The sequence below is a fragment of the Paraburkholderia sp. genome (genome assembly GCF_004298475.1).
In the GTDB taxonomy this organism is placed as follows: domain Bacteria; phylum Pseudomonadota; class Gammaproteobacteria; order Burkholderiales; family Burkholderiaceae; genus Paraburkholderia; species Paraburkholderia denitrificans.
The window spans coordinates 1-103,137 of record NZ_SCRP01000037.1; the positions used below are offsets into that span (position 1 = coordinate 1).

96 protein-coding genes, 1 tRNA gene and 1 pseudogene are annotated in these 103,137 nt (G+C 65.0%); 38 read left to right on the forward strand and 60 right to left on the reverse strand.

The features are described from left to right. Positions 1–267: 267 nt before the first annotated feature. From EPN59_RS19120 to EPN59_RS19135, 4 genes are all read left to right on the forward strand, one after another. Positions 268–1,482, forward strand: a complete 1,215-nt coding sequence (locus tag EPN59_RS19120) for a DUF2863 family protein (RefSeq protein ID WP_293034053.1) — start codon at positions 268–270, stop codon at positions 1,480–1,482. Between the two features lie 194 nt (positions 1,483–1,676). Continuing rightward, a complete protein-coding gene (locus EPN59_RS19125) occupies positions 1,677–2,630 on the forward strand; it encodes a response regulator transcription factor (RefSeq protein WP_293034054.1) in 954 nt (317 codons plus the stop codon). A 9-nt stretch (positions 2,631–2,639) separates the two neighbouring features. Beyond that, the gene (locus EPN59_RS19130) at positions 2,640–3,314 is read left to right on the forward strand and encodes an energy-coupling factor ABC transporter permease (RefSeq protein ID WP_293034055.1); all 675 of its coding nucleotides are present in this window, start codon (positions 2,640–2,642) and stop codon (positions 3,312–3,314) included. A 205-nt stretch (positions 3,315–3,519) separates the two neighbouring features. Next, complete coding sequence (locus EPN59_RS19135) at positions 3,520–4,149, forward strand: hypothetical protein (protein WP_293034056.1); 630 nt, start codon at positions 3,520–3,522, stop codon at positions 4,147–4,149. Positions 4,150–4,227: 78 nt separating this feature from the next. Here EPN59_RS19135 and EPN59_RS19140 read toward each other — a convergent pair whose 3' ends face one another. Together EPN59_RS19140 and yaaA are read right to left on the reverse strand one after the other, a co-directional pair. Continuing rightward, the gene (locus tag EPN59_RS19140) at positions 4,228–5,391 is read right to left on the reverse strand and encodes a M14-type cytosolic carboxypeptidase (RefSeq protein ID WP_293046612.1); all 1,164 of its coding nucleotides are present in this window, start codon (positions 5,389–5,391) and stop codon (positions 4,228–4,230) included. 15 nt (positions 5,392–5,406) lie between these two features. Then, positions 5,407–6,189: a peroxide stress protein YaaA gene (yaaA, locus tag EPN59_RS19145; protein WP_293039668.1), complete on the reverse strand. Its 783-nt coding sequence runs from the start codon at positions 6,187–6,189 to the stop codon at positions 5,407–5,409. A 55-nt stretch (positions 6,190–6,244) separates the two neighbouring features. Here yaaA and EPN59_RS19150 point away from each other — a divergent pair, with 55 nt between their 5' ends. Next, on the forward strand, positions 6,245–6,748 hold the full coding sequence (locus EPN59_RS19150) for a putative toxin-antitoxin system toxin component, PIN family (protein ID WP_293046614.1): 504 nt from the start codon (positions 6,245–6,247) through the stop codon (positions 6,746–6,748). Between the two features lie 113 nt (positions 6,749–6,861). Next, a complete protein-coding gene (locus tag EPN59_RS19155) occupies positions 6,862–8,049 on the forward strand; it encodes a pyridoxal phosphate-dependent aminotransferase (RefSeq protein WP_293039665.1) in 1,188 nt (395 codons plus the stop codon). Between the two features lie 133 nt (positions 8,050–8,182). On the opposite strand, the gene EPN59_RS19160 is transcribed toward EPN59_RS19155, so the two are convergent. Beyond that, positions 8,183–8,824, reverse strand: a complete 642-nt coding sequence (locus EPN59_RS19160) for a glutathione S-transferase (RefSeq protein ID WP_293039663.1) — start codon at positions 8,822–8,824, stop codon at positions 8,183–8,185. 204 nt (positions 8,825–9,028) lie between these two features. On the opposite strand from EPN59_RS19160, the gene EPN59_RS19165 reads away from it, so the two are divergent. The 5 genes from EPN59_RS19165 (at position 9,029) to EPN59_RS19185 (ending at position 13,835) form a co-directional block, all read left to right on the forward strand. Next, positions 9,029–9,817, forward strand: a complete 789-nt coding sequence (locus EPN59_RS19165) for an oxepin-CoA hydrolase, alternative type (protein WP_293039661.1) — start codon at positions 9,029–9,031, stop codon at positions 9,815–9,817. Further along, on the forward strand, positions 9,818–10,537 hold the full coding sequence (locus EPN59_RS19170; protein ID WP_293039659.1) for a histidine phosphatase family protein: 720 nt from the start codon (positions 9,818–9,820) through the stop codon (positions 10,535–10,537). It abuts the gene before it with no gap. Between the two features lie 35 nt (positions 10,538–10,572). Further along, positions 10,573–11,691 (forward strand): phosphotransferase, encoded by a 1,119-nt coding sequence (locus EPN59_RS19175; protein ID WP_293039657.1) that lies wholly within the window; start codon positions 10,573–10,575, stop codon positions 11,689–11,691. A 75-nt stretch (positions 11,692–11,766) separates the two neighbouring features. After that, positions 11,767–13,005: an acyl-CoA dehydrogenase family protein gene (locus EPN59_RS19180; protein ID WP_293039655.1), complete on the forward strand. Its 1,239-nt coding sequence runs from the start codon at positions 11,767–11,769 to the stop codon at positions 13,003–13,005. Positions 13,006–13,133: 128 nt separating this feature from the next. After that, complete coding sequence (locus tag EPN59_RS19185) at positions 13,134–13,835, forward strand: glutathione binding-like protein (protein ID WP_293039653.1); 702 nt, start codon at positions 13,134–13,136, stop codon at positions 13,833–13,835. Between the two features lie 128 nt (positions 13,836–13,963). Here the strand turns inward: EPN59_RS19185 and EPN59_RS19190 are convergent, their stop codons facing one another. The 28 genes from EPN59_RS19190 to EPN59_RS19325 all read right to left on the reverse strand — a co-directional run bounded on the left by EPN59_RS19190 (position 13,964) and on the right by EPN59_RS19325 (position 41,095). Further along, positions 13,964–14,434, reverse strand: a complete 471-nt coding sequence (locus EPN59_RS19190; protein ID WP_293039651.1) for a MaoC family dehydratase — start codon at positions 14,432–14,434, stop codon at positions 13,964–13,966. Continuing rightward, positions 14,431–14,889, reverse strand: coding sequence for a MaoC family dehydratase (locus tag EPN59_RS19195; RefSeq protein ID WP_293039649.1), 459 nt, complete (start codon positions 14,887–14,889; stop codon positions 14,431–14,433). Before EPN59_RS19195 ends, EPN59_RS19190 begins: the two co-directional genes overlap by 4 nt. 38 nt (positions 14,890–14,927) lie before the next feature. Next, a complete protein-coding gene (locus EPN59_RS19200) occupies positions 14,928–16,055 on the reverse strand; it encodes an acyl-CoA dehydrogenase (RefSeq protein WP_293039647.1) in 1,128 nt (375 codons plus the stop codon). Positions 16,056–16,066: 11 nt separating this feature from the next. Continuing rightward, the gene (locus tag EPN59_RS19205) at positions 16,067–17,287 is read right to left on the reverse strand and encodes an acyl-CoA dehydrogenase family protein (protein WP_293039645.1); all 1,221 of its coding nucleotides are present in this window, start codon (positions 17,285–17,287) and stop codon (positions 16,067–16,069) included. A 52-nt stretch (positions 17,288–17,339) separates the two neighbouring features. Then, a complete protein-coding gene (locus EPN59_RS19210) occupies positions 17,340–17,774 on the reverse strand; it encodes a DUF1178 family protein (protein ID WP_293039643.1) in 435 nt (144 codons plus the stop codon). A 242-nt stretch (positions 17,775–18,016) separates the two neighbouring features. Further along, positions 18,017–18,610: an NUDIX hydrolase gene (locus EPN59_RS19215; protein ID WP_293039641.1), complete on the reverse strand. Its 594-nt coding sequence runs from the start codon at positions 18,608–18,610 to the stop codon at positions 18,017–18,019. A gap of 93 nt (positions 18,611–18,703) precedes the next feature. Beyond that, a complete protein-coding gene (locus tag EPN59_RS19220; protein ID WP_293039639.1) occupies positions 18,704–19,006 on the reverse strand; it encodes a DUF2818 family protein in 303 nt (100 codons plus the stop codon). Beyond that, positions 19,006–20,478, reverse strand: a complete 1,473-nt coding sequence (gene nuoN / locus EPN59_RS19225; RefSeq protein ID WP_293039637.1) for an NADH-quinone oxidoreductase subunit NuoN — start codon at positions 20,476–20,478, stop codon at positions 19,006–19,008. The genes EPN59_RS19220 and nuoN overlap by 1 nt, the downstream gene beginning before the upstream one ends. Positions 20,479–20,502: 24 nt before the next feature. Next, entirely contained in the window at positions 20,503–22,002 is a 1,500-nt protein-coding gene (locus tag EPN59_RS19230) for an NADH-quinone oxidoreductase subunit M (protein ID WP_293039635.1), read from the reverse strand. A gap of 15 nt (positions 22,003–22,017) precedes the next feature. After that, on the reverse strand, positions 22,018–24,069 hold the full coding sequence (gene nuoL, locus EPN59_RS19235; RefSeq protein ID WP_293039633.1) for an NADH-quinone oxidoreductase subunit L: 2,052 nt from the start codon (positions 24,067–24,069) through the stop codon (positions 22,018–22,020). 11 nt (positions 24,070–24,080) lie between these two features. Next, positions 24,081–24,386, reverse strand: coding sequence for an NADH-quinone oxidoreductase subunit NuoK (gene nuoK / locus EPN59_RS19240; RefSeq protein ID WP_006052894.1), 306 nt, complete (start codon positions 24,384–24,386; stop codon positions 24,081–24,083). Positions 24,387–24,404: 18 nt separating this feature from the next. Next, complete coding sequence (locus EPN59_RS19245; protein WP_293039583.1) at positions 24,405–25,061, reverse strand: NADH-quinone oxidoreductase subunit J; 657 nt, start codon at positions 25,059–25,061, stop codon at positions 24,405–24,407. A gap of 174 nt (positions 25,062–25,235) precedes the next feature. Beyond that, on the reverse strand, positions 25,236–25,724 hold the full coding sequence (gene nuoI, locus EPN59_RS19250) for an NADH-quinone oxidoreductase subunit NuoI (RefSeq protein ID WP_293039581.1): 489 nt from the start codon (positions 25,722–25,724) through the stop codon (positions 25,236–25,238). 15 nt (positions 25,725–25,739) lie between these two features. Next, positions 25,740–26,804, reverse strand: coding sequence for an NADH-quinone oxidoreductase subunit NuoH (gene nuoH, locus EPN59_RS19255; RefSeq protein WP_293039579.1), 1,065 nt, complete (start codon positions 26,802–26,804; stop codon positions 25,740–25,742). Next, entirely contained in the window at positions 26,805–29,138 is a 2,334-nt protein-coding gene (nuoG, locus tag EPN59_RS19260) for an NADH-quinone oxidoreductase subunit NuoG (RefSeq protein ID WP_293039577.1), read from the reverse strand. 108 nt (positions 29,139–29,246) lie between these two features. Then, on the reverse strand, positions 29,247–30,575 hold the full coding sequence (nuoF, locus tag EPN59_RS19265; RefSeq protein WP_293039575.1) for an NADH-quinone oxidoreductase subunit NuoF: 1,329 nt from the start codon (positions 30,573–30,575) through the stop codon (positions 29,247–29,249). Further along, a complete protein-coding gene (gene nuoE / locus EPN59_RS19270; RefSeq protein WP_293039573.1) occupies positions 30,572–31,057 on the reverse strand; it encodes an NADH-quinone oxidoreductase subunit NuoE in 486 nt (161 codons plus the stop codon). Before nuoE ends, nuoF begins: the two co-directional genes overlap by 4 nt. A gap of 143 nt (positions 31,058–31,200) precedes the next feature. Beyond that, positions 31,201–32,454 (reverse strand): NADH-quinone oxidoreductase subunit D, encoded by a 1,254-nt coding sequence (locus EPN59_RS19275; RefSeq protein WP_293039571.1) that lies wholly within the window; start codon positions 32,452–32,454, stop codon positions 31,201–31,203. Positions 32,455–32,463: 9 nt separating this feature from the next. Further along, positions 32,464–33,069: an NADH-quinone oxidoreductase subunit C gene (locus EPN59_RS19280; RefSeq protein ID WP_293039569.1), complete on the reverse strand. Its 606-nt coding sequence runs from the start codon at positions 33,067–33,069 to the stop codon at positions 32,464–32,466. A gap of 21 nt (positions 33,070–33,090) precedes the next feature. Next, complete coding sequence (locus EPN59_RS19285) at positions 33,091–33,570, reverse strand: NADH-quinone oxidoreductase subunit B (RefSeq protein WP_293039567.1); 480 nt, start codon at positions 33,568–33,570, stop codon at positions 33,091–33,093. 61 nt (positions 33,571–33,631) lie between these two features. Beyond that, the gene (locus tag EPN59_RS19290) at positions 33,632–33,991 is read right to left on the reverse strand and encodes an NADH-quinone oxidoreductase subunit A (RefSeq protein ID WP_293046616.1); all 360 of its coding nucleotides are present in this window, start codon (positions 33,989–33,991) and stop codon (positions 33,632–33,634) included. 169 nt (positions 33,992–34,160) lie between these two features. Continuing rightward, positions 34,161–34,245, reverse strand: a tRNA-Leu gene (locus tag EPN59_RS19295). A 124-nt stretch (positions 34,246–34,369) separates the two neighbouring features. Beyond that, positions 34,370–34,783, reverse strand: coding sequence for a preprotein translocase subunit SecG (gene secG / locus EPN59_RS19300; RefSeq protein WP_293036216.1), 414 nt, complete (start codon positions 34,781–34,783; stop codon positions 34,370–34,372). Between the two features lie 105 nt (positions 34,784–34,888). After that, a complete protein-coding gene (gene tpiA, locus EPN59_RS19305) occupies positions 34,889–35,671 on the reverse strand; it encodes a triose-phosphate isomerase (protein WP_293036219.1) in 783 nt (260 codons plus the stop codon). A gap of 96 nt (positions 35,672–35,767) precedes the next feature. Further along, positions 35,768–36,784 (reverse strand): NAD(P)H-quinone oxidoreductase, encoded by a 1,017-nt coding sequence (locus EPN59_RS19310; protein WP_293036222.1) that lies wholly within the window; start codon positions 36,782–36,784, stop codon positions 35,768–35,770. A 135-nt stretch (positions 36,785–36,919) separates the two neighbouring features. After that, entirely contained in the window at positions 36,920–39,070 is a 2,151-nt protein-coding gene (pnp, locus tag EPN59_RS19315; protein WP_293046618.1) for a polyribonucleotide nucleotidyltransferase, read from the reverse strand. 334 nt (positions 39,071–39,404) lie between these two features. Continuing rightward, the gene (gene rpsO, locus EPN59_RS19320; protein ID WP_293041694.1) at positions 39,405–39,674 is read right to left on the reverse strand and encodes a 30S ribosomal protein S15; all 270 of its coding nucleotides are present in this window, start codon (positions 39,672–39,674) and stop codon (positions 39,405–39,407) included. A 188-nt stretch (positions 39,675–39,862) separates the two neighbouring features. Then, positions 39,863–41,095, reverse strand: coding sequence for a branched-chain amino acid ABC transporter substrate-binding protein (locus EPN59_RS19325; protein WP_293041745.1), 1,233 nt, complete (start codon positions 41,093–41,095; stop codon positions 39,863–39,865). A gap of 298 nt (positions 41,096–41,393) precedes the next feature. On the opposite strand from EPN59_RS19325, the gene EPN59_RS19330 reads away from it, so the two are divergent. Continuing rightward, positions 41,394–41,939 carry a hypothetical protein gene (locus tag EPN59_RS19330; protein ID WP_293041697.1) on the forward strand — a complete coding sequence of 182 codons (546 nt, stop codon included), beginning with the start codon at positions 41,394–41,396 and terminating at the stop codon, positions 41,937–41,939. A gap of 102 nt (positions 41,940–42,041) precedes the next feature. On the opposite strand, the gene EPN59_RS19335 is transcribed toward EPN59_RS19330, so the two are convergent. The 6 genes from EPN59_RS19335 to EPN59_RS19360 all read right to left on the reverse strand — a co-directional run bounded on the left by EPN59_RS19335 (position 42,042) and on the right by EPN59_RS19360 (position 49,326). Next, the gene (locus EPN59_RS19335) at positions 42,042–43,592 is read right to left on the reverse strand and encodes a 2-isopropylmalate synthase (protein ID WP_293041699.1); all 1,551 of its coding nucleotides are present in this window, start codon (positions 43,590–43,592) and stop codon (positions 42,042–42,044) included. Between the two features lie 420 nt (positions 43,593–44,012). Continuing rightward, entirely contained in the window at positions 44,013–44,888 is an 876-nt protein-coding gene (pssA, locus tag EPN59_RS19340) for a CDP-diacylglycerol--serine O-phosphatidyltransferase (RefSeq protein WP_293041701.1), read from the reverse strand. An 11-nt stretch (positions 44,889–44,899) separates the two neighbouring features. After that, a complete protein-coding gene (locus EPN59_RS19345) occupies positions 44,900–45,553 on the reverse strand; it encodes a phosphatidylserine decarboxylase (RefSeq protein ID WP_293041704.1) in 654 nt (217 codons plus the stop codon). A 168-nt stretch (positions 45,554–45,721) separates the two neighbouring features. After that, a complete protein-coding gene (ilvC, locus tag EPN59_RS19350) occupies positions 45,722–46,738 on the reverse strand; it encodes a ketol-acid reductoisomerase (RefSeq protein ID WP_293041707.1) in 1,017 nt (338 codons plus the stop codon). 194 nt (positions 46,739–46,932) lie between these two features. Further along, positions 46,933–47,424 (reverse strand): acetolactate synthase small subunit, encoded by a 492-nt coding sequence (ilvN, locus tag EPN59_RS19355; protein ID WP_293041709.1) that lies wholly within the window; start codon positions 47,422–47,424, stop codon positions 46,933–46,935. A 117-nt stretch (positions 47,425–47,541) separates the two neighbouring features. Then, on the reverse strand, positions 47,542–49,326 hold the full coding sequence (locus EPN59_RS19360; protein WP_293041748.1) for an acetolactate synthase 3 catalytic subunit: 1,785 nt from the start codon (positions 49,324–49,326) through the stop codon (positions 47,542–47,544). 454 nt (positions 49,327–49,780) lie between these two features. On the opposite strand from EPN59_RS19360, the gene EPN59_RS19365 reads away from it, so the two are divergent. The 10 genes from EPN59_RS19365 (at position 49,781) to EPN59_RS19410 (ending at position 57,645) form a co-directional block, all read left to right on the forward strand. Beyond that, positions 49,781–50,344, forward strand: coding sequence for an RNA polymerase sigma factor (locus EPN59_RS19365; protein ID WP_293041712.1), 564 nt, complete (start codon positions 49,781–49,783; stop codon positions 50,342–50,344). Then, complete coding sequence (locus EPN59_RS19370) at positions 50,341–50,754, forward strand: DUF3619 family protein (RefSeq protein ID WP_293041715.1); 414 nt, start codon at positions 50,341–50,343, stop codon at positions 50,752–50,754. Before EPN59_RS19365 ends, EPN59_RS19370 begins: the two co-directional genes overlap by 4 nt. Positions 50,755–50,770: 16 nt before the next feature. Beyond that, positions 50,771–51,574: a DUF3106 domain-containing protein gene (locus tag EPN59_RS19375; RefSeq protein ID WP_293041718.1), complete on the forward strand. Its 804-nt coding sequence runs from the start codon at positions 50,771–50,773 to the stop codon at positions 51,572–51,574. 101 nt (positions 51,575–51,675) lie between these two features. Beyond that, a complete protein-coding gene (locus EPN59_RS19380; protein ID WP_293041721.1) occupies positions 51,676–52,200 on the forward strand; it encodes an RDD family protein in 525 nt (174 codons plus the stop codon). 242 nt (positions 52,201–52,442) lie between these two features. Next, positions 52,443–53,393, forward strand: a complete 951-nt coding sequence (locus EPN59_RS19385; RefSeq protein ID WP_293041724.1) for a UDP-2,3-diacylglucosamine diphosphatase — start codon at positions 52,443–52,445, stop codon at positions 53,391–53,393. 66 nt (positions 53,394–53,459) lie between these two features. Beyond that, complete coding sequence (locus EPN59_RS19390; RefSeq protein WP_293041727.1) at positions 53,460–54,491, forward strand: glycosyltransferase family 1 protein; 1,032 nt, start codon at positions 53,460–53,462, stop codon at positions 54,489–54,491. Between the two features lie 240 nt (positions 54,492–54,731). Continuing rightward, a complete protein-coding gene (locus EPN59_RS19395) occupies positions 54,732–55,325 on the forward strand; it encodes a diacylglycerol kinase (protein WP_293041751.1) in 594 nt (197 codons plus the stop codon). A 196-nt stretch (positions 55,326–55,521) separates the two neighbouring features. Then, complete coding sequence (locus EPN59_RS19400) at positions 55,522–56,289, forward strand: TetR/AcrR family transcriptional regulator (RefSeq protein ID WP_293041730.1); 768 nt, start codon at positions 55,522–55,524, stop codon at positions 56,287–56,289. Next, positions 56,286–56,870: a TIGR00730 family Rossman fold protein gene (locus tag EPN59_RS19405; RefSeq protein WP_293041733.1), complete on the forward strand. Its 585-nt coding sequence runs from the start codon at positions 56,286–56,288 to the stop codon at positions 56,868–56,870. Before EPN59_RS19400 ends, EPN59_RS19405 begins: the two co-directional genes overlap by 4 nt. Before the next feature lie 28 nt (positions 56,871–56,898). Then, on the forward strand, positions 56,899–57,645 hold the full coding sequence (locus EPN59_RS19410) for an SDR family oxidoreductase (protein WP_293041736.1): 747 nt from the start codon (positions 56,899–56,901) through the stop codon (positions 57,643–57,645). 63 nt (positions 57,646–57,708) lie between these two features. Here the strand turns inward: EPN59_RS19410 and EPN59_RS19415 are convergent, their stop codons facing one another. From EPN59_RS19415 to EPN59_RS19480, 14 genes are all read right to left on the reverse strand, one after another. Further along, positions 57,709–58,305 carry a DUF924 family protein gene (locus EPN59_RS19415; RefSeq protein WP_363928587.1) on the reverse strand — a complete coding sequence of 199 codons (597 nt, stop codon included), beginning with the start codon at positions 58,303–58,305 and terminating at the stop codon, positions 57,709–57,711. Continuing rightward, entirely contained in the window at positions 58,305–59,039 is a 735-nt protein-coding gene (locus tag EPN59_RS19420; RefSeq protein WP_293041742.1) for an alanyl-tRNA editing protein, read from the reverse strand. The genes EPN59_RS19415 and EPN59_RS19420 overlap by 1 nt, the downstream gene beginning before the upstream one ends. Before the next feature lie 198 nt (positions 59,040–59,237). Then, a complete protein-coding gene (locus EPN59_RS19425; protein WP_293046638.1) occupies positions 59,238–61,757 on the reverse strand; it encodes an FtsX-like permease family protein in 2,520 nt (839 codons plus the stop codon). 167 nt (positions 61,758–61,924) lie between these two features. Continuing rightward, entirely contained in the window at positions 61,925–62,539 is a 615-nt protein-coding gene (locus tag EPN59_RS19430) for a DUF4126 domain-containing protein (RefSeq protein WP_293046620.1), read from the reverse strand. 234 nt (positions 62,540–62,773) lie between these two features. Next, positions 62,774–63,472 carry a two-component system response regulator KdpE gene (gene kdpE, locus EPN59_RS19435; RefSeq protein ID WP_293033929.1) on the reverse strand — a complete coding sequence of 233 codons (699 nt, stop codon included), beginning with the start codon at positions 63,470–63,472 and terminating at the stop codon, positions 62,774–62,776. Then, complete coding sequence (locus EPN59_RS19440) at positions 63,465–66,503, reverse strand: DUF4118 domain-containing protein (protein WP_293033928.1); 3,039 nt, start codon at positions 66,501–66,503, stop codon at positions 63,465–63,467. Before EPN59_RS19440 ends, kdpE begins: the two co-directional genes overlap by 8 nt. 187 nt (positions 66,504–66,690) lie before the next feature. Then, entirely contained in the window at positions 66,691–67,269 is a 579-nt protein-coding gene (kdpC, locus tag EPN59_RS19445) for a potassium-transporting ATPase subunit KdpC (RefSeq protein ID WP_293033927.1), read from the reverse strand. 49 nt (positions 67,270–67,318) lie between these two features. Beyond that, positions 67,319–69,433: a potassium-transporting ATPase subunit KdpB gene (gene kdpB / locus EPN59_RS19450; protein WP_293046622.1), complete on the reverse strand. Its 2,115-nt coding sequence runs from the start codon at positions 69,431–69,433 to the stop codon at positions 67,319–67,321. 16 nt (positions 69,434–69,449) lie between these two features. Then, positions 69,450–71,255 (reverse strand): potassium-transporting ATPase subunit KdpA, encoded by a 1,806-nt coding sequence (gene kdpA, locus EPN59_RS19455; RefSeq protein ID WP_293042561.1) that lies wholly within the window; start codon positions 71,253–71,255, stop codon positions 69,450–69,452. After that, positions 71,252–71,344: a K(+)-transporting ATPase subunit F gene (gene kdpF, locus EPN59_RS19460; RefSeq protein ID WP_293042563.1), complete on the reverse strand. Its 93-nt coding sequence runs from the start codon at positions 71,342–71,344 to the stop codon at positions 71,252–71,254. Before kdpF ends, kdpA begins: the two co-directional genes overlap by 4 nt. Continuing rightward, the gene (locus tag EPN59_RS19465; RefSeq protein WP_293042580.1) at positions 71,341–71,457 is read right to left on the reverse strand and encodes a potassium ABC transporter ATPase; all 117 of its coding nucleotides are present in this window, start codon (positions 71,455–71,457) and stop codon (positions 71,341–71,343) included. Before EPN59_RS19465 ends, kdpF begins: the two co-directional genes overlap by 4 nt. A 184-nt stretch (positions 71,458–71,641) precedes the next feature. After that, on the reverse strand, positions 71,642–72,616 hold the full coding sequence (locus EPN59_RS19470; RefSeq protein ID WP_293042566.1) for a quinone oxidoreductase: 975 nt from the start codon (positions 72,614–72,616) through the stop codon (positions 71,642–71,644). A 76-nt stretch (positions 72,617–72,692) separates the two neighbouring features. Then, on the reverse strand, positions 72,693–73,082 hold the full coding sequence (locus tag EPN59_RS19475; protein WP_293042568.1) for a methylglyoxal synthase: 390 nt from the start codon (positions 73,080–73,082) through the stop codon (positions 72,693–72,695). Positions 73,083–73,149: 67 nt separating this feature from the next. Continuing rightward, a complete protein-coding gene (locus EPN59_RS19480) occupies positions 73,150–73,929 on the reverse strand; it encodes an SDR family oxidoreductase (RefSeq protein WP_293042571.1) in 780 nt (259 codons plus the stop codon). Between the two features lie 392 nt (positions 73,930–74,321). On the opposite strand from EPN59_RS19480, the gene upp reads away from it, so the two are divergent. The 10 genes from upp (at position 74,322) to mnmH (ending at position 84,217) form a co-directional block, all read left to right on the forward strand. Next, the gene (upp, locus tag EPN59_RS19485; protein ID WP_293042573.1) at positions 74,322–74,972 is read left to right on the forward strand and encodes a uracil phosphoribosyltransferase; all 651 of its coding nucleotides are present in this window, start codon (positions 74,322–74,324) and stop codon (positions 74,970–74,972) included. A gap of 508 nt (positions 74,973–75,480) precedes the next feature. Beyond that, positions 75,481–76,209, forward strand: coding sequence for a YebC/PmpR family DNA-binding transcriptional regulator (locus EPN59_RS19490; RefSeq protein WP_293042575.1), 729 nt, complete (start codon positions 75,481–75,483; stop codon positions 76,207–76,209). A gap of 114 nt (positions 76,210–76,323) precedes the next feature. Then, positions 76,324–77,598, forward strand: a complete 1,275-nt coding sequence (gene purD, locus EPN59_RS19495; protein ID WP_293046624.1) for a phosphoribosylamine--glycine ligase — start codon at positions 76,324–76,326, stop codon at positions 77,596–77,598. Between the two features lie 454 nt (positions 77,599–78,052). Further along, the gene (gene hemF, locus EPN59_RS19500; RefSeq protein WP_293033556.1) at positions 78,053–79,009 is read left to right on the forward strand and encodes an oxygen-dependent coproporphyrinogen oxidase; all 957 of its coding nucleotides are present in this window, start codon (positions 78,053–78,055) and stop codon (positions 79,007–79,009) included. 4 nt (positions 79,010–79,013) lie between these two features. Further along, positions 79,014–79,724 (forward strand): nicotinate-nucleotide adenylyltransferase, encoded by a 711-nt coding sequence (locus EPN59_RS19505; RefSeq protein WP_293033554.1) that lies wholly within the window; start codon positions 79,014–79,016, stop codon positions 79,722–79,724. Positions 79,725–79,726: 2 nt separating this feature from the next. Then, positions 79,727–80,338, forward strand: a complete 612-nt coding sequence (gene rsfS, locus EPN59_RS19510; protein WP_293046626.1) for a ribosome silencing factor — start codon at positions 79,727–79,729, stop codon at positions 80,336–80,338. A 22-nt stretch (positions 80,339–80,360) separates the two neighbouring features. Further along, positions 80,361–80,831, forward strand: coding sequence for a 23S rRNA (pseudouridine(1915)-N(3))-methyltransferase RlmH (rlmH, locus tag EPN59_RS19515; RefSeq protein ID WP_293033550.1), 471 nt, complete (start codon positions 80,361–80,363; stop codon positions 80,829–80,831). A gap of 144 nt (positions 80,832–80,975) precedes the next feature. Next, positions 80,976–81,599, forward strand: coding sequence for a Maf family protein (locus EPN59_RS19520; protein ID WP_293033548.1), 624 nt, complete (start codon positions 80,976–80,978; stop codon positions 81,597–81,599). Positions 81,600–81,608: 9 nt separating this feature from the next. Continuing rightward, entirely contained in the window at positions 81,609–83,078 is a 1,470-nt protein-coding gene (gene rng / locus EPN59_RS19525) for a ribonuclease G (RefSeq protein ID WP_293033546.1), read from the forward strand. Between the two features lie 23 nt (positions 83,079–83,101). Further along, on the forward strand, positions 83,102–84,217 hold the full coding sequence (gene mnmH / locus EPN59_RS19530) for a tRNA 2-selenouridine(34) synthase MnmH (protein ID WP_293046629.1): 1,116 nt from the start codon (positions 83,102–83,104) through the stop codon (positions 84,215–84,217). Positions 84,218–84,272: 55 nt separating this feature from the next. On the opposite strand, the gene EPN59_RS19535 is transcribed toward mnmH, so the two are convergent. The 3 genes from EPN59_RS19535 to EPN59_RS19545 all read right to left on the reverse strand — a co-directional run bounded on the left by EPN59_RS19535 (position 84,273) and on the right by EPN59_RS19545 (position 86,946). After that, the gene (locus EPN59_RS19535) at positions 84,273–84,581 is read right to left on the reverse strand and encodes a DUF4148 domain-containing protein (RefSeq protein WP_293038427.1); all 309 of its coding nucleotides are present in this window, start codon (positions 84,579–84,581) and stop codon (positions 84,273–84,275) included. A 263-nt stretch (positions 84,582–84,844) separates the two neighbouring features. Beyond that, positions 84,845–85,771 (reverse strand): glycosyltransferase, encoded by a 927-nt coding sequence (locus EPN59_RS19540; protein WP_293038430.1) that lies wholly within the window; start codon positions 85,769–85,771, stop codon positions 84,845–84,847. Between the two features lie 14 nt (positions 85,772–85,785). Then, on the reverse strand, positions 85,786–86,946 hold the full coding sequence (locus EPN59_RS19545) for an O-antigen ligase (RefSeq protein WP_293046632.1): 1,161 nt from the start codon (positions 86,944–86,946) through the stop codon (positions 85,786–85,788). Positions 86,947–87,295: 349 nt separating this feature from the next. Here EPN59_RS19545 and EPN59_RS19550 point away from each other — a divergent pair, with 349 nt between their 5' ends. Further along, complete coding sequence (locus tag EPN59_RS19550; RefSeq protein WP_293038435.1) at positions 87,296–88,453, forward strand: glycosyltransferase family 9 protein; 1,158 nt, start codon at positions 87,296–87,298, stop codon at positions 88,451–88,453. Positions 88,454–88,619: 166 nt separating this feature from the next. Here EPN59_RS19550 and msbA read toward each other — a convergent pair whose 3' ends face one another. After that, positions 88,620–90,404, reverse strand: a complete 1,785-nt coding sequence (gene msbA, locus EPN59_RS19555) for a lipid A export permease/ATP-binding protein MsbA (protein ID WP_293038437.1) — start codon at positions 90,402–90,404, stop codon at positions 88,620–88,622. A gap of 347 nt (positions 90,405–90,751) precedes the next feature. Here msbA and EPN59_RS19560 point away from each other — a divergent pair, with 347 nt between their 5' ends. Beyond that, positions 90,752–91,564 (forward strand): glycosyltransferase family 2 protein, encoded by an 813-nt coding sequence (locus EPN59_RS19560; RefSeq protein ID WP_293038440.1) that lies wholly within the window; start codon positions 90,752–90,754, stop codon positions 91,562–91,564. Next, positions 91,561–92,394: a glycosyltransferase family 2 protein gene (locus tag EPN59_RS19565; protein ID WP_293038443.1), complete on the forward strand. Its 834-nt coding sequence runs from the start codon at positions 91,561–91,563 to the stop codon at positions 92,392–92,394. The genes EPN59_RS19560 and EPN59_RS19565 overlap by 4 nt, the downstream gene beginning before the upstream one ends. Positions 92,395–92,463: 69 nt before the next feature. Here the strand turns inward: EPN59_RS19565 and dnaE are convergent, their stop codons facing one another. Then, the gene (gene dnaE / locus EPN59_RS19570) at positions 92,464–96,036 is read right to left on the reverse strand and encodes a DNA polymerase III subunit alpha (RefSeq protein WP_293038446.1); all 3,573 of its coding nucleotides are present in this window, start codon (positions 96,034–96,036) and stop codon (positions 92,464–92,466) included. Between the two features lie 227 nt (positions 96,037–96,263). Here dnaE and EPN59_RS19575 point away from each other — a divergent pair, with 227 nt between their 5' ends. Continuing rightward, a complete protein-coding gene (locus EPN59_RS19575; RefSeq protein WP_293046635.1) occupies positions 96,264–97,181 on the forward strand; it encodes a sulfurtransferase in 918 nt (305 codons plus the stop codon). Positions 97,182–97,209: 28 nt separating this feature from the next. Further along, entirely contained in the window at positions 97,210–98,193 is a 984-nt protein-coding gene (gene gluQRS, locus EPN59_RS19580; RefSeq protein ID WP_293038452.1) for a tRNA glutamyl-Q(34) synthetase GluQRS, read from the forward strand. Between the two features lie 113 nt (positions 98,194–98,306). Here the strand turns inward: gluQRS and EPN59_RS19585 are convergent, their stop codons facing one another. From EPN59_RS19585 to purT, 4 genes and pseudogenes are all read right to left on the reverse strand, one after another. Then, complete coding sequence (locus EPN59_RS19585) at positions 98,307–99,776, reverse strand: DEAD/DEAH box helicase (protein WP_293046641.1); 1,470 nt, start codon at positions 99,774–99,776, stop codon at positions 98,307–98,309. A 519-nt stretch (positions 99,777–100,295) separates the two neighbouring features. Further along, on the reverse strand, positions 100,296–100,679 hold the full coding sequence (locus EPN59_RS19590) for an MliC family protein (RefSeq protein WP_293033757.1): 384 nt from the start codon (positions 100,677–100,679) through the stop codon (positions 100,296–100,298). 46 nt (positions 100,680–100,725) lie between these two features. Beyond that, positions 100,726–100,829: pseudogene (locus tag EPN59_RS19755) on the reverse strand (DUF6726 family protein); the annotation flags it as partial. A gap of 177 nt (positions 100,830–101,006) precedes the next feature. Beyond that, positions 101,007–102,230 carry a formate-dependent phosphoribosylglycinamide formyltransferase gene (purT, locus tag EPN59_RS19595; protein WP_293033759.1) on the reverse strand — a complete coding sequence of 408 codons (1,224 nt, stop codon included), beginning with the start codon at positions 102,228–102,230 and terminating at the stop codon, positions 101,007–101,009. Between the two features lie 229 nt (positions 102,231–102,459). Here purT and EPN59_RS19600 point away from each other — a divergent pair, with 229 nt between their 5' ends. Then, on the forward strand, positions 102,460–103,080 hold the full coding sequence (locus EPN59_RS19600) for an META domain-containing protein (protein ID WP_293033761.1): 621 nt from the start codon (positions 102,460–102,462) through the stop codon (positions 103,078–103,080). The last annotated feature ends 57 nt before the right edge of the window (positions 103,081–103,137 follow it).

Below are 103,137 nucleotides of genomic sequence, written 5' to 3' on the forward strand. Positions count from 1 at the left end.
TTTTTGCATCACTGCTCGAAAGCCGCTGACTCCGCGCCGCCCGTTTCTGCGGCGGCCTTCACCGTCCGGACGCCTGTTTCATCACGTCCGTACTGCGAAGGGGGCGAATCTTACCCCCCACCACCCCCATCGCGCAAGGGGGCGCGTAGAAAAATTTTCTACCGGCTTCCCGTAACCGCGCAGCTTCGCCTTTGCCGCAGCACAACCCAATGCCGCGCACGGAACAGTCTAGAATATGAGGCTCTCTGCATTCCAATACATAGATTTATGCGCTCGCGAATCGCCAAACGCCTCCCTCCGGACGCCGACAAACTTGTCGGCCTGTCGCTCGCCCTGTTCGCCTCGGGCAGCCGCACCGAAGACCGCTTCTGGGAAGCCAGGCTCGACACGCTGCTAGCGAAGGTCGTGCGCAACGGCAATCAAACGACCCTCGACGCCGCGCTCGATCACCTGCAGCAAAATCATCCGGATGCATACGGCGCGCTCGCCGACATGGCCGAAACACACAGCGAATCGTTCGTCGTCGAACACGACGGTACGCAATATGAGGCGCTGCTCGTCGCCGCGCCGGTGCTTGCCTGGACACGCTATGTCATCCCCGCAGGCCCGCTGAAGGCCGACAATGCCGACGCCCTGCGCACGCACCTGCAGGCGCACGTGCTCGCAAGCGGTACGCGCGTCGCGATGGCCCCCTACCTGTACAGCATCGATCAGTTGCCGCGCCATCACGTCGAAACCTGGCGTCTCGCACAGCAACTCACGCAAGCTGCCCTGAGCGGCAGCGCCGTGAAGATCAGCTCGGGCGAATTGCCCGAAACGTCGCCCATCCTCGCCGATCCGCGCTTCCTGCTCACCGTCGTGGCAGCGCCCGTCGGCGAGCCGCTCTTTCGCTGGCAAGAGGAGGAGCATGGCTCGCGCATCGAGCGCAGCCAGTGCCTCGAACAATGGGCGACGCAGGGCGGCGCCAATCTCGCGGTCGTGATGCCCGGCTGCGAATTCGAGTGCCTGCTGCCTGACGCGTACTACTCGGCCTGCCGCGATGCCGACGAACGCGTGCGCCCACATACGATCCGCACCGCCGTCCGTTATCTGGTCGACACCACCGGCGCCTCCGCGCAGGACCTGCGCGCCGTCGTTGCGGGCTTCGGCGAGCGGCGCGTCGACGAATACCGCATCGGCTTCACACGGCGCGGCAGCAACGATGTTCTCTACGGAGTCGTCTGGCCGCTGTATGGCCGCGAGAATGGCGACGCGGACATCGACGAAGAACCGACCGAAGAAAACGGCGGCAACGGTCCTCTCGAAGAGATCGTCGCGCTGCTCAAGGAGTCGGGCATCACCGAAATCCGCCGTCACGCCGGCCGTTTCGAGCCGGAGTATTGCGATGATTGCGGCGTGCCGCTCTATGCAGATCCGCTCGGCGAAATCGTGCATGCCGAAATGCCGGAAGATTCCGAGCCCGTCCAGCCGCACTTCCACTGAGTCTCGCGTCAGATTCCTACCCAGTCCCGCCTTCGCGCGGGACTTTTTTTGAGCGGTAAGTCTTACACCTTCTGGACAGTCCACGCGATGCAAGCTTTTTGTCATCATGGCGCTGTTGGTCCAATTCCGCAGGCGAGTACAACGTGCGCGCCACGCATCCATTCGAGAGGTCGTCAGTCACAGGAGGGTATTTCATGCGGTTCGCAGTATTCAATCCGGACGCCGAAAGGCGCGAAGGACTCAAGGCGCTGCTAAGACAGATCGATCGGCGCGCGCGCTTCAACGACGCTCCCGACTGGCGCAGCGCCGAACGCGTGATGCAACGCTTCACCCCGAATCTGTTCGTGATCGACTGGCATCACGGCATCCGCGCCGGCGAACTGAAGAATTTTGCGAACCACCACCGTACCCTGCCCATCGCCGTGCTCGTGGATAGCGCGGAGCCGCCCTCGGGCGTGCAGGCGCTGCTGGACGAAGGCGCGCGCGGCATTATCCGGCGCACCACCGACTCGATCCTCATCGTCAAGCTGCTCGAACTCATCCTGCTAGGCGGCGATCACCTGCCCGCCGACGTGCTTCGCGAGCCGTGGCCCTCGCCGCCCTCACCGCACTCACCACCCCCACCGCGGCATCCGGGCAAGAGCGACACACTGGCGCGCGGCCGGCGCGCTTTCGTGCGCCTGTCGCCCCGTCAGGAGCAAATCCTCCGCTGCGTCCACATGGGCAGCACGAACAAGATGATCGCCCGCGCACTCGGCATCAGCGAAGGTACGGTCAAGATCCATCTGACGAGCATCTTCCAGCAACTCGGCGCACCCAACCGCGCTGCGGCCGTCGCGATCTACAACGGCCTGCTGTCGAATCAGCTGGAGGTGTTGCGCGCCCAGGGCGAGCCGGCGCCGAAGCCCGTGCACGGGCAGCACGGCGTGGTGCCGCTGCGGCCGCGCGAGGCAGAGCCGTTCCGCTATCCGTTGCTGGCAGGCGACAGCGTCGAAGCGCTACCCGCGCTACCAATAGCCGCAGAACCCGGCTGCCCGTGGGGCACATCCGGTCTCGCACAGTGCGCCGAGGCATCCGCCGGCAACGCAAACGCCGAGGAGGACCCGCCCGCCACACCCCATGCACACGTTTCGCCATCCAACGAGTAATATTGAGACATGGGGTTCCTATATACGCCGCTGCCGTTATGGTTCGTAGTCGTTGGGTGGGTTGTCGCCCTCGGCGTGCTCGCGCTCGCGTTGTGGAACAACCCGTTCAAGCGGCTTCAGGATGCGACGCTGCAGCACGTGTGGCTTGCGATCATCGTGGCCGTGGCCGTACTGTGGGCCAGCAACGCCTGGCTCGAAGACGGCACCGTGCTGCACCTGATCGGCGCCACGCTCGTCGTGACGCTCTTCGACTGGGGCCTCGCGCTCGTCGCCATGGCCGTAGTTGTCGCACTCGCGGCGCTCGTCTTCGATACACCCTGGGACGGCGTCGCGCTGACGTTCCTTCTGTTCGGCGCCGTCCCGGTCGCCATCTCCGCGCTGCTGCAGCGCGCGTGCACGGCCTGGCTGCCGCGCAACCTCCTCATGTTCATCGTCGGCCAGGGCTTCATTTCGCCCGCCATTGCCGTTTCGATCACCGCCTATCTGGCACTCGGCACCCATATCGCACTTACTGGCGGCTCGATGCTCGTCGTGCCGGCAAGCTACGCCTTCAGCGTATTTCTGCTGGCATCCGGCGAAGCATGGTTTACCGGGATGGCGACCGCGCTTATCGCCGTCTATCGGCCCACATGGGTCACGACCTACGACGTGCGCCGCTATCGACTGGGTGGCCCGCGCACTTGAGGGTCCGCTCCACGGAATCGCTGTCCACCTGCGCTAAAATGCTGCGCTGACAGAACTCGCGCGGCCGAGAGTCGTAGCGGGGCGATCCGTGCCACTCGCGGCAAGCCAGCGAGTCAGAGGCCAGAAAAATTATTTCAGGATTGAACTCCCCGGCACGTTGCAGGCTCTTACCGTGTCTCACGTCACACCGCACTCCTACACCAAGATGGACCGCAACTCTGCATCCCACCGGCTGCTGGTCACAGCCGGCCGGCTTGCTGCGTGCACCGCGAGCCTCGTGTTCGCCTTCGCGCAGCCAGCCCGTGCCGATCAGCTCGATCAGCACAACGACCTCGTCAACACCTTCGTCAACCAGATGCACGCCGATCCGCTGGTCGCCGACTGCGCCGCGCACGGCCATTTCGTCGCCAGCACATCAACAGCGCTCGATCACGTCGAATTTCCGCCCACCTCGTTCGACAGCGCCCATTCGAACGTCACGCCTTGGAACGACTCGTTCGACAACGGCAAGCAGCGCGTCAAGGTCGATACGATCGTGACCGTCGAGGGCGTCGGCATTCCGCAGAACAGCAATCACGAGCCGTACGATCTGAAATTCCGTTGCGGCTACGTCGGCAACCAGATGCTCGCGTTCAGCTGGAACGACCCGGTGCCGCCCGCGCGTGCGCACGGCAGCTCGCACGGCAAGGGCAAGCACGGGGCGAAGAAGTCGACCCACAAGGGTTCGAAGAAGGGTGTTTCGAAAAAATCGAGCCACAAGTCTGCGGCAACGAACAGCGCCAAAAGCGGCTCGAGGAAAGCCAGGTCGACGAAAAACAAATCGGCCGGGGCCTGACACGCCGCATCGGCGCCGAGCCACAAAAAAGGGGAAGCGGTTTGCACCGCTTCCCCTTTGTCTTGCGCGCGTACGCGCTTACGCGAACGTCTCCACGTGATGCAGGATGGCCTGCAGCATCGCGGCGCCGAGCGCGGCGCTGCGCTCGCCATTCCAGCCGACTCGCTCGTCCGGCAGGTTGGCGTTGTCCTTGAACGGCATCTCCAGCGTCAGCGACAGGCATCCGTATTGGTGGCCGATGTACTTCGACGCGAGCTTCAGTGCATCCTCGCGATAGCGGCTCGACTCGTAGCCATGCTGATCCTGAAAATCGGGGCTTGCGATCTTGAATGCTTCGATAAAAGCCTTTTGCTCGACGCGCTGCTGCTCGGTGAAGCCCGGCAGCATCTCCGAGCCTGCCACGAACACATAAGGCAGCGTTTCGTCGCCGTGGATGTCGAAGAAGAGATCGACGCCCGTCGCTTCGATCGCCTCGCGCACCACCAGCACCTCAGGGCTGCGCTGCGCGTCCGGCTCCATCCATTCGCGGTTCAGGTTCGCGCCTGCGGCGTTGGTGCGCAGGTTGCCGCGCACGCTGCCGTCCGGATTCATGTTCGGGACGATGTGGAACACCGCACGGTCGTAGAGTCTGCGCGCGACCGGATCGCCCGCCCAGTCGCCCCAGCCCGCAAGACGCTTCACGAGCCCTTCGACGAACCATTCCGCCATCGACTCGCCCGGATGCTGGCGCGCGATGATCCAGACCGTCTTCTTCGGCTTGCCATCCGGCGTCGTATCGCCCGCCGTGCCGAGCGTGAGCAGCGACATCGGCCGGCCCTCGACAGTCTGGCCGAGTTCGGTGAGCGTCGTATGCGGCAGTTGCTGCAGCGCGCCGAGAAACTCGGCGTGACGCTCCTCGCTATAAGGCTCGAAATACGCGTAGTAGATGCCGTCGAAATCCGGCGTGTGATCGATCGTAAGCTTCTGGCCGTCGTATGAAGTCGGCACGCGGAACCAGTTCACGCGGTCGTAGCTCGCCGCGGCCTGGTAGCCGCGCCAGCCTTCCGCAAACGCGCAGGCCGCCGCGTTCTCGAACGTCATCACGCAACGCTCGCCACGCGCGCCCGAAAGCCGGAAGTAGAACCATTGTGCGAACTCGGACTGATTGTCGGTGCGCACACGCAGGCGGATATCGTCGGCGCGCTCGCACGACAGAACTTCAATCGCGCCCGCGTCGAACTGGCTGGTAATGGAAAGCGTCATGGCTGTTTTCCTCGCTTATTCGGCAATGCGCCGGCGAAATACGTAAGTCGAATCGTTCGATGCCTCCGCAACGAACGTGTAACCTTCGGCGTCGAAGCCCTTGAGCCCTTGCGGCTCGGCGATGCGGTGCTCGACCGCAAAACGCGCCATCAGGCCGCGCGCGCGCTTCGCGTGGAAGCTGATGATCTTGTACCGGCCGCCCTTCCAGTCCTCGAAGACCGGTGTGATCACGGGCGCGGCGAGCTGCTTCGGCTTGACCGCCCTGAAATATTCGTTCGATGCGCAGTTCACGATCACGCGCGCGCTCTTGGCGTTGTGTTCGAGTTGTGCGTTGAGCGCATGCGTAATGCGCTCGCCCCAGAACGCATAGAGATCCTTGCCGCGCGCATTCTCGAAGCGCGTGCCCATTTCGAGGCGATACGGTTGCAGCAGGTCGAGCGGACGCAGCACGCCATAGAGGCCCGAGAGCACGCGCACGTGCTGCTGCGCGTAGTCGAGATCAGTGGCGGAGAGCGATCCGGCGTCGAAACCCTCGTAGACGTCGCCATTGAACGCGAGCACGGCCTGCTTCGCGTTGGCCTCGCTGAACTCTTTCGACCAGTCGGCGTAGCGCTGGAAATTCAGGCGCGCGAGTTGATCGGAGATGCTCATGAGCGAGCCGATCTGCTGGGGCGACAAACGGCGCAGGCCGTCGATCAATTCGGCTGCGTCTTCGACAAAAGCGGGGATCGTGTGGGTTTCGATGTGCGCCGGCGTGTCGTAGTCGAGCGATTTAGCTGGCGACAGAACGATTATCATAGAGGCTTGCAGGCACGCAGTGCCGATGTTCAAGGCGAAAGCCCGATTGTAGCGAATGTCACGAATGACCGGTTTTCAGCCCCAGCCCTCCTCCGCCGCACTGTCCGTGGTGCTTGATTCGAACGTGTGGCTCGACATCCTCGTGTTCGACGATCCGCACACGCGCCCGATCCGCGCCGCGCTCGAAAGCGGCGCGCTGCGCGCATTGATCGACGCGCGCTGCCTCGCCGAACTCACGCATGTGCTGGACTACCCGCACCTCGCCCAACGCGGCGTCGAAAAGGCCGATGCGCTCGCCAGCGTGTCCCGCCTCGCCGACCTGATCGTCCCGCCCGCCCTGCCCGACGACGCACGGCCCTTGCCGCTGTGCCGCGACCGCGACGACCAGAAGTTCCTCGAACTCGCGCGCGCAAGCGGCGCAGCATGGCTCGTCTCGAAGGATCGCGCCGTGCTCAAGCTCGCGAAGCGCATGGCGCGCGACTTCGGCTTTCGCGTCGCGACTCCGGGCGCGTTCATCGACGAAACCGGGCTCGCTGCCGCGCAATCCGCCTGCGCCTGATGCGCCTCGCGCACGGCAATCACGCGGGAAGGAACACGCGGTAACGCGCGGATTTGCCTGCATATGCCTACAATCAGGCTTTCCCGATTGAACGTCCACCGTCTGAGCGCGCCATGAACGCACCGCATTTGCCGCACGAATCTTCGTCCACGCTCACGCCCTCATTTCCGTCGCGCCTGCCCAACGTCGGCACGACGATCTTCTCCGTGATGAGCGCGCTCGCCGCAGAAAAAGGCGCCGTGAATCTGGGCCAGGGCTTTCCCGACTTCGACTGCGACGCGCGCATCGTCGATGCCGTCGCGCAGGCCATGCGCGACGGCCACAACCAGTATCCGCCGATGGCCGGCGTGCCCGCGCTGCGTGAGGCAATCGCCGACAAGATCGCGCACGTCTACGGCCGCCGCTACGACGCGAACACCGAGATCACGGTGACGGCGGGCGCGACCCAGGCGCTGCTGACCGCGATCCTGTGCGCGGTCCATCCGGGCGATGAGGTGATCGTCGTCGAGCCGACCTACGACAGCTATCTGCCGTCCATCGAACTCGCGGGCGGCAAGCCCGTCTTCGTCACGCTGGAAGCACCCGAGTACGCGATTCCGTTCGACCGGCTCGCCGCCGCGATCACGCCGAAGACGCGCCTCATCCTCATCAACACGCCGCACAACCCGACGGGTACGGTGTGGCGCGCCGAGGACATGCGCCAGCTCGAAGCGATCGTGCGCGGCACCAACGTGCTGATCCTCTCCGACGAGGTCTACGAGCACATGGTCTACGACGGCGCGCCGCACGAGAGCGTCGCGCGCTATCCGGAACTGGCGGCCCGCAGCTTCATCGTGTCGAGCTTCGGCAAGACGTATCACGTGACAGGCTGGAAAGTGGGCTACGTCGCCGCGCCCGCGCCGCTCACGGCCGAATTCCGCAAGGTGCATCAGTTCAACGTGTTCACCGTGAACACGCCGATGCAATTCGGTCTCGCGCACTATCTGCGCGACCCGAAGCCGTATCTCGATCTGCCGGCGTTCTATCAGAAGAAGCGCGACTTCTTCCGCGCGGGCCTCGCGAACACGCGCTTCAAGCTGCTGCCGTGCGAAGGCACCTATTTTCAGTGCGTCGATTATTCGGCGATCAGCGACCTGCCCGAAGCCGGGTTCTCGAAGTGGCTCACGACCGAGATCGGCGTGGCCGCGATTCCGGTCTCGGCGTTCTATCACGAGCCGCATGAATCAGGCGTCGTGCGCTTCTGTTTCGCGAAGCGCGAAAGCACGCTCGCCACCGCGCTCGAACGTCTCGCGCGACTCTGACGAAGCCGGCGCGATGCATCCGCGAACGACCCTGCGTTCCCGATCATCGCGCGAGGCCGCAGCGGAGCGCGGCGGCATGCTGCGCATGTTGCGCATGTTGCGCATGTTGCAAGCGCCGCCGCACGATCGCCGCTTACGCGTCGGCCTCGATATACGCCTTGCGATCGGCGTTCACGCGCTGCGCCGAGGGCCGCTCGCCGATCAGCTTCAGGTACGCCTTCCAGTCGATCCCCGCCTCTGCCACGAGATCGACGCCATACACCTTCTGCGTCGCCGTCGCGACGAGCGGCAGGCTCACGAAGGTCGCCGCATCGGCCACGCTGAACTGCTCGCCCGCCACATACGGCGCGAACTTCGCGAGCCGCTTGAAGGCAGCGATATAGCGGCGCAGGCGCTTTTGCGCCGTCGCCTTGACCTCGTCGCTCACCGTGCCGCCGAAAAACGCCTCGACGTAGAGTTCGCGCGCTTCGAGTTCCAGATGGGTTTCGACGAACGTGATGAGTTCGCGCTCCTTGGCGGCCTGCCACGGATCGGCCGCGAAAATGCGGTGCTCGGGAAAGCGCGCGTTCAGATACTCGACAATCACTTCCGATTCGCACAGAAAGCCGTTTTCCGTTTCGATGAACGGCACCTTGCCCGCGGGCGAATGCGCGCGCTGCGCCTCGTCGAGCGGCAGCTTGTCGATCACCTCCTCGAAGGCGATGCCGTACTCGAGCAGCACGAGCTTGACCTTGTTGAAGTAGTTCGACAGCGCGAAACCGTGCAGCTTGATCATCCTCACCTCTCCTTGAATACAGCGCTGCTGCGGACAGCGCCGAAATCTGTTGCAATATAAATGTACGATCGTGCTATTCTAGGACACCCATGGAGTGAAGTTTCCAATGACTTCCCATTATTTCTACATTGAGACAACCGGCATCGTAGCCGCCGCAGCCGTCGCGCGCGACGAACTGCGCAACACACCCGACGAGGTCCGCGCATGAGTGCCGAACTCCGCAGCAGCCGGCCGCAAGGGCATGAATCGTCGCTCGTCCTCACGCTGTCGAACCCCGGCGCGCGCAACGCGCTCCATCCCGACATGTACGCCGCCGCCATCGAAGCGCTCGACGCCGCCGAGCGCGACGCGTCGTTGCGCGCGATCGTGCTGACCGGCGCCGACAACTTCTTTTGCGCGGGCGGCAACCTCAATCGCCTGCTGGAAAACCGCGCGAAGGATCCATCGGTGCAGGCCGCGAGCATCGACATGCTCGCCGAGTGGGTCAACGCGATGCGCCAGTCGAGCAAGCCCGTGATCGCCGCGGTCGAAGGCGCTGCAGCAGGCGCAGGCTTCTCGCTCGCGCTCGCCGCCGACCTGCTGGTCGCCGCCGAGGACGCCAAATTCGTCATGTCGTACTCGCGCGTGGGCCTCACGCCCGACGGCGGCGGCTCATGGTTTCTCTCCCGCGCGCTGCCCCGTGCGCTCGCCACCGAACTGATGCTCGAAGGCAAGCCAATCGGCGCCGCACGGCTTGCCGAACTCGGCGTCGTCAACCGCCTCGTCAAATCGCACACGGCGCTCGACGCCGCGCTCGCCTGGGCCGACGATCTCGCCGCTGTCTCGCCGAATTCGGCCGCGCGGATCAAAGGCCTGGTCAATGTCGCCGACACGCAGCCGCTCGCCGATCACCTGATCGCCGAACGCGAAAATTTCGTCGCCTCGCTGCATCATCGCGACGGGCTCGAAGGCATCACCGCGTTCCTCGAAAAACGTTCACCGGTCTACAAGTAGATGAGCCATTTCCAGATGCCCGCGCGCCGCCGCATCTTTCTGATGCGCCACGGTGATGTCACCTACTTCGACGATTCGGGCCGCGCCATCGATCCCGATACCGTGCCGCTCAACGAGAACGGCCGCGCACAGGCGAAGGCGGCAGGCCGCGTGTTCGCCTCGCAGGCGCTGCGCTTCGACCGTGTAATCGTGAGCGGCCTGCGACGTACCGTCGAAACGGCACGGCATGTGCTCGCGGAAACCGGCCAGCAGATCGAACTCGAAATGCAACCCGCGTGGGAAGAGATTCGCGGCAGCCGCCTCGCTTCGATTCCGCCCGGCGAAGTGGAGAACGCATTCCTGCGCGCGTTCGATGGCGTCGTCCCCGAAGACACGCGCTTTCTCGGCGGCGAAACCATCGGCGAACTGCTCGACCGCGTGCTGCCCGCGCTCGCCGCGCTGCGCGCCGATCCGTCGTGGGACACCGCGTTGCTCGTGCTGCACGGCGGCGTGAACCGCGCGATCCTCTCGCACGCAATCACTGCAGGCGGGCGCACGTTCTTCGGCCATCTGGCGCAGGCCACGGGCTGCATCAACGCGCTCGACGTCGGCACGGCAAACGGCGACTGGATTGTGCGCGCACTCAACTATTCGCCGCCGTCGCCGCTGCATCACGAAACGCGCAACACGACCATGGAAATGCTTTACGCGCAATTCCTGCGCTTTCGCCCGCGCACCTAGCGCGCGGCATCCATAAACCAGAGGGGGACACAAATATGGCGCAAGCCAGCCCGGATGGAGACACCCCGAAGCAGAACCCGGCCCCGAGCGATTATTCGGCGTTCGAGGGCACGCGTCCCGTGGCAGAACGGCAGCGCTTCGACATCGAAGCGCTCGCCGCCTGGCTCGCAGCGCACGTCGATGGGTTCGCCGGCCCGCTCACGGTCGAGCAGTTCGCGGGCGGCCAGTCGAACCCGACGTTCAAGCTCGTCACGCCGCAGCGCACTTACGTGATGCGCGCCAAGCCGGGCCCGAAAGCGAAGCTGCTGCCGTCGGCGCACGCGATCGAACGCGAATACCGCGTGATGGATGCGCTCGGCGCGACCGATGTCCCCGTCGCCAGGATGCTCGCGCTATGCGAGGACGAAGCGGTGATTGGCCGCGCGTTCTACGTGATGGAATTCGTCGAGGGCCGCGTGATGTGGGACCAGTCGCTGCCCGGCATGTCGCGCGAAGAACGTGCTGCAATCTACGACGAAATGAACCGCGTGATCGCAGCGCTGCATAACGTGTCGCCCGAAGCGATCGGCCTCGCCGACTACGGCAAGCGCGGCAATTATTTCGCGCGTCAGATCGATCGCTGGAGCCGCCAGTATCAGGCGTCGGAAACCGAGCCGATCGACGCGATGAATCGCCTGATCGAATGGCTGCCGCAGCACGTGCCCGACAACGCGGGCGCGCGCGTCTCGGTCGTGCACGGCGACTATCGCCTCGACAATCTCATCTTCCATCCGACCGAGCCGCGCGTGCTCGCGGTACTCGACTGGGAGCTATCGACGCTCGGCGATCCGCTCGCCGACTTCTCGTATCACTGCATGGCCTGGCACGTCGACCCGGCACAGTTCCGCGGCATCGGCGGACTCGACTGGGCCGCGCTCGGCATACCCGACGAGCAGCACTACGTCGAGCGCTATTGCGCGCGCACCGGCCTTGAGATTCGCGGCGACTGGAATTTCTATCTCGCGTACAACATGTTCCGCATCGCCGCGATCCTGCAGGGCATCATGAAGCGCGTCGTGGACGGCACAGCGGCCAGCGCCCAGGCCGTCGACGCAGGCGCTCGCGCACGGCCCATGGCCGAGCTTGCGTGGCGTTACGCGCAGAAAGTCCGCTGAGGGTCCACCAAGAATCCGCTGAAGGTCCGCTGAAACATTTTCCGCACGACAGCTATTTTCCCGGCGAGGTTATAGATGAACTTCGATTACACACCGAAAGTGCAGGCGCTGCGCGAGAAGTTGCTCGCGTTTTTCGACGAACACATTTACCCGAACGAGCACCTCTTCCATGAGGAAGTCGCGCGCAATCGCGCGAACGGCAACGCATGGGTGCCCACGGAGATCGTCGAAAAACTGAAGCTCAAGGCGCGCGAGGCAGGCTTGTGGAACCTGTTCCTGCCCGAGTCCACTCGCGGCGCGGGCCTCACGAACCTCGAATACGCCCCGCTGTGCGAGATCATGGGCCGCGTGCACTGGGCACCCGAAGTGTTCAACTGCAGCGCGCCGGACACCGGCAACATGGAAACCATCGAACGCTACGGCACCGGGGAGCACAAGCGCCAGTGGCTTCAACCTCTGCTCGACGGCCAGATCCGCTCGGCATTCCTGATGACGGAGCCCGATGTCGCCTCGTCGGATGCGACCAATATCCAGACGCGCATCACGCGTGACGGCGACGACTACGTGATCAACGGCAAGAAGTGGTGGTCCTCGGGCGCGGGCGATCCGCGCTGCGCGGTCTACATCGTCATGGGCAAGACCGATCCCGACGCACCGCGCCACGCGCAGCAGTCGATGATCCTCGTGCCCGCCAACGCCGAGGGCATCACGGTGCAACGCCCGCTCACGGTGTTCGGCTACGACGACGCACCGCACGGCCACATGGAGATCACGCTCAAGAACGTGCGCGTGCCCGCGTCGAACGTCCTGCTCGGCGAAGGGCGCGGCTTCGAGATCGCCCAGGGGCGGCTCGGGCCGGGCCGCATTCACCACTGCATGCGCCTTATCGGCGTCGCCGAACGCGCGCTCGAATACATGACCAAACGCGCCCTCACGCGCGTGGCGTTCGGCAAGCCGATCTCGGCGCAGACGGTCACGCAGGAACGCATCGCCGAAGCGCGCTGCATGATCGAGCAGGCGCGCCTGCTCACGCTCAAGGCCGCGTACATGATGGATACCGTCGGCAACAAGGGCGCGCGCGGCGAGATCGCGATGATCAAGGTAGTCGCGCCGAACGTGGCCTGCCAGGTGCTCGACTGGGCGATCCAGGTGCACGGCGGCGCGGGCGTGAGCGGCGACTTTCCGCTCGCCTATGCGTATGCGTCGGCTCGCACGCTGCGCTTCGCCGACGGCCCCGACGAAGTTCACCGCAACGCCATCGCCAAGCTCGAATACGGGCGCTACAAGGAACTCACCGCGGCTTCCAGGCCGTAAGTCCGTGTCTGCGGGAGAGACGCATGCTCACGCCCTGCGTCCCTCATCGAACTGTGCTCTAATCTGCGCGAGTTGAGGCGCTGCGGCCGGGCCGCGGCGTTCCCCGTCCACCGTGCCATGGAGACACAATGATCGACGTCTATAGCTGGGCCACGCCGAACGGCCACAAAGTGCATATCATGCTCGAGGAAACCGGCCTCGAATACCGCGTTCATCCGGTCGATATCGGCGCAGGCGACCAGTTCAAGTCCGACTTTCTCGCCATCAGCCCGAACAACAAGATTCCCGCCATCGTCGATTCCGAAGGCCCGGTCCGTGCCGACGGCAAGCCGTTTTCGCTCTTCGAATCGGGCGCGATCCTGATTTATCTGGCGGCAAAAACCGGCCAGTTCATGCCCGACGACCTCGCCGCGCGCTACGACGTGCTGCAGTGGACCATGTTCCAGATGGGCGGACTCGGGCCGATGCTCGGCCAGGCGCACCATTTCCGCATCTATGCGCCCGAAAAGATTCAGTACGCCGTCAATCGCTATACGAACGAAGCGAAGCGGCTCTACAACGTCATGGAAACGCAGCTCGGGAAGACCGGGTATCTCGCCGGCGACGAGTACACCATCGCCGACATCGCCGCATTTCCGTGGACGCGTTCGTGGCAGAACCAGGGCATCGATCTCGACAGCCTGCCGAACGTGAAGCGCTGGCACGAGACGATCGCGGAGCGGCCTGCGGTCAAGCGTGGCGTTGAGGTACTCGCTGCCGCGCGCAAGCCGATAACCGGTGACAAGGAGCGCGAAATCCTGTTCGGCGCGACGCAGTACGCAAAACACTGAGCGCACAGAAAACCACACGAAATACGCATAAAAAAGGGGCGTCCGGCAACGCGTGCCGCACGCCCCTTCGGTTCGATGATGTTCCGATGCACGCCTGTGCCGATGCACAGGCGAACGCGATCAGAAGATCAGAAGTAGTGCCGTGTAATGAACTCGGCGACGCACGCGGGCCGTTCGCTGCCCTCGCACTCGATGGTCGCATTCCACGTCACCTGCGCGCTGCCGTCGGCGGCATCTTCCGCTTCCTTCACGCCAAAGCGCGCGCGCACCTTCGATCCGACCGGCACAGGCGACGTGAAGCGCACGCGATTGAGCCCGTAGTTCACCCCCATGCGCTGATGGATCTTCACAGTCTGCGCGAGCAGCGTCGGCATCAGCGAAAGCGTGAGAAAACCGTGCGCGACCGGCCCGCCGAACGGCGACTCGCGGCGCGCACGCTCTGCATCGACGTGAATCCACTGGTGATCGCCGGTGGCGTCGGCAAAGTCGAGCACCTGCGGCTCACCCACCTCGATCCAGCCGCTCACGAACGGCGTGCCGCCCGCGAGCGCGCGCAGCGTCGCCACGTCGGCAATCTGAACCATGCCGCTTTCGCTCATGACGCGCTCCCCGGATGCCGCAGCCCGAACAGGGCCTTCGAGCGCACCGTGACGATGGTTTCGCCGTGCTGGTTGACGCCGTCCCAACGCGTTTCGACGATGCCGCGATCGGGCTTGCTCGACGACACGCGCTTGCTGACGATGGTGTTCGTCATGGTGAGCGTGTCGCCGACGCGCGTCGGCTTGAGCCAGCGGATCTCATCGACGCCGGGCGAGCCCATCGAGGTCGAATCGCCCAGGAAGTTGCGCACGAGCATGCCCATCATGACCGAGCACGTATGCCAGCCGCTCGCGACAAGTCCGCCGAACATCGACGCCTCGGCGGCTGCCTCGTTCAGATGGAACGGCTGCGGATCGAACTGCTCGGCAAAATGCACGATCTCCTCGCGCGTGAACGTATGCGAGCCGACCGTGTACGACCTGCCGACTTCGAGATCTTCGTAACTCACAGTCATCGTTGCTTTCCTCGATGTGGCCGCGCTCATGCAGCCGCTTATGCGGCCGCTTGTGCGAAGCCCGGCAGCGCGGTGAAGCGCTCCAGATGATGATCGACGTCGCCGAGCGTCGTTTCGATGATCGCGAGGCGCTTGAACAGGTGAGCCGCCGCGACCTCGTTGGTGACGCCCATGCCGCCATGCAATTGCACGGCCTGCTGGCCGACGTAACGCGCCGCCTGCCCCACGCGCACTTTCGCGGCGGAAATCGCGCGGCGGCGCTCGTCGGGCGACTCGCTACTGTAGCGCGCGGCGGCGAGGTACGTGATCGAACGGGCCTGCTCGGCGTGAATCAGCATGTCGGCCATGCGGTGCTGCAGCGCCTGGAAGCGCGCGATCGGCACGCCGAACTGCTGGCGCGTCTTCGTGTATTCGACAGTCGCGCTCGTGAGCGCGTCAATCGCGCCGAGCGCTTCGGCGCACAGCAGGAAGGTCGCGTAATCGGCAATGCGCTCCCACGTCGCCGCTCCAACGGACTCGCCGCCCAGCCGGCGCGCGTGCGCATCGGTGAACTTGAGCGTCGCGGCCCGCTGGCCATCGATCGTGCGGTAGTCGCCCACATCGACACCGTTCGCGCCGCGCGCGACGACGAACAGCGCAACCTCGCCCGCAAGGCGCGCCGGGACGATCCAGTAGTCCGCTTGCGCGCCGTGCTGCACGACCGACTTTGTGCCCGTGAGCGAGTAGCCATCGCCCGTTTCCTTCGCCGTGGTGGCGAGCAAGAACAGATCGTAGCGCGCATCGGGTTCGTGGAAAGCCACCGCGAGGCGCACTTCGCCTGCGGCCACGCGTTCGAGCAGCTTTGCATTGTCGGCGTGCGTATCCCCCGCAAGCCGGAGCGCTTCGACGCCGACCGCCGTCGCCCAGTACGGCTCGACAACGAGCGCACGGCCAAGCTGCTGCATGACGGCCAGCATGTCGAACGGCGTGCCGTCGAAGCCGCCCTGCGCCGACGGCACGGGCAGCGCAGTGAGGCCGAGTTCGACGAACGCGTTCCAGTGAACGGCGGAAACGCCCTCGGGCGTCTTCACGATCGCCTGGCGCGCTTCGAAGCCATAGTTCTTGTCGAGATAGCGACGCAGCGCGTCGGACAGTTGCTGTTGCTCTTCGGTGAAATTGAAGTCCATTGCGCCGCTCCTCAGATCCCCAGAATCATCTGCGCGATGATGTTCTTCTGGATTTCATTCGACCCGCCGTAAATCGACGTCTTGCGGTAGTTGAAGTAGTACGCCGCGAGCGGAGCCGCGTCGTCGTCGCCGCCTGCGGCGTGCAGGTGCTTGCCCTCGAGGAACGCCGGATCGAACGGCGCGGCCAGCGGGCCGACCGCATCGAGCATCAGCTCGGTCAGCGCCTGCTGGATTTCGGTGCCCTTGATCTTGAGCATCGACGCTTCAGGACCCGGACCACGGCCATTGCCGCCGCCGTTGCCACTACTAGCGATCACGCGCTCGGCAGTCACTTCGAGCGCCATCAATTCGATTTCGACAGCAGCCACGCGCGCCGCAAATACCGGATCGTGCAAGAGCGGTTTGCCGTTCTTCTTCTGCTTGAGCGCGACGCTCTTGAGGAATGCCAGTTCGCGGTTCGATGCGCCCACGCGCGCGATACCGGTACGCTCATGGCCGAGTAGATACTTCGCGTAGGTCCAGCCGCGGTTCTCCTCGCCGACGAGATTCTCGACCGGCACCTTCACGTCTTCGAAGAACACTTCGTTGACTTCGTGGTCTTCGTCGAGCGTGATGATCGGGCGCACGGTGATGCCCGGCGTCTTCATGTCGATGAGCAGGAACGAGATGCCCTCCTGCTTCTTTGCGGCGGGATCGGTGCGCACGAGGCAGAACATCATGTCGGCGTGCTGGCCGAGCGTGGTCCAGGTCTTCTGGCCGTTCACGACATAGTGTTCGCCGGAATCGTCCTTGACCCGTACGGCGCGCGTGCGCAGCGACGCAAGATCGGAACCCGAGCCCGGCTCGGAATAGCCCTGGCACCACCAGTCGGTGCCCGCGAGGATACGCGGCAAGTAGTAACGCATCTGCGCTTCGTTGCCGTACTTCATGAGCACGGGCGCGACCATCGACACGCCGAACGGCAGCACGATCGGCGCACCGATGCGCCCGCATTCGGCGTCCCAGATGTGGCGCTGCACTTCGGTCCAGCCCGGGCCGCCCCATTCGACGGGCCACGCCGGCGCCGACCAGCCCTTCTGGCCGAGCAGCCGGTGCCAGCTGACGATGTCGTCGCGGCTCAGGCGTTTGTGGTTGAGTACCTTGTCGCGCAGCGTCTGAGGCAGATTGGCCTCAAGCCACGCGCGGATGTCGGCGCGAAATGCGTCGTCGGCGGGGGAGTAATCGAGATCCATGCGCAGTGTCTCCTCGCCGCGGCCCATTCCGGCGCGGCGAAGACCCGCATGGTTACTGCAGCGAGCCCTTCAGCGCAGCCGGAACCGGCAGCGGCATCACATCGATGCCTTCTTCGACAAGAGCTTGCGCATCCTCCGCGGTAGCAACTCCGCGGATGTTGCGCGACGGCGCTTCGTTGTAATGCATGCGCCGCGCCTCCTCGGCGAAACGGTCGCCCACGTTCTCCGTCTTTTCCAGGACCTCGCGCAGTGCACGCAACGCCAATCCTTGCCACTGTGCGTCTTGTTTCCCGGCAGGTTTAGCGCTCGCCTCGGTCGCACCGGACAGATTCAGCCGGGGCGCCGATGGCAGGCGGCTCACCTCGGTAGCGCCGCACATCGGACATTCGACCAGCTTGCGCGCACGCTGCGACTCGAAGTCGTCAGCGGAGGCAAACCAGCCTTCGAACCGATGGCCGTCTGGGCACTGTAAATCAAGGACCTTCATGGGGAATCGGGGCTTAGCAGCGAGTGTAGCGCAAAATTCAGATTTGTGAACGGTCGTTCAGAAATTTTCCGTCTTCACGGAATCTGCCCGAAGTCTACCTGGAATCTACCTGGAATCGGGCGGGTGCACGATTGTAGCGCCGTGCGGCGCGCGCCGCTGATCGCACGCGTTGAGCGCCAACAAACGCCAACGGCGGCCTTGCGGGCCGCCGTCGATCAATGCCCACGCCTGACAGCGTGGATTCAGCCCTTCTCCGCCTCGCCGAGCGGCCAGTGACCGCCGAGCGCCTTCTCGAGCCAGAAGGTGCCGATGATCGTCTTCACATCGGTGATCTGACCGTTGCGCACCCATTCGAGCAATTCGGGCAGCGTCGTCGTGAAGGTTTCGAGGAATTCGCCTTCGTCGAGATTGGCTTCACCGGCGATCAGGCCGCGCGCGAGATAGATATCGATGAATTCCGTCGAGTACGAAATGACCGGATGAATACGCGTCAGGTAGACGTACTCGCGCGCCGTGTACCCCGTCTCCTCGCGCAATTCGCGCTTCGCACACGCGAGCGCGCCTTCCTGAGGATCGAGCTTGCCAGCAGGAAACTCGGTCATCACGCGCGACAGCGGATAGCGATACTGGCGCTCCATCAGCACGCGGCCATCGTCGAACAACGGGATCACCATCACCGCGCCGGGATGCAGCACGAACTCGCGCGTTGCGTGCTTGCCGTCGGGCAATTCCACCGTATCGCGCTTGAGCGTGAGGAAGTTGCCCGCGTAGAGGGTCGTGCTTTCGACGCACGTCTCGGCGAGTGCCCGGTCGTGTTTCAGATGTTCAGCAGCCATGTTCAACCTCTGGGATGCCGCGTGGTTGCGGATTGATGGGCGCTCGCGTGACGGCAAACGCGAGGCGAGCGCCTGAGAAGCTCGAAGCCCGAGCTACGCCGAACGGCGTTTGACGAGATACTGCCAGGTGAAGCCGGGGAACGCGAACACCACGAACAGACTGAACGTGATGGCGTAGAACTGCCAGCCCTGCGCAAACCGGTTGCCGGCGCGCGCCTCCAGCAGGAAGCCGAACGCACCGACCACGAAATACAAAACGATCAATTCGGCGATGCGCAGCCACACGCTCTTCTTCTTTGCGCGCAGCGGCACAACGCCGAACAACCGCTGGTTGGCGAACGGCAGGTTGGCGCCGACCAGCGCCAACAGGACGACAAACCAGCCGGCAGCAGACATTACAGTTGCAGCGTATGCGTGACGGCCTGCAGGCAGAGCGTCATCAGCGGACCCGGAACGATGCCGAGCGCGAGCACGGCCACGCCGTTGAGCGCGAGCAGCATGCGGTTGCCCGCATCGCTTTCGATCGGCGACGTATCCTGCGGTGCGTCGAAGTACATCAGCTTGACGACACGCAGGTAGTAGAACGCGCCGAACAGCGAGGTGATCACCGCAAGCACGGCGAGCCACGTCAGGCCTGCATTGATCGTTGCCTGGAGCACCGCGAGCTTGGCGTAGAAGCCGACCGTCGGCGGAATGCCGGCGAGCGAGAACATCATCACCATCATCACGAACGCGAACACCGGGCTACGCTGATTGAGGCCCTTGAAGTCGTCGAGCGTATCGGCTTCGAAGTTGCGGCGTGCGAGCAGCATCACGACACCGAACGCGCCAAGCGTCGTCAGCAGATAGATGATGCTGTAGAACATCGCCGAGCTGTACGCGTTGGCAGCGCCCGTCGCCTTGCCGTCCACGATGCCGGCCAGCAGGCCGAGCAGCACGAAGCCCATGTTCGAGATCGCCGAGTACGCGAGCATGCGCTTGATGTTGCGCTGAACGATACCGGTGATGTTGCCGACGATCATCGAGAGCGCCGCGAGGATGATCAGCATTTGCTGCCAGTCGACGGCGAGCGGCAGGAGACCCATCACGAGAAAACGCACGCCCCAGGCGAAAGCCGCAACCTTCGGGCCGCCGCCGGTCAGCAGCGTCATCGCCGTGGGCGCGCCTTGATAGACGTCGGGCACCCACATGTGGAACGGCACCGCGCCCATCTTGAACGCCACGCCCGCCACGATGAACACCACGCCGAACAGCAGCACGACGTCGTTGATATGGCCCGATGCGATGGCCTTGAACACGTCGTTCAGTTCGAGCGAACCGGTCGCGCCGTAGATCATCGAAATGCCGTACAGCAGGAAGCCGGAAGCCAGTGCGCCGAGGACGTAGTACTTCATCGCCGCTTCGTTCGACTGCGTCTGGCCGCCGCGCAGTGCGATCACCGCGTAGAGCGACAGCGACATCAGTTCGAGGCCGAGATACAGCGTGAGGAAGTTGTTGCCCGAGATCATGACGATCTGGCCAAGCAGCGAGAACAGGCCGAGCAGGAAGAACTCGCCCTTGAACATGTCGCGGTCTTCCAGGTACTTGCGCGAGTAGACGATCGTCACGGCAAAGCCGAGCGTCACGGCTGCCTTCATCGCGCTGGCGAACGGGTCGACCACGTACATGCGCGAGAAGTAGTAATACACGTGCGGATCGAACGCGTTCACCGCGAACCACAGGCCGCCCACCAGCGTGGACAGCAGCGAGATGAAGTAGGTCGTCTTGCGGCCCGCTCGGCCCGTCAACGTGTCGTTGAGCCACGCGACGATGATGGCGGTCATCACCAGCGCGTCGGGAAGCAGTGCGTTCATAGGGGCGTTTGGCATGATCTTTATGTCCTCCGCTCGACGTTACTGTGACAGCGGCAGTTTCGACACTGCAACATGGGAGAGGAGGTTATCCACGGAAACGTGCATCACATCGGTAAAGGGCTTCGGGTAGAGGCCCATGAAAAGCGTCATCAGTGCAAGCACACCCAGTACCAGATACTCACGGCAGCTGATGTCCTTCAGTTCGCGCACGTGGTCGTTCGCGACCGCACCGAAGTACACACGCTTGTACATCCACAACGTATAGGCCGCACCGAGAATCAGCGTGAACGCAGCGCCGAACCCGATCCAGAAGTTGTACTTCACAGCCGCGAGAATCACCATGAATTCGCCGACGAAACCCGAGGTTCCCGGCAGGCCGCAGTTGGCCATGGCGAACAGCATCGCGAATGCCGCGAACTTCGGCATCGTGTTGACCACGCCGCCGTAATCGGCGATCTGGCGCGTATGCATGCGGTCGTACAGCACACCGATACAAAGGAACATGGCGCCCGAAACGAAGCCGTGCGAGATCATCTGGACGATGCCGCCTTCCATCGCGAGCTTGCTCGACTCGCCGAACATAAAGAAGCCGAGCGTGACGAAACCCATGTGCGCGATCGATGAGTATGCAACCAGCTTCTTCATGTCGGCCTGCACCATCGCGACGAGACCGATGTAGATCACGGCGATCAGCGACAGCGTAATGATGACCGGCGCGAGATAGTGGCTCGCGTCAGGCGCGATCGGCAGCGAGAAGCGCAGGAAACCGTACGCGCCGAGCTTCAGCATGATCGCGGCCAGCACGACGGAACCGCCCGTGGGCGCCTCGACGTGGGCGTCCGGCAGCCACGTGTGGACCGGCCACATCGGCACCTTCACCGCGAACGCGAAGAAGAATGCGATGAATAGCAGGATCTGCGGCGTCATCGCGATCTTCGCTGCCTGCCACGTCGCGAGATCGAACGTGCCGGTTTCGCGGTACAGGTACAGCAGCGCGATCAGCATCAGCAGCGAGCCGGCCAGCGTGTACAGGAAGAACTTGAAGGCTGCGTAGACGCGGTTCTGACCGCCCCACACGCCGATGATGATGTACATCGGGATCAGGGTCGCTTCGAAGAACACGTAGAACAGCATGCCGTCGGCAGCGCTGAAGACGCCGACCATCAGCCCCGACAGGATCAGGAACGCGGCCATGTACTGCGCAACGTTCTTCGTGATGACCTGCCAGCCCGCCACCACCACGATGACGGTGATGACCGCGGTCAGCACGACGAACCACATCGAAATGCCGTCGACGCCGAGGTGATACGTAATATTGAATCGATCGATCCAGGAGGCCTTTTCAGCGAACTGGAGGTCGGCCGTGCTCGCGTCGAATCCCGAAATCAGCGGAATCGTGACGAGAAAGCTGAGCAAGGAGCCGATGAGCGCGAGCCAGCGGGCCGTGCCCGGGTTCCGGTCGGAACCCACTGCCAGAACCAGGCCACCGAAAACGATCGGCAGCCAGATTGCGATACTAAGAATCGGATAAGCGTGCATGCAGTTTTCCTCGCCTCACTTGCCGCCGAGCGTTACAAACAGGGTCAGGAGCCCGAGCATACCCACGATCATCGCAAACGCGTAATGGTAGATGTAGCCGGATTGCAGGAAACGGATAACCGACGCAAACCATCCGATGAACTTCGCACTCCCGTTCACGACGCCGTCGATCACGACCACGTCGCCTTCTTTCCACAAACCACGACCGATCGCCAGCGCGCCGCGAGCGAACACGACTTCGTTGATCTTGTCGAGGTAATACGCATTCGCGAGCAGCTTGTGGACCGGCGCGAATGTGCGTTGCACCACAGCCGGCAGATCCGGGCGCTTCATGTAGAAGAACCACGCGACCACGATGCCTGCGAGTGCAAGCCAGACCGGCACGCCCGAGAACGCATGCGCGCCCATGGCGACCCAGCCCTGGAATTCTTCAGCCATTTCGGCAAGACCCGCATGGTTCTGGCCGATGAAAATCACCTTGTCGAACGCGACGCCATGCTGGAAGTAGCTGCCGTACAGCAGCGGCTCGATGGCCCATGCGCCGGCGATCACCGAAGGAATCGCGAGCAGGACGAGCGGCACCCAGACCACCCACGGCGACTCGTGCGGCACGTGCACATGGTGATGGCCGTGGTTGTCGTGGTGGTCATGCTCGTGCGAGGCCGCTTCCGCGCCCATCGGCGACTCGGGGTGCTTCGGATGGCGGAAGCGCTCTTCGCCATGGAACACGAGGAAGTACATACGGAACGAGTACAGCGCCGTCACGAACACGCTGGCGACCACTGCGAAGTACGCGAAGCCCGAGCCTGCGAGGTGCGAGACCTTCACTGCGTCGATGATCGAATCTTTCGAGTAGAAGCCCGCGAAGAACGGCGTGCCGATCAGCGCGAGCGAACCGATGAGCGACGTGATCCAGGTGATCGGCATGTACTTGCGCAGACCGCCCATGTTGCGCATGTCCTGATCGTGGTGCATGCCCATGATGACCGAGCCGGCGCCGAGGAACAGCAGCGCCTTGAAGAACGCGTGCGTCATCAGGTGGAAGATCGCAACCGGGTACGCCGAAACGCCGAGCGCGACCGTCATGTAGCCGAGCTGCGAGAGCGTCGAGTACGCGACCACGCGCTTGATGTCGTTCTGGACGATGCCGAGGAAGCCCATGAAGAGCGCGGTGATCGCGCCGATCACGACGATGAACGACAGCGCAGCTTCGGAGAGTTCGAACAGCGGCGACATGCGCGCGACCATGAAGATACCGGCCGTCACCATGGTGGCGGCGTGGATCAGCGCGGAGATCGGCGTCGGGCCTTCCATCGAATCGGGCAGCCACACGTGCAGCGGGAACTGGGCCGACTTACCCATCGCGCCGATGAAGAGGCAGATACACGCGACCGTCATCATGTTCCAGGAGGTGCCCGGGAACGTCATCGCGGCGATATCGTGGCCCTTCGTGAACACTTCGGCGTAGTTCAGCGAGCCGCCGTACGCGAGCAGCAGGCCGATGCCGAGCAGAAAGCCGAAGTCGCCCACGCGGTTCACGAGGAACGCCTTCATGTTCGCGTAGATCGCGCTTTCACGCTTGAAGTAGAAGCCGATCAGCAGGTAAGACACGAGGCCCACCGCTTCCCAGCCGAAGAACAGCTGCAGGAAGTTGTTGCTCATCACGAGCATCAACATCGAGAAGGTGAAGAGCGCGATGTACGAGAAGAAGCGCTGGTAGCCCTCTTCTTCCGCCATGTAGCCGATCGTGTAGATGTGCACCATCAGCGACACGAAGGTCACCACGCACATCATGAGCGCCGTGAGCGAGTCGACGAGGAAGCCGACTTCGAACTTCAGGCTGCCCACCGACATCCATTCGTAGATGGTGGCGTGAAAGCTCGCGCCGCCCAGCACGTCGAAGAACGTGATGCACGAGAGCACGAATGCAATCGCGACGCCGAGAATGGTGACCGTGTGCGCACCGGCGCGCCCGACCGCTTTGCCAAACAGACCGGCAATCATCGAACCGGCGAGCGGTGCGAGTGGAATCGCCAGCAACAGATTTTCGTTGAGTGTCGTTGCCATTACAGCCTGCCTTAACCTTTGAGCTGATCGAGATCCTCGACGTTGATCGTGTCGAGACTACGGAACAAGGTCACGAGAATAGCCAGACCAATCGCAGCTTCCGCAGCTGCAACGGTCAGTACGAAGAACACGAAAATCTGTCCGTGCACATCACCGAGGTAATGTGAGAACGCAACGAAATTCGTGTTCACCGCCAGAAGCATCAGCTCAATCGCCATCAGAATGATGATGACGTTGCGGCGGTTGAGAAAAATGCCGACGATCGAGATCGCAAACAGGATCGCGCCGAGGACGAGATAGTGGGCAAGGGTCAACATAAGGTCTCTCCAGCGCGATCAGCTGTTGCTGCCGGCCGCGTTTTCGTTCGCGACAGGCTCTTGCGGAAGTTCCTTCGCGGCGGGCATCTTCACGAGACGCACGCGGTCCTCGCGACGCACGCGGACCTGCTTCGAAACGTTTTGGCGCTTCGCGTCCTTCGGCTCACGCGCTGTCAGCGCAATTGCCGCGACGATAGCGACCAGCAGCACGAGGCCAGCCACTTCGAAGGCGAAGATGTAATCGGTGTAAATGATCTTGCCGATCAGATGCGCGTTCGACAGCGCCGACGCTGCGGCGGCCGACGTATCGGGCACCGGCGTGGTCGTCGCGCCGTAGCCGTGCCAGAGGATCAGCGCGGTTTCGATCACGATGATCGCGCCCACCACGGTCGCCACCGGCACGAAGCGTTTGATGTCGCGGTTCAGTACGTCGATGTTGATGTCCAGCATCATCACCACGAACAGGAACAGCACCATCACGGCGCCTACGTAGACGAGCACCAGCAGGATCGCGAGGAATTCCGCCTCCAGCAGCATCCAGATCGCAGCCGCGTTGAAAAACGCGAGAACGAGGAAAAGCGCCGACGCGACGGGGTTGCGCGACGTGATCACCTTCAGCGCCGACAGCGTCAGCAGCAGCGCGAAGATGTAGAACAAGACGGTCGTGAATTCCATGATTACTGGTTCATCGTTGAGGCCATCGTGAGGCGGAGTGCGCGGTGCAAACTGGCGGCCAGACCAGAGTGCGCCGCGCCGCGGCGGTCAAGGTGCGGCGACACGCAGCCCGAGGGCACAAGCGTGTCCCGCTGTCCGGCCCGACCGCGGGCCGATGCAGCGTCAAACTGAATATCAACGGTACGGTGCATCCGCTGCCTTGTTTGCTGCGATCTGTGCTTCGTAACGATCGCCGACTGCCAGCAGCATGTCCTTCGTGAAATACAGATCGCCGCGCTTCTCGCCGTGATACTCGAGAATGTGCGTTTCGACGATCGAGTCGACCGGGCAGCTCTCTTCGCAGAAGCCGCAGAAGATGCACTTGGTCAGGTCGATGTCGTAGCGCGTCGTGCGGCGCGTGTTGTCCTCGCGCACTTCCGATTCGATCGTGATTGCGAGTGCGGGGCACACGGCCTCGCACAGCTTGCACGCGATGCAGCGCTCTTCGCCGTTTTCGTAGCGGCGCAGCGCATGCAGCCCGCGAAAACGCGGCGACATCTGGGTCTTTTCTTCCGGGAACTGCACCGTGAACTTGCGCTTGAACGCATAACGGCCGGTCAGCGCGAGCCCCTGGATCAGCTCGGTCAGGAAGAACGTCTTGAAGAAGTTTTGGATAGCGTTCATGGTCTCGTCCGCCCTTTATTTCCAGATGCTCAGCGGCGACATGTACCAGAAGCCAACCACGATGAGCCACACGAGAGACACGGGAATAAACACCTTCCAGCCGAGACGCATGATCTGGTCATAGCGATAACGCGGGAACGTCGCGCGGGCCCAGATGAACATCGACAGCAGGAGGAAGACTTTCAGCACGAGCCAGAAGATGCCCGGGATGAAATCGAGGAAGCCGAACGGCGCGCTCCAGCCACCGAGGAACAGCACCGAAGCCAGCGCCGAGATCACGATCATGTTGATGTACTCGGCGAGGAAGAACAGCGCGAAGCCCATCCCCGAGTAGTCGATCATGTGACCCGCAACGATTTCCGATTCGCCTTCCACCACGTCGAACGGGTGGCGGTTCGTTTCGGCAATGCCCGAGATGAAGTAGATGACGAACATCGGCAGCAGCGGCAGCCAGTTCCACGAGAGGAACGTGATGCCCCAGTTCGCGAACATGCCGCGCATCTGGCCCTGGACGATGTCCGAGAGATTCAGGCTGCCCGACACCATCAGCACGATGACGAGCGCGAAACCCATCGCGATTTCGTACGACACCATCTGTGCCGCGGCGCGCATCGCGCCGAGGAACGCGTACTTCGAGTTCGAGGCCCAGCCCGCGAGAATCACGCCGTACACGCCGACCGATGAGATCGCCATCACGTAGAGCAGACCGGCGTTGATGTTGCCGAGCACCGCGCCTGCCTGGAACGGGATCACCGCCCAGATCGCGAACGCCGGCACAACCACCATGATCGGTGCGATCATGTAAATCCAGCGGCTCGCCTGCGCCGGCTGAATCACTTCCTTGAGCAGCAGCTTCAGCACGTCGGCAATCGGCTGCAGGAGACCTGCGGGGCCGACGCGGTTCGGACCGAGACGCACGTGCATCCAGCCGATGAGCTTGCGCTCCCAGAGGATCAGGTACGCGACGCACAACAGGATCACCACTGCGACGACGAGAATGCGCACCAGCGCCCACACGGTGGGCCACGCCACGCCGAGCAGCTGGCTGCCGCCTGCATTGATCGTATCGAACAAGCTCATTTAGGCCTTCTCCACCAGCAGTTCACCGAACAGGCTGCCGAGCTGCGCACCCACCGGCGTCGCCGCCGACACGCGCACCACCGTCGGCGCTAGATTCGCGTCGCGCGTTGCAGGCGCGCTCACGGACAGCTCGCCCTGGCGCACGCGTACCGCGTCGCCTTCCTTCAGGCCCAGCTGATCGAAGAGCGCTGCCGGCAGGCCGACCGCATTCGCCACGCGGGCCGCCGCCGTGAGTTGCAGCGCATCGGCGCGGCGCACGAGCGAGTCGGCGTGGTAGATCGGTACATCGGCGAGGCGTTCGAAGCTGCCCGCAGCGGCACGGGACGCCGCACCCTTCGCGAGTTGCGCGCCGGTCTTGTTCGACAGACGCTGCTCGAAGTTGCCGTCGCCGAGCGCCTTGGCGCGCACTTCTTCGGCCGTTTCGTATTCGAAGCCATGCGCGCCGAGCAGCGTGCCCAGCACGCGCAGCACCTTCCACGCCGGGCGCGTTTCGCCGAGCGGGCGCACGACGCCGTTGAAGCTCTGCACCGTGCCTTCGGCGTTCACGAACGTACCCGAGGTTTCGGTGTACGGCGCGATCGGCAGCAGCACGTCTGCGTACTCGAGACCGGTCTTGAACGGCGAGAACACCACGACCATTTCAGCCTGGCCGAGCGCTGCACGCGCCGCGGCCGGGTTGGCCGTGTCGAATTCCGGCTCGACGTTCAGGAGCAGATAACCCTTGCGCGGCTGCTCGAACGCTTCGCGAGCGTTGAGACCGCCGTTGCCGGGGAGCGCGCCCACGAGGTGCGCGCCGACCGTGTTGCCCGCTTCCGTGAGGAAGCCGAGCTTCGCGCCGGTCGTATCGGCAATGAATTGCGCTGCAGCGTGCAGACGCGAGAAATCGGGATGCTGGACGACCGCGTTGCCGAGCAGCACGAAACGGCGTTCGCCGCTTGCGAGCGAGGCCGCAACCTGCTTCGCGGCGTCGCTTGCCTGCACGCCCGCGAAGGCTTCCGGCGCCGCAACGCCCTTCGCTTCGGCGGCCGCGACCGCCACGCCTGCGAGTTCGTCGAACCATGCCGACGGCGCAGCAACGATGCGCTTCGCGCTGGCGATCAGCGAGTTGTCGCCCGTGGCCTGCAGCAGCGTGATCTTCGCGCCGCCCTTCGCGGCCTGACGCAGACGCGCGGCGAACAGCGCGTGATCGCGGCGCAGGAACGAGCCGACCACGAACGCAGCGTCCGCGTAGGACAGATCGGCGATCTTCGTGCCGAGCCACGGCGTGCCGTTCAGCGGTGCGGAGAAGTCGCTCTGGCGCAGACGGAAGTCGACGTTCGGCGTGCCGATCGCATCCGCGAACTGCTTGAGCAGATAGAGTTCTTCGGTCGTGCTGTGCGGGCTTGCGAGTGCGGCGATGGCGTTTTCGCCATGCTCTTCGCGAATGCCCTTGATGCCCTTCACGACATATTCGAGCGCAGCCTGCCAGTCGGTTTCGATCCACTGGCCGCCCTGCTTGATCATCGGGCGGGTCAGACGCTCTTCGCTATTCAGGGCTTCGTACGAGAAGCGGTCCTTGTCCGAGATCCAGCATTCGTTGATGGCTTCGTTCTCGTACGACAGCACGCGCATCACGCGGTTGTTCTTCACCTGCACGACGACGTTCGCACCGGTCGAATCGTGCGGGCTCACCGACTTGCGGCGCGACAGTTCCCACGAGCGGGCGCTGAAGCGGAACGGCTTGCTCGTGAGCGCGCCGACCGGGCACAGGTCGATCATGTTGCCCGAGAGTTCCGAGTCGACCGTCTTGCCGACGAACGACGTGATTTCCGAGTGTTCACCGCGGCCGAGCATGCCGAGTTCCATCACGCCGGCGATTTCTTCGCCGAAGCGCACGCAGCGCGTGCAGTGAATGCAGCGCGTCATCTCTTCCATCGAGATGAGCGGGCCGACATTCTTGTGGAACACCACGCGCTTTTCTTCGCTGTAGCGCGAAGCCGACTTGCCGTAGCCCACCGCGAGATCCTGCAGTTGGCACTCGCCGCCCTGATCGCAGATCGGGCAATCCAGCGGGTGGTTGATCAGCAGGAACTCCATCACGGACTGCTGTGCCGCCACGGCCTTCTCGGACGTCGTATGCACGATCATGCCCTGGGATACCGGCGTCGCGCATGCGGGCACGGCCTTCGGCATCTTCTCGACTTCGACAAGACACATCCGGCAGTTGGCCGCGATCGACAGCTTCTTGTGATAGCAGAAGTGCGGAATATAGGTGTCCACGCGCTGCGCAGCCTGGATCACCATGCTGCCCTCGGGCACCTCCACCTTCTTGCCGTCTATTTCAAGTTCAACCATGATGGTTAATCGTCCCTAACCTGTTACCGCTCGATGATTCACGGCGGTCTACCCCGTTGCTTCGTCCTGCGCGGTACGCGCCCGACGCGCCGCCCCTTCGTTTCGCCCTCAGGCGGTCACCGTCTCCGATGCCGTATGCGAGCCGGCCGTTCCGCCGACGAGGCAACGCTTGTGTTGCACGTGATATTCGAATTCGTCCCAGTAGTGCTTGAGCATGCCGCGCACCGGCATTGCCGCCGCATCGCCGAGCGCGCAGATCGTGCGGCCCATGATGTTGCCGGCGACCGAATTCAGCAGATCCAGATCTTCCTGGCGGCCCTGGCCGTGCTCGATGCGCTTCACGACGCGATACAGCCAGCCCGTGCCTTCGCGGCAAGGCGTGCACTGGCCGCACGACTCTTCGAAATAGAAGTACGACAGACGCATGAGCGAGCGCACCATGCAGCGCGTTTCGTCCATGACGATGACCGCGCCCGAGCCCAGCATCGAGCCCGCCTTCGCGATCGAGTCATAGTCCAGATCGGTCTGCATCATCAGATCGCCCGGAATGACCGGCGACGACGAACCGCCCGGAATCACGGCCTTGAGCTTCTTGCCGTCGCGCACGCCGCCGGCGAGTTCCATAAGCGTTGCGAACGGCGTGCCGAGCGGAACTTCGTAGTTGCCCGGACGCGCAATGTCGCCGCCGATCGAGAAAATCTTCGTGCCGCCGTTGTTCGGCTTGCCGAGTTCCATGTAGGCCTGCGGGCCGATGGCCAGCAGGAACGGCACCGCGGCGAACGTCTCGGTGTTGTTGATCGTGGTGGGCTTGCCGTAGATGCCGAAGCTCGCCGGGAACGGCGGCTTGAAGCGCGGCTGGCCCTTCTTGCCTTCGATCGATTCGAGCAGCGCGGTTTCTTCGCCGCAGATGTACGCGCCATAACCGTGGTGCGCGTGCAGCTGGAACGTGAAGTCCGTGCCGAGGATGTTGTCGCCGAGGTAGCCCGCCTGGCGCGCTTCTTCCAGCGCAGCCTCGAAGCGGCGATAGACCTCGAAGATCTCACCGTGGATGTAGTTGTAGCCGACGGTGATGCCCATCGCGTACGCGCCGATGGCCATGCCCTCGATCACCGAGTGCGGGTTCCAGCGCAGGATGTCGCGATCCTTGAACGTGCCGGGTTCGCCCTCGTCCGAGTTGCAGACGAGATACTTCTGGCCCGGGAACTGACGCGGCATGAAGCTCCACTTCAGGCCGGTCGGGAAGCCCGCGCCGCCGCGGCCGCGCAGACCCGACGCCTTGACGTCGGCGATCACCTGCTCGGGGGGGATTTTTTCTTCGAGAATACGGCGCAGCTGCTTGTAGCCGCCGCGCGCGACGTAGTCTTCGAGATGCCAGTTGTCGCCGTTCAGGCCGGCGAGAATCAGCGGTTTGATGTGACGGTCGTGCAGTGAGGTCATTTCGAAAGTTCCTCGAGCAGCTGGTCGATCTTCTCGCGGCTCATGAAGCTGCACATGCGATGGTTGTTCACGAGCATCACCGGTGCGTCGCCGCACGCGCCCATGCATTCGCCCTCTTTCAGGGTGAACATGCCGTCGGGCGTGGTTTCGCCGAAACCGATACCGAGCTTCTGCTGCAGATACTCGGCAGCGCTTTCTGAACCGCCGTCCGGGCCGAGCTGGCACGGCAGGTTCGTGCAGAGCGTGATCTTGTGCTTGCCTACCGGTTTCGTTTCGAACATCGTGTAGAACGTAGCGACTTCCTGGACCGCGACCGGCGGCATGCCAAGGTAGTCGGCGACGAACTGCATGAGTTCGGGCGACAGCCAGCCATGCTCTTCCTGAGCCACGGCCAGTGCCGCCATCACGGCAGACTGCTTCTTATCGGCGGGATACTTCGTCAACGCGCGATCGATTTCTTTCAGGCCTTCAGCTGAGATCATTTTCAGACACGACTCTTTCAATTCCTACCGAACGAAAACCTGCCGCGCATGCTGCATGACTGCGTGCGGCGACAGACGTGGCGTTCCCGGCATGTTGCGCGGCGCGCACCCGAGCCATCGGGGGCGCGCCAGATGTTGCAGACTTAGCGATCGATCTCGCCGAACACGATGTCCTGTGTACCGATGATCGTCACCGCGTCGGCAATCATGTGGCCGCGCGCCATCTCGTCGAGTGACGAGAGGTGGGCATAGCCCGGTGCGCGGATTTTCAGACGATACGGCTTGTTTGCGCCGTCCGACACCAGATAGATGCCGAACTCGCCCTTCGGATGCTCGACGGCGGCGTATGCTTCGCCTTCGGGCACATGGAAGCCTTCCGTAAAGAGCTTGAAGTGGTGAATCAGCTCTTCCATGTTCGACTTCATGTTCACGCGCGAGGGCGGCGCGACCTTGTAATTGTCAATCATCACAGGGCCAGGATTCTTGCGCAGCCACTCAATGCATTGTTTCGCGATACGCGTGGATTGGCGCATCTCTTCGACACGCACGAGATAGCGGTCGTAGCAGTCGCCGTTCACGCCAACCGGAATGTCGAAATCCATCCGGTCGTAGACTTCGTACGGCTGCTTCTTGCGCAGATCCCACTCGATGCCCGAACCGCGCAGCATCGCGCCCGTCAGGCCGAGCTGCAGTGCACGCTCGGGGCTCACGACGCCGATGCCGACGAGACGCTGCTTCCAGATGCGGTTGTCGGTCAGGAGCGTTTCGTACTCGTCGACGCAAACCGGGAAGCGCGTGAAGAAGTCGTCGATGAAGTCGAGCACCGAACCCTCGCGGGCTTCGTTGAGCTTCGCGATTGCGCGCTCGTTGCGGATCTTCGACGCCTTGAATTTCGGCATCGTGTCGGGCAGGTCGCGATAGACGCCGCCCGGACGGTAGTAGGCAGCGTGCATGCGCGCGCCCGAGACCGCCTCGTAGACGTCCATCAGGTCTTCGCGCTCGCGGAACGCGTAGAGGAAGACCGCCATGGCGCCGACGTCGAGCCCGTGCGAGCCGATCCACATCAGGTGGTTCAGCACGCGGGTAATTTCGTCGAACAGAACACGGATGTACTGCGCGCGCACCGGCACTTCGATGCCGAGCAGCTTTTCGATCGCGAGGACGTAGCCGTGCTCGTTGACCATCATCGACACGTAGTCGAGACGATCCATGTACGGCACCGACTGGATGAACGTCTTGTTTTCGGCGAGCTTTTCGGTGGCGCGATGCAGGAGGCCGATATGCGGATCGGCGCGCTGGATCACTTCGCCATCGAGCTCGAGCACGAGGCGCAGCACACCGTGCGCCGCCGGGTGCTGCGGGCCGAAGTTGAGCGTGTAGTTCTTGATCTCTGACATGCGACCCTCTTAGTGTTTCTTCAGACCGCCGTACTGATCCTCGCGGATCACACGCGGCGTGATTTCCCGCGGCTCGATGGTCACCGGCTGATAGACCACGCGCTTTTGCTCCGGGTCGTAACGCATTTCGACGTAACCGGAAACCGGGAAGTCCTTGCGGAACGGATGGCCGATGAAACCGTAATCGGTGAGAATCCGGCGCAGATCCGGATGGCCTTCGAACACGATGCCATACAGATCGAACGCTTCACGCTCGTACCAGTTCGCCGAATTCCAGATCTCGACGAGCGACGGCACGATCGGCATGTCGTCGTCCGGCGCAAACACGCGCAGACGCAGACGCCAGTTGTTCGTCACGGAGAGCAGATGCGTCACAGCGGCGAAACGCTGACCTTCCCAGGCGCCGTCGCCGTAGGTCTGATAGTCCACGCCGCACAGGTCGACGAGCTGCTCAAAACACAGCGCGCGATTGTCCCGCAATTGCTTTGCGACGTACAGAGAATCGGCTGCCTTGACGACGAGGGTCAACTCGCCGAGCGCCTCGGTGAGGCTAACGATGCGCGCACCAAGGGCCGCTTCGAGGTTCGCTTTCAGGGTCTCGAGTTTGCTTGCCATATTGTGGGGAGGCTCGCGCCTTTATTGACGGGCGATGGTATTGGTGCGGCGGATCTTCGCCTGCAACTGGATGATCCCGTAGATCAGGGCTTCGGCAGTGGGCGGGCAGCCCGGCACGTACACGTCGACCGGCACGACGCGATCACAGCCGCGCACGACCGAGTACGAATAGTGGTAATAGCCGCCACCATTGGCGCACGAACCCATCGAGATCACCCAACGCGGCTCGGCCATCTGGTCGTAGACCTTGCGCAGCGCCGGCGCCATCTTGTTGCACAGCGTGCCGGCAACGATCATCACGTCGGACTGGCGCGGACTCGGGCGGAACACCACCCCGAAGCGGTCGAGGTCATAGCGGGAAGCACCCGCCTGCATCATCTCCACCGCGCAACACGCAAGACCGAACGTCATCGGCCACAGCGAGCCCGTACGCGTCCAGTTGATCAGTTTGTCAGCCGTCGTGGTGACAAACCCCTCCTTCAACACCCCTTCGATACTCATGTGCTTTCCACTCCAGACGGACGACCATCCCGGCCACCCATGCTATCCGGCGATTAACCCATCATTCCCAGTCAAGACCGCCTTTCTTCCAGATGTAGGCAAAGCCCAGCAGGAATTCGAGCAGAAACACCATCATCGAAATAAAACCGGGCCAGCCGATATCGCGCAGGGCAACGCCCCACGGAAACAGAAACGCGGTTTCGAGATCGAAGATGATGAAGAGAATGGCGACCAGGTAGTAGCGTACGTCGAACTTCATGCGCGCATCTTCGAAGGCTTCGAAGCCGCACTCGTACGGCGAATTCTTTTCGCTATCTGGCCGATTGGGACCGAGGATCTTGCCGATGGTGACCAGCGCTATGCCCAGACCGATACCCACCAGGAGGAACAACAGGACGGGGAAATAGGCTGCGAGGTTCAAGGCTTTCCTCTATCGGTTAGTTCAGGGTTCCGCAGGCGCGCTTCGCGCTGCGGGCATCACTACACGTACACGTACCTGGCGCTGCAAACTAAAAACAAACACGGAACAGGCGACAAAAAAAATACCAGCCGGAGCGAAGCAAGCGGCTGGTATTTTTAGATGACATTGTTGGTGCCGACGGCGAGACTCGAACTCGCACAGCTTTCGCCACTACCCCCTCAAGATAGCGTGTCTACCAATTTCACCACGTCGGCACTACATGCAATCCGGGAGAACAATCTTATTTATACCCGCGAATCGCTTCAAGACTTAAATTCTAACTTGTTTTCGAGATTTGTTCAACGCACAAAACAAGTTTTTCGAATTTTTTCAAACAATTTATTTCGGCACTTCACTGCCATGATTCGGCGTCGCATTTGCTGCCGAAGCTGCAGCAGCAGCCGGGGAAACAGCCGTCGCAGGCGAAGCAGCGACAGGTGCCGAAACGACCGGAGCCGAAGCTACAACCGGGGCAGGAGCCGAAGCACCAAGCACGCCAGCCGAAGGTTTGGCATGATACGAGCCGATGTAAGTTAATGCAAGAGTTGAAACAAAAAATACTGTCGCAAGCACCGCGGTCGTACGCGAAAGGAAGTTCGCCGAGCCGCTCGCGCCGAACAGGCTGCCCGATGCGCCACTGCCGAAAGCCGCGCCCATATCCGCGCCTTTGCCGTGCTGCAGCAACACGAGGCCGACCACCCCGAGCGCCGACAGAAGCTGAATGACGATCACCAACGTTTTCAAATACAGCATGACACCCACCTGAGTCCTTGTTGAGCACGCGCCTCGGTTACCTGAGCACCCCAAGACACACGCATACGAAGCCTGCACGCCCCTGACAAGGGCACGCGCGGGCTCTTAGCCCACGACATCCGCGCCCGCTCCAGCGGCCGCGCAAATCGCGAGAAAATCCCCTTCCTTCAACGACGCGCCGCCAATCAGGCCGCCGTCGATATCGGCTTGACGGAACAGCTCCGCCGCATTCTCCGGCTTCACGCTGCCGCCATAGAGCAGCGGCACGTTAGCAGCCTGTGCGCCCTTCGCGGCAAGACGCGCACGCAAGAACGCGTGAACCTGCTGCGCCTGCTCCGAGCTTGCGCTCTTGCCGGTGCCGATAGCCCAAACGGGTTCGTAAGCCACGACGATGCGCGCCGCTTCTTCAACCGACAGCACGGCGAGCACCGCATCGAGTTGCGCGCCGACTACGCGCTCGGTCGCGCCGGATTCGCGCTCTTCGAGCGTCTCGCCCACGCAAACGATGGGCGTAAGCCCTGCCGCCAGCACGCGCTGCGCCTTCGCCGCAACGAGCTCGGAACTTTCGCCATGATAAGCGCGCCGCTCCGAGTGCCCAACGATCGCATACGCAGCCTCGAAATCGGCGATCATGCCCGCCGCAACTTCGCCGGTAAATGCGCCCTGCTCGTGCGCCGAGACATCCTGCGCGCCCCAGGCGACCCGGCTTCCGCCAAGCAGCGCCTGCGCCTGCGCAAGATACGGATGCGGCACGCACACGCCAATACCCACGCCGCGCGGCAATGCCTGCGCGCCGCGTGCGACGCCCTGCAAAAGCGCTGCGTTGGCCGCGAGACGGCCGTGCATCTTCCAGTTACCGACTACAAGCTTGGATCGTTGATTCGACATTGTTTCGGTTGCCGTTAAAAGCGGACGCAAAACGCACAATTTTACTTCGTCAAGCGGAAGCGGGTCAAACCGCGAGGAATGATTCGCGCGCCCGGCTCAAGCCTTTCGACCCCAATCGAGCACGATCTTGCCGACGTGCTCGCTGCTTTCCATCAGCGCATGCGCCTGCGCGGCCTGCTCCGCAGGGAACACGCGGAACACGACCGGCTTGATGCTGCCCGCTTCGAGCAGCGGCCACACGCGCTCCTTCAGCTCCCGCGCGATGTTCGCCTTGAACTCAACCGGCCGCGCACGCAGCGTCGAACCCGTGATCGTGAGGCGTCGCCGCAGAATCTCGTGCACGTTGACTTCGGCCTTCGATCCGCCAAGCGTCGCGATCAGCACGACGCGACCGCCGTCCGCGAGCGCGGAAAGTTCGCGTGGCACATAGCCGCCGCCCACCATATCGAGGATCACGTCGACGCCGCGATTTTGCGTGAGCGCCTTCACGACTTCGACGAAATCTTCGCTGCGATAGTTGATCGCGCGTTCCGCACCCAGTTGCTCACAGGCGCGGCACTTGTCGTCGGAGCCCGCGGTCGCGAACACGCGATAGCCGAGCGCGTGCGCCATCTGGATCGCCGTCACGCCGATGCCGCTCGAACCGCCCTGCACGAGCAGCGTCTCGTTCTCGCCGCCCTCGCCCGCACCGAGCTGGCCGCGCTGGAACACGTTGCTCCACACGGTGAAGAACGTTTCGGGCAACGAAGCGGCCTCGATATCGGAGAGCCCCGCCGGGACCGGCAGGCACTGGCCGAGCGGCGCCGCTGCATATTCGGCATAGCCGCCGCCCGCGATCAGCGCACATACGCGATCACCCATCTTCAGGCCAAACGGGTTGTTCTTCTCGTCGATCGTGCCGCCGACGATCTCACCCGCGACTTCCAGCCCCGGCAGATCCGAAATGCCCGGCGGCGGCGCATACGCGCCCTTGCGCTGGAACACGTCCGGCCGGTTCACACCCGACGCCGCGACCTTGATGAGCACTTCACCCGCTTTCGGTTCGGGCATTGCGCGCTCGCTCAGCTTGAGTACGTCCGGCGCACCGAATTCGGTGATCTCGACTGCGTTCATATCTCGTCTCCGTTTGTCCGGATGGTGCTGCGCACGCGATGCATGCGCAAGGCCATCCAGGCACCACTCCAGGCAACCCATCAGAAAAAACGGCCGGTGCGCATGCTGCGCCGCCGGCCGTTTCAGGCTGCCGCGTTACTGCTGCGGCTCGCCCTGCGGCGCACCGCCGCCATTGGCCGCCTCGTTCAGCAGCGCCTTGGCCGACAGGCGCACGCGGCCCTTCTCGTCCGTCTGGATGACCTTGACCTTCACGATCTGGCCTTCCTTCAGATAGTCGTTGATGTCCTTGATGCGCTCGTTGGCGATCTCGGAGATGTGCAGCAGGCCATCCTTGCCCGGCAGCAGGTTCACGATCGCGCCGAAGTCCAGCAGCTTGAGGACCGGACCCTCGTACACCTGGCCTACTTCGATTTCGGCCGTGATGTTCTCGATGCGCTTCTTCGCTTCGGCCATGCCTTCGCTCGACGTGCTCGCGATGGTCACGACGCCGTCGTCGGAGATGTCGATCGTCGTGCCGGTTTCTTCCGTCAGCGCGCGGATCACCGAACCACCCTTGCCGATCACGTCGCGGATCTTCTCCGGGTTGATCTTGATGGTGATCATGCGCGGTGCGAACGCCGACAGTTCCGTGTTCGCGCCCGAAACGGCCTCGGTCATCTTGCCGAGGATGTGCATGCGGCCTTCCTTCGCCTGCGCGAGCGCGACCTGCATGATTTCCTTGGTGATGCCCTGGATCTTGATGTCCATCTGCAGCGCCGTCACGCCTTCCGACGTACCGGCCACCTTGAAGTCCATGTCGCCGAGGTGATCTTCGTCGCCGAGAATATCGGTCAGCACCGCGAACTTGTTGCCTTCGAGAATCAGGCCCATCGCGATGCCCGCGACGTGCGCCTTCATCGGCACGCCGGCGTCCATCAGCGCGAGGCAGCCGCCGCACACCGATGCCATCGACGACGAACCGTTGGACTCGGTGATTTCCGAGACGACGCGGATCGAGTAGCCGAACTCTTCGGCGCTCGGCAGGCACGCGACGAGCGCGCGCTTCGCGAGACGGCCGTGGCCGATTTCACGACGCTTCGGCGAACCGACGCGGCCCGTTTCGCCGGTCGCGAACGGGGGCATGTTGTAGTGGAGCATGAAGCGGTCGCGGTACTCGCCTTCGAGCGCGTCGATGATCTGCTCATCGCCCTTGGTGCCGAGCGTCGCGACGACGAGCGCCTGCGTTTCGCCACGCGTGAAGAGCGCCGAGCCGTGCGTGCGCGGCAGAACGCCCGTGCGGATCTCGATCGGGCGCACCGTGCGCGTGTCGCGGCCGTCGATGCGCGGCTCGCCGTTCAGGATCTGCGAGCGGACGATCTTCGCTTCGAGGTCGAACAGCACGTTGCCGACGCTCGCCTTGTCGGCGGCCGTCGTGCCCGCTGCTGCGGCTTCTTCTTCGAGCCTGGCCGACGTGGCTGCGTAGACTTCCTTCAGCTTCGCCGAGCGCTGCTGCTTGTCGCGCAGTTGATAGGCGGCGAGCAGTTCGTTGTAGGCGATGTCGGTGATGCGGGCGATCAGCGCTTCGTCCTTCGGCGCCGGCTGCCAGTCCCATTCGGGCTTGCCGCCGTCACGCACGAGTTCGTGGATCGCGTCGATGGCGGTCTGCATCTGCTCGTGGCCGAACACCACGGCGCCGAGCATCACGTCTTCCGGCAGCTGTTCCGCTTCCGATTCCACCATCAGCACTGCGCGCTCCGTACCGGCCACGACGAGGTCGAGGCTCGATTCCTTGATCTGCGCGCGCGTCGGGTTCAGCACGTATTCGTTGTTGAGGTAGCCGACGCGAGCCGCGCCGACCGGGCCGTTGAACGGCAGACCCGAGACGGCCAGCGCTGCCGACGCGCCGATCAGCGCGGGGATGTCAGCCGGGATTTCCGGGTTGATCGACAGCACGTGGATGACAACCTGCACTTCGTTGTAGAAGCCTTCCGGGAAGAGCGGGCGCAGCGGACGGTCGATCAGGCGCGAGATCAGCGTCTCGCCTTCGGACGGACGGCCTTCGCGGCGGAAGAAGCCGCCGGGGATCTTGCCGGCCGAATAGGTCTTTTCGATGTAGTCGACGGTCAGCGGGAAGAAATCCTGGCCGGGCTTGGCGGTCTTCGCGCCGACGACGGTGGCGAGCACGACGGTATCTTCGACGTCGACGATGACGGCGCCGCCTGCCTGACGGGCGATTTCACCCGTTTCGAGGCGAACATTATGCTGGCCCCATTTGAACTCTTTCACGACTTTATTGAACATGGTCATGTCTGGTCACTCCTTACACATTGTTATGCTGCGTGGCGCGCCGTAGGCGTGCGACACGGCAATACACGGACCGGCGCCGCGCAAGAAGAGGTGTGGTTATGCCATTCCAGCGAATCGCGCATGACGGCGCACCGACACGCGATCTGATGGAATGACACAAAGCTCTGCTCCGTGGTCCGGTCCCGCTGATACTGCTATTACGGCTTTTACAGCTATGACGGCCTGCACTGCATTGTGCTGCTCAACGGTACGCCTGATGCGAAGCGTACCGTTCAAAAACAAAATGCCTGCATCAGCGAAACTGACACAGGCATCGTGCTGGAAGAACTTCCGGTTACTTGCGCAGACCCAGCTTCTCGATCAGCGAGCGGTAACGGTCAGCGTCCTTGCCCTTCAGGTAGTCGAGCAGCTTGCGGCGGCGGCTCACCATGCGCAGCAGACCGCGGCGGCTGTGGTGATCCTTCGCGTGCGACTTGAAGTGCGAGGTCAGTTCGTTGATACGCGACGTCAGGAGTGCAACCTGAACTTCGGGGGAACCCGTGTCGCCAGTGCCGCGCGCGAATTGCGCGACGATGTCGGACTTCTTGATATCTGCTACGGACATTTTGCTTTTCCTTTAAAACTAACGGGCGGTCACGGAAGAAAGGCCGTGCCGTGGGTTACGACGAAGCGCGCATTGTAGCACAAGCCCGGTTCGTCGCGAACGCAGCGCCCTGGGCGGGGGATTCGGGGGGAACCCGGCGCGGCGGGCGCTCGCTCGCGCCGAGCCAGGTATAGAGCCAGAGGCAGCGCTCAGGGCCGCTTCATGCGGCACGTCATTGTCGGCACGGTGCGCTGCGGCGGCAGCGCGAGCACGGTGCGAAAACCGTATCCCGAGCCCTCGTTGTCGAAGCGCACGCCCGGCGTGCCCGCCTTGTCCATCTGCATCACGTAAAGGGGCTGAATCACCTGATGGTCGTCGGCGCGCATCCACATCGGATGAAAGCTGCTTTCGTCGCCCGTGAAGCGCATGCCCTCCAGCGCTTTCGCCACCGCGGCCGGATCGGCGGAACCCGCGTTCGTCAGCGCCTGCCCGAGCATCTCGACGAGCATGACCATGCGCAGCACAGGATAGTCGTCCTGCGGCGCCCGATAGCGCGCACGGAATGCCGCGTACCAGGCGTCGGACGCCGCGCCGCCCGCGTTCGGATGCCACTCGGCGACGGCGATTACGCGCTTCACGCCCGCCTTGCCCAGCGCCGCCGGTGCGCCGAGGCTGTTGCCATAGAACGTGTAGAACTTCGTGTCGAGGCCCTGCTCTCGCGCAGCCTTGACGAGCAATGCGAGGTCGCTGCCCCAGTTGCCGGTGATCACGGCATCCGCGCCCGATGCGCGAATCTTCGAGACGTACGGCGCAAAATCCTTCACGCGGCCAACCGGGTGGAATTCGTCGCCGACCACGGCGATATCGGGGCGCTGCTTCGCGAGTGCCGCACGTGCGAGCGCGCTCACGTCGTGGCCGAAGCTGTAGTCCTGATTCAGCAGGTAAACCTTCTTGACCGACTGATCGGCGGCAATCACATCCGCAAGCGCGTCCACGCGCATGCCCGCATGGGCGTCGAAGCGGAAGTGCCAGAAGCTGCAGTCCGCGCCGGTGAGCGCGGGATCGACGGCGGAGTAGTTGAGAAACAGCGCGCGATTGTCGGGAGCGCGCGCATTCTGACGATCGATCGCCTTCACGAGCGCGGCCGCCACCGCCGAGCTATTGCCCTGCAGGATGAAGCCGATATGGCGATCGGCGGCGGCGCGCAGCTGCATCAGCGCCGTCTCGGTGCTGCCCTTGCTGTCGAGCACGACGAGTTCGAGCGGATGACGCCCATCGCGCAGCACGACGCCGCCGTGCGCGTTCACGCGCTCGACACCGAAACGCAGATTGCGCTCCACTGCGGCGCCCGCGTCGGCGAACGGGCCGGACATGCCCTCGATCAACGCGAGCCGCACAGGCGCGAGCGTCGGCTGGCTGCCCGGCGCATTGCCGGCCTGCATCGGCTGCGTCGGCTGTATCGCCTGCGCCGCTGCGCCCGCGGCCATCGCGAGGCCAAAGGCCAGCGGCCCCAGCAGGGCTGCCGCACGGCCCGATCTTCGCGCGCTTCGTGATGGTCGTGCTCTCATGCCCTCTTCCTCTCGTTCTCGTCGGTGCTCGATGATCCGAAGCGCGGATCATAGGGCGGCAAGCGCCGCCGCGGCAAGTCCGCTGGACGCCCGTCGCACGCTGCGCATTGCATGTCAAAATATCGGCTCGACAATTACTGCGGTCGTCGGGACATTGCCGTCGGCGAACTCCATGCTCAACCGTTCTCTTGCCACTGCCCTCGCATCTTCACTGTCACGCGGCGCACGACGCGCACTGGCTGCCGCCCTCGGCGCGCTCGCGCTCGCCGGCTGCGCGCAGCCGTGGACGCAGTTCCACACGGGCGACGACGCCCAGGCCGTGATCGCGCGCTTCGGCCCGCCGCGCGAAACCTACGACCTGCCCGACGGCGGCAAGCGCCTGATGTGGCCCACCCAGCCGATGGGCGAAACCACCGTCGCCGCCGATATCGACAGCCACGGCAAGGTCGTCGACGTGCGCCAGGTGCTGGACGATAACGAGTTCTACCGCGCCGAGATCGGCAAGTGGACGCGCACCGACGTGCTCGTGAACTTCGGCCGCCCGGTGGAGACCTCGTATTTCCCGTTGATGAAGCGTGAAGTGTGGACCTATCGCTATCTGGACGTCGGCGTCTGGTACATGCTGTACAGTTTCTACTTCGACGACAACGGCATCCTGCGCCTCACGCAAAAGACGCCCGATCCGCTGCACGACCCGGACCGCCGCAACCTGTTCTGAACCGCAGCGCGTCGAACGGCAGGACAGACAGCACAGACAGCACAAAGACAAAACCCCCGCGCTCCTGCGAGCGCGGGGGTTTTACGTTGTGGAGCCTGCCGCTTACGAACGCTGCGGATTGAGCTTGTCGCTCTCCGACGAGTACAGCTTGTTCAGCGCCGCGATATACGCCTTCGCCGAAGCGGCGACGATGTCCGGATCGGTGCCGACGCCGTTCACGATGCGCCCAGCCTTCGACAGACGCACCGTCACTTCGCCCTGTGCCTGCGTGCCGGTCGTGATTGCGTTCACCGAGTAGAGCAGCAGTTCCGAGCCGCTGCCCACTTCGGTTTCGATGGCGTTCAGCGTGGCGTCCACCGGGCCGTTGCCCGCGGCTTCGCCCGTAACTTCCTTGCCGTCGGCCGAGAACACGACGCGCGCGTGCGGGCGCTCGCCCGTCTCGGAGTGCTGCGCCAGCGAGATGAACTTGTAGTGCTCCTTCTCGTGCGCTTGCGCCGACTCTTCGGTGACGATCGCGATGATGTCTTCGTCGAAGATTTCTGCCTTGCGGTCGGCGAGTTCCTTGAAGCGCGCGAACGCCTGATTCAGTTCGCCTTCGCTGTCGAGCTGGATGCCCAGCTCCTGCAGACGCTGCTTGAACGCGTTGCGGCCCGAGAGCTTGCCGAGCACGATCTTGTTCGCGCTCCAGCCCACGTCTTCCGCGCGCATGATTTCGTAGGTATCGCGCGCCTTGAGGACGCCGTCCTGGTGGATGCCCGACGCGTGCGCAAATGCGTTCGCGCCGACCACCGCCTTGTTCGGCTGCACAACGAAACCGGTGATCTGCGAGACGAGCTTCGATGCCGGCACGATCTGCGTGGTGTCGATGCCGAGGTCGAGGCCGAAGTAGTCCTTGCGGGTCTTCACGGCCATCACGATTTCTTCGAGCGACGTATTGCCCGCCCGCTCGCCAAGACCGTTGATCGTGCACTCGACCTGGCGCGCGCCGCCCGTGTGCACGCCGGCCAGCGAATTCGCCACCGCCATGCCAAGGTCGTTGTGACAGTGCACCGAGAACACCGCCTTGTCGGAGTTCGGAATGCGCTCGCGCAGCGTCTTCACGAGGTTGCCGTACAGCTCGGGCACGCCGTAGCCGACCGTATCGGCGATGTTGATCGTGGTCGCGCCTTCGTTGATGACGGCTTCCAGCACCCGGCACAGGAAATCCATGTCCGAGCGGCTGCCGTCTTCCGGCGAGAACTCCACGTCGTTGGTGAACTTGCGCGCGAAGCGCACGGCAAGCTTCGCCTGCTCCAGCACCTGCTCCGGCGACATGCGCAGCTTCTTCTCCATATGCAGCGGCGAAGTGGCGATGAACGTGTGGATGCGGAAGTGATCGGCGGGCTTGAGCGCATCGGCGGCGCGCTGGATGTCCTTGTCGTTCGCACGGGCGAGCGAGCAGACCGTGCTGTCCTTCACCAGGCCGGCAATCGTGTGGATCGCGTCGAAGTCGCCGTTCGAACTGGCGGCGAAACCCGCTTCGATCACGTCGACCTTCATGCGCTCGAGTTGCTTCGCGATGCGGATTTTCTCTTCCTTCGTCATCGACGCACCGGGCGACTGCTCGCCGTCGCGCAACGTCGTATCGAAGATGATGAGCTTGTCTGCTGCCATTTCGTGTCTCCAGAGGGAACTTGTTCAGTGTCTACAAACGGAATTCGGGTGTTCGCGCCACCGTTGGCGACGCTGACAATGAACGAAGCGGACGGAGGGCGAGCGGGATCAGCGCGGCAGGCGCGCTAGCGCTAGTGCACGTAGCGGCGCACCGGCTTGAAGAGAAAAGAGGGGGAACTGGATCGTTACCATGCCGGCGACTATAGCGGGATTCCGTCGATAGCGCAATTGGCGGCGCCCCGCAGCGCGGGGCGTCCGTTAGCTTGCGCCGTCGAGGCCGCGCGGCGCCACGGAACACCGCGCAAAACCGCACAACACGCAACACATACAGGCTACGTGCAGGCCAAAAGAATGGGGCCGCATGGAAGCGGCCCCGGCAATCACGGCGGGCGGCGCGGTTGCCCGCGTACCGCCTGGCGGCTAGCGCTCGCGCGGTGACGAGCGTGCGGGGTTGTTGCGGCCGCGCATCGCCTGGTAGGCCCAGAACACATATCCGGAAAGGCCGTAAAGCACGAACAGGCCGAACAGCATGAGCGGCGGATCGGACGATACGAGCACGAACGCCATGACGACGAGCAGGATCGCGGCGAACGGCACGCGGTGGCGCACGTCGAGCGCCTTGCCGCTGTAAAACGGCGCGTTCGACACCATGGTCACGCCCGCATAGATGGTCAGCACGAACGCGACCCACGGCAGCCACGAGAGCTTGACGGGCACACGGTTGTCGGTGGCGAGCCACACGAAGCCCGCGATCAGCGCCGCCGCCGCCGGGCTCGGCAAGCCCTGGAAGTAGCGCTTGTCGACCACGCCGATGTTCGTATTGAAACGTGCGAGCCGCAGCGCGGCGCCCGAGCAGTAGACGAACGCCGCGAGCCAGCCCCAGCGCCCGAGATCCTTGAGCACCCACTCGTACATGACGAGTGCGGGCGCGACGCCGAACGAAACCATGTCCGAGAGGCTGTCGAACTGCTCGCCGAATGCGCTCTGCGAGTGCGTCATGCGCGCGACGCGGCCATCCATGCCGTCGAGCACCATCGCCACGAAGATCGCGATGGCCGCGACCTCGAAACGCACGTTCATCGCCTGCACGACGGCGAAGAAGCCGCAGAACAGCGCGGCAGTCGTGAATGCGTTGGGCAGCAGATAAATGCCGCGCTTCCTGAGGAACTGCTGGCGCGCGGCGCGGCGGGTCGCGGCGAGGCCGACCGGCTCCTGCACAGCCTTGTTACGGCGAAACGGCCGCGGCAGCGGCGAGCCGGCGCTATTGCGGGGACGACGCGATTTGAATCCGGCCATCGCACCCCTCCTTAAGCCGATTGTGTTTGTAGTTCGGCGAGGATCGTCGACGAGGCAGACACCTTCTCGCCGATCGATACGCGCGGGCGGCTGCCCAGCGGCAGGTACACGTCGACGCGCGAGCCAAAGCGGATGAAGCCGTAGCGCTGGCCGCGCGTGAGCGGCTCGCCCGAACGCACGTAGCACAGAATGCGGCGCGCGATGAGACCGGCGATCTGCACGGAAGTCACCACCGTGCCGTCGGCCATCGTGAGGACGACGGCATTGCGTTCGTTCTCGGTGGAGGCCTTGTCGATTGCGGCGTTCAGATACGCGCCCGGGAAGTACTCGACCTTGGCGACGGCGCCGTCCACCGGCGAGCGTTGCGAATGGACGTTGAAGACGTTCATGAACACGCTGATCTTCAGCGCTTCACGGTTTGCATACGGATCGTGCGCGGTCTCGACGGCGACGATGCGGCCATCGGCGGGACACAGGACGGCATTGGCCTGCTGCGGAATGGGCCGCGGCGGATCGCGGAAGAACTGGACGACGAAGATGAGGATCAGCCAGAACGGCCACGCGAGGCCGAACCCTGCGACTGCCTGGATCAAGAGCACCACGACGGCCGCAATGGCGATGAACGGCCAGCCTTCGCGGGCGATGATCGGATGAGGGTAATTCATATTGGCTTCGGTGTTTTTTCGAAAACCGTAGGATAGCAAAAGCCGCCCGGGGTTCATCCCCACCGGGCGGCTTTTGTTGATGCTTGCCGCGGCGCGGCGGCGGCATGAATGCCCTTCCGCACGCGCCGCTGGAGCGGCAAATAAGCTGCAAGCGAGCAGCGAATGCGCTTAGTTCTTCGACTGGTCGACGAGCTTGTTCTTCGCGATCCACGGCATCATCGCGCGCAGCTTCGCACCGACCGTTTCGATCTGGTGCTCGGCGCCAAGGCGGCGGCGCGACTGCAGCGTCGGCGCGCCGGCCTTGTTTTCGAGGATGAAGCTCTTCGCGTATTCGCCGGTCTGGATGTCCTTCAGGACTTCCTTCATGACCTTCTTCGTTTCGGCGGTGATGACGCGCGGACCCGTCACGTACTCGCCGTACTCGGCGTTGTTCGAGATCGAGTAGTTCATGTTCGCGATGCCGCCTTCGTAGATCAGGTCGACGATCAGCTTGAGCTCGTGCAGGCACTCGAAGTACGCCATTTCCGGCGCGTAGCCCGCTTCGACCAGCGTTTCGAAGCCGGCCTTGATCAGGTCGACCGTACCGCCGCACAGCACGGCCTGCTCGCCGAACAGGTCGGTTTCGGTCTCTTCGCGGAAGTTCGTTTCGATGATGCCGGCACGGCCGCCGCCGTTTGCCGCAGCGTACGACAGCGCGATGTCACGCGCTGCGCCCGACTTGTCCTGGTGGACGGCGATCAGATGCGGAACGCCGCCGCCTTGCGAGTAGGTGCCGCGAACCGTGTGGCCGGGGGCCTTCGGCGCGATCATGATGACGTCGAGATCGGCGCGCGGGATCACCTGGCCGTAGTGGACGTTGAAGCCGTGCGCGAACGCGAGCGCGGCGCCTTGCTTCAGGTTGGCGTGGACTTCCTTTGCATAGACGTCGGCGATCTGCTCGTCCGGCAGCAGCATCATCACGACGTCGGCGTTCTTGACGGCTTCGGCGACTTCCTTGACCGTGAGGCCGGCGGTCTCAGCCTTGCTCCACGACGCACCGCCGCGGCGCAGGCCGACGGTGACATTCACGCCGCTGTCCTTCAGGTTCAGCGCGTGCGCGTGGCCCTGCGAACCGTAACCGATGATGGTGACCTGCTTGCCCTTGATGAGGGAGAGGTCGGCGTCCTTGTCGTAAAAAACTTTCATGTCTGTTCCCTGGCGATATGCAAAAAATGGAGAGTTCCGGTACTGCTCCGGTACTGCTATACGTAAGCCTCGGTAAGCTCCGGCAAGCAGCGGTTGGCTGCGCCGGGCGCGCGCTTGTTTCTTTCGTCAAGCGCCGCGCCCGGCCGGGTTCCGGCGGTCGATCGTCGAACCTGATCGACGCATGCTGCCGGGCGTCACACTTTCAGAATGCGCTCGCCGCGCCCGATGCCCGAGCTGCCCGTGCGGACGGTTTCGAGAATCGCCGTGGCGTCGAGCGCCTCGATGAACGCGTCGAGCTTCTCGCTCGCCCCCGTCAGTTCGATCGTGTAAGTCTTTTCGGTAACGTCGATGATGCGGCCGCGGAAGATATCCGCCATCCGCTTCATCTCCTCGCGTTCCTTGCCGACCGCCCGAACCTTGATCAGCATCAGCTCACGCTCGATGTGGGCGCCCTCGGTCAGGTCGACCACTTTCACCACCTCGATCAGGCGGTTCAGATGCTTCGTGATCTGTTCGATCACGTCGTCAGAGCCAATGGAAACGATGGTCATGCGTGACAGCGACCGGTCTTCGGTCGGCGCCACGGTCAAGGTTTCGATGTTGTAGCCGCGTGCGGAGAAGAGGCCGACCACGCGCGACAGCGCGCCCGGCTCGTTTTCCAGCAAAACGGAAATAATGTGTCTCATGATGTGTTCCGCGATTTATCCAGTTTGAGCGTGGCGGCCGCCCTGCCCCCGCGAATTCGCGCGCCCTTTGTGGAGACGCGCGCCGCGCGAAGTGGGAGCGGCGCCGTTCAACGACCGTTACAGCTCTTCCGAACCGAGCAGCATGTCGGTAATGCCCTTGCCGGGCTGAACCATCGGCCACACGTTTTCGGAAGGGTCGGTCTGGAAATCGAGGAACACGGTGCGGTCCTTCAGTCGCAGTGCTTCCTTGAGCGCGGGTTCCACATCGGCGGTCTTGTCGACGCGGATGCCCACGTGGCCGTACGCTTCGGCGAGCTTCACGAAGTCGGGCAGCGCATCCATGTACGAATGCGAATAGCGCTTGTCGTATTCGATCTGCTGCCACTGGCGAACCATGCCGAGGTAGCGGTTGTTGAGCGAGACGATCTTCACGGGCGTGTCGTACTGCTTGCAGGTCGACAGTTCCTGAATGCACATCTGGATCGAGCCTTCGCCCGTGATACAGACGACGTCCTCGTCCGGATGCGCCATCTTCACGCCCATCGCCGCCGGCAGGCCGAAGCCCATCGTGCCGAGGCCGCCCGAATTGATCCAGCGGCGCGGCTGGTTGAAGCGGTAGAACTGCGCGGCCCACATCTGATGCTGGCCGACGTCCGAGCAGACGAACGCATTGCCGCCCGTCAACTCCCACAGTTTTTCGACGACGTACTGCGGCTTGATGATCTCCGTGCCGCGCTCGAACTTCAGGCAATTCTTCTCGCGCCAGCCTTCGATGTCCTTCCACCAGGCTGCGAGCGCCTCGGTGTCGGGGCCGTGCTCGGCGTGCTGAAGCTGCTCGATGAGTTCCTTGAGCACTTCCTTCACGTCGCCGACGATGGGGATGTCGACCTTCACGCGCTTCGAAATCGACGAAGGATCGATGTCGATGTGAATGATCTTGCGCGGACGCGAGGTGAAGTGTGCGGGGTTGCCGATCACGCGGTCGTCGAAGCGTGCGCCGATTGCGATCAGCACGTCGCAGTGCTGCATCGCCATGTTGGCTTCGTACGTGCCGTGCATGCCGAGCATGCCGAGGAACTTGCGATCGCTCGCGCGATAGCCGCCGAGCCCCATCAGCGTGTTCGTCACCGGGTAGCCGAGCAGGTCGGCGAACTGGTTCAGCTCGCGCGCCGCGTCGGCGAGGATGATGCCGCCGCCGGTGTAGATGTACGGACGCCTGGCCGACAAGAGCAGCGAGACCGCCTTGCGGATCTGCCCCGAGTGGCCCTTGGTGACCGGGTTGTAAGAGCGCAGCGAAATGCTCTTGAGCGGCTCATAGGCGCACGGAGCCTTCGACACGTCCTTCGGAATGTCGATCAGCACGGGACCGGGACGGCCGGTGCGCGCAATGTAGAAGGCTTTCTTGACGGTCGCCGCGAGGTCGCGCACGTCCTTCACGAGGAAGTTGTGCTTCACGCAGGGACGCGTGATGCCCACCGTGTCGCACTCCTGGAAGGCGTCCTGACCGATCGCGGCAGTGGGCACCTGCCCGCTGATGACGACCAGCGGAATCGAATCCATGTACGCCGTCGCGATGCCGGTCACCGCGTTGGTAACGCCGGGGCCGGAGGTCACGAGACACACGCCGACCTTGCCGCTCGAACGGGCGTAGCCGTCGGCAGCATGCACGGCAGCCTGTTCGTGGCGCACGAGGATGTGCTGGATCTTGTCCTGCTTGTACAGCTCGTCGTAGACGTAAAGTACGGAGCCGCCGGGGTAGCCCCAGATGAATTCGACCTGCTCGTCGGCGAGCGCCTTCATCAGCACGGTTGCGCCAATGGAGCGGCCATTTTGGCCTTCGGGGTCGGATTCAGCAGAGCTGGGGGGAATCGACGTGGAGAATTCCGCGCTGGGAATATTCATCATTCACCTTTCGAATTTTCGGCAAAAAATTGATCGGGTGCTCTCCGCCGGGCTTGTGGCTCGGGTTCAAGCGGCGCGTCCAGTTGACAAATGAGCCTCATGGGCCACATCTGAATTGAGACAGAGTCACTTATATATCGCGAACCGTCGAAGATAGCGATTCGCACGCAACCGGTCAAGCAAATCTTGGCGCCGATGTGTACATGCGGGTACATGCTGGAAAACGGGCTGGAAAACACGCCGTAAAACGGGCTGTAAAACGCGCTCGCATGCGGCCGCGGGCGGGCGCGCCGAGCCCCCAGTCGCGCCGCGCGGGGGCAGAACAGGACAGCCCGAGGACAGCCCGGCCGAGCGATCCATTACCCGGGGGAGGCAAAAATTTGCTAGCATCCGCGAGTTTTTACGACATTTTTCGAACGGTTACGCGTACGCTGGTGGCGGCGCTCTGCAACGGATGGCATCAGACAAGGAACTCGCCGACTTCCTGGCGGGCATCGAAAGACGCGCGTTCAAGCAGACGGTCTACGCCGTGCGAGACGACGACGCCGCGCTCGACATCGTGCAGGACGCGATGATCAAGCTCGCCGAAAAATATGGCGACCGGCCCGCGGCCGAGCTGCCCCTGCTTTTTCAGCGCATCCTTCAAAACACAACGCACGATTATTTCCGGCGGCAGAAAGTACGCAATACGTGGGTGAGCCTGTTCTCGTCGCTCGGCAACGCGGAAGACGAGGATTTCGACCCGCTCGAAACCATCGAGGTGGCGCAGGGATCTGCCGGCGCCGAAAGCAGCGAGCAGCAGCTCGAGCGGGAACAGGTCCTGAACCTGATCGACGAAGAAGTCCAAAAATTACCGGCGCGTCAACGGGAAGCGTTTCTGATGCGTTACTGGGAAGATATGGATGTCGCCGAAACCGCCGCCGCCATGGGCTGCTCCGAAGGCAGCGTGAAAACGCACTGCTCGCGGGCCACGCACACGCTGGCACAAGCGCTCAAGGCGAAAGGAATCACCCTATGAGTTCCGCTCTCGACAACAAAGAATCAGAGTTCGTGCGGGAGCTGCGCCGCGCGCTCGACGAGAGCGCGGCCAGCCTGCCCGTTTCCACTGCCGACCGGCTCGCCGTCGCCCGCCAGGCCGCGCTCGCGCGCAAAAAGCCTGAGCTGGAGTTCGTGCGCGCCCCGGCTTTGGCGCCTGCCGGCGTGCCGGCCGACTTTGCCGCGCCGCGCCGCCGTTCGCGGCTCGCACGCTTCGCGCTCGCATGGCCGCTCGCGGCGCTCGTCGCCGGGCTCTTCGCCATCGCGTATTTCGAGGATCAGCAACGTACGGCCGAACTGGCCGATATCGATGCCGCCATGCTGAGCGACGACCTGCCGCTCACGGCGTATCTCGATCACGGTTTCAACGCGTATCTGTCGCGTTCTCACTGACCGGGAGGCTCGCGGGGTGAGTTACAAGCGCGGCCTCGCCGTAGTAGCTGGATCGGTCATCGCGGTACTGGTGTCTTATGCGGCGACCTACCCGCGTTTTCACCCTGGACACGCAACCAGCGCCGTCCAGAGCGCACCGGCCAGCACCCCTTCCGTCGAAACGTCGATCGCCACGGCGTTTGCGCCGCTGCCCGGCCCGAGCGACCGGCTCGCGTGGGCGAACCTTTCGGACGCGCAGCACGTCGCGCTCGCGCCGTTCGCGAACGAATGGGACCATTTCAGTGACGAGCGTCGACGCAAATGGCTGAAGATCGCCGCGCGTTACCCCAAGATGTCGCCAGAAGCGCAAGAACACCTGCACGCGCACATGGCCGAATGGGTCGAGATGACGCCCGAGCAGCGCCGTGTCGCGCGCGAAAATTATCAAGTCTCCAAAGCGCTGCCCGCGCAGGCTCGCCAGCGTGCATGGAAGGACTATCAGAAGCTTCCCCCTGACCAGAAAGCGCGCCTCGCCGCGAGCGAGCGCAAGCGCCGCACGGTCGTGAGCGCGCCGCCCTCGGGCGGCAAGAGCGAAATTCGCGGCATCGAGCGCCTCGTCGAGCGCGAACGCCGCTTGACGCATCCATCGACGGCGCTCCCCGCGTCCCGCCCGGCTGCCGCATCCGCGGCCCACGGCGCATCCGGCGCGATGAACACGCCGGCGTCCGCGACGGCGGGCACGGCGGCAACCGCGGGCGCAGCGCCCGCCGCCAGCGTCGTTCCCGTGACGCCGACCCCGGTTTCACCCGCCGAAGCACCTGCGGCGTTCAAGGGCTCCTGAGCGGCCCCGTCCTGGGACAAACGCCGCGACAAACGGCTTATGCCGCATCGGCGGCGTTCGCGGTTATCCTTACGGCCTTCCGCTTCCTTACCGACGTACACGTGAACACACGCGCTCCCGCCGCCGCGCCACAGAGCGCCCCCTCCGCACCGCAGCCCGCCACGATCCGCCGGCGCCTTGCCGCGCTCGTCTACGAGTCCGTGCTGCTCTTCGGCGTGATCTTTCTCGCCGCGCTCGCATTCAGCCTCGTCTTGCACGCACGCAACGGATTCACGTACCACAACCTGATGTCGGCGTGGATCACGATTGTCGCGGGCGTGTACTTCGTCGGCTTCTGGCACAGCGGCGGCCAGACGCTGCCGATGAAAACATGGCGCATCCGCGTGATCGGCCCGAACGGGAAACCGCCGTCACTGTCGCGCGCCACGGTGCGGTATTTCGCCGCGTGGCTCTGGTTCCTGCCGCCGCTCGCGCTGCACACGATTTTCCATTTCACGGTTCCGCACACGCTCGTGCTCGTCGCCGTGTGGTTCGTGCTCTGGGTTGCAAGCGCCCGCTTCATCCCCGGCCGGCAGCTCCCGCACGACCGCATCGCCGGTACGTGCGTCGTGGCGGTGCCGCGCTAAACGCCCCACCGCCACGGCTGCAAAGGCTGCAAAGGCAAAGGCTGCAAAGGCTGCAAACGCCTGAGAGGCCGTAGCGCGCATCAAAAACGCCGCGCCGCGACGGCGCGCGCAAGCCAGCACGCAAATCTTTCGTCGCAACCACACCACAGCCACGGACGGCGTAACACGCCGTTCTCATGACTGTCATGGCACGGTCACGCCTGCATGGCGCAATGCACCCATTACAACCCGCCGCGTGAGCCATGGCCTCAAACACGTCCGCGACCACACTCTTCCGGCAGACCACCGGAACGGCTACCGACCCCGCCGCGTTCCACCCCGGCCCCGCCGACGGTTCGTTCTCCCCGCCACCGCCGCTGCCCCTGAACGATTCCGCATCGCCCGGCTCCCACGACGACGATCATCCCGCCCCGCATCGCTACCGCACCATCTGGCTCTCCGATATTCACCTCGGCTCAAGTGGTTGCCAGGCCAACTATCTGCTGGATTTCCTGCGCCATAACGATTCGGACTACCTGTACCTCGTCGGCGACATCATCGACGGCTGGCAGCTCAAGAAAGGCTGGTACTGGCCGCAGGCGCACAACGACGTCGTGCAGAAGGTGCTGCGCAAGGCGCGCAAGGGCACGCATGTCGTGTACGTCCCCGGCAATCACGACGAAGCGGCGCGCCAGTTCTGCGACCTCTCGTTCGGCGACATCCAGGTGCGCGAGGAAGCCTTTCACACGACGCTCGGGGGCAAGCGCATGTGGGTCGTGCACGGCGATCTCTTCGACGGCGTGATCCAGCATGCGAAGTGGCTCGCCTATCTCGGCGACTCGGCGTACACGGTGATCCTCGTGCTGAACCGCTGGTTCAACCGGATCCGCTCGCGGCTCGGCTTTCAGTACTGGTCGCTCTCGCAGTACCTCAAGCACCAGGTGAAAAACGCGGTGAACTTCATCTCGTCGTTCGAGCGCGTGATGACCGACGAAGCGCGCCGCCGCGGCTGCGACGGCGTGGTGTGCGGCCATATCCACAAGGCCGAGATCCGCGACATCGACGGCATGCTGTACTGCAACGACGGCGACTGGGTGGAGAGCCTCTCGGCGCTCGTCGAAACCTTCGAGGGCGAATTGCGCATCATCTACTGGACCGTCATGCAGGCGCCGCAGGCGCAGCGCTCGACACGCAAGGCGCGCGTGAGCGCCTGAGCGCGCATAACGCGGGCATCGCCCGCGACGGACGACACCAACCGACATTTCGAAGGCCGACGACCAATGAAAGTAATGATCGTGACCGATGCATGGGAGCCGCAGGTCAACGGCGTGGTAAGGACCCTGAAGAACACGACGCGCGAGCTGACTGCGCTCGGCCATCAGGTCGATCTGCTCACGCCGCTCGAATTCCGCACGATCCCGTGCCCGACCTATCCCGAGATCCGCCTTTCGCTGTTTCCGAAGCGTCATCTGCGCTCGCGCATCGACGCGTTCGGCCCCGACGCGCTGCATATCGCGACCGAAGGCCCGCTCGGCCTCGGCGCGCGCGCCTACGCGATCGAGCACAACCTGCCGTTCACGACGGCCTATCACACGCGCTTTCCCGAATACGTGCAGGCGCGCTTCGGCATTCCGCTTGCGGCGACGTATCGCTTCCTGCACTGGTTCCACAAGCGCTCGCTCGCGGTGATGGCGCCGACGCCCGTCGTCAAGTCGGACCTCGAACAATTCGGCTTCACGAACGTCGTGCTGTGGACGCGCGGCGTCGATCTCGACATCTTCCAGCCGATGGAATCGAAGGTCCTGAACACCGCGCGGCCGATCTTCCTTTACGTGGGCCGCGTCGCGGTGGAAAAAAACGTCGAGGCGTTTCTGAAGCTCGACCTGCCGGGCTCGAAATGGGTCTGCGGCGAGGGCCCCGCACTGGCCGAACTGAAGTCGCGCTATCCGCAGGCGAACTACCTCGGCGTGCTGAGCCAGCCCGAGCTGGCGAAGGTCTACGCCGCCGCCGACGTATTCGTGTTCCCGAGCCGCACCGACACCTTCGGCCTCGTGCTGCTCGAAGCGCTCGCGTGCGGCACGCCGGTTGCCGCGTATCCGGTCACGGGTCCCATCGACGTGCTCGGCACGGGCCAGGCGGGCGCGATGAACGAGGATCTGCACGAAGCCTGCATCGAAGCGCTCAAGATCGACCGCGCGACGGCGCGCGAGTGGGCGGAGCGCTTCTCCTGGCGCGCGGCATCCGAGCAGTTCGCGTCGCACCTGAAGCCGCGTGCGCCTGCGACGATGCACGAATCGAGCGCCACGGCCTGAGCGGCCCCGGCCTTTAGCGATCTTTCGCTACGTTTAGCGACGACCGGAGCTTCGACCGTGCGCATGCCGACCGACGACAACGAGAAAGCCCGGCCTGCCGGTGCGCCGCAGGCGGCCCACGCGACCCGCAGCGGTTCGCCGTCTGCCGCCGCAGCGGGCCCGCGTGAGGCGGACTCGCTCGTTACGGCGCCCCGGTCAGCGTACGAAGCGTACGATAGCGATGCACCTACCCGCCTCGCCATGCCTCTACGCTCACCCTCACCCTCCCACTCTGCCCCGCCATCGGCCTTCACGGCGCCGGAGCGCCGCATTGCGACGCCGCTGGACGACACGCCCGAGCCGCCGCTCTCGTACCACGACGCGGCCGAACCCGCCGATCCGCACGAGCCCCGCGAACCGCTCGGCCCCGACGATCCGCTTGCGCCCCCGTTCAATCCGTACAAGGGCAATCGCGGCATCACGCGCGCCTGGCATGCGCTCAAGAACTCGATCGAGGGCTTTCGCGTGGCGATCCGCGAGGAAAGCGCATTTCGTCAGGAACTGACGCTCGCAGCCATTCTCCTGCCGATCGGCATCGTCGTGCCCGTGGAGCCGGTGGCGCGCGTGCTGCTGCTCGGGTCGGTCATGCTGGTGTTGATCGTCGAGCTGATCAATTCGAGTATCGAAAACGCCATCGACCGCATCGGGCTCGAGCGCAACGAGCTTTCGCGGCGCGCCAAGGACCTCGGCAGCGCAGCCGTCACCGTGGCGCTCGCGGTCTGCGTGATGACGTGGGGGCTGATCCTCGTGCCGCTTTTCGGCCCGCCGCTCCTGCGCTGGCTCGGCTCGCTGTAAGTTCCGCCTTCCCCCGGGCGCAACACACCCGGGCCCGCGTCAAGCCGCGGGCCGCTGGCGTTGCCCGTGCCGTCCAGATCACCGGTTTATAATCCCCGGACAGTCTTATGATACAAAGACCAACCGAGTCCGGGCAATCGACGCAGCGGCAAACCAACGGCAGCGCGCAAGCCCGGCACCCACAAGGCCGGACGACATGGAAGCCAAACCCCCCCGCCGTACGCGCGAGCGGATTCTCGAGTTGTCGCTCAAGCTGTTCAACGAAATCGGCGAACCGAACGTCACGACGACGACGATTGCCGAGGAAATGGAAATCAGTCCAGGCAACCTGTACTACCACTTCCGCAACAAAGACGACATCATCAACAGCATCTTCAGCCAGTTCGAGCAGGAGATCGGCCGTCGTCTGCGCTTCCCCGACGACCATCGCGCCACCATCGACGAAATGTGGGCCTACCTGCAGTACATGGTCGATTTCACGTGGCGCTACCGGTTTCTCTACCGCGACCTGAACGATCTGCTCGCGCGCAACCGCACGCTGGAGATGCACTTCAAGCAGATCATCAGCCACAAGGTGCACTTCGCGAAGCAGTTCTGCGAGCAGCTCGTGGAAGACGGCGAAATGGTGGCGACGCCCGCCGAGATCGCCGTGACCGCGACCAACATCGGCGTGATCGCCACGTACTGGCTCTCGTACCAGTTCGTGATGAACCCGCGCAAGTACAACGACCAGGGCGCGATTCGAGACGAGCTGCACCAGGTGAGCGTGCAGATCGTCTCGCTGATGGCGCCGTATCTGCGCGGACGCGCGCGCCAGCTCTTCGACGACCTCGTATCGGGCAAGCTGCCCAAGCGCGAGTTCTACGACTACCTGCCGCCGCGCGAAGGCGCTGCCGGCACGGGCGCCGAGGTTGACGAAAAAGCCGACGAAAAATCAGACGAAAACAAGGACATAAGCGAATGAAAGCAGTTTGCGTCTATTGCGGTTCATCGTTCGGCGTGAACCCCGTCTACGCCGCAGCCGCGAAGGCGTTCGGCCGCGCGCTCGTCGCGGCGAACCTCGGGCTCGTCTATGGCGGCGGCAAGGTGGGGCTGATGGGCGTGATCGCCGACACCGTGATGGCCGAAGGCGGCCGCGCGATCGGCGTGATCCCCGAATTGCTGCTGAACAAGGAAGTCGGCCACGAAGGTCTCTCCGAGCTGCATGTCGTGCACGACATGCATCAGCGCAAGAAAATGATGGCCGATCTGTCCGATGCGTTCGTTGCGCTTCCGGGCGGCGTGGGCACGCTCGAAGAGCTGTTCGAGGTCTACACGTGGGCGCAGCTCGGCTATCACCACAAGCCGGTCGGCATACTCAACATCGACGGCTTCTACGATCCGCTCATCGCGCTGCTCAATCACACCGTGAGCGAAGGCTTCATGCGGCAGACCTACCTCGACCTGCTCCAGATCGACACCGATCCGGCCGCGCTGATCGCGAAGGTGCGCCACTACCACGCGCCCGCCGCGGACAAGTGGGCCGACATGCGCGAAAACGTCTGATTTTCGAACCTCCCACGGAGAAACGCTGATGAGCAAGGTCGTCCTGATCACTGGCGCGAGCCGCGGCATTGGCCGGGCAACCGCGCGGCTGCTCGGCGCGCGCGGCTGGACCGTCGGCGTCAACTATCAGCACAACGAGCCCGCCGCACACGAAACCGCGGCGGAAGTCGGACGTGCAGGCGGCCATGCGCGCGTGCTGCGCGGCGACGTGTCGAACGAAGCCGATGTGATCGCGATGTTCGACACGCTCGAAAGCGCCTACGGGCGCATCGACGCGCTCGTCAACAACGCAGGCATCGTCGCGCCTTCGTCGCCGCTCGCCGACATGAGCGCCGAGCGCCTCGCGCGCATGTTCGACGTGAACGTCTACGGCGCGTTTCTGTGCGCGCGCGAAGCGGCGCGGCGCATGTCGAAGGACCGTGGCGGCGACGGCGGCGCGATTGTGAACGTGTCGTCGGCGGCGGCGCGGCTCGGGTCGCCCAACGAGTACATCGATTACGCATCGTCCAAGGGCGCAGTCGACACGATGACGGTCGGCCTCGCGAAAGAACTGGGCCCGCAGGGCGTGCGCGTGAACGCCGTGCGCCCGGGTCTCATCGACACCGACATTCACGCGAGCGGCGGACGCCCCGAGCGCGCCGCCGTGCTCGGCGTGCAGACGCCGCTCGGGCGTCCGGGCGGCGCCGACGAGGTGGCCGAAGCGATTGTGTGGCTGTTGAGCGATGCCGCGTCGTACGTGACGGGCGCGCTCCTCGACGTGAGCGGCGGGCGCTGAGCCGCCCCGAATTGACCGAAGCGCGACCGAAGCACGCCGCAATCGCCCGAGGCCAGAACGACGCTAGAACGACGAACCCGGCTCGCGCAGGAACGCGAGTTCGGCGTCGCTCGACGCGCGTCCGAGCACCGCATTGCGATGCGGAAAGCGCCCGAAGCGGGCAATGACGTCGGCGTGCCGCACGGCGTAGTCGTAATACCCTTCCCCATCCGGATCCGGAGCCAGCTCGCCGAACAGCCGCAGCGAGTCGCGCTGCGCCTCCATCGATTCCGCATGCTCGAACGGCAGATACGCGAAAACGCGATGAAAGACCGTCGGCAGCGTGCGGTCCGCACCACTCGCCACGAGCCGGCGCGCGAGTGCGAGCGCGTGTTCATCGGCGGCAAACGCCCGCGGCGTGCCGCGATAGCAGTTGCGCGAGAACTGGTCCAGCACGATCACGAGGGCCAACGCGCCTTCGGTGCTTGCGCCCCAGGCGTCGAGTTCGCCCGCGCACGCCGCATCGAGCAGCGCGCCAAAGCGCTCGCGCAATTGCGCATCGAACGCGTCGTCCTTGCGGAACCACATCTTGCGCGCCGTGCCGTATTCCGGCGAACCGGGCTCGCCGAACCAGAAATCCAGCACGTCCCGAGCGTTCAGTGCTTCAGGCATGGCGGCCATCATGCGAGCGCCAGCACGAGACGGCGCGTGCGCGCGCTCTTCTTTTCGAGCTTCGCCACCGCGAGCGCACCGATCTCCGCCGTGTTGCGCACATGCGTGCCGCCGCACGGCTGCAAATCCACGTTCTCGATGCGCAACAGCCGCACGCGGCCCAGGCCCACCGGCGGCTTCACGCTCATCGTGCGCACGAGTTCGGGGCGCGCGGCCATTTCTTCGTCGGTGATCCATTCGGTCGCGACCGCATGCGCGCCCGTCACCAGTTCGGCGAGCCGCGTCTCGATCATGTCGCGCTCGATCGGCTCGACCGTCGCGAAGTCGAGGCGCGCGTAGTCGGCCGTGATGCTGCAACCGTCGACGGCATAAGGCAGCACCGCGCACATCAGGTGGCTCGCCGTATGAAGCCGCATATGACGGTAACGCCGCTCCCAGTCGATTTCGGCCCGCACCGGCTCGCCCGTGCGCAGACGCGCGAGCAGCGCCTCCTGGCCCGGCGCGGGCACGTGCAGCGCGTCGTCGGGCGTGGCGCCTTCGAACTTCGCCTTGCGCGTGTCGGCAATCTCGACGCGCGTGCCATCCGCCAGCACCAGCGCACCCGTGTCACCCGCCTGGCCGCCGCCGAGCGGATAGAACACCGTCTGGTCGAGCCGCACGCCGTCCTCGCCCACCGCGACGATCGTCGCGTCGCAGTGCGTCAGATAAGCGTCCTCGCGAAACAATGCCCGGGTAGTCGTCATGCCGAGTCTCTCCTCCTGATCGTGTCGAACCGCCATTATGGGCGGCGTGCGGCGCATCCGGACAGCCAGCCTGCGCGCCTCGTGAACCGGACTGTACCGGTCCGATAGCCAGTGCGGCTTTCGTCCAGTCCGCCTTTCGGCGTTTCGGCGTTTCGGCGTTTCGGCGTTTCGGCGTTTCGGCATTGCTGTGCGCTCGCGTCAGGCGTCGCGCAGCGACTGCAGCGCGGGCCGCACCAGCACGTGCCGCAGGCTGATCCAGCCGCCGACGCCCGCGCACGCCACGCCCGCCGCAATGCCCGCCGGCAGGAGCCACGGATCGAACGGCAGATAGAAGTTGAACACGTACGTCGCGAGCACCGAGCCCACCGCCTGCGCGCCGATGGCCGCCATGAGCCCGGCCAGCGCGCCCACGGCGACGAACTCGGCCACCTGCACCGCGCGCACCTGCCGGTGCGACGCGCCCAGCGCGCGCAGCAGCGCGGATTCGCGCATGCGCTCGTCGCGCGTGCCCGCGAGCGCCGCATAAAGCACCAGCACGCCCGCCGCCAGCGTGAACAAAAACAGGAACTGCACAGCGCCGATCACCTGTTCGAGCACGTGCTGGATCTGCGCGAGAATCGGCGCGATATCGACTGCCGTCACGTTCGGATACTCCGCCACGAGGCCGTCCACCACGCTGCGCTGCGTATCGGCCAGATGGAAGCTCGTGATGTAGGTGGCCGGGAAATCGCGCAGCAGCGCGGGCGGCATCAGCACGAAGAAGTTCACCTTGAACGAACCCCAGTCGAGCTTGCGCACGCTCGTGACCGGCGCGCTCACTTCGAGGCCGGTCACGTCGAACTTGAGCACGTCGCCGGGCTTCACGCCGATCAGCTTCGCCAGCCCCGCTTCGATCGAAAGCTGCGGCGTGGCCGTGTCGCCGTACCACGTACCCGCGGTGATGCGGTTGTCGCCGGGCAGCTGCGTCGTGTACGAGAGGTTGAATTCGCGGTCGACGAGCCGCCGCGCGTCCGCGCTCTTGTAGTCCTCGGGATTCACCGGCTTGCCGTTGATCGAAAGCAGCCGGCCTCGCACCATCGGGGCCAGTTCGACATCCGCGATGCCGTGCGAGCGCAGCCACGCGGCCACGGCATCGTGCTGGTCGGGCTGGATGTCGATGAGAAATTCGTTCGGCGCATCGGGCGGCGTCGATTTGCGCCAGCCTTCCACCAGATCGTTGCGCGTCATCGCGATCAGCAGCAGGCACATGAGGCCGATGGCGAGCGCTGTGATCTGCAGCGCGCTCGCGCCGGGACGGCGCTCCAGCGACGCCAGCGCATAGCGCCAGCCGACGCCCGCGCGCACCAGCGCACCGAAACGCCCGCTGCGCGACACGCGCGCCGCCGCCCAGAGCGCGAGCCGCGCGATGCCTGCGAATACGACGAGCCCGAGCGCGAAGCCGCCCGCGACGATGCCGCCGAGCTTCAGCTCGCCCGCCGCGATGATCAGCAGTCCGGCGAACAGCGCGATGCCGACGCCGTACGCGGCCCATGCCGTGCGGCTCGCCTCGCCCCACTCGCGCCGCAGCACGCGCACGGGCGACACGTGCGTGAGCGGCAAGAGCGGCGGCAACGCGAAACCGAGCAGCAGCACGAGCCCCGCCGCGATGCCTTCGAGCGCGGGCAGCGGGCCGGGACGCGGCAGCACGACGTTGATGAGATTGCCGAGCCACGCCAGCAGCGCGAGATGGCCTGCATAACCGAGCACGACGCCGACCACGCCGCCCGCGAGTCCGAGCCCCGCGAATTCGAGGATGAAAAGCGAGCGCAGCGTGCGCTGGCTCGCACCGAGGCAGCGCATGGCCGCGCAACTGTCGAGATGACGGCGCGTGTAGCGGTGCGCGGCCATCGCGATTGCGACGGCTGCGAGCAGCGCGGTCAGCAGCGAAACGAGCGTGAGGAAGTGGCGCGCGCGGTCGAGCGTCTCGCGCACCTGCGGCTGGCCGTCGTGCAGCGATTCGAGGGCGACGCCGCGCATCTGGCCGTCGTCGACGCGCGCATGCGCCCACGCGGCGAACTGCGCGACGGCGGGATCGGCGCCCGCGACGAGCAGCCGGTACGTCACGCGGCTGCCGTAGGTGATGAGGCCGGTGGCGGCGATTTCGTCGGCGCGCATCATCAGGCGCGGCGAGAAGTTGACGAACGAAAAGCCGCGGTCAAGTTCGCGTGTGATGACGGCGCCCACCGTGAAGCGGCTCGCGCCCACGTTCACGACGCTGCCGACGTGGAGCTTGAGCGCATCCATCAGTTCGCCGTCGACCCAGACCGTACCGGGCGGCGGAATGCCCCGCGCCTCGCGATCGGGTGCGCCGGGCGAGGACGCGGGTGCAGCCGCAATACGCAGTGCGCCGCGCAGCGGATAGCCCTCGGACACCGCCTTGATGGCCGCCAGCCGCGTGAGCGGCTGCCCGTTCGCGCCGGCGGCGCCGACCATGCTCGGGAAGATCACCGTGTTCGCCGTAGCAAGCGCGAGCGAGCGTGCTTCGTGCGCGAACATCGGATCGACGGGATGATCGGCGCGGACGATGAAATCGGCGGCGATCATGCGCCGCGCATCGCGTTCGAGGCCGCGCTCGAGACGGTCGGCGAGGAACGCCACGCTCGCGAGCGCCGCGACGGCCAGCGCGAGCGCCACGAGCAGCATCGTCAGTTCGCCCGCGCGCCAGTCGCGCGCCGTCATGCGTGCGGCGAGCCGCACGAGATCGAAACCGCCGGGAGTGGCGCGCGGCCTGCGCGCCTCAGGCGGCGGCAGGCTGTTGCCGCCGCCGTTGCCGCCGCTGTTGCCGCCGTAGCCACTCTTGGCTTGGGCGGGCTGCTTATCGATAGGTGAAGAACGCGCGGCGCCGCTCAATCGTGGTGGCTCCGCAAGGACAGGCGCGAGACCATATGCATGGCCATGCCGCGAAAACCGCCCTGCACGCCGCGCCACAGCCGCGGCAGCGCCCAGGCGGCCACGGACAGGAACGCCACCAGCATCACGAGGAACAGGATCGGGACGAAGAAGGCCATCAGCACGCCGACGAACGTCATGCCGTCCTCGGCGCTCGACGTGACGACGTTCGAAACCGGCTCCGGCGACAGATTAATGAGCGCGCGCGTACCGGCCTTGGCGAGATGTGCGGTGCCTGCGAGCGTGCCGCCCGCGAGCGCGGCAATCGTGAGGACGGCCGGATCGGCGTGCCCCATCGCGCCCGCTGCGAGGACGGCGCCGGCCGGAATGCGGATGAAGGTATGAACCGCGTCCCAGAGCGAATCGAACGCGGGAATCTTGTCGGCGAGGAATTCGAGCAGGGTAAGCGCGGCGGCGACGCCGATCACCCAGGGCGAAGCGAGCATCGAAAGGGTGTCGGGCAGATGGATCAGGCCGAAGCGCTGCATGACGCCCGCCATGAGCACGGTGAGATAGAGGCGCAACCCGCTGCCCCACGAAAGTCCCGCTGCCAGCGAAAGTGGTTCCAGCATGGCTGCCTCCTCGCAGCGGCGTTGGCCGCACACCGGCTCACCGCCTGGGCAAGTACTGCGCCTCCCGGTACCGCGGCGCTGCCTGGCCCCTCGGGCGCCAGCGCTCGCCGCATCACCGGAACGTCATCGGCGCGTTTCAGGGTACGGCAGGATACGAAGCGATACGGGTTTCAGAATTCGCGATATGACCGCTTCATTATAGACACGCGCGTTGCGGCACAGCGCTTTCGTCTGTCATTGCACGCCCACGAGCCGGTAGCCGACGCCGGTCTCGGTGACGATATGCTCGGGCTGCGCGGGGTCGCGTTCGAGTTTCTGGCGCAGATGCGCCATGTAGATCCGCAGATAGTGGCTGCTCTCCACGTGCGACGGCCCCCACACTTCGCGCAGCAATTGCCGGTGCGTGAGCACGCGGCCCGCATCGCGCACGAGCGTGGCGAGCAGCCGGTATTCGATGGGCGTGAGATGGACCGGCGCGCCGGCGCGCGTGACCGTGCGCAGGCCGAGATCGACCGTCACGGGGCCGAAGCTCACCTGCGGCGCTTCGTTCGCGCCGCCGCGATTGCGCCGCCGCAGATGCGCGCGAATCCGTGCGAGCAGTTCGGAGACGCCGAACGGCTTCGTGAGGTAGTCGTCCGCACCGGCGTCGAGCGCGGCAACCTTCTCGCTCTCCTGCGTGCGCGCCGACAGCACGATGACCGGCAGATCGCTCCAGCCGCGTAGCTCGCGGATCACGTCGAGGCCGTCGCTGTCGGGCAGGCCGAGGTCGACGATCACGAGATCGGGCTTGCGCGTGGCCGCTTCGACGAGGCCCTGCTTGCCGGTCTCGGCGTCGTGGACGACGAACCCCTCGCCCTCCAGCGACACACGCACGAAGCGGCGAATCTGCTTTTCGTCTTCGATCAGAACAACGGCGACGCTCGGATCACTCATGGGACGGTTTCGAATCGGCTGGTTTCGCGCCTGGGTTCACGCTTGGGTTCGGATCGGACGGCGCGGGCGCGGCCCGCTGCGGCACGGGCGCTGCGGGCCCTGCGGACGGCACGACGGATGGCGAGGCGGACGCGCCTTCATCCGCGATCCGCGCCGCCTCGGCGAGCCCCTCGGCTTGCGCCGCCGCTTCTTCATCGGCGACATCGGCGGCGACGCCGGTCTCGACACCTTCATCGACGCCATCAGGCAGCGGCGGCGGCGACTCCACCGGCAGCGCGAACCAGAACGATGCGCCTTGCACGCGGCCTTCGGCATCGAGCCGATTCGCGGCGCCGATTGTACCGCCGTGCGCCTCGACAATCGCCCGGCAGATCGCGAGCCCCAGGCCGATGCCCGGCTTCGCCGATTCCTTCTCGCCGCGCGTGAATTTCTCGAAGACGCGCTCGCCCATGCCGGGCGGCAGGCCCGGCCCGCTGTCGTCGATCGTCACGCGCACGCACGGCTGGCCGCCCATCTCCACGCGGCGCGCGCCGATGGCGAGCGGCGTGTCGGGCGGCGTGTATTTCGCGGCGTTTTCGAGCAGATTCGAGAAGAGCCGCTCCATCAGCACGGCGTCGAGCTGCAGGAGCGGCAGCCCGGCTTCGAGCGCCACCTGCACCGGATGGTGCGCCAGCACGCGCCGGCACGCCGCGAGCGCCGCGCCCACCGTCTCTTCGAGCAGCGTCCACTGGCGGTTCAGCTTGAGGCTGCCGGCCTGCAGCCGCGCCATGTCGAGCAGGTTCGTGACGATGCCGGTCATGCGCAGCGCCTCGTCGTGGATCGCCTCGATCAGTTCCTCCGAACGCGCATCCGCAGGCGCGCCGGGCACCGGCTTTTGCGCGAGCATCGACGAGAACCCGACGATTGCCGTCAGCGGCGTGCGCAGATCGTGCGAGATGGCCGACAGGAGCGAATTGCGCAGCCGCTCCGACTCCATGTTGACGAGCGCGTCGCGTGCGATATCGACGTAGTGCACGCGCTCCAGCGCAAGCGCGATCTGCGCGGCGAACGCATCGAACATGCGCTGCTGCTCGGGCACCTGCAACTGGCGCGCATCGCGCGTGACGACGGCGAGCACGCCGCGCGTGCGCATCGGCGCCTTGAGCGGCTGATAGCGCGCAGCCGCCCCGGGCAGCGTGTCGGTGCCGCGGCCAGCGGGTTTTTGCTGGTCGTAGACCCACTGGCCCACGTCGAGATCGAGCTGCGCCGCGTCGAGCATGATCTGCGGATCGGGCTCCTCGATCTTCTGCTGCACCTTGTCCGCGCTGTCCGGCAGCAAAATCGCGACACGCGCGCCGAACACCTCGCTCACGTGGCGCAGGCCGATCGCCACGATCTGCTCGGTCGTGAGCGCCGCAGCCAGTTCGCGCGCCATCGCATACATCGCGCCCGTGCGCTGCTCACGCCGCTGCGCGACACTCGCTTCGCGGCGCAGGCTCGACGTGAGGTGGCTGATGACGAGCGACGTGAGCAGCATGCCGACGAAGGTCAGCAGGTACTGCGTATCGGTCACGGAGAGCGACATGCGCGGCGGCACGAAGAAGAAGTCGAACGCCGCGACGCTCGCGAACGAGAGCAACACGCCGGGGCCGCGGCCGAGTCTGGTCGCCGTGAAGATCACGCCGAGCAGATACAGCATGACGAGATTGGTGAGGTCGATGCGATCGATCAACTGGCTCGCGACCAGCGTGACGCACGCACAGATCACGAGCGCCGCCGCATAGGCGCGCGGCGGCGAGCGGTGGCCGCTCTTTGCCGCCGTCGCGTCGCGCCAGGCGTTGGCGGCGCGCGCCGCGGCGCCCTCGCCCTGCGACTCGCGCGCGGTGGTGCCCGTAGTGCCCGTAGTGCCCGCCTCGCCCGCCATGGCGCGTACGAGCGTGAGATCGACGTCGCCCGCCTTTTCGGCGAGCCGCTCGCCGAACGGCCGGCGCAGCCAGCGTGAAACGCCCGTCCGCAACGAGCCGCCCGCAACGAGCTTCGACACGTTGCGCAGACGGGCGTAGCCCGCGAGCGTCGTCGCTGCGTCCTCGCCCGCGAGCGTTGCGGTCTCCGCGCCCATCTCGGCGGCGAGTTTCAGCGCGCCGAGCGTGCGTTCGCGAATCGCATCGGGCAGGCGCTGGAGTTTCGGCGTTTCGACGTAGACCGCGATCCAGTCGGCCTTCAGGCTCGTCGCGAGCCGCGCCGCCGCGCGCACGAGCGCGCTCGCCTCGGGACCGGGCCCGATGCACACGAGCAGCCGCTCGCGCGCCTGCCAGACGTGCTGGATCGAGCGGTCGGCGCGGTACTCGCGCATCTGCGCGTCGACGCGGTCGGCGGTGCGGCGCAGCGCCAGTTCGCGCAGCGCGATCAGGTTGCCCTTGCGAAAGAAGTTGCGCACCGCGCGCTCGGCCTGCGCGGGCATGTACACCTTGCCGTCGCGCATGCGGTCGAGCAGCTCTTCGGCAGGCAGATCGACGAGCGTCACTTCGTCGGCGTGGTCGAACACGCGGTCGGGCACCGTCTCCCGGACGCGGATGCCCGTGATCTGCCCGACCACGTCATTGAGGCTTTCGAGGTGCTGGACGTTGACGGTCGTGTAGCAATCGATGCCCGCGTCGAGCAGTTCGTAGACGTCCTGCCAGCGCTTGAGGTGACGTGCGCCGGGCACGTTCGAGTGCGCGAGTTCGTCGACGAGGATCAGTTGCGGCTTGCGCGCGAGCGCGGCGTCGAGGTCGAACTCGGCGATCTGGCGGCCGCGCCAGGCGATCTGCGCGCGCGGCAGCACGTCGAAGCCGTCGATGAGCGCGGCGGTCTCGCTGCGCCCGTGCGTCTCGACAATGCCGACGACGACGTCGATGCCCTCCTCCGCGCGGCGGCGCGCGGCCTGCAGCATCGCGTAGGTCTTGCCGACGCCCGCCGAGGCGCCGAAGAAAACCTTCAGCTTGCCGCGGCGGCGTTTTTCCTCGTCGCGCTGGAGGCGGTCGAGCAGTTCGTCGGGATCGGGGCGGTTCATGCGGACCGGGTCTCCGTGATGGGCGCCGCAGGCGCTTTCGATGCAGCCGCTTTCGATGCCGCGCTTGATGCAGCTTTCAATGCTTCAGCACTGCGAGACATGATGCTGATCGTCGCACCGCGCCACAAAAATGGCAAACCGCACCCAGCGTGAAGCGCGCGGCGTGCGCTCCGGTTCGTTGCACGGCTCAACTGGCTGCTTTGCCGTTGAGCGCGAGGTTCAGCTCGAGCACGTTCACGCGCGGCTCGCCGAACACCCCGAACTGGCGCCCCTTCGTATAGCGGTCCACGAGCGCCTGCACGTCAACCGGGTTCAGGTGGCGCGCGCGCGCGACGCGCTCCACCTGATACGCCGCCGCAGCCGGGGAAATCTCGGGATCGAGGCCGCTTGCCGACGACGTCACGAGGTCCGCCGGGATCGGCCTGGAAACATCGCTGCCCGCAGCCTTGAGCGCGGCGATGCGGCCTTTGACCTCGTCGGCGAGCGCCGGGTTGGTCGGGCCGAGGTTCGAGCCGCCGGAACCCGTCGCGTTGTACGGATTCGGCGACGTGGCCGAGAGGCGGCCCCAGAAGTACTGCGGCGCGTCGAACTGCTGGCCGATCAGCTCGGACCCGGCCACCTTGCCGTCGGCAACGATCAGGCTGCCGTTGGCCGCGCGGTGAAACGCCGCCTGGCCGAATGCCGTCATCACGGCCGGATACGCGAGACCCGTGATCGCCGTCAGCACGGCGAAGATCACGATCAGCGGACGAAACAGCGATTTCATGTTCTTTCCCGAATGTTCATCGAATAGCTCATAAACAAGCGCGTGCGGATCAGACCCAGCCGAACGCGGCGAGCACCATGTCGATCAGCTTGATCCCGACGAACGGCACGAGAATCCCGCCCAGGCCGTAGATCAGCAGATTGCGGCGCAACAGGATCGCGGCGCCGAGCGGCCGGTACTTCACGCCCTTCAGCGCGAGCGGAATCAGCAGCACGATGATGAGCGCGTTGAAGATCACCGCCGAGAGAATCGCCGAAGCCGGCGTCGCGAGATGCATCACGTTGAGCGCGTTCAGCTGCGGATACGTGGTCGCGAACGCCGCCGGGATGATCGCGAAGTACTTCGCGAGGTCGTTGGCAATCGAGAACGTCGTGAGCGAGCCGCGCGTCATGAGCATCTGCTTGCCGATCTCGACGATCTCGATGAGCTTCGTCGGGTTCGAATCGAGGTCGACCATGTTGCCCGCTTCCTTCGCGGCCTGGGTGCCCGTGTTCATCGCCACCGCGACGTCGGCCTGCGCGAGCGCCGGAGCGTCGTTCGTGCCGTCGCCGGTCATCGCCACGAGCTTGCCCTGCGCCTGGTGTTCGCGGATCGTCGCGAGCTTCGTCTCGGGCGTTGCCTGCGCGAGGAAGTCGTCCACGCCCGCTTCGGCTGCAATGGCCGCCGCCGTCAGCCGGTTGTCGCCCGTGACCATCACGGTCTTGATGCCCATCTTGCGCAGTTCGGCGAAGCGCTCCTTGATGCCGCCCTTCACCACGTCCTTCAGTTCGATCACGCCGAGCACCTGCGCCGCGCCATCCTGCGGGCGATGCGCGACGACGAGCGGCGTGCTGCCGCGACGCGCGACGTCGTCCACAGCCGTATCGACTTCAGCCGGGAAGCGCCCGCCGTGGGAGTCGACGTAGTGCTTGAGCGCATCGGCCGCGCCCTTGCGGATCTCGCGGCCCGGCGTACCTGCGGCCGTCCCGTTGGGATGCAGATCCACGCCGCTCATGCGCGTTTGCGCGCTGAACGAGAGAAACACCGGATGGAGCGTGCCCATGTCGCGCTGGCGAATATTGAAGCGCTGCTTCGCGAGCACGACGATACTGCGGCCTTCCGGCGTTTCGTCGGCGAGCGAGGCGAGTTGCGCCGCATCCGCGAGGGTTTCTTCGGTCACGCCCGGAGCGGCAATGAACGCCGACGCCTGGCGATTGCCGAGCGTGATCGTGCCGGTCTTGTCGAGCAGCAGCACGTCCACGTCGCCCGCGGCTTCCACGGCGCGGCCCGACGTGGCGATCACGTTGGCCTGCATCATGCGGCTCATGCCCGCCACGCCAATCGCCGAAAGCAGCCCGCCGATGGTGGTCGGAATCAGGCACACGAGCAGTGCGACGAGCGCGGTGATCGTGACGACGTGGCCCGCCTTCGTCGCTTCGACCGAGAACATCGAGAACGGCAGCAGCGTCGCCGTCGCGAGCAGCAGGACGATTGTGAGCGCAACGAGCAGGATCGTGAGCGCGATCTCGTTCGGCGTCTTCTTGCGCTTCGCGCCTTCGACCATCGCGATCATGCGGTCGAGGAACGCTTCGCCGGGGTTCGCCGTGACGCGCACGACGATCCAGTCGGAGAGCACGCGCGTGCCGCCCGTCACCGAAGAAAAATCGCCGCCCGACTCGCGGATCACCGGCGCGGATTCGCCGGTAATGGCCGATTCGTCCACCGAGGCGACGCCTTCGATCACTTCGCCGTCGGCCGGGATCGTATCGCCCGTTTCCACGAGCACCACGTCGCCGCGACGCAGATCGGTCGCGGTCATGATGCGGATCGGCGCTTTCGGATGCGGCTCGTTGAGCTTCTTCGCCATGACGTCGCGCTTGGCCTGGCGCAGCGACGCGGCCTGCGCCTTCGAGCGCCCTTCCGCGAGCGCTTCGGCGAAGTTCGCGAAGAGGACCGTGAACCACAGCCACAGCGCGATGGCGAGAATGAAGCCCTGCGGCGCCTCGGCCTGGCCGTTGAGCGCGGCGATCCACAGGATCGTTGTCAGCACGCTGCCGACGTACACGCAGAACATCACCGGGTTGCGAAGCTGGGTGCGCGGCGTGAGTTTTTTGAACGAGTCCACGATGGCCGGGCGCAGCAGCGCCGGATCGAACATGGACCGTGTAGCACTATGTTGATTCATGTTGGTGAAGTCCTGTTCAATGCACGCCCATCATGATCAGATGCTCGACGCCGGGGCCGAGGGCGAGCGCGGGCACGTAGGTCAGCGCGCCGACGAGCAGCACGGTGCCGAGCAGCAGCACGACGAAGAGCGGTCCGTGCGTGGGCAGCGTGCCGCCGGTTTCGGCGAGACGCTTCTTGCTGGCGAGCGAGCCCGCGATGGCGAGCACCGGCACGATGGTGCCGAAGCGGCCGAACCACATGGCGATGGCGAGCATCCAGTTATAGAACGGCGTATTCACCGTGAGGCCCGCGAAGGCGCTGCCGTTGTTGTTCGCCGCCGAGCTGAACGCATAGAGAATCTCCGAGAAGCCATGCGTGCCCGGATTGGCGATGCCCGCCTTGCCCGCGTCGGCGAGCACGGCAATCGAAGTGCCGAGCAGCACGAGCATCGGCGTGAGCAGCACGACGATCGAGACCATCTTCATCTCGAACGACTCGATCTTCTTGCCGACGTATTCGGGCGTGCGGCCAATCATCAGCCCCGCGACGAACACCGCGAGCAGCGCGAACACGAGCATGCCGTAGAGCCCCGAGCCGACGCCGCCGAAGATCACTTCGCCGAGCTGGATGAAGAGCATCGGAACCAGGCCGCCGAGCGGCGTGAGCGAGTCATGCATCGCATTCACGGCGCCGCACGACGCAGCGGTGGTCGCGACCACGAAGATGCTGGTCTGCGCGATGCCAAAGCGCGTCTCCTTGCCTTCCATGTTGCCGCCCGCCTGCAGCAGGCTCGCGTGCTGATCGACGTTGAGCGACGTGAAGAGCGGATTGCCCGCCTGTTCCGCACCGAGTTCGACGCCCACGGCCAGCACGAAGGCAATCGTCATGACGGCGAGCACCGCGATGCCCTGGCGCCGGTCGCCCACGACGTTGCCGAACACGAGACAGAGCGCCGCCGGAATGATCAGGATGGCCAACATCTCGACGACGTTCGAGAACGGCGTCGGGTTTTCGTACGGATGCGCCGAGTTCGCGTTGAAGAAGCCGCCGCCGTTGGTGCCGAGCATCTTGATCGCGACCTGCGAAGCGGCCGGGCCCATGGCGATGGTCTGCGTGGCGACCTTCGTATCGACCGTGACGGCGTTACCCTGCGCGTCCTTCACGGGAGTGCCCTGCGCGTCGAGCTTCGGCGCCGCGTACGTGGTGGTTTGAAGCACCGGCACGTCCTGATACGCCTTGAAGTTCTGGATCATGCCCTGGCTCATCAGGAGCGCGGCGATGACCGCCGCCATCGGCACGAGCACGTAGAGCGTGGTACGCGTGAGATCGACCCAGAAGTTGCCGATGGTCTGCATCGAGTGGCGGGCAAAACCGCGGATCAGCGCGATCACGACCACGATGCCCGTCGCCGCCGAAAGGAAGTTCTGCACGGTGAGACCGAGCATCTGCGTGAGGTAGCTCACGGTCTGCTCGGGCGTGTAGTCCTGCCAGTTCGTGTTGGTGACGAAGCTCACAGCCGTGTTGAACGCGCCGTCCACGGTCATCGGGCCGAACCGCTGCGGATTGCCCGGCAGCCAGCCCTGGATGCGCAGCAGCACGTAAAGAAACACCGCGCCGAGCACGTTGAACGCGATCGTGGCGAGCGCGTAGCGCTTCCAGTTCATCTCCGCTTGCGGATCGACGCCCGCGATGCGATAGAGCAGATTTTCGAGCGGCGCGAACAGGCGCACGACGCGCGAGCGTCCGTCGAGGACCCGCGTGATATAGCCCGCGACCGGCACGGCGAGCGCGAGCAGGACGACGAGGAAAATGCCGGTCTGCAGCAAGTTGCTGGCGTTCATTCGATATCCTCCGCGCGCAGGAGCGCGTAGATGAGATAGCCGAACAGCAACAGCGTTGCCGTACCCGACAGCCACAGGACCCAGGTCATGAGCGGGCTCCCCGCTCGCCGCGCCCGTACTGCATGAGCTTCTCGCAGCCGGCGAGCAACGCGTAGGTGAGCCCCGCGAACACCGCCAGCCCCCCGATGCACAGCACGTCCATTGTCGTGTTCTCCATTGACCGATTTCAGATGGAGAACAGTACGGGTTTGCGCGTCAAGAACGGATTAAAGGTCGCGGGATGCCCGTAAAAAACGCGTAAACACGCACGCGGCGAGCGCATGAAAAAAGGCGCGCAAGCGAGGCTTGCGCGCCTTTACCGTGAAAGACACCCGCGGCGGGGGCGATCAGGGAATGAGGATGGTCGAGCCGGTGGTGCGGCGCGCTTCGAGATCGGCGTGCACCTGCGCGACGTCCTTGAGCGCATAGCGCTGGTTGATCGACGTCTTCACCTTGCCCGAAGCGACGACATCGAAGAGTTCGGCGGCCATGCGCTCGTAGTCGGCGCGTTTGGCCATATAGGTGAAGAGCGTCGGGCGCGTGAAGAAGAGCGAGCCGCGTCCGGCGAATTCGGACGAATCGATCGGCGGCAGCGGACCCGACGCATTGCCGAAGCTCACGAAGAGACCGAGCGGCGCGAGACAGTCGAGCGACTTTGCAAACGTGTCCTTGCCGATCGAGTCGTACACCACCGGCACGCCCGCGCCTTGCGTAATGTCGCGCACGCGCGTGGCGAAATCCTCGCGCGTGTACACGATCGGGTAATCGCAGCCGTGCGCTTTCGCGATCTGCGCCTTCTCGTCGGAACTCACGGTGCCGATCACCGTCGCGCCGAGCGCCTTCGCCCACTGGCACACAAACAGTCCGACGCCGCCTGCGGCGGCCTGGATCAGGATCGTGTCGCCCGCCTTCACGGGATACGTGCGGCGCAGCAGATATTGCGCGGTGAGGCCCTGAAGCATGATCGATGCCGCGGCCTCGTCGCTGATCGCATCGGGCAGGCGGATCAGCTGATCGGCGCGCAGCACGCGCTCCTCGGCATACGCGCCCGGCGGCCGCGCCACGTACGCGACGCGGTCGCCCACCTTGAGGTCCGTCACGCCGGGGCCGAGCGCCGACACCACGCCGGCCGCCTCCATGCCGAGCCCGGCGGGCAGCGGCTGCGGATAAAGACCGGTGCGGAAATACACGTCGATATAGTTGAGCCCGCACGCAGTCTGCCTGAGCCGCACCTGGCCCTCGCCCGGCTCGCCCACGTCGACATCCACCCACTTCATGACTTCGGGGCCGCCGGTCTGCTCGATTCGGATTGCCTTGCTCATCGTGTCTCCTTGTTGTGTTGATCGCGCCGCAGCTTGATGGCGGCGCTTCGGTGCGCTTCGGTGCGCTGCGGGCCGCTCAGGCCGCGCCCGAAACACGCACCTTGAGCGCGTCGAGAATCATGCGCGCCGTCGCGATATTCGTTGCGCACGGCACGTTGTGCACGTCGCACGCGCGCACGAGTGCGTTGATGTCCGGTTCGTGCGGCTGCGGCGTCATCGGGTCGCGCAGGAAAATCACCATGTCGACGCGGCCCTCGGCAAGCTGCGCACCGATCTGCAGATCGCCGCCGTGCGGGCCGGAGAGCATGCGCTCGACGTTCAGCCCGTGCGCGGCCTCGATGCGCGAACCGGTCGTGCCCGTCGCGATGAGCTCGCAGTGACGCAGCGTATCGGCGAATTCGCCGGCCAGTTTGACGATGTCGTCTTTCTTGTGGTCGTGCGCGATCAGCGCGACGCGAGTTGCCATGACTTCGGTGCTCCTTCGTTTCAGGTGGTCAAGGTACGCCGGAAATTACGACTCAGTAGGTGCCCGCTCAGTAGGTGCCCGGGAAAGCGCCGCCGTCGATCAGCCAGTTTTGTCCCGTGATATAGCCCGCGTGGACGCTGCACAGGAACGCGCAGGCGCGGCCGAACTCGTCGGACGTGCCGAAACGGCGCGCCGGAATCGACGCGAGGCGGCGCTCGCGCACTTCATCGACCGGGCGTCCGCTCGCGCGCGACTGGGCGACGAGCGTGGCCTGGATGCGGTCGGTATCGAACGCGCCCGGCAGCAGATTGTTGATCGTGACGCCCGTGGCCGCGACCTGGCGCGCGACGCCCGCGACGAAGCCCGTGAGCCCCGAGCGCGCGCCGTTCGAGAGGCCGAGCACGTCGATCGGCGCTTTTACCGACGAACTCGTGATGTTGACGATGCGTCCGAAACCGCGTGCGATCATGCCGTCGACGGTGGCCTGGATCAGCGCGATCGGCGTGAGCATGTTCGCTTCGAGCGCGGCGGTCCATGCCTCGTGCGTGTACGAGCGGAAGTCGCCAGGCGGCGGCCCGCCCGCGTTGTTGACGAGGATATCCGGTTGCCCGCAGACGGCGAGCGCGGCGGCGCGGCCTTCGGCGGTGGTGATGTCGCACGCGACGGTTTTCACCTCGACGCCCGTATTCGCGCGGATCTGCGCGGCGGTTTCCTCGAGCGTCGCTGCGGTGCGCGCAACGATCGTGACGTTGACGCCCTCGGCGGCGAGCGCCTCGGCGCAGCCGCGGCCGAGGCCCTTGCTTGCCGCGCACACCAGCGCGCTACGTCCTGCGATGCCCATGTCCATCGTGATCCGGTCCTTTCGTGCTTGCGTGCCGCTGGCCTGCCGCTTGCCTGCATGCCGCGCGGGTGGGTTGATTTAGCGTTGATTGCTTGAAGGCTGCTCGACGGTTGCATGCCGCTTGCAGCAGCCGCCCCCGCCTTGTTACGGATTCTAGAAGAATCGCGCCCGCCGCGCCTGCCCTGGCGCGACATCGCGGGCTTTGACGCACGCCAGCCGGGACCGGCGCAGGCACGCCGGAGCACGGGCATATCCCGTATACTCCACGCTGTAGCGCGGCCAGTGCGCTGCGCGAGCCGCGCCGGCCATCTCTTCGGCCGCCTGCCGCGCACGGCGGCAACGCGCTTTCCCGGATTCCCGGGTTCCCCGATTCCTCTTGCAGCCTTGCGCGCCCCGCCATGAAACAGGACAGCCGTTTTCCCAACCTCTTCATCCTCGATCACCCGCTGATCCAGCACAAGCTCACCCACATGCGCGACAAGGACACGTCCACCCGGACGTTCCGCGAACTGCTGCGCGAAATCACGCTGCTGATGGGCTATGAAATCACGCGCGACCTGCCGGTCACGACACGCCGCGTCACGACGCCGCTCGTCGACGTCGACGCACCCGTGATCGCGGGCAAGAAGCTCGCGATCGTGCCGGTGCTGCGCGCGGGCGTCGGCATGTCGGACGGACTGCTGGAACTGATCCCGTCGGCGCGTGTGGGCCATATTGGCGTCTATCGCGCCGACGACCATCGCCCGGTCGAATATCTCGTGCGTCTGCCCGACCTCGAAGACCGGACGTTCATCCTGTGCGACCCGATGGTCGCGACCGGCTACTCGGCGGCGCACGCAGTCGACGTGCTCAAGCGCCGCGGCGTGACGGGCGAGCGCATCTCGTTCCTCGCGCTGGTGGCGGCGCCGGAAGGCGTCGAGGTATTCCAGCGCGCGCATCCGGACGTGAAGCTCTACGTCGCCTCGCTCGACTCGCATCTGAACGACCACGCCTATATCATCCCGGGCCTCGGCGACGCGGGCGACCGGCTCTTCGGCACGAAGAACTGACGACGGCAGCGCGTTCCCCGCGAGCGGTTTTGCCCGGCGCCGCGCCTCTCGGTCGCGTCTCTCAGTCGCGCCGGGCAGCCGCAAAGCGGACCGACGCGGGCCGAAGTGAGCCGGAGCGGCCAAAACATCCGCACACATCACCCGGGCAAATCGCCCGCGCAAATGGGCCGCAAAGAGCGCCCTGCACGCTGCCATGGGGGCCGCGGATCGATGACGCCGCCGTGATAAAATTCGGATCCACCTGAACGTGGCGTCCGGCGCGCCCACCCCGCGCATGCGGCCCGCGCGAACCGGATACGCGCCGCAGCCGTGCGCAACGAAGCACAGCCAGGCGCAAAACGGAGCCTGGCTCGCGAGCGCACCGCGTTTCGGGCGGACAAACCAGTCATGGGCGTACCGGCCACGCGCCGCACCGGCGGCACTGCGCAGCCTCGCCCGCGAACACGCATCGACAACTGCAGATTGCACAATGCACGCGCCCGCGCTGGCGCATGCGACGGAGAAAGGTATGGCGGGTCATTCGAAATGGGCCAACATCAAGCACAAGAAAGCCGCTACTGACGCGAAGCGCGGCAAGATCTGGACGCGGCTCATCAAGGAAATCCAGGTGGCGGCGCGCATGGGCGGCGGCGATATCGACTCCAACCCGCGCCTGCGCCTGGCGGTCGACAAGGCGTACGACGCCAACATGCCCAAGGACAACATCAACCGCGCCATCCAGCGCGGCGTCGGCGGCGTCGATGGCGCGAACTACGAGGAAATCCGCTACGAAGGCTACGGCATCGGCGGCGCGGCCGTCATCGTCGACACGATGACCGACAACCGCACCCGCACCGTCGCGGAAGTGCGCCACGCGTTCTCGAAGTTCGGCGGCAACATGGGCACGGACGGTTCGGTGGCATTCATGTTCGATCACGTCGGCCAGTTCGTGTTCGCGCCGGGCACGCCCGAGGACAAGCTCATGGACGCCGCGCTCGAAGCGGGCGCCGACGACGTCGTGACGAACGAAGACGGCAGCATCGAAGTGGTCTGCCCGCCGTTCGATTTTCCGAAGGTGAAGGCCGCGCTCGAAGCTGCGGGCTTCAAGGCGGAAGTGGCCGAAGTCACGATGAAGCCGCAGTCGGAAGTCGAGTTCACGGGCGACGACGCGGTGAAGATGCAAAAACTGCTCGACGCGCTGGAAAACCTGGACGATGTCCAGGACGTGTACACCAACGCTTCGATCGCTGAAGAATGACGCAGGCTGCGCCCTGCCGGGGCGGCAGCGCCACGTCAGTGTGATACCGCGTGTGATACCACGGCCGGCGCCCACGCGCCGGCCTCACTGTTTTCTGGTCTTTCGGGGATTCAAATGAAGTTACTCGTCGTCGGTTCTGGCGGCCGCGAACATGCGCTGGCGTGGAAGCTCGCCCAGGCGCCGCGCGTGCAGCTCGTCTACGTCGCACCGGGCAACGGCGGCACCGCGCAGGACGAGCGGCTCGCCAACGTCGACATCACGGACATCCACGAACTCGCCGACTTCGCCGAGCGCGAACAGGTCGCGCTGACCGTGGTCGGTCCCGAAGCGCCGCTCGCAGCCGGCATCGTCAACGTGTTCCGCTCGCGCGGTCTGAAGGTCTTCGGCCCGACGAAGGAAGCCGCGCAGCTCGAAAGCTCGAAGGATTTCGCCAAGGCGTTCATGAAGCGCCACGGCATCCCCACCGCCGCCTACGAGACCTTCTCCGATGCGGCTGCCGCGCACGCCTACATCGACACGCACGGCGCGCCCATCGTCATCAAGGCCGACGGTCTCGCCGCGGGCAAGGGCGTGGTCGTCGCGATGTCGCTGGAAGAGGCGCATCAGGCCATCGACATGATGCTGGCCGACAACCGGCTCGGCGACGCCGGCGCACGCGTCGTGATCGAGGAATTCCTCGCGGGCGAAGAAGCGAGCTTCATCGTCATGGTGGACGGCAAGCACGTGCTGCCGCTCGCATCGAGCCAGGACCACAAGCGCCTGCAAGACGGCGACCAGGGCCCGAACACGGGCGGCATGGGCGCCTACTCGCCCGCGCCCATCGTCACGCCGCAACTGCATGCGCGCGTGATGCGCGAAATCATCCTGCCGACCGTCGCGGGCATGGAGAAGGAAGGCATCCGCTTCACGGGCTTCCTCTACGCCGGGCTCATGATCGACGCGCAGGGCAACCCGAAGACGCTCGAATTCAACTGCCGCATGGGCGACCCCGAAACGCAGCCGATCATGGCGCGCCTGAAGGGCGACTTCTCGAAGGTCGTCGAGCACGCGATTGCGGGCACGCTCGACCAGGTCGAGCTGGAATGGGACCGCCGCACGGCGCTCGGCGTCGTGCTCGCCGCGCACAACTACCCGGACACGCCGCGCAAGGGCGACCGCATCAGCGACATCCCCGCCGAAACCGACAATTCCGTGACTTTCCACGCGGGCACGCAGCTCGTCGACGGCAAGCTCCTCACGTCGGGCGGCCGCGTGCTGTGCGTGGTCGGCCTCGCGGATTCGGTGCGCAGCGCGCAATCGGTGGCGTACGAGACCGTGAACCGCATCTCGTTCGACGGCATGCAGTATCGCCACGACATCGGCTATCGCGCCGCCGGCCGCAAGCAGTAAGCGCCACGCCGCCGCCGCCGTCTCGCGAGACGGCGGCGTGATCGGACCGCCGGGTTTCGACGCTGGGCTTTACGAAATATTGGCCAGGCGCAGGCGACGGTGCCGCTCTCCGGTGCATGTACGAACCGGCGCGAACCGAACCTGACCCGAGCGAACCGCCGCGCAACGGCCGACGGTGCGGTGCAATACGCGCAAACCGGGCCAGAACCCCGTTGCCGCAAGGCGCGAGGCTCGCGCGACAGCGCGAACGCGCCGCGCATCCAGCCTGGTTGCGCGCCGTCGTCTGCGAGAACGGCGCTACACTGCCGCTGTCAGCCGTGCCGTGCGCTCATCCGTGCTCCAGCGGCCCGACACCGGCCACCGAACCACGCCATCACGCCCGCCAAAGCTGTTCGGCGCGCCGTTCACCCCGCCGTTAACACAATAAGCCAGCACATCAAGCCAGCACATAACGATGACGACCGACTCAATCAGCACCGGCGCGCCCGACGAGCGCACGACTCCCGACAGCGCCGCCGTGCGCGCCTGGCTGTCCGGCTTGCAGACGCAGATCGCCGACGCGCTCGGCAGCTTCGACGGCACGCCGATGGCCACCGACCGCTGGCAGCGCGCCGCAGGCGAGAAACTGCGCGGCGGCGGCTGCACGCGCATCCTCGAAGACGGCCAGTTCTTCGAGCGTGCGGGCATCGGTTTCTCGGACGTCTCGGGCGACGCCCTGCCGCCCTCGGCCACCGCCGCGCGCAACGCGCTCGACGGCCGCGGCTTCGAGGCGATGGGCGTTTCGCTCGTCCTGCACCCGCGCAATCCGTACTGCCCGACCGCGCACATGAACGTGCGCATGCTGCTCGCGACCAGGGCGGGCGAAGCGCCCGTCTTCTGGTTCGGCGGCGGTATGGATCTCACGCCTTACTACGGCTTCGAGGAAGACGCGCAGCATTTCCATCGCGTCTGCCGCGACTCGCTCGCGCCATGGGGCCCTGACCTCTACCCGCGCTTCAAACGCTGGTGCGACGAATACTTCTTCCTGAAGCACCGCAACGAAGCGCGCGGCATCGGCGGGATCTTCTTCGACGACTACGCCGAAGGCGGCTTCGACCAGGCGTTCGCGATGGTGAAGAGCGTCGGCGAGGGCTTTCTCAAGGCGTATCTGCCGATCATCGAAAAGCGCCGCGCGACGCCGTACGGACCAGCCGAACGCGAATTCCAGGCCTACCGGCGCGGCCGCTACGTCGAATTCAACCTGGTCCTCGACCGCGGCACGCATTTCGGTCTGCAAAGCGGCGGGCGCACCGAGTCGATCCTGATGTCGATGCCGCCCAGCGCGACCTGGCGCTACGACTGGCGGCCCCAGCCCGGTTCGCCGGAAGCGCGTCTCTACACCGATTTCCTGCCCGTGCGCGACTGGATCTGACGCCGTGACGCCAGTCGATTCGCCTCGTCCGCTCGCGCGCCGCATTGGCCTGCTCGGCGGCACCTTCGATCCGATCCACGAGGGCCATCTCGCGCTCGCACGGCGTTTCGCCGGGCTGCTCGGCCTCACGGAACTGGTCCTGCTGCCGGCCGGCCAGCCCTGGCAGAAGCCCGAGGTGAGCGCCGCCGAGCACCGGCTCGCAATGACCCGAGCGGCCGCCGCGTCGCTTGTGCTGCCGGGTGTGACGGTTCGCGTCGATACCGACGAGATCGAGCACCACGGCCCCACGTACACCGTCGAGACGCTGCGCCGCTGGCGCGCGCACCACGGCAGCGACGCTTCGCTCACGCTGCTGATGGGCGCCGATCAGCTGCTGCATCTCGACACCTGGCACTTCTGGCGCGAACTGTTCGCCCTCGCGCACGTCGGCGTGGCGAGCCGTCCGGGCTTCGATTTCGCATCGGTGCCGCCAGCCGTCGCCGCCGAGGTCGAAGCACGGCGCGCCGCGCCCGCCGCGCTCGCCGCGACGCCGCACGGCTGCGTCATGATCGACGAGGCGCTCGCGTACGATGTGTCGGCCACCGAAATCCGCCGCCAGATCCGCGCGCGCCGCGCCGCGCACGACACCGGCGCGCCCGGCATCGCGACGCCCACCGCCTCCATTCCCGCGCCCGTGTGGGACTATATTCTTCAACATCATCTGTACCACGAGTAAATATGGACATCCGCAAACTGCAACGCGCTATCGTCGACGGCCTCGAAGACGTCAAGGCACAGGACATCAAGGTGTTCAACACCACCCACCTGACCGAACTCTTCGACCGTGTGATCGTCGCGAGCGGCACATCGAACCGCCAGACCAAGGCGCTCGCCAACAGCGTGCGCGAGAAGGTCAAGGAAGCGGGCGGCGACATCATCAGCACGGAAGGCGAGGACATCGGCGAATGGGTGCTCGTGGATTGCGGCGACGCGGTCGTCCATATCCTTCAACCGGCGCTGCGTCAGTACTACAACCTCGAAGAAATCTGGGGCGACAAGCCCGTGCACCTCAAGCTCGCGAACACCAGCGGTTTCTCGGGTGCGCGGCCGAGCGAGCCGATGGACGACGAAGACGAGGACGAGATCGGCCACGCAGCGCCCGTCGCCGCGAAAAAGCCGGCTGTGAAGAGGGCTGTGAAGCAGGTTGTGAAGCAGGCTGTGAAGCAGCCCGCGGCGAAAACCGCTGCCAAGCCTGCCGCTGCCCGGAAGACCACGGCAAAACCCGCTGCCGCAAAGCACGCCGCCGCACCCGCGCGCAAGAGCCCCGCGCGCCGCAGCGCCGCGAAGTGAGCGCCGCACGCACGCTGATCCGATGAAGCTGCATATCGTCGCTGTCGGCCACAAGATGCCGGACTGGATCGCCGAGGGGTTCGAGGAATACACGAAGCGCATGCCGCCCGAGTTGCGCATCGAGTTGCGCGAGGTGAAGCCCGAGCAGCGCTCATCGAGCCGCAGCGCCGAGAGCGTGATGGCCGCCGAGCGCACGCGCATCGAAGCGACGCTGCCGAAGAACGCGCGCCTCGTCGCCCTCGACGAGCGCGGCAAGGACTGGACCACGATGCAGCTCGCGCAGGCGCTGCCGCTGTGGCAGCAGGACGGGCGCGACGTGGCGTTCCTGATCGGCGGCGCGGACGGGCTCGACCCGCAACTGAAGTCGCGCGCCGATCTGCTGTTGCGCGTGTCGAGCCTCACGCTGCCCCACGCGATGGTGCGCGTGCTGCTCGCCGAGCAGTTGTACCGCGCCTGGACCATTACGCAGAATCACCCCTATCATCGCGTTTGATCCGCGCAAATCCGCACGATTTGCGCAATCCGCATGATTCGCATGATCCACGTGCAAGCGGGCGCTGCGCGCGCCGTTTTTCCTGATCCGACTGACCCGATTGATCCGACTGACCCGACTATCCGCCACGTCCGAGACGCTCAGATGGCCTCCTCCGTGACTTATCCGTACGTTTATCTCGCCTCGCAGAGCCCGCGCCGCCAGGAGTTGCTGCAGCAGCTCGGCGTGCGCTTCGAACTGCTGCTGCCGCGCCCCGACGAGGACGCCGAAGCGCTCGAAGCCGCGCTGCCCGGCGAGCGCGCCGCCGACTACGTCACGCGCGTCTGCGCGGCCAAAGCCGATGCGGCGCGCGCGCGGCTCGTCGCGGGCGCGCATCCGTTCGCGCCGATCCTCACCGCCGACACCACGGTCTCGATCGACGGCCATATCCTCGGCAAGCCGCACGACGCCGCCGACGCCTACGCGATGCTCGAACGCCTCGCCGGACGCGACCACGAGGTGCTCACCGCGGTGGCGGTCGTCGATGCGGCAGGCGTGTGTCTGCCCGTCGCGCTTTCGCACTCGCATGTGCGCTTCGCCGCCGCGCTGCCCGCGGCAATTGCGCGCTACGTCGCGAGCGGCGAGCCGTTCGGCAAGGCCGGCGCATACGGCATTCAGGGCCGTGCAGCCGAATTCGTCGAGCGAATCGACGGATCCTATTCGGGTATCATGGGTTTGCCATTATTCGAAACAGCCGCCCTCCTGCGTGCGGCGCGCATCGACTTTTAAAACAACACCATGAACGAAGAAATCCTGATTAATGTCACGCCTCAGGAGACGCGCGTCGCGCTCGTCCAGCAGGGCGCAGTGCAGGAGCTTCACGTCGAGCGCACGCTCTCGCGCGGGCGCGTCGGCAATGTCTATCTCGGCCGCGTCGTGCGCGTGCTGCCGGGCATGCAGTCGGCATTCATCGACATCGGCCTCGAACGCGCCGCATTCCTCCACGTCGCCGACATCTGGCAGCCGCGCATCGCCGGTGAAACGCATCAGAGCGTGACGCATCAGCCCATCGAGAAAACCGTCTTCGAAGGCCAGACGCTCATGGTGCAGGTCGTGAAGGATCCGATCGGCACGAAGGGCGCGCGCCTTTCGACGCAGGTCAGCATCGCGGGGCGCACGCTCGTCTATCTGCCGCAGGAGCCGCATATCGGCATTTCGCAGAAGATCGAAAGCGAAGCCGAGCGCGAAGCGGTGCGCGCGCGCCTCACGGCCGTGCTGCCCGCCGACGAGAAAGGCGGCTACATCGTGCGCACGATTGCCGAAGACGCATCGAGCGAAGAACTCGCCGCCGACGTCGCGTATCTGCGCAAGACCTGGACGACGATTCTCGCGCAGGCGCAGCGCCTGCCCGCCACGAGCCTGCTCTATCAGGACCTGAATCTCTCACAGCGCGTGCTGCGCGACTTCGTGAACGAAGAGACGACGCGCGTGCAGGTCGATTCGCGCGAGACCTTCCAGAAGCTCATGGAATTCGCGGTGGAGTTCACGCCGGCTGTGTCGCCGAAGCTGCATCACTACGCGGGCGAGCGCCCGCTCTTCGACCTCTACAACATCGAGGCCGAAATCCAGCGCGCGCTGTCACGGCGCGTCGATCTCAAGTCGGGCGGCTACCTCGTGATCGACCAGACCGAGGCGATGACGACGATCGACGTGAACACCGGCGGCTACGTGGGCGCGCGCAACTTCGACGACACGATCTTCAAGACCAACCTCGAAGCGGCGCACACGATCGCCCGCCAGTTGCGCCTGCGCAATCTCGGCGGCGTGATCATCATCGACTTCATCGACATGGAAAACGTCGAGCATCGCGAACAGGTGCTCGGCGAACTGAAGAAGGCGCTCTCGCGCGACCGCACGCGCGTGACCGTGAACGGTTTCTCGCAGCTGGGGCTCGTCGAGATGACGCGCAAGCGCACGCGCGAATCGCTCGCACACGTGCTGTGCGAGCCGTGCCCCACGTGCCTCGGCAAGGGCCAGGTGAAGACCGCGCGCACGGTCTGCTACGACGTGCTGCGCGAGATCCTGCGCGAGTCGCGCCAGTTCAATCCGCGCGAATTCCGCGTGGTGGCGTCGCAGCAGGTGATCGACCTCTTTCTCGAAGAAGAGTCGCAGCATCTCGCGATGCTGATCGACTTCATCGGCAAGCCGGTGTCGCTTCAGGTCGAGTCGAACCTGAGCCAGGAACAGTACGATATCGTGCTGATGTAACGCAGCAACACGGAGCACAGCAGTTGAACCAGCAGCGCGTCACCATCGGACAGATCGGCGAATTCGACGAAATCATCGACGTCAGAACGCCGCTCGAATACGCGGAAGACCACATTCCCGGCGCAATCAATGCGCCGGTGATGAGCAATGAAGAACGCGTGATCGTCGGCACGCTGTACAAGCAGTCGCCGTTCGAAGCGGCGCGTGTTGGCGCGGCGATTGCCGCGCGCAACATCGCCACGCATCTCGACACGCTGTTCGCCGAACGGCCGCGCAGCTGGCGCCCGCTCATCTACTGCTGGCGCGGCGGCAAGCGCTCCGGGTCGATGACGACGATGTTCAACATGATCGGCTGGCGCGCACGCCAGCTCGAAGGCGGCTACAAGACGTACCGGCAGTCCGTGGTCGAGGCGCTCGGCGCCCTGCCCGCGAACTACCGCTATATCGTGCTCGCAGGCCCCACGGGCAGCGGCAAGACGCGCCTGTTGCAGGCGCTCGCAGAAGCCGGCGCGCAGACGCTCGATCTAGAAGCACTCGCGGCGCATCGCGGCTCGCTGCTCGGCGCGCTGCCCGAACGCGGGCAGCCGTCGCAGAAGTCGTTCGATACGGCGCTGGTTCAGGCGCTGCACGCGCTCGATACGGAGCGGCCGGTGTTCGTCGAAGCGGAAAGCCGGCGCATCGGGACCATCACGGTGCCGGTCGCGCTCATCGACACGATGCGCGCGGCGCCATGCGTCGTGGTGGAGGTCGCGCGCGACGAGCGCGTCGCGCTGCTGCTGGAGGAATACGGCCACCTGCTCGGCGACCGCGACTACTTCCGGGAGCAACTGCTGAAGCTTGTGCCGCTGCATGGACATGAGCGCATCGAGACGTGGTGCCGTCTGCTCGACGCCGACGATCGCATGACGCTGACCGAGGCGCTCGTCGCCGAGCACTACGATCCGGCCTATACGCGCAGCACCCGGCGCAACTTCGCAAAACTGGAAGCGGCGCCGCGTTTTGCGTTCCATCCTGTGCGCGGCGACACGGTCATGCAGGCGCAAACGCTGCTCGATCAATTGCGCGAGACCCGCGCAGAGAGCGGCGATAACGACGACAGCGCCGATAACGCAAACCACGACGGCAGCACACTTCGCTGAGCGGCGCGGCGGCTCACAGTCCGCGTCGCGGCGCCCTCAACGGAAAGCGGCGTGCTCAGTGGTTGTACATCGCGTTCCAGTCTTGCACCGACACCTTCGACGGGCCACCGGCTTGCGACGTGCCATCAGCCGTGCCGCCAACTCCGGTCTTGCCGTTCAGCGCGGCCACGCGTGCTTCAGCGGCCTGGATCGCCTCCGGATAGTTGGTGTTGTCGCCGTCACCGACGTGGTAGCCCACCTGCTCGAGTTGCACGAGTTCCGCGCGAACCTGCTCACGCGTAATGGTCGAGTGCGACTGGGCGAACGAAGCGACGGGAACAACGAGTGCGGCGGCAACGGCAACGGCTTGAATCAGGGACTTCACGGTATATCCTCCATTTAGTTTGGTCTGGCCTGCATGCAACGATGTATGCATGTGACCGACGTACACAGTCTAGGAGGATCGAGAGTAAGGGTTAACCTCTATTCTTCTAAAATACCGTTCCAGGTATCGAAAGAATCCACCGGCCTCACTTCTACATAAAGCTAAAGCGCAGCTCGTTCGATTTATCGTACGATTTGCATGCGTATTTGTATGCGTATTGGTGCGCATTTGCCGCAAGGCCGTCGCGTCAACAACGTTCGGTATTACGGGCGAGACACGTCGCGGTCCATCAAGGCAGCGGTATGCTGCAGTTGCGCCGGCAGGTTCGGCTCCCAGGCTTCGAGGTCCTCGGTCGGATAGAGCCCGAACGCATAGAGAACCCGCTTCAGGCGGCTCATGAAACCGGGACGCGGCACGTTCGGAAGTGTTCCGGCTGCCGGGTTACCGGTCTGGCCAAGATAGTTGTGCCTGAAATCGCGCTGCGAAATCCCCCACTTCATCAGGAACTCGCGGCTGCCGCGATTGCGACGAATACGCCCCGTCGTGCGGCAACCGAAGTGATAGACGCGGCTCGCGCCAACCGAGCGGAATACCCGGCAGCCGACGAGCCACAGCTTGATCAGGAGGTCGTCATCGCTGCTCATGCCCGGCCCGAATTCGATGCTGTAGCCGCCGACCCGCAGCCAGAGTTCGCGACTCACCAGCGTCGGCTGCAATGCGACGCCATCCCGGTCAACCGTGTCCATGTTCGCTGCAAAGTCCAGCAATCGCGCCTCATCGAAATCGGCGGGGCCGGTGCCGAAGTGCGCGACCGTCACGAGCGCGTTGCCGGTATCGGTCGGCTCGATCATCGTGGATGCGAGATAGGCCGGCGTATTCCCGAGCCCGCGCAGCGCTTCGACAAACGCGGTGTCCCACCCCGGCGTGCAATACATGTCGTCGTTCATGTACAGAAGCCACTCGCGGGATGCAAGGCGTGCGACGTCGTTGACCGCGATGCATACGCCAACGTTGCCCTTGCTCCAGGTGTGTCGAATACCCTGCTCGCGGACCCATTCGAGCGTGCCGTCGCTGCCGTCGTTGACGTGCACGAGAATTTCATGCTCGTACGCAGAGTGGCACCGGATACTGTCGATGCACAGTTTCAGATACGGCAGATTATTCCAGGTCGGAATCAGGATGCTGAACATGTCGATTCTAATGATTAAGCGGCTGACACGGCGTCGGCGCGATCGGTGATCGCCAGCAGCACGGCGACCACGGTCGCATAGAAAGCCACCGTGCCTTTCAGGTCGAAAGTCTCTACCGTCAAGCCAAAAACAAGAAACATCAGGACGAACGAAAGTCCCATGAGCGCCGTACGGCGCACCGTGCCCGATGCCGCCCTCAAACGGCTAGCGAAAAAGAGTGCGGGTACGACATAGATGCCGAGCAGTGCAATGCCGCCCACGATGCCGAAATTGACCGTATAGGCCAGCAACTGGTTGTGTGTCTCACCAATGCCGAATTGCGCCGCAAGCGGCGTAAGCGCACCTTGCCGGACAAGCCCGGGCATCGCATCGCGAAAGCCCTCGCCGCCGAGGCCCAGCACCGGATGCTGGCGAATCAGCGTGAATGCCACGTCGTAGAGCTGCAGCCGGATTCCAACCGCCGTGTCGCGTTCCCCATGCGTGTACTGCGCTAAATCGGACGACACCATGTCGATGCGCTCGCGCACCGAACCGGACAGGCCGTAGACGAGCGCAAGCAGCGCCACAACGGCAAGGGGCGCCAGCACGTTCCAGCGCAAGGACTTGCCGCGGCCGCGCTCCCACAGAATCAGCACGGCGATGGGCGGAATCGCGGCCCATCCGCCGCGCGAGCCGGTCAACAACGAAACCGCGAGGCCTGCAAAAAGACCTGCGATCTTGAGTACGCGTAAAAGCACCGTGTCCTTGCGCCACCAGTTCAGCGAAAGCGCCGACAGCACGGCAAACGCAAGCGCGATGTCCCCGAAATGAATCGGATTGAGAAATTTGCTGCTAACCCGGCCGTCGCCCCAGTCGCGTGACATGAACAGGATGATCACCAGGGTCGACAGCACGCCAAGCGTAAAGGACAGATCCGCCCACGCGAAGACCCGCTGCGGCGCGCGTCGCAGGGCGAGAAAGAGCGGAACGGCGAGAAGAAACCGCGACGGAGAATCCCAGTACCGGAGGGACACGTGGCCGTGCAGGCGCGTGCTCAGCATCACTGCGACAAGCGGCCCGGCCAGCGCGACACAGACGGCCAGCCCAAGACGCCTGGGGCGTGCGTAACCATAGGGTGCACCGGAACGCGGCCAGCACAACACAGCAAGCGAAAGAGCCGACGCAATGATCGACATGGCGCTCGCGCCGCCATTCAGAAGCATTGCCACAGACGGAAATGTCAGCAGAAAAAGCGCAATCAACCAGTCACCGTGCACCGTCTGTCGTTTGTCAGTTTTAACGGATGTCGGCATTATGATTTTCTATTATCGGTAACGACACTTGACCACAGCACAATATTTACGCGTGTCAAACCAGATGAGAAGCCTGACATTGTACTCACACATGAGTTGCTCAAACCAATTGTAAATTTTACGGGAGCGGCATAAGCCGCTCCGTCGGCTGATACCGCCCCAGCCTCCGGGCAAGAGCCGCCGCCATGTTAGACTCGGCGTCCACCCGTGGACAAGAATTAGGACAAGGCCCGTGTTTCAGCAGCCCCGCCCGAGCACTTCATGGTTTGCGCCTGCCAACTGGCTGGACAACGCCGTCGCCAGGTCCGTCAACATCCCGTATGCGGGTGTGCCGCACGAACCAGACGTATTTCTCAACGGCAACAGTCGCATCAAGATTGCGAAGAAGTATCTGCACAAGAGGATGCTGTTGGGCGCGCGCCGGCAGCTTCGACACGAACGGCCGCATCTCGACGGCTCGCAGCGCGTGCTGTGGATTTACGCCAAGCGGAACTTCGGCGACGCAACGATGGACATGGCGGGCCGCGCGCTGCTCAAAAACACGGGGGTTCGCCTCGACCTCCTCACATTGCCATCGCAGGTTCCGCTTTTCAGGGAAGACGACATATTCGGCAGGGTATATGGCGATCCGCTCGAAGTCGACGCGAACCTGTACGACGCGATACTGCTGTCCGAATACAACCTGCAGTCGATCCGCCTGAAGGCGCGCTACTTTCGCAAACTGCCCCATGCGTGCCTGTACCAGTACTTCAACGGACCCGATCGCAATCAGACATGCTTTAGCTATGCGGGCGTGAACGACGTCTTCTCGCTCGGCTACGACGTCGACGAACTGGCTTCGATCAGCAAGCCCTATCTGTCCAGCTGCGACGCGACGCGCGACTCGGTGCGCCCGCTGCTTCCTGCGCAACCGTTCATCGCACTCGCCGCGGGCGGCGTGGACCCCAACCGGACGTACCACCGCTGGCCGGAATTCGTCGACATGCTGAGCCGCTGCGACGACGCTCGCATACCTAAGGAACTTGTCGTGCTCGGCTCGGATAACGGCACGGAAATCGCGCAGAATCTGTGCGCGCGCGCGCCGGGCAACGTGGCGATCCGTTCGCTCACCGGCAAGCTGGCGTTCCTGCAGGCACGGGAGATCGTCGCGCACGCCGCACTGTTTGTCGGCGCCGATGGCGGACTCATGCACGTCGCGCATAGCACGTCCACGCCAAGCGTTTCGCTGTTCTCGCACCGCGAACCGCCCTATCTGCGATTGACCGAGGCATGCCACTCCATCGGCCTGCAAGGCAGCGGCAACGTCGACACCATCGAGCCTGCGCAGATCATGGACGCCGTACTCCAGCAACTGGCCACTCGTCAGCCTTCGCTTTCCTGCGCCGACTAGCGGGTCAAACCCGGGGTCAACCCCGGGCTCAAACCCAGACTCAATCCGCGGCTCACAGCCACGCATCCTCGCCCGCACCCGATAGCGCCAGCGGCGCTCGCCAGATCACCGCTGCAGCGTGTGCAGCTTCACGCGCCGCAGCGTCACAATCACCGCCACTGTCACATCAAGCCGCGCTTTGCTGATACTGGATCCGGTGCAGGTGCGCGTACAGCCCGCCATTCTCAAGCAACTGCTGGTGCGAGCCGGATTCGACGATGTGGCCGCCATCCATCACGAGGATGCGATCCGCGCGCTCGATCGTCGATAGACGGTGTGCGATCACGAGCGTCGTGCGCCCCTGCATCAGCGTTTCAAGCGCCGCCTGCACATGGCGCTCCGATTCCGAATCGAGCGCCGACGTCGCTTCGTCGAGGATCAGGATCGGCGCGTCCTTGTAGATCGCGCGGGCAATGGCGAGGCGCTGACGCTGCCCGCCCGAGAATTTCATGCCGTTGTCGCCAATCAACGTGTCCATGCCGTCAGGAAGCGCCGAAACCGTTTCCCACAGGTTCGCGGCACGCAGTGCACGCTGCACACGCTCGCGGTTCGCCGTTTCACCATAGGCGACGTTGTTTGCGACCGTATCGTTGAACAGCACCACGTCCTGGCTCACCATCGCGAACTGTCGGCGCAGCGCATGCACGTCGTAGTCGGTAATCGGCACGCCGTCGACGAGCACCTCGCCGCCGGTCGGGTCGAAAAAGCGCGGCAACAGATTCACGAGCGTCGTTTTGCCACTGCCCGACGGGCCTGCGAGCGCCACCATCTCGCCAGGCTTCACCCGGAACGACACATGGTCAAGCGTCGCGCGATGGCTCGCGCCATAGGCGAACGAAACATCGCGGAACTCCACCTCGCCGCGCGCGCGCTCAAGCGGCATGCCGCCGCCAGCCGGCTCCGGCGGTTCGTCGATCAGCCCGAAAATCAGCTCGGCCGCGGTCATCCCGCGCTGCAGCGGCTGGTTCACGTCGATCAGGTGCTTGAGCGGCGAGATCACGAGCAGCATCGCCGTGACGAACGCGACAAACCCGCCGACCGTCGTCTGGTCATTCGACGCCTGCACGACCGCAATGGTGATGACGACCGCCAGCGCGATCGACGCAAGGAACTGCGTGAGTGGCTGCGCGAGCCCGCCCGAGACCGTCATGCGCATCTGGTAGCCGCGCAACCGGCGGCTCATCGCGCCGAAGCGATCCTTTTCGTACTGCTCGCCATTGTGAACCTTGATCACCTTGTGGCCGCCGACGGTCTCCTCGACGATATAAGACAGCTCGTTCGTCAGCGACTGATGCTCGCGGTTCAGACGCCGCAGACGCCGGTTGATCTTGCTGACGAGCCAGCCGATGCCCGGCAACAGCACCGCGACGATCAGCGTGAGCCGCCAGTTCAGGTAAAACAGGTAACCGAGCAGGAACACCACTGTCAGCGAATCGCGCACGAGCGTGACCAGCACGCCGAGCAGCACGCCCAGAATCTGGTTGACTTCGAAGACGATCGCGTTGATCACCGTACTCGCGGTTTCGCGCTGGAAGAACCCGACGCTTGCGTGAATCATCCGCTCGAACATCTTGAGCCGCAGCGCGAGCAGCACGCGGTTCGACACGTACTGCAGCAGATAGCCGGATGCATATTGCGCAACGCCGCGTATGAGCGACAGCCCGATGACCGCAACCGGCACCAGCCACTTCGCCTTCGGATCGCCCCGCGTGCCAAAGCCGTGATCGAGCAACGGCTTGAGCAGCGCGGGAATGCCGGCCTCGGTGGCCGCCACCACGGCCATCGACACCACGCCGGCGACAAGCACCCAGACAAGGGGCTTCAGATACGGCCACAGCCGGCGCCCGATCTCCACCGGCGACGACTTCGTGCCGGAACCGACCGGCTTGCTCAGGGTTGATTTCCCGCCCAAAATGCCCTCGAAAAAATGCGGATGAAGCGTTCCGCCCGCAGGCGGGCAAACAAGTACGCCATTGTAAACGCTCGGCCAATGCGGCGATGAACTGGTTCTCCCGGGCGATGTCCGCGCGCCTTGACGTGCAGTCCGCATGAGCGCCGTCACCTGCCACCCGCGCACGGTGTACTGGCGCAAATTTTTGTATATACTGCCTCGTTTCATCGGCGGCATGGACGTGCGCCGATGAACCACTTACAACGCCGGAACCGGCTCTGATCGGTATCCAGCGCGGTATCCGGCGGATATCCAGCTGTATCCAGCGGTATTCAGCCCCTTTTTCAAGCCTTCGCAAGCCAGCGCCGATGAGTGACATCGCCAAACCCGATGCGATCAGTGTCATCGTCATCGTCAAGAACGAAGCACACGATATTCGGGCGTGTCTTGCATCAGTCCAGGGCTGGGTCGACGAAATCGTCGTGCTCGACTCGGGCAGCACGGACGGCACCCAGGCAATCTGCCGCGAGTTCGGCGCCACGGTCGTCGAAACCGACTGGCCCGGCTTCGGGCCGCAGAAACAGCGCGCGCTCGAAACGGCGCGCGGACCCTGGATTCTCTCGCTCGATGCCGACGAACGCGTTCCCACGGCGCTGCGCGATGAAATTCTGGCGAGCGTGAAAGCGAATGCCGCCGACCTGTTCCAGTTGCCCCGCCGCTCGAACTACTGCGGACAGTGGATACGCCACTCCGGCTGGTCGCCCGATTATGTGACGCGGCTCTTTCGTCGCGACGCCGCCCGCTTCTCGAACGATCTCGTTCATGAACGCGTGCTCTACTCGCCCGATTCGCGTATCGCCGCGCTTCGCGAACCATTGCTTCACTACAGCTTTCGCGACTTCTCCGACGTGCTCGGCAAGATCGACAGCTATTCGACCTATGGCGCAACGCAGGGCGCGGTGCGCGGCAAGCGCGGCAGTCTCGGCAAAGCACTGATGCACGGGTTCTGGACCTTCGTGCGCACCTGGATCATCCAGCGCGGGTTCCTTGACGGCAAGATGGGCCTCGTGCTCGCGATTTCCAACGCCGAAGGCACCTACTACCGTTACCTGAAGCTGATGCTGCTCGATACGAAACAGCCAGCCGCTGCCGCCCCCGGTGACCGCGCGAGTGGCCGATGAACGGGCCACGCGACATGCTGATTTCCGTGGTCGTCAGCACTTATAACCGTCCCGACGCACTTGAGCGCGTACTGACCGCCTGCACCGCGCAGACCGACACGAACTACGAAATCATCGTCGCCGACGACGGTTCAACCGACTCGACGCGCGAGACCGTTGTACGCTGCGCCCAGGCCAGCACGGTACGCATCGAACACGTCTGGCAGGAAGACGACGGGTTCCGCGCCGCCGAGATTCGCAACAAAGGGATTGCGAAGTCCCGTGGCGACTACGTGATCTTTCTGGATGGCGATTGCGTTCCACAGCACGACTTCGTACAGCGACACCGTCGACTCGCCACCGAGCGCGTCGTCGTCACAGGCAGCCGGATTCTGCTCGACGAAACGCTGACGCAACAGGTCATCGGCCAGAAGCTCTCGTTGCCGGACGAAGGCATCGGCTTCTGGGCACGGCAGCGCATGGGCGGCCATGTCAACAAGATCGCGCCGCTCTTCATCAAGCTGCCGGACCACCCATGGCGCGACATCGACCAGTTCAAATGGCGCGGCATCAAGAGTTGCAACATGAGCGCGTGGCGCTGCGATCTGGAGCGCGTGAACGGTTTCGACGCCAGCTTCGTCGGCTGGGGGCACGAGGATGCCGATCTCGTGATCCGGCTCGCCAACTGCAACGTGCACCGCAAGCTCGGCGCATACGCCACGGAGATATTCCACCTGTGGCACCGGGAGCAGCCGCGTACGCAGGAAAGCTCCAACTATGAGCGCGTCAAGGCGCGCATCGCGGACGGCACGGTGCGCGCCGCGCGCGGCCTGGCGGAACTGCCGCTGTAGACGGCTTGCCCCGGTGCATGGCAAGTCGCCACATGATCCGACCGAAACGCTGCTGCGGGCCCAAGCCAGTCAGTACACGATCTCGATAGCGCTGCCGGCCAGTTCGCTGCGCAGCGCCGCGAGCAGGTCGTCGGTGGGTTTGACGCGCCATGCGTCGCCCAGCCGGACCTCGCCTTCCGCGCGTTCGTTGCGATAGGCGATCTGCACCGCAAGCCCGTTCGGAATCACCGCGTGGCTGCGCTCGCGATCACGGCCGTAGCCGCCACCCTCGCGGCCGCCGCGAGTGCGCGCGGGCTCGGCGGGCGCGGGTAGCGTGTCGTCGGGCTTCGCGCGATGCGCCTCCAGCACGGCGCGCAGCGCATGCACGTCGGCATTGCCGTTCACCTGCAGCTTCACGGCCTGGGCATAACGGCTGCGCGCGCGCTCCAGATCCATCACCGTGTCCACGGTGAAGCGGATGCCGCCCGTGAAGGCGTCGTTGCGCGCGCCGCCCTGCACGACCAGCAATTCGTCTTCCTTGAAAAGCGCCTTGTGCGCTTCGTACTGCTCGTTGAAGACCGTCACTTCGCACTGGCCGGAGCCGTCGTCGAGCAGCGCGATCAGCATCTTCCCGCGCTGGGTCATCTGCGTGCGCAGCGACGCGATCACGCCCGCGATGAGCTTGTCGCGCCCTTCCTTCAGCTCGCCGATCTTCTGGCGCACGAAGCGGCGCACTTCGTCCTTGTAGGCGTCGAACAGGTGCCCGGAGAGATAGAAGCCGAGCGCCCCCTTCTCTTCCTGAAGCTTGCGTTTTTCCGGCCAGGCCGGTTCGTCGATGAGTTCGTGCGCGGCCAGCGGCGCATCGCCCATGTCGAAGAGGCCCGCCTGCATGGCGTTGGCGCTCGCCTGGTCGGCGGCTTCCATCGCGAGCGGCACGGACGCGAGCAGTTGCGCGCGATTCGCGTGGAGGGCGTCGAACGCGCCCGCGCGGATCATCGCTTCGATCGTGCGGCGGTTCACGACGCGCCGGTCGATACGCTCGCAGAAGTCGAACAGATCCTTGAAGAGTCCGCCTTCTTCACGCGCACGTAAAATTTCTTCGATGGCGTTCTGGCCGCTGCCCTTGATTGCCCCAAGGCCGTAGCGGATCGTGCGCGAGCGCGCGCCAGCGACCGCGGGATCGAAATCGGCGACCGGCTCGAAGCGGTACGCCGACGCATTGACGTCGGGCGGCAGCACCTTCATGCCGTTCGCGATGCAGTCCTCGAAGAGGATCTTCACCTTGTCGGTGTCGTCCATGGCGAGCGACATGTTGGCCGCCATGAATTCCGCCGGATGGTGCGCCTTGAGCCATGCGGTGTAGTACGCCAGCAGCGCGTAGGCGGCCGCGTGCGACTTGTTGAAGCCGTAGCCCGCGAACTTCTCCATCAGGTCGAAGATCTCGTCGGACTTCTCGCGCGTGAGCCCGTTCGTCGCCGCGCCCTCGGCGAAAATCTCGCGATGCTCCGCCATCTCCTCGGGCTTTTTCTTGCCCATTGCACGGCGCAGCAAGTCGGCGCCGCCCAGCGAGTAGCCGCCGATGATCTGCGCCATCTGCATCACCTGCTCCTGGTAGACCATGATGCCGTAGGTCTCTTTCAGGACGGGTTCGACGCGCGGATCGGGATATTCCACCACTTCGCGGCCGTGCTTGCGCGCGCAGAAGCTCGGGATCAGGTCCATCGGGCCCGGCCGGTACAGCGCCACGAGCGCGATGATGTCCTCGAAACGGTCGGGCTGGGCGTCTTTCAGCATGCCCTGCATGCCGCGGCTTTCCAGCTGGAACACCGCGACCGTGTTCGCCTTCTTGAGGATCTGGAACGACGGCGCGTCGTCGAGCGGCACCTGCGCGAGCGACCAGTCTTTCTTCGATGGGTCGAGCCTGCGGATATAGCGCTCGGCCCAGTCGAGGATCGTCAGCGTCGTGAGGCCCAGAAAGTCGAACTTCACGAGGCCGACGGCTTCCACGTCGTCCTTGTCGTACTGGCTCACGACGCCGCTTTCGTCGCCCTGCGTGTAGAGCGGGCAGAAGTCCGTGAGCTTGCCCGGCGCGATCAGCACGCCGCCCGCGTGCATGCCGACGTTGCGCGTGAGGCCCTCCACGAGCTGCGCGAGGTCGAGCAGCTGGTGCACTTCGTCTTCGTTGTCGTAGCGCTCCTGCAGGAGCGGCTCTTCCTTCATCGCATCGGCGATGGTGACGTGCTTGCCGGGCTTGAACGGGATGAGCTTCGCCACGCCGTCCGTGAAGTTGTAGCCGAGGTCGAGCACGCGGCCGATGTCGCGCACGGCCGCCTTCGCGGCCATGGTGCCGAACGTCGCGATCTGGGACACGGCGTCCGCGCCGTACTTCTCCTTCACGTACTGGATCACGCGGTCGCGGCCGTGCTGGCAGAAGTCGATGTCGAAGTCGGGCATCGACACGCGTTCCGGATTCAGGAAACGCTCGAACAGCAGGTTGTAGCGCAGCGGATCGAGGTCGGTGATGCCGAGCGCGTACGCGACGAGCGAGCCCGCGCCCGAGCCGCGGCCCGGCCCGACCGGCACGCCGTTGTTCTTCGCCCAGTTGATGAAGTCCGCGACGATCAGGAAGTAGCCGGGGAAGCCCATCTTGACGATGGTTCCGCACTCGAATTCCAGACGCTCGTAGTAACGCGCGCGCTCCTGCTCACGCTCCGCTTCGTCCGGGTACAACTGCACGAGGCGCTTTTCGAGCCCCTCTTTCGAGAGCTGCACGAGGTAGTCGTCGAGCGAGAGGCCGTCCGGCGTCGGGAAGAGCGGCAGCTTCGGCTTGCCGAGTTCGAGCGTGAGATTGCAGCGCTTCGCGATTTCGACCGTGTTCGCCACCGCCGACGGAATATCGGCGAAGAGCGCCGCCATTTCCTCTTGCGACTGGAAGCGCTGCAGCGTCGTGAAGCGCTTCTGGCGGCGCGGATTCGCGAGGATGTCGCCCTCCGAGATGCACACGCGCGCTTCGTGCGCGGTGTATTCCTCGGCCTGCATGAACTGCATCGGATGCGTGGCGACCACCGGCAGGTTCAGGTCCGCCGCCAGCGCGACCGCCTGCTGGACATACGGTTCGCCGCCCGGCTGGCCGCAGCGTTGCAGTTCGATATAGAAGCCGTTCGGGAACAGCTTCGCCCAGCGCTGTGCGTGACGCTTCGCGCTTTCGGTGTTGCCCGCCGCGAGCGCGAGGCCGACATCGCCCTGTTGCGCGCCCGAGAGCGCGAGCAGCCCCTCCCCGAGGCCCCCTTCGAGCCATGCAACATCGATTTCCGCGCGGCCGCGGTGCTGGTTCGTGAGCCACGCCTTCGACAGCAATTCGCAGAGGTTCAGGTAACCGCGCTTGTCCTTCACGAGCAGCAAGAGACGCGAAGGCTTGTCGCGGTCGTCCGGATTCATGACCCAGACGTCGCAGCCGGCAATGGGTTTGATCCCTTTGCCGCGGGCTTCCTTGTAGAAACGAACGAGGCCGAATGCGTTGGCGAGGTCGGTAAGCGCGAGCGCCCCCTGGCCGTCTTTCGCCGCCGCCTTGACGAGGTCGTCGAGGCGCACGATGCCGTCGGCAATCGAAAATTCGGAGTGGATGCGAAGATGAACGAAGCGGGGATCTGACATGGGCGCCATTGTAACTCCAGCCTCGCGCGAATTCGGACCGCCCGGGCGGCGTTGGCCGTCTGGACAAGCCCTCCCAGGCCCGCGGGCAAAGCCGGCTGAACCTGGCTGAACCTGGCCGGACCTGGACCGGGCGCCACGTCGCGAAGCAGGGTTGAGAGATAATGCCGAATTGCGCCCGCCGCCCGGTCTACCTCCCAAAGCCGGACGCCGCGGGCAAGTCTCTCCGGTTTTCCCCCATGCGCATCCTCAATCTCTCCGCCTACCAGTTCGCGACACTCGACAAACTCGCCGAATGGCGTCCGCTTGTGCTCGAACGCTGTCAGTCGCTCGATTTGCGGGGCACGATCCTGCTCGCGCCGGAGGGCATCAATCTGTTCGTCGCCGGCGACGAAACCGCCGTGCGCGCCTTCATCGACTACATCCGGCACGATCCGCTCTTCGAAGGCAAGTTCGCGACGCTGCAGTTCAAGGAAAGCTTCTCGGAAACGCGCCCGTTCAAGCGCATGCTCGTGCGTCTGAAGCGCGAGATCATCACGATGAAGAAGCCCGCGATCCGCCCCGAAGCAGGCCGCGCGCCATCCGTCTCACCGGTCACGCTCAAGGCCTGGCTCGATCGCGGCCACGACGACGAGGGCCGCCCGGTCGTCATGCTCGACACGCGCAACGCTTTCGAAGTCGACGTGGGCACATTCGATCAGGCGCTCGACTACCGCATCGGCAAGTTCAGCGAATTCCCCGGCGTAATCGAGGCGAACCGGGCCGATCTCGAAGGCAAGACCGTCGTGTCGTTCTGCACGGACGGCATCCGCTGCGAGAAGGCCGCGATCCACATGAAGGAAGTGGGCATCGAACACGTCTATCAGCTCGAAGGCGGCATTCTCAAGTACTTCGAGGAAGTGGGCGGCGCGCATTATCGCGGCGACTGCTTCGTGTTCGACCAGCGCAGCGCGCTCGATCCGCAACTCGCGCCGTCCCCCACCGTGCAGTGCCGCTCGTGCGGCGCGGCCGTGACGCCCGCCGGGCTGGCGTCGCCGCTCTATGTCGAGGGCGAGACCTGCCCCGCCTGCCATCCGGCGCGCGAAGACGACGCTGGCGCTTCGGCGCAGGCCAGTGCAAGCCCACAAGAGCGCCTGAGCCCGCACGAGCGTGACTGACACCCGCCGCGCGGCACCGTCCGGCCCTCTGCCCTATCGCGGACGCTTCGCGCCCTCGCCGACCGGCCCGCTCCATTTCGGCTCGCTCGTCTCGGCGCTCGCGAGCTGGCTCGACGCGCGCGCGCACGGCGGCGCGTGGCTCGTGCGCGTCGAGGACATCGACGGCCCGCGCACCGTGCCCGGCACCGACCTCGACATCCTCGCGACGCTCGAACGCTTCGGCTTTCACGCCGACGAACCGCCCGTCTGGCAAAGCGCGCGGATCGAGCGCTATCGCGCGGCGCTCGACGCACTGGTCGCGGCGGGCCACGCCTATCCGTGCGGCTGCACGCGCAAGGAAATCGCCGATTCGCAACTGCACGCGCATCAGCGCAACACCACGCTGATCTACCCCGGCACCTGCCGCAGCGGCCTGCACGGCAAGCCCGCGCGCGCCTGGCGCCTGCGCGTGCCGGATTACGCACACCCGGACGCACACGCGGACACACATACGGACACACATACGGACAAACATACGGACAAACATACGGACAAACATGCGGACGCGCCCGCGCACGCAGCCGTGATCCGCTTCGACGATCGCTGGCAAGGTTCGCAGTCGCAGAATCTTGCGACCGAAGTGGGCGACTTCGTGCTGCTGCGCGCGGACGGGCAGTGGGCGTACCAGCTTGCGGTGGTGGTCGACGACGCCGAGCAGGGCATCACGCACGTCGTGCGCGGCGCGGACCTGCTCGATTCGACGGCGCGCCAGATCTGGCTGCAACGCTGCCTTGGCGTGCCGACGCCCGCTTACCTGCACGTCCCGGTCGTGACGAATGAGGAAGGCGAAAAGCTGTCGAAGCAGACCGGCGCGCAGGCGCTCGATCCCGAGCGCCCGCTCGATGCGCTCATCGCGGCTTCCCGGCATCTGGGGCTCGCGCTGCGCGACCCGGCGTCAACGTCGCTCGAAGCATTCCAGGCCGACGCCATCGACGCCTGGCGGCGCAGGCTCGCGCAATTGCCGGCCGCCTGAACGCAGCGACGCGAGCGGCGCCAGCGGCAGATCAGGGCGCGCAAAAACGAAACGGCGCGTCAGGCATCACGCCGGACACGCCGTTTGTCGGTGTGTTGATCAGCCGAAAAAAATCAGTTCGACGACGACGAAGGCTTGTTGCGCCACGACGCGCCGAGCCCGCCCAGCAGCGCGGCGAGCGGCTGCTTCGACTGCGGCTTTTGCGGCGCGCCGTTGTTCGACGCGGAGAGATCCTCGGCGGCCTTGCGCGCCACCGGCGACGGCTCATAGGGCTTCAGGAAGAAGTCGTCGACGGGCTGCGCGCGATGATGCGGCCGCTCGTACGACGTCGTGCGGCGATGGCCGTGCGTCGGGCGCTCGCCACGTTCGCCGCGCTCGTGGCGCGGGCGGCTGCCGCCGTCGTGATGCGCGACCGGCGTATCGACCGTGAGACGCTCGACGGGCAGCGAGCGCTTGATGAGCTTCTCGATGTCGACCAGCTGCTTCTTCTCGTTCGCGCTGCACAGCGAGAGCGCGTCGCCCGACGCACCGGCGCGGCCCGTGCGGCCGATGCGGTGCACGTAGTCTTCGGCATTGAACGGCAGGTCGAAGTTGATGACGGCGGGCAGTTCCGCGATGTCGAGGCCGCGCGCGGCCACGTCGGTCACCACGAGCGCTTCGATGTCGCCGCGCTTGAAGGCGTCGAGCGCCTGCATGCGCTCGCTTTGCGAGCGGTCGCCGTGAATCGCCGCGGCGACGATGCCCTGCTTCTCGATCTGGCGCGCAAGACGGCTCGCGCCGATCTTGCTGTTGCAGAACACGATGACCTGTTTCAGGCCGCGCTCGCGGATCAGTTGAACGACCGCGCCGGTCTTGTCGCCCTCGGCGACTTCGAAGACGATCTGCGTGACGTTCGTGGCCGTCGAATTGCTGCGCGCGACTTCGATGGTCTGCGGCGTGCGCAGATACGTGGCGGCGAGCTTCTTGATTTCCGGCGAGAACGTCGCCGAAAAGAGCAGCGTCTGACGCTCCTTCGGCAGCAGATTCAGGATGCGCTGCAGGTCCGGCAGGAAGCCCATGTCGAGCATGCGGTCGGCTTCGTCGAGGACGAGCATCTGCACCTGGCCGAGGTTCGTGGTCTTTTGCTGGACGTGGTCGAGCAGGCGGCCCGGCGTCGCGATCAGGATTTCGACGCCGCGGCGAAGCTCGTCGGACTGCGGATTCATGTCGACGCCGCCGAACACCACCGCGCTGCGCAACTGCGTGTGCCCGGCGTACGAGCGCACGTTCGCGGCAACCTGGTCGGCCAGTTCGCGTGTGGGGGTGAGGATCAGCGCGCGCACGGGATGGCGCGCGGGCGAGGCGCTCGTGTTCGCGCCGGGCAGCAGACGCTGGATGATCGGCAGCGAGAAGCTCGCGGTCTTGCCGGTGCCGGTCTGCGCGGCGCCCATCACGTCGCGGCCTGCGAGGACGACGGGGATCGCCTGCGCCTGGATCGGCGTAGGCGTCGTGTAGCCCTGCTGCTCGATTGCCTTCAGGATTTGGGGTGCAAGGCCAAACTGGTCGAAGGTCGCAGTGGTGGGCTTGACGTCGGTGTCGGACATGGTGGCTTCGCTATAAAGGCCGGTACTCACGGCCGGGCGCCTCATCAGGACGAAATCGCGGGACGAAGTCGCGGGGCGCAGTCGTGGGACACAGTCGCAACTCGCGGCCCGGCGGGCCGCAAGGAGTACGCCTGGCAAAGGTCACCGGCGTACAGCCGGGGTAACGCTTCCGCACCGGCAGTCCGGCTCGGAGGCTGGGATGCGCGCACTACGGCTGTATACCCTGCGCGCGCCAACCCCGGCTCTCATCCGGCAGCCACGGCGGCCTGATGCGGCCGGCGCACCTCGCCGAAAGCGCGGTATTGTAGCACCCTGGCATAAATCCTGATGGCAGCGCGCCCGGGCTTCTGCGCGCGAGCGCCTGCGCGAGCCCGCAGGTCCTCGGGTTCGCACAGCGCCGCCCGAATCCTCCGCGCAGCCGTGCCGCATATTACCGGCCCAACATGACGGAAAATCGTCGCTCGCGAGGCGAGTCTGCCGAGCCGGTCTGACTAATCGGTCTGACGAATCGGCCTGACTTCAGCGCATGATCGTCGCGCAACCGGCGAGAATGGGCGGCGCATTTTCGCCAGCCGAGGCGTCGTAGAGATCGGCGCGCGGGCCTTTCGTCCACCAGGTATAGCGGCCAGCCTGATATTTCACGCCCGACGCCGCAATGGTTTCGACCAGCAGCAGACGCTGTCCCTCCACCGGCACCACCGCAAAGCTCTGGCCGTTTTTCGTGTTGATATAGGCGACCTTGAAGGTCCTGCCGTTCGCGCAGGTGTAGCTGAACGCGTGGCGGGCCTGCGTCTGGATCTCAGGAACGTTCAGCGGCGCAGCCTGCGCTTGCGCCATTGCGCCGCAGGCCAGCGCGAGGCTTGCTGCGCGAAACGCCCAACCCGCAATCCGTTTGTTCTGCATGGGTTTCTCCGTGAGTGACGACGTGCGCCGCTTACGGGGCGGCACGTCAGGGATCGATGATGTCAGCGCAGGCTTCGGTCGCGCGGCGCGGGCATGGCCCACGACCGGCACGATCTTCAGCCCCGCCGACGCTATGCGGCTCGGCTCAGCTCGGTGCGATGCAGCACGGCGCGGCCTGTGCGCGACTCGCCGCGCCCTGCTGGCGAACATGCGCTGCGCGTCACTCCGAGCGCAGCGCCCTGAGCAGCTTTGCGACGCTCGGTCAGTCGCGCAGTCAGTCGCTCATTAAGCTCATTAAGTCACGCAGTCAGCCAATCAGCCCCGGGCTCACTCCGCCACGCTGCCCGACACCGGCTGCACCGCCGCTGCCACTGCGCGGGCACGGGCGCGCGCTTCCTCGATATCGGCGCCGGTCGCGAGCGCAACGCCCATGCGGCGCTTCACGAAGCTCTCCGGCTTGCCGAACAGACGCAGATCCGAACCCGGCACCGCAAGCGCCGCCGCAACGCCTTCGAACGCGATCCCGCGCTCCTCGCGCCCGCCGTAGATAACGGCCGACGCACCCGGACCGCGTGCCGTCGTATCGACGGGCAAGCCGAGGATCGCGCGCGCGTGCAGTTCGAACTCCGAAAAACGCTGCGACGCGAGCGTGACGAGCCCGGTGTCGTGCGGACGCGGACTCACTTCCGAGAACCACACTTCATCGCCGCGCACGAACAGCTCGACGCCGAAAATCCCGCGCCCGCCGAGCGCCTCGGTCACCTTGTGCGCGATCTCGCGCGAGCGTTCGAGCGCCTTCGGGCTCATCGGCTGCGGCTGCCACGATTCGACGTAGTCGCCGTCCACCTGCAAGTGGCCGATCGGATCGCAGAAATACGTCTCGACCTGCCCGCTCGCCGGATCGATGGCGCGCACGGTCAGCAGGGTGATCTCGTAATCGAATTTGACGAAACCCTCGACGATCACCCGGCCGTAGTTCACGCGCCCGCCCGCGAGCGCGTACAGCCAGGCGGCTTCGACGTCGGCGTCGCTGCGCAATACCGACTGCCCCTTGCCCGACGACGACATCACCGGCTTCACGACGCACGGGTAGCCGATATTCGCGATGCCCGCCTTCAGTTGTTCGAGCGAATCGGCGAAGGCGTACGGCGACGTGGCAATGCCGAGTTCCTCGGCGGCGAGGCAGCGGATGCCCTCGCGGTTCATCGTGAGCTGCGCGGCGCGCGCGGTCGGGATCACCTCGGCGACACCGGCGGCTTCGACGGCTGCGAGCGCTTCGGTGGCGATGGCCTCGATCTCGGGCACGACGAGATGCGGGCGCTCCGCGTCGATCACCGCGCGCAGCGCCTGCGGATCGGTCATGTCGACGACATGCGCGCGATGCGCGACCTGATGGCCCGGCGCGTTCTCGTAGCGGTCGACGGCGATCACTTCGACGCCCAGGCGCTGCAGCGCGATGATCACTTCCTTGCCGAGCTCGCCAGCGCCAAGCAGCATGACGCGCGTGGCCGAGGCTGACAGCGGCGTGCCGATGCGGGTGCCGATCTGCATGATGTCTCCAGAATAACGATGGTGCTGCTCCATACGAGCGAGCGCCGATGTTAACACGCAGCCCAGGCGGCGCCGCAGCAGAGAGCGCACCGCCGTGGCACGCAGGCGCTGACCTGCGCGTGCGCTTCAGCATGCTTCAACGTGCTTCGGCCTGCCTCGACGTTTGGCTCGCGCGCATGGCCGCTACTGCGTTACGCTTACGCCTTCGCCGATTACCAGGACCGAAGCGATGTCATTTCGCCTGAGCACGCGCCCGCACGGGCACCCTACCCTGCGCCTGATCGCATCGCGCGCGGCGCCGTTCGCACTCGCGCTGATGCTGGCTGCGTGCAAGATGCCCGTGCACACGGACGCTTCCGCGCCGCCGTCGGATCCGTTCATCCCCGCCGCCACGCAGTTGCTCGACAACACGAAATGGCAGCTCACCGAATGGAAGGAGGCTAACGGCACGCTGCGTACGCTGCCCGGCGTGAGCGCCTCGACGGCCGCTGCACCCGCCGCACCCGCCACGTCAGCCGCCGCAGCGGCAGCGAACCCGATCACGCTCGAACTGTCGACGGCGACCGGCCAGCGCCACGCCAGCGGCTTCTCGGGCTGCAACCGCTACGCGGGCGCCTATGCGCTCAAAAACGGTCTCTTGTCGTTCGGTACGCTCGCGGGCACGCGCATGGCGTGCATCGGCACAGGCGGCGACGTCGAGGGCGCCTACCTCGACGCCCTCAGCCGCATCGCGCGCAGCGGCATGCAAATGGACGCGCCACAAGCGCTGCTGTTGATCCTCGACAACGGTGACCGCCTGACCTTCACGCATCCGGCCGACGCCGCACCGGCGGCCCAGCCGAAGCAGTAATCGACCCGCGACCCACCCGCAACCAACGCGCGATTGAACCGCGATTGAACCGCGATT

Coding starts and splice junctions, on each gene's coding strand:
- EPN59_RS19120 (WP_293034053.1), top strand. CDS start 268: ATGCGCTCGCGAATCGCCAAACGCCTCCCTCCGGACGCCGACAAACTT.
- EPN59_RS19125 (WP_293034054.1), top strand. CDS start 1,677: ATGCGGTTCGCAGTATTCAATCCGGACGCCGAAAGGCGCGAAGGACTC.
- EPN59_RS19130 (WP_293034055.1), top strand. CDS start 2,640: ATGGGGTTCCTATATACGCCGCTGCCGTTATGGTTCGTAGTCGTTGGG.
- EPN59_RS19135 (WP_293034056.1), top strand. CDS start 3,520: ATGGACCGCAACTCTGCATCCCACCGGCTGCTGGTCACAGCCGGCCGG.
- EPN59_RS19140 (WP_293046612.1), bottom strand. CDS start 5,391: ATGACGCTTTCCATTACCAGCCAGTTCGACGCGGGCGCGATTGAAGTT.
- yaaA (WP_293039668.1), bottom strand. CDS start 6,189: ATGATAATCGTTCTGTCGCCAGCTAAATCGCTCGACTACGACACGCCG.
- EPN59_RS19150 (WP_293046614.1), top strand. CDS start 6,245: ATGTCACGAATGACCGGTTTTCAGCCCCAGCCCTCCTCCGCCGCACTG.
- EPN59_RS19155 (WP_293039665.1), top strand. CDS start 6,862: ATGAACGCACCGCATTTGCCGCACGAATCTTCGTCCACGCTCACGCCC.
- EPN59_RS19160 (WP_293039663.1), bottom strand. CDS start 8,824: ATGATCAAGCTGCACGGTTTCGCGCTGTCGAACTACTTCAACAAGGTC.
- EPN59_RS19165 (WP_293039661.1), top strand. CDS start 9,029: ATGAGTGCCGAACTCCGCAGCAGCCGGCCGCAAGGGCATGAATCGTCG.
- EPN59_RS19170 (WP_293039659.1), top strand. CDS start 9,818: ATGAGCCATTTCCAGATGCCCGCGCGCCGCCGCATCTTTCTGATGCGC.
- EPN59_RS19175 (WP_293039657.1), top strand. CDS start 10,573: ATGGCGCAAGCCAGCCCGGATGGAGACACCCCGAAGCAGAACCCGGCC.
- EPN59_RS19180 (WP_293039655.1), top strand. CDS start 11,767: ATGAACTTCGATTACACACCGAAAGTGCAGGCGCTGCGCGAGAAGTTG.
- EPN59_RS19185 (WP_293039653.1), top strand. CDS start 13,134: ATGATCGACGTCTATAGCTGGGCCACGCCGAACGGCCACAAAGTGCAT.
- EPN59_RS19190 (WP_293039651.1), bottom strand. CDS start 14,434: ATGAGCGAAAGCGGCATGGTTCAGATTGCCGACGTGGCGACGCTGCGC.
- EPN59_RS19195 (WP_293039649.1), bottom strand. CDS start 14,889: ATGACTGTGAGTTACGAAGATCTCGAAGTCGGCAGGTCGTACACGGTC.
- EPN59_RS19200 (WP_293039647.1), bottom strand. CDS start 16,055: ATGGACTTCAATTTCACCGAAGAGCAACAGCAACTGTCCGACGCGCTG.
- EPN59_RS19205 (WP_293039645.1), bottom strand. CDS start 17,287: ATGGATCTCGATTACTCCCCCGCCGACGACGCATTTCGCGCCGACATC.
- EPN59_RS19210 (WP_293039643.1), bottom strand. CDS start 17,774: ATGAAGGTCCTTGATTTACAGTGCCCAGACGGCCATCGGTTCGAAGGC.
- EPN59_RS19215 (WP_293039641.1), bottom strand. CDS start 18,610: ATGGCTGCTGAACATCTGAAACACGACCGGGCACTCGCCGAGACGTGC.
- EPN59_RS19220 (WP_293039639.1), bottom strand. CDS start 19,006: ATGTCTGCTGCCGGCTGGTTTGTCGTCCTGTTGGCGCTGGTCGGCGCC.
- nuoN (WP_293039637.1), bottom strand. CDS start 20,478: ATGCCAAACGCCCCTATGAACGCACTGCTTCCCGACGCGCTGGTGATG.
- EPN59_RS19230 (WP_293039635.1), bottom strand. CDS start 22,002: ATGCACGCTTATCCGATTCTTAGTATCGCAATCTGGCTGCCGATCGTT.
- nuoL (WP_293039633.1), bottom strand. CDS start 24,069: ATGGCAACGACACTCAACGAAAATCTGTTGCTGGCGATTCCACTCGCA.
- nuoK (WP_006052894.1), bottom strand. CDS start 24,386: ATGTTGACCCTTGCCCACTATCTCGTCCTCGGCGCGATCCTGTTTGCG.
- EPN59_RS19245 (WP_293039583.1), bottom strand. CDS start 25,061: ATGGAATTCACGACCGTCTTGTTCTACATCTTCGCGCTGCTGCTGACG.
- nuoI (WP_293039581.1), bottom strand. CDS start 25,724: ATGAACGCTATCCAAAACTTCTTCAAGACGTTCTTCCTGACCGAGCTG.
- nuoH (WP_293039579.1), bottom strand. CDS start 26,804: ATGAGCTTGTTCGATACGATCAATGCAGGCGGCAGCCAGCTGCTCGGC.
- nuoG (WP_293039577.1), bottom strand. CDS start 29,138: ATGGTTGAACTTGAAATAGACGGCAAGAAGGTGGAGGTGCCCGAGGGC.
- nuoF (WP_293039575.1), bottom strand. CDS start 30,575: ATGACCTCACTGCACGACCGTCACATCAAACCGCTGATTCTCGCCGGC.
- nuoE (WP_293039573.1), bottom strand. CDS start 31,057: ATGATCTCAGCTGAAGGCCTGAAAGAAATCGATCGCGCGTTGACGAAG.
- EPN59_RS19275 (WP_293039571.1), bottom strand. CDS start 32,454: ATGTCAGAGATCAAGAACTACACGCTCAACTTCGGCCCGCAGCACCCG.
- EPN59_RS19280 (WP_293039569.1), bottom strand. CDS start 33,069: ATGGCAAGCAAACTCGAGACCCTGAAAGCGAACCTCGAAGCGGCCCTT.
- EPN59_RS19285 (WP_293039567.1), bottom strand. CDS start 33,570: ATGAGTATCGAAGGGGTGTTGAAGGAGGGGTTTGTCACCACGACGGCT.
- secG (WP_293036216.1), bottom strand. CDS start 34,783: ATGCTGTATTTGAAAACGTTGGTGATCGTCATTCAGCTTCTGTCGGCG.
- tpiA (WP_293036219.1), bottom strand. CDS start 35,671: ATGTCGAATCAACGATCCAAGCTTGTAGTCGGTAACTGGAAGATGCAC.
- EPN59_RS19310 (WP_293036222.1), bottom strand. CDS start 36,784: ATGAACGCAGTCGAGATCACCGAATTCGGTGCGCCGGACGTACTCAAG.
- pnp (WP_293046618.1), bottom strand. CDS start 39,070: ATGACCATGTTCAATAAAGTCGTGAAAGAGTTCAAATGGGGCCAGCAT.
- rpsO (WP_293041694.1), bottom strand. CDS start 39,674: ATGTCCGTAGCAGATATCAAGAAGTCCGACATCGTCGCGCAATTCGCG.
- EPN59_RS19325 (WP_293041745.1), bottom strand. CDS start 41,095: ATGCAGGCCGGCAATGCGCCGGGCAGCCAGCCGACGCTCGCGCCTGTG.
- EPN59_RS19330 (WP_293041697.1), top strand. CDS start 41,394: ATGCTCAACCGTTCTCTTGCCACTGCCCTCGCATCTTCACTGTCACGC.
- EPN59_RS19335 (WP_293041699.1), bottom strand. CDS start 43,592: ATGGCAGCAGACAAGCTCATCATCTTCGATACGACGTTGCGCGACGGC.
- pssA (WP_293041701.1), bottom strand. CDS start 44,888: ATGGCCGGATTCAAATCGCGTCGTCCCCGCAATAGCGCCGGCTCGCCG.
- EPN59_RS19345 (WP_293041704.1), bottom strand. CDS start 45,553: ATGAATTACCCTCATCCGATCATCGCCCGCGAAGGCTGGCCGTTCATC.
- ilvC (WP_293041707.1), bottom strand. CDS start 46,738: ATGAAAGTTTTTTACGACAAGGACGCCGACCTCTCCCTCATCAAGGGC.
- ilvN (WP_293041709.1), bottom strand. CDS start 47,424: ATGAGACACATTATTTCCGTTTTGCTGGAAAACGAGCCGGGCGCGCTG.
- EPN59_RS19360 (WP_293041748.1), bottom strand. CDS start 49,326: ATGAATATTCCCAGCGCGGAATTCTCCACGTCGATTCCCCCCAGCTCT.
- EPN59_RS19365 (WP_293041712.1), top strand. CDS start 49,781: ATGGCATCAGACAAGGAACTCGCCGACTTCCTGGCGGGCATCGAAAGA.
- EPN59_RS19370 (WP_293041715.1), top strand. CDS start 50,341: ATGAGTTCCGCTCTCGACAACAAAGAATCAGAGTTCGTGCGGGAGCTG.
- EPN59_RS19385 (WP_293041724.1), top strand. CDS start 52,443: ATGGCCTCAAACACGTCCGCGACCACACTCTTCCGGCAGACCACCGGA.
- EPN59_RS19390 (WP_293041727.1), top strand. CDS start 53,460: ATGAAAGTAATGATCGTGACCGATGCATGGGAGCCGCAGGTCAACGGC.
- EPN59_RS19395 (WP_293041751.1), top strand. CDS start 54,732: ATGCCTCTACGCTCACCCTCACCCTCCCACTCTGCCCCGCCATCGGCC.
- EPN59_RS19400 (WP_293041730.1), top strand. CDS start 55,522: ATGGAAGCCAAACCCCCCCGCCGTACGCGCGAGCGGATTCTCGAGTTG.
- EPN59_RS19405 (WP_293041733.1), top strand. CDS start 56,286: ATGAAAGCAGTTTGCGTCTATTGCGGTTCATCGTTCGGCGTGAACCCC.
- EPN59_RS19410 (WP_293041736.1), top strand. CDS start 56,899: ATGAGCAAGGTCGTCCTGATCACTGGCGCGAGCCGCGGCATTGGCCGG.
- EPN59_RS19415 (WP_363928587.1), bottom strand. CDS start 58,305: ATGGCCGCCATGCCTGAAGCACTGAACGCTCGGGACGTGCTGGATTTC.
- EPN59_RS19420 (WP_293041742.1), bottom strand. CDS start 59,039: ATGACGACTACCCGGGCATTGTTTCGCGAGGACGCTTATCTGACGCAC.
- EPN59_RS19425 (WP_293046638.1), bottom strand. CDS start 61,757: ATGACGGCGCGCGACTGGCGCGCGGGCGAACTGACGATGCTGCTCGTG.
- EPN59_RS19430 (WP_293046620.1), bottom strand. CDS start 62,539: ATGCTGGAACCACTTTCGCTGGCAGCGGGACTTTCGTGGGGCAGCGGG.
- kdpE (WP_293033929.1), bottom strand. CDS start 63,472: ATGAGTGATCCGAGCGTCGCCGTTGTTCTGATCGAAGACGAAAAGCAG.
- EPN59_RS19440 (WP_293033928.1), bottom strand. CDS start 66,503: ATGAACCGCCCCGATCCCGACGAACTGCTCGACCGCCTCCAGCGCGAC.
- kdpC (WP_293033927.1), bottom strand. CDS start 67,269: ATGAAATCGCTGTTTCGTCCGCTGATCGTGATCTTCGCCGTGCTGACG.
- kdpB (WP_293046622.1), bottom strand. CDS start 69,433: ATGAATCAACATAGTGCTACACGGTCCATGTTCGATCCGGCGCTGCTG.
- kdpA (WP_293042561.1), bottom strand. CDS start 71,255: ATGAACGCCAGCAACTTGCTGCAGACCGGCATTTTCCTCGTCGTCCTG.
- kdpF (WP_293042563.1), bottom strand. CDS start 71,344: ATGACCTGGGTCCTGTGGCTGTCGGGTACGGCAACGCTGTTGCTGTTC.
- EPN59_RS19465 (WP_293042580.1), bottom strand. CDS start 71,457: ATGGACGTGCTGTGCATCGGGGGGCTGGCGGTGTTCGCGGGGCTCACC.
- EPN59_RS19470 (WP_293042566.1), bottom strand. CDS start 72,616: ATGAGCAAGGCAATCCGAATCGAGCAGACCGGCGGCCCCGAAGTCATG.
- EPN59_RS19475 (WP_293042568.1), bottom strand. CDS start 73,082: ATGGCAACTCGCGTCGCGCTGATCGCGCACGACCACAAGAAAGACGAC.
- EPN59_RS19480 (WP_293042571.1), bottom strand. CDS start 73,929: ATGGACATGGGCATCGCAGGACGTAGCGCGCTGGTGTGCGCGGCAAGC.
- upp (WP_293042573.1), top strand. CDS start 74,322: ATGAAACAGGACAGCCGTTTTCCCAACCTCTTCATCCTCGATCACCCG.
- EPN59_RS19490 (WP_293042575.1), top strand. CDS start 75,481: ATGGCGGGTCATTCGAAATGGGCCAACATCAAGCACAAGAAAGCCGCT.
- purD (WP_293046624.1), top strand. CDS start 76,324: ATGAAGTTACTCGTCGTCGGTTCTGGCGGCCGCGAACATGCGCTGGCG.
- hemF (WP_293033556.1), top strand. CDS start 78,053: ATGACGACCGACTCAATCAGCACCGGCGCGCCCGACGAGCGCACGACT.
- rsfS (WP_293046626.1), top strand. CDS start 79,727: ATGGACATCCGCAAACTGCAACGCGCTATCGTCGACGGCCTCGAAGAC.
- rlmH (WP_293033550.1), top strand. CDS start 80,361: ATGAAGCTGCATATCGTCGCTGTCGGCCACAAGATGCCGGACTGGATC.
- EPN59_RS19520 (WP_293033548.1), top strand. CDS start 80,976: ATGGCCTCCTCCGTGACTTATCCGTACGTTTATCTCGCCTCGCAGAGC.
- rng (WP_293033546.1), top strand. CDS start 81,609: ATGAACGAAGAAATCCTGATTAATGTCACGCCTCAGGAGACGCGCGTC.
- EPN59_RS19540 (WP_293038430.1), bottom strand. CDS start 85,771: ATGTTCAGCATCCTGATTCCGACCTGGAATAATCTGCCGTATCTGAAA.
- EPN59_RS19545 (WP_293046632.1), bottom strand. CDS start 86,946: ATGTCGATCATTGCGTCGGCTCTTTCGCTTGCTGTGTTGTGCTGGCCG.
- EPN59_RS19560 (WP_293038440.1), top strand. CDS start 90,752: ATGAGTGACATCGCCAAACCCGATGCGATCAGTGTCATCGTCATCGTC.
- EPN59_RS19565 (WP_293038443.1), top strand. CDS start 91,561: ATGAACGGGCCACGCGACATGCTGATTTCCGTGGTCGTCAGCACTTAT.
- dnaE (WP_293038446.1), bottom strand. CDS start 96,036: ATGGCGCCCATGTCAGATCCCCGCTTCGTTCATCTTCGCATCCACTCC.
- EPN59_RS19575 (WP_293046635.1), top strand. CDS start 96,264: ATGCGCATCCTCAATCTCTCCGCCTACCAGTTCGCGACACTCGACAAA.
- EPN59_RS19585 (WP_293046641.1), bottom strand. CDS start 99,776: ATGTCCGACACCGACGTCAAGCCCACCACTGCGACCTTCGACCAGTTT.
- EPN59_RS19590 (WP_293033757.1), bottom strand. CDS start 100,679: ATGCAGAACAAACGGATTGCGGGTTGGGCGTTTCGCGCAGCAAGCCTC.
- purT (WP_293033759.1), bottom strand. CDS start 102,230: ATGCAGATCGGCACCCGCATCGGCACGCCGCTGTCAGCCTCGGCCACG.
- EPN59_RS19600 (WP_293033761.1), top strand. CDS start 102,460: ATGTCATTTCGCCTGAGCACGCGCCCGCACGGGCACCCTACCCTGCGC.